Annotated in this window: 94 protein-coding genes and 2 pseudogenes; 57 read left to right on the top strand and 39 right to left on the bottom strand. The window is 66.4% G+C overall.

Annotation, left to right across the window (positions count from 1 at the left end; translation table 11 throughout):
- The 33 genes and pseudogenes from tuf to DVU99_RS08685 all read left to right on the top strand — a co-directional run.
- Positions 1-153 (top strand): annotated as a pseudogene (gene tuf / locus DVU99_RS08845) (elongation factor Tu); the annotation flags it as partial.
- 467 nt (positions 154-620) lie between these two features.
- Positions 621-932 carry a 30S ribosomal protein S10 gene (gene rpsJ / locus DVU99_RS08840; RefSeq protein WP_014402136.1) on the top strand — a complete coding sequence of 104 codons (312 nt, stop codon included), beginning with the start codon at positions 621-623 and terminating at the stop codon, positions 930-932.
- A gap of 20 nt (positions 933-952) precedes the next feature.
- Positions 953-1,594 carry a 50S ribosomal protein L3 gene (gene rplC / locus DVU99_RS08835; protein ID WP_114239853.1) on the top strand — a complete coding sequence of 214 codons (642 nt, stop codon included), beginning with the start codon at positions 953-955 and terminating at the stop codon, positions 1,592-1,594.
- An 11-nt stretch (positions 1,595-1,605) separates the two neighbouring features.
- Entirely contained in the window at positions 1,606-2,208 is a 603-nt protein-coding gene (gene rplD / locus DVU99_RS08830; protein WP_114239852.1) for a 50S ribosomal protein L4, read from the top strand.
- On the top strand, positions 2,205-2,498 hold the full coding sequence (gene rplW / locus DVU99_RS08825) for a 50S ribosomal protein L23 (RefSeq protein ID WP_109126893.1): 294 nt from the start codon (positions 2,205-2,207) through the stop codon (positions 2,496-2,498). Before rplD ends, rplW begins: the two co-directional genes overlap by 4 nt.
- Positions 2,499-2,516: 18 nt before the next feature.
- The gene (gene rplB, locus DVU99_RS08820; protein ID WP_114239851.1) at positions 2,517-3,338 is read left to right on the top strand and encodes a 50S ribosomal protein L2; all 822 of its coding nucleotides are present in this window, start codon (positions 2,517-2,519) and stop codon (positions 3,336-3,338) included.
- A gap of 12 nt (positions 3,339-3,350) precedes the next feature.
- A complete protein-coding gene (gene rpsS / locus DVU99_RS08815; protein ID WP_017461870.1) occupies positions 3,351-3,623 on the top strand; it encodes a 30S ribosomal protein S19 in 273 nt (90 codons plus the stop codon).
- Entirely contained in the window at positions 3,623-3,958 is a 336-nt protein-coding gene (rplV, locus tag DVU99_RS08810; RefSeq protein ID WP_019464894.1) for a 50S ribosomal protein L22, read from the top strand. Before rpsS ends, rplV begins: the two co-directional genes overlap by 1 nt.
- Positions 3,959-3,971: 13 nt before the next feature.
- The gene (gene rpsC / locus DVU99_RS08805) at positions 3,972-4,721 is read left to right on the top strand and encodes a 30S ribosomal protein S3 (RefSeq protein ID WP_111981404.1); all 750 of its coding nucleotides are present in this window, start codon (positions 3,972-3,974) and stop codon (positions 4,719-4,721) included.
- Positions 4,722-4,732: 11 nt separating this feature from the next.
- The gene (rplP, locus tag DVU99_RS08800; protein ID WP_114239850.1) at positions 4,733-5,146 is read left to right on the top strand and encodes a 50S ribosomal protein L16; all 414 of its coding nucleotides are present in this window, start codon (positions 4,733-4,735) and stop codon (positions 5,144-5,146) included.
- A 1-nt stretch (position 5,147) separates the two neighbouring features.
- Positions 5,148-5,333: a 50S ribosomal protein L29 gene (rpmC, locus tag DVU99_RS08795; protein ID WP_019464891.1), complete on the top strand. Its 186-nt coding sequence runs from the start codon at positions 5,148-5,150 to the stop codon at positions 5,331-5,333.
- A 12-nt stretch (positions 5,334-5,345) separates the two neighbouring features.
- Positions 5,346-5,606 carry a 30S ribosomal protein S17 gene (rpsQ, locus tag DVU99_RS08790; RefSeq protein ID WP_114239849.1) on the top strand — a complete coding sequence of 87 codons (261 nt, stop codon included), beginning with the start codon at positions 5,346-5,348 and terminating at the stop codon, positions 5,604-5,606.
- 14 nt (positions 5,607-5,620) lie between these two features.
- A complete protein-coding gene (gene rplN / locus DVU99_RS08785; RefSeq protein WP_038620422.1) occupies positions 5,621-5,989 on the top strand; it encodes a 50S ribosomal protein L14 in 369 nt (122 codons plus the stop codon).
- 14 nt (positions 5,990-6,003) lie between these two features.
- Positions 6,004-6,318, top strand: a complete 315-nt coding sequence (gene rplX / locus DVU99_RS08780) for a 50S ribosomal protein L24 (protein ID WP_019464889.1) — start codon at positions 6,004-6,006, stop codon at positions 6,316-6,318.
- Between the two features lie 12 nt (positions 6,319-6,330).
- On the top strand, positions 6,331-6,873 hold the full coding sequence (gene rplE, locus DVU99_RS08775) for a 50S ribosomal protein L5 (RefSeq protein WP_038620419.1): 543 nt from the start codon (positions 6,331-6,333) through the stop codon (positions 6,871-6,873).
- A gap of 18 nt (positions 6,874-6,891) precedes the next feature.
- Complete coding sequence (gene rpsN / locus DVU99_RS08770; RefSeq protein ID WP_111981405.1) at positions 6,892-7,197, top strand: 30S ribosomal protein S14; 306 nt, start codon at positions 6,892-6,894, stop codon at positions 7,195-7,197.
- Positions 7,198-7,421: 224 nt separating this feature from the next.
- Complete coding sequence (gene rpsH, locus DVU99_RS08765; protein ID WP_114239848.1) at positions 7,422-7,817, top strand: 30S ribosomal protein S8; 396 nt, start codon at positions 7,422-7,424, stop codon at positions 7,815-7,817.
- A 10-nt stretch (positions 7,818-7,827) separates the two neighbouring features.
- Positions 7,828-8,355, top strand: coding sequence for a 50S ribosomal protein L6 (gene rplF / locus DVU99_RS08760; RefSeq protein ID WP_114239847.1), 528 nt, complete (start codon positions 7,828-7,830; stop codon positions 8,353-8,355).
- An 89-nt stretch (positions 8,356-8,444) separates the two neighbouring features.
- On the top strand, positions 8,445-8,804 hold the full coding sequence (gene rplR, locus DVU99_RS08755; RefSeq protein WP_198670240.1) for a 50S ribosomal protein L18: 360 nt from the start codon (positions 8,445-8,447) through the stop codon (positions 8,802-8,804).
- A gap of 118 nt (positions 8,805-8,922) precedes the next feature.
- A complete protein-coding gene (rpsE, locus tag DVU99_RS08750; RefSeq protein WP_114239845.1) occupies positions 8,923-9,432 on the top strand; it encodes a 30S ribosomal protein S5 in 510 nt (169 codons plus the stop codon).
- On the top strand, positions 9,425-9,622 hold the full coding sequence (gene rpmD, locus DVU99_RS08745; RefSeq protein WP_114239844.1) for a 50S ribosomal protein L30: 198 nt from the start codon (positions 9,425-9,427) through the stop codon (positions 9,620-9,622). Before rpsE ends, rpmD begins: the two co-directional genes overlap by 8 nt.
- Positions 9,622-10,059: a 50S ribosomal protein L15 gene (gene rplO, locus DVU99_RS08740; protein WP_198670247.1), complete on the top strand. Its 438-nt coding sequence runs from the start codon at positions 9,622-9,624 to the stop codon at positions 10,057-10,059. Before rpmD ends, rplO begins: the two co-directional genes overlap by 1 nt.
- A gap of 4 nt (positions 10,060-10,063) precedes the next feature.
- Entirely contained in the window at positions 10,064-11,389 is a 1,326-nt protein-coding gene (secY, locus tag DVU99_RS08735) for a preprotein translocase subunit SecY (protein WP_114239842.1), read from the top strand.
- A gap of 137 nt (positions 11,390-11,526) precedes the next feature.
- Positions 11,527-11,883: a 30S ribosomal protein S13 gene (gene rpsM, locus DVU99_RS08730; protein WP_019464879.1), complete on the top strand. Its 357-nt coding sequence runs from the start codon at positions 11,527-11,529 to the stop codon at positions 11,881-11,883.
- 12 nt (positions 11,884-11,895) lie between these two features.
- Positions 11,896-12,282 carry a 30S ribosomal protein S11 gene (rpsK, locus tag DVU99_RS08725; protein ID WP_007513384.1) on the top strand — a complete coding sequence of 129 codons (387 nt, stop codon included), beginning with the start codon at positions 11,896-11,898 and terminating at the stop codon, positions 12,280-12,282.
- 12 nt (positions 12,283-12,294) lie between these two features.
- Positions 12,295-12,921 (top strand): 30S ribosomal protein S4, encoded by a 627-nt coding sequence (gene rpsD / locus DVU99_RS08720; RefSeq protein WP_114239841.1) that lies wholly within the window; start codon positions 12,295-12,297, stop codon positions 12,919-12,921.
- Positions 12,922-12,937: 16 nt separating this feature from the next.
- Entirely contained in the window at positions 12,938-13,936 is a 999-nt protein-coding gene (rpoA, locus tag DVU99_RS08715; RefSeq protein WP_026033857.1) for a DNA-directed RNA polymerase subunit alpha, read from the top strand.
- A 308-nt stretch (positions 13,937-14,244) separates the two neighbouring features.
- Complete coding sequence (rplQ, locus tag DVU99_RS08710) at positions 14,245-14,625, top strand: 50S ribosomal protein L17 (RefSeq protein ID WP_114239840.1); 381 nt, start codon at positions 14,245-14,247, stop codon at positions 14,623-14,625.
- Positions 14,626-14,899: 274 nt separating this feature from the next.
- Positions 14,900-15,412: a disulfide bond formation protein B gene (locus tag DVU99_RS08705; RefSeq protein WP_114239839.1), complete on the top strand. Its 513-nt coding sequence runs from the start codon at positions 14,900-14,902 to the stop codon at positions 15,410-15,412.
- Positions 15,412-16,797 (top strand): class II 3-deoxy-7-phosphoheptulonate synthase, encoded by a 1,386-nt coding sequence (locus DVU99_RS08700; RefSeq protein WP_114239838.1) that lies wholly within the window; start codon positions 15,412-15,414, stop codon positions 16,795-16,797. Before DVU99_RS08705 ends, DVU99_RS08700 begins: the two co-directional genes overlap by 1 nt.
- Before the next feature lie 269 nt (positions 16,798-17,066).
- On the top strand, positions 17,067-18,692 hold the full coding sequence (locus tag DVU99_RS08695) for an MASE1 domain-containing protein (RefSeq protein ID WP_232823526.1): 1,626 nt from the start codon (positions 17,067-17,069) through the stop codon (positions 18,690-18,692).
- A 189-nt stretch (positions 18,693-18,881) separates the two neighbouring features.
- A complete protein-coding gene (locus tag DVU99_RS08690) occupies positions 18,882-19,640 on the top strand; it encodes a c-type cytochrome (RefSeq protein WP_232823525.1) in 759 nt (252 codons plus the stop codon).
- Positions 19,637-20,920 (top strand): cytochrome c, encoded by a 1,284-nt coding sequence (locus DVU99_RS08685; protein ID WP_114239835.1) that lies wholly within the window; start codon positions 19,637-19,639, stop codon positions 20,918-20,920. Before DVU99_RS08690 ends, DVU99_RS08685 begins: the two co-directional genes overlap by 4 nt.
- On the opposite strand, the gene DVU99_RS08680 is transcribed toward DVU99_RS08685, so the two are convergent.
- On the bottom strand, positions 20,892-21,878 hold the full coding sequence (locus DVU99_RS08680; protein WP_114239834.1) for an NAD-dependent epimerase/dehydratase family protein: 987 nt from the start codon (positions 21,876-21,878) through the stop codon (positions 20,892-20,894). The genes DVU99_RS08685 and DVU99_RS08680 overlap by 29 nt on opposite strands.
- 91 nt (positions 21,879-21,969) lie before the next feature.
- On the opposite strand from DVU99_RS08680, the gene DVU99_RS08675 reads away from it, so the two are divergent.
- On the top strand, positions 21,970-22,878 hold the full coding sequence (locus tag DVU99_RS08675; protein WP_114239833.1) for a LysR family transcriptional regulator: 909 nt from the start codon (positions 21,970-21,972) through the stop codon (positions 22,876-22,878).
- Here the strand turns inward: DVU99_RS08675 and DVU99_RS08670 are convergent.
- On the bottom strand, positions 22,875-23,372 hold the full coding sequence (locus tag DVU99_RS08670) for a mismatch-specific DNA-glycosylase (RefSeq protein WP_232823524.1): 498 nt from the start codon (positions 23,370-23,372) through the stop codon (positions 22,875-22,877). The genes DVU99_RS08675 and DVU99_RS08670 overlap by 4 nt on opposite strands.
- Positions 23,373-23,562: 190 nt before the next feature.
- On the opposite strand from DVU99_RS08670, the gene rng reads away from it, so the two are divergent.
- From rng to DVU99_RS08650, 4 genes are all read left to right on the top strand, one after another.
- Positions 23,563-25,050 carry a ribonuclease G gene (rng, locus tag DVU99_RS08665; protein ID WP_114239831.1) on the top strand — a complete coding sequence of 496 codons (1,488 nt, stop codon included), beginning with the start codon at positions 23,563-23,565 and terminating at the stop codon, positions 25,048-25,050.
- 47 nt (positions 25,051-25,097) lie between these two features.
- Positions 25,098-29,009: a YhdP family protein gene (locus DVU99_RS08660; protein ID WP_232823523.1), complete on the top strand. Its 3,912-nt coding sequence runs from the start codon at positions 25,098-25,100 to the stop codon at positions 29,007-29,009.
- A gap of 155 nt (positions 29,010-29,164) precedes the next feature.
- Positions 29,165-30,604 carry a metalloprotease TldD gene (gene tldD, locus DVU99_RS08655; RefSeq protein WP_114239829.1) on the top strand — a complete coding sequence of 480 codons (1,440 nt, stop codon included), beginning with the start codon at positions 29,165-29,167 and terminating at the stop codon, positions 30,602-30,604.
- 248 nt (positions 30,605-30,852) lie between these two features.
- Positions 30,853-32,271, top strand: coding sequence for a YeiH family protein (locus tag DVU99_RS08650; RefSeq protein ID WP_114239828.1), 1,419 nt, complete (start codon positions 30,853-30,855; stop codon positions 32,269-32,271).
- A gap of 300 nt (positions 32,272-32,571) precedes the next feature.
- On the opposite strand, the gene yjgA is transcribed toward DVU99_RS08650, so the two are convergent.
- On the bottom strand, positions 32,572-33,150 hold the full coding sequence (gene yjgA, locus DVU99_RS08640; RefSeq protein WP_114239826.1) for a ribosome biogenesis factor YjgA: 579 nt from the start codon (positions 33,148-33,150) through the stop codon (positions 32,572-32,574).
- Between the two features lie 29 nt (positions 33,151-33,179).
- Positions 33,180-33,428 (bottom strand): DUF1653 domain-containing protein, encoded by a 249-nt coding sequence (locus tag DVU99_RS08635; protein ID WP_114239825.1) that lies wholly within the window; start codon positions 33,426-33,428, stop codon positions 33,180-33,182.
- A gap of 114 nt (positions 33,429-33,542) precedes the next feature.
- Here DVU99_RS08635 and pmbA point away from each other — a divergent pair, with 114 nt between their 5' ends.
- Positions 33,543-34,895 (top strand): metalloprotease PmbA, encoded by a 1,353-nt coding sequence (gene pmbA / locus DVU99_RS08630; protein ID WP_114239824.1) that lies wholly within the window; start codon positions 33,543-33,545, stop codon positions 34,893-34,895.
- 112 nt (positions 34,896-35,007) lie between these two features.
- On the top strand, positions 35,008-35,451 hold the full coding sequence (locus tag DVU99_RS08625; RefSeq protein ID WP_114239823.1) for a DUF4870 domain-containing protein: 444 nt from the start codon (positions 35,008-35,010) through the stop codon (positions 35,449-35,451).
- Between the two features lie 39 nt (positions 35,452-35,490).
- On the opposite strand, the gene DVU99_RS08620 is transcribed toward DVU99_RS08625, so the two are convergent.
- The 8 genes from DVU99_RS08620 to DVU99_RS08585 all read right to left on the bottom strand — a co-directional run bounded on the left by DVU99_RS08620 (position 35,491) and on the right by DVU99_RS08585 (position 45,337).
- A complete protein-coding gene (locus DVU99_RS08620) occupies positions 35,491-36,273 on the bottom strand; it encodes a hypothetical protein (RefSeq protein WP_114239822.1) in 783 nt (260 codons plus the stop codon).
- Between the two features lie 120 nt (positions 36,274-36,393).
- Entirely contained in the window at positions 36,394-37,293 is a 900-nt protein-coding gene (locus DVU99_RS08615; RefSeq protein WP_114239821.1) for a polyprenyl synthetase family protein, read from the bottom strand.
- A complete protein-coding gene (locus DVU99_RS08610; RefSeq protein ID WP_114239820.1) occupies positions 37,277-37,534 on the bottom strand; it encodes an exodeoxyribonuclease VII small subunit in 258 nt (85 codons plus the stop codon). The genes DVU99_RS08615 and DVU99_RS08610 overlap by 17 nt, the downstream gene beginning before the upstream one ends.
- A gap of 298 nt (positions 37,535-37,832) precedes the next feature.
- Positions 37,833-39,122 carry a tRNA lysidine(34) synthetase TilS gene (tilS, locus tag DVU99_RS08605; RefSeq protein ID WP_232823522.1) on the bottom strand — a complete coding sequence of 430 codons (1,290 nt, stop codon included), beginning with the start codon at positions 39,120-39,122 and terminating at the stop codon, positions 37,833-37,835.
- Positions 39,115-39,870 (bottom strand): NYN domain-containing protein, encoded by a 756-nt coding sequence (locus tag DVU99_RS08600; protein WP_114239819.1) that lies wholly within the window; start codon positions 39,868-39,870, stop codon positions 39,115-39,117. The genes tilS and DVU99_RS08600 overlap by 8 nt, the downstream gene beginning before the upstream one ends.
- Before the next feature lie 181 nt (positions 39,871-40,051).
- Complete coding sequence (locus DVU99_RS08595; RefSeq protein WP_114239818.1) at positions 40,052-41,008, bottom strand: acetyl-CoA carboxylase carboxyltransferase subunit alpha; 957 nt, start codon at positions 41,006-41,008, stop codon at positions 40,052-40,054.
- 139 nt (positions 41,009-41,147) lie between these two features.
- The gene (dnaE, locus tag DVU99_RS08590) at positions 41,148-44,702 is read right to left on the bottom strand and encodes a DNA polymerase III subunit alpha (protein WP_114239817.1); all 3,555 of its coding nucleotides are present in this window, start codon (positions 44,700-44,702) and stop codon (positions 41,148-41,150) included.
- Positions 44,703-44,800: 98 nt separating this feature from the next.
- Positions 44,801-45,337 (bottom strand): TlpA disulfide reductase family protein, encoded by a 537-nt coding sequence (locus DVU99_RS08585; RefSeq protein WP_114239816.1) that lies wholly within the window; start codon positions 45,335-45,337, stop codon positions 44,801-44,803.
- 173 nt (positions 45,338-45,510) lie between these two features.
- Between DVU99_RS08585 and DVU99_RS08580 the strand changes: the two genes are divergently transcribed.
- The gene (locus DVU99_RS08580; RefSeq protein WP_114239815.1) at positions 45,511-46,953 is read left to right on the top strand and encodes an amino acid permease; all 1,443 of its coding nucleotides are present in this window, start codon (positions 45,511-45,513) and stop codon (positions 46,951-46,953) included.
- Positions 46,954-47,004: 51 nt separating this feature from the next.
- Here the strand turns inward: DVU99_RS08580 and DVU99_RS08575 are convergent, their stop codons facing one another.
- From DVU99_RS08575 to rpsB, 15 genes are all read right to left on the bottom strand, one after another.
- Positions 47,005-47,211, bottom strand: coding sequence for a hypothetical protein (locus tag DVU99_RS08575; RefSeq protein WP_114239814.1), 207 nt, complete (start codon positions 47,209-47,211; stop codon positions 47,005-47,007).
- A 431-nt stretch (positions 47,212-47,642) separates the two neighbouring features.
- Positions 47,643-48,224 (bottom strand): ribonuclease HII, encoded by a 582-nt coding sequence (rnhB, locus tag DVU99_RS08570; protein ID WP_114239813.1) that lies wholly within the window; start codon positions 48,222-48,224, stop codon positions 47,643-47,645.
- 34 nt (positions 48,225-48,258) lie between these two features.
- Positions 48,259-49,440, bottom strand: coding sequence for a lipid-A-disaccharide synthase (gene lpxB, locus DVU99_RS08565; protein WP_114239812.1), 1,182 nt, complete (start codon positions 49,438-49,440; stop codon positions 48,259-48,261).
- A 113-nt stretch (positions 49,441-49,553) separates the two neighbouring features.
- On the bottom strand, positions 49,554-50,327 hold the full coding sequence (lpxA, locus tag DVU99_RS08560; RefSeq protein WP_114239811.1) for an acyl-ACP--UDP-N-acetylglucosamine O-acyltransferase: 774 nt from the start codon (positions 50,325-50,327) through the stop codon (positions 49,554-49,556).
- Positions 50,324-50,797, bottom strand: coding sequence for a 3-hydroxyacyl-ACP dehydratase FabZ (gene fabZ, locus DVU99_RS08555; protein ID WP_114239810.1), 474 nt, complete (start codon positions 50,795-50,797; stop codon positions 50,324-50,326). Before fabZ ends, lpxA begins: the two co-directional genes overlap by 4 nt.
- Positions 50,790-51,818, bottom strand: a complete 1,029-nt coding sequence (lpxD, locus tag DVU99_RS08550; RefSeq protein ID WP_114239809.1) for a UDP-3-O-(3-hydroxymyristoyl)glucosamine N-acyltransferase — start codon at positions 51,816-51,818, stop codon at positions 50,790-50,792. Before lpxD ends, fabZ begins: the two co-directional genes overlap by 8 nt.
- Before the next feature lie 117 nt (positions 51,819-51,935).
- Entirely contained in the window at positions 51,936-54,431 is a 2,496-nt protein-coding gene (bamA, locus tag DVU99_RS08545; protein ID WP_114239808.1) for an outer membrane protein assembly factor BamA, read from the bottom strand.
- 218 nt (positions 54,432-54,649) lie between these two features.
- A complete protein-coding gene (gene rseP / locus DVU99_RS08540; protein WP_114239807.1) occupies positions 54,650-55,996 on the bottom strand; it encodes an RIP metalloprotease RseP in 1,347 nt (448 codons plus the stop codon).
- 21 nt (positions 55,997-56,017) lie between these two features.
- The gene (locus tag DVU99_RS08535) at positions 56,018-57,202 is read right to left on the bottom strand and encodes a 1-deoxy-D-xylulose-5-phosphate reductoisomerase (protein WP_114239806.1); all 1,185 of its coding nucleotides are present in this window, start codon (positions 57,200-57,202) and stop codon (positions 56,018-56,020) included.
- A gap of 2 nt (positions 57,203-57,204) precedes the next feature.
- Positions 57,205-58,023, bottom strand: coding sequence for a phosphatidate cytidylyltransferase (locus DVU99_RS08530; RefSeq protein WP_114239805.1), 819 nt, complete (start codon positions 58,021-58,023; stop codon positions 57,205-57,207).
- Between the two features lie 31 nt (positions 58,024-58,054).
- Positions 58,055-58,795 carry a polyprenyl diphosphate synthase gene (gene uppS / locus DVU99_RS08525; protein WP_114239804.1) on the bottom strand — a complete coding sequence of 247 codons (741 nt, stop codon included), beginning with the start codon at positions 58,793-58,795 and terminating at the stop codon, positions 58,055-58,057.
- A 21-nt stretch (positions 58,796-58,816) separates the two neighbouring features.
- A complete protein-coding gene (frr, locus tag DVU99_RS08520) occupies positions 58,817-59,374 on the bottom strand; it encodes a ribosome recycling factor (protein ID WP_114239803.1) in 558 nt (185 codons plus the stop codon).
- Positions 59,375-59,661: 287 nt separating this feature from the next.
- Complete coding sequence (gene pyrH, locus DVU99_RS08515) at positions 59,662-60,384, bottom strand: UMP kinase (protein ID WP_114239802.1); 723 nt, start codon at positions 60,382-60,384, stop codon at positions 59,662-59,664.
- Between the two features lie 235 nt (positions 60,385-60,619).
- Positions 60,620-61,498, bottom strand: a complete 879-nt coding sequence (tsf, locus tag DVU99_RS08510; protein ID WP_114239801.1) for a translation elongation factor Ts — start codon at positions 61,496-61,498, stop codon at positions 60,620-60,622.
- 58 nt (positions 61,499-61,556) lie between these two features.
- Positions 61,557-62,438 (bottom strand): 30S ribosomal protein S2, encoded by an 882-nt coding sequence (rpsB, locus tag DVU99_RS08505; protein WP_114239800.1) that lies wholly within the window; start codon positions 62,436-62,438, stop codon positions 61,557-61,559.
- 346 nt (positions 62,439-62,784) lie between these two features.
- Between rpsB and map the strand changes: the two genes are divergently transcribed.
- From map to DVU99_RS08460, 9 genes are all read left to right on the top strand, one after another.
- On the top strand, positions 62,785-63,552 hold the full coding sequence (gene map, locus DVU99_RS08500) for a type I methionyl aminopeptidase (protein ID WP_114239799.1): 768 nt from the start codon (positions 62,785-62,787) through the stop codon (positions 63,550-63,552).
- 179 nt (positions 63,553-63,731) lie between these two features.
- Positions 63,732-66,386: a [protein-PII] uridylyltransferase gene (gene glnD / locus DVU99_RS08495; protein ID WP_114239798.1), complete on the top strand. Its 2,655-nt coding sequence runs from the start codon at positions 63,732-63,734 to the stop codon at positions 66,384-66,386.
- Between the two features lie 107 nt (positions 66,387-66,493).
- Positions 66,494-67,045, top strand: a complete 552-nt coding sequence (locus DVU99_RS08490; protein WP_114239797.1) for a YfaZ family outer membrane protein — start codon at positions 66,494-66,496, stop codon at positions 67,043-67,045.
- 144 nt (positions 67,046-67,189) lie between these two features.
- Positions 67,190-68,017 (top strand): 2,3,4,5-tetrahydropyridine-2,6-dicarboxylate N-succinyltransferase, encoded by an 828-nt coding sequence (gene dapD, locus DVU99_RS08485; RefSeq protein ID WP_114239983.1) that lies wholly within the window; start codon positions 67,190-67,192, stop codon positions 68,015-68,017.
- The gene (locus DVU99_RS08480) at positions 68,014-68,370 is read left to right on the top strand and encodes a Spx/MgsR family RNA polymerase-binding regulatory protein (protein WP_114239796.1); all 357 of its coding nucleotides are present in this window, start codon (positions 68,014-68,016) and stop codon (positions 68,368-68,370) included. The genes dapD and DVU99_RS08480 overlap by 4 nt, the downstream gene beginning before the upstream one ends.
- A 13-nt stretch (positions 68,371-68,383) precedes the next feature.
- The gene (locus DVU99_RS08475; RefSeq protein ID WP_114239795.1) at positions 68,384-68,881 is read left to right on the top strand and encodes a DUF2165 family protein; all 498 of its coding nucleotides are present in this window, start codon (positions 68,384-68,386) and stop codon (positions 68,879-68,881) included.
- Between the two features lie 16 nt (positions 68,882-68,897).
- Positions 68,898-69,962 carry a VIT1/CCC1 transporter family protein gene (locus DVU99_RS08470; protein WP_114239794.1) on the top strand — a complete coding sequence of 355 codons (1,065 nt, stop codon included), beginning with the start codon at positions 68,898-68,900 and terminating at the stop codon, positions 69,960-69,962.
- Between the two features lie 47 nt (positions 69,963-70,009).
- Positions 70,010-71,143 (top strand): succinyl-diaminopimelate desuccinylase, encoded by a 1,134-nt coding sequence (dapE, locus tag DVU99_RS08465; RefSeq protein ID WP_114239793.1) that lies wholly within the window; start codon positions 70,010-70,012, stop codon positions 71,141-71,143.
- Between the two features lie 104 nt (positions 71,144-71,247).
- Positions 71,248-73,275 carry a S9 family peptidase gene (locus tag DVU99_RS08460; protein WP_114239792.1) on the top strand — a complete coding sequence of 676 codons (2,028 nt, stop codon included), beginning with the start codon at positions 71,248-71,250 and terminating at the stop codon, positions 73,273-73,275.
- A gap of 81 nt (positions 73,276-73,356) precedes the next feature.
- Here DVU99_RS08460 and DVU99_RS08455 read toward each other — a convergent pair whose 3' ends face one another.
- The gene (locus DVU99_RS08455) at positions 73,357-74,169 is read right to left on the bottom strand and encodes a DoxX family membrane protein (protein WP_114239791.1); all 813 of its coding nucleotides are present in this window, start codon (positions 74,167-74,169) and stop codon (positions 73,357-73,359) included.
- Positions 74,170-74,364: 195 nt separating this feature from the next.
- On the opposite strand from DVU99_RS08455, the gene DVU99_RS08450 reads away from it, so the two are divergent.
- The gene (locus tag DVU99_RS08450; protein ID WP_114239790.1) at positions 74,365-76,014 is read left to right on the top strand and encodes a M20/M25/M40 family metallo-hydrolase; all 1,650 of its coding nucleotides are present in this window, start codon (positions 74,365-74,367) and stop codon (positions 76,012-76,014) included.
- 45 nt (positions 76,015-76,059) lie between these two features.
- On the opposite strand, the gene ygiD is transcribed toward DVU99_RS08450, so the two are convergent.
- From ygiD to DVU99_RS08435, 3 genes are all read right to left on the bottom strand, one after another.
- Positions 76,060-76,866, bottom strand: a complete 807-nt coding sequence (gene ygiD, locus DVU99_RS08445) for a 4,5-DOPA dioxygenase extradiol (RefSeq protein WP_114239789.1) — start codon at positions 76,864-76,866, stop codon at positions 76,060-76,062.
- A 79-nt stretch (positions 76,867-76,945) separates the two neighbouring features.
- On the bottom strand, positions 76,946-79,357 hold the full coding sequence (locus tag DVU99_RS08440) for a penicillin acylase family protein (protein WP_114239788.1): 2,412 nt from the start codon (positions 79,355-79,357) through the stop codon (positions 76,946-76,948).
- A gap of 66 nt (positions 79,358-79,423) precedes the next feature.
- Entirely contained in the window at positions 79,424-80,242 is an 819-nt protein-coding gene (locus tag DVU99_RS08435; protein WP_114239787.1) for a phosphodiester glycosidase family protein, read from the bottom strand.
- A gap of 89 nt (positions 80,243-80,331) precedes the next feature.
- On the opposite strand from DVU99_RS08435, the gene DVU99_RS08430 reads away from it, so the two are divergent.
- Together DVU99_RS08430 and DVU99_RS08425 are read left to right on the top strand one after the other, a co-directional pair.
- Positions 80,332-80,820 (top strand): 8-oxo-dGTP diphosphatase, encoded by a 489-nt coding sequence (locus DVU99_RS08430; RefSeq protein ID WP_114239786.1) that lies wholly within the window; start codon positions 80,332-80,334, stop codon positions 80,818-80,820.
- Positions 80,817-81,215, top strand: a complete 399-nt coding sequence (locus tag DVU99_RS08425; RefSeq protein ID WP_114239785.1) for an NUDIX domain-containing protein — start codon at positions 80,817-80,819, stop codon at positions 81,213-81,215. The genes DVU99_RS08430 and DVU99_RS08425 overlap by 4 nt, the downstream gene beginning before the upstream one ends.
- A gap of 19 nt (positions 81,216-81,234) precedes the next feature.
- On the opposite strand, the gene DVU99_RS08420 is transcribed toward DVU99_RS08425, so the two are convergent.
- Both DVU99_RS08420 and DVU99_RS08415 read right to left on the bottom strand, forming a co-directional pair.
- Positions 81,235-82,449: a beta-ketoacyl synthase gene (locus tag DVU99_RS08420; RefSeq protein WP_114239784.1), complete on the bottom strand. Its 1,215-nt coding sequence runs from the start codon at positions 82,447-82,449 to the stop codon at positions 81,235-81,237.
- Positions 82,450-82,453: 4 nt separating this feature from the next.
- Entirely contained in the window at positions 82,454-82,705 is a 252-nt protein-coding gene (locus tag DVU99_RS08415) for an acyl carrier protein (RefSeq protein ID WP_114239783.1), read from the bottom strand.
- A 234-nt stretch (positions 82,706-82,939) separates the two neighbouring features.
- Between DVU99_RS08415 and DVU99_RS08410 the strand changes: the two genes are divergently transcribed.
- From DVU99_RS08410 to DVU99_RS08400, 3 genes are all read left to right on the top strand, one after another.
- Entirely contained in the window at positions 82,940-83,998 is a 1,059-nt protein-coding gene (locus DVU99_RS08410; RefSeq protein WP_114239782.1) for a GNAT family N-acetyltransferase, read from the top strand.
- Entirely contained in the window at positions 83,985-84,860 is an 876-nt protein-coding gene (locus DVU99_RS08405) for a hypothetical protein (RefSeq protein ID WP_114239781.1), read from the top strand. Before DVU99_RS08410 ends, DVU99_RS08405 begins: the two co-directional genes overlap by 14 nt.
- 100 nt (positions 84,861-84,960) lie before the next feature.
- Positions 84,961-85,773, top strand: a complete 813-nt coding sequence (locus DVU99_RS08400; protein ID WP_114239780.1) for a type II CAAX endopeptidase family protein — start codon at positions 84,961-84,963, stop codon at positions 85,771-85,773.
- Between the two features lie 5 nt (positions 85,774-85,778).
- Here the strand turns inward: DVU99_RS08400 and DVU99_RS08395 are convergent, their stop codons facing one another.
- From DVU99_RS08395 to parC, 6 genes are all read right to left on the bottom strand, one after another.
- Complete coding sequence (locus DVU99_RS08395; protein WP_114239779.1) at positions 85,779-86,987, bottom strand: DegT/DnrJ/EryC1/StrS aminotransferase family protein; 1,209 nt, start codon at positions 86,985-86,987, stop codon at positions 85,779-85,781.
- Between the two features lies 1 nt (position 86,988).
- The gene (locus tag DVU99_RS08390) at positions 86,989-87,426 is read right to left on the bottom strand and encodes a multidrug efflux SMR transporter (protein WP_114239778.1); all 438 of its coding nucleotides are present in this window, start codon (positions 87,424-87,426) and stop codon (positions 86,989-86,991) included.
- A 4-nt stretch (positions 87,427-87,430) separates the two neighbouring features.
- Positions 87,431-87,796, bottom strand: coding sequence for an EamA family transporter (locus DVU99_RS08385; protein ID WP_232823521.1), 366 nt, complete (start codon positions 87,794-87,796; stop codon positions 87,431-87,433).
- A 10-nt stretch (positions 87,797-87,806) separates the two neighbouring features.
- Entirely contained in the window at positions 87,807-88,646 is an 840-nt protein-coding gene (locus DVU99_RS08380; RefSeq protein ID WP_114239776.1) for a carboxylesterase, read from the bottom strand.
- Between the two features lie 274 nt (positions 88,647-88,920).
- A complete protein-coding gene (locus tag DVU99_RS08375) occupies positions 88,921-89,454 on the bottom strand; it encodes a hypothetical protein (RefSeq protein WP_114239775.1) in 534 nt (177 codons plus the stop codon).
- A gap of 195 nt (positions 89,455-89,649) precedes the next feature.
- Positions 89,650-91,887: a DNA topoisomerase IV subunit A gene (gene parC / locus DVU99_RS08370; protein WP_114239774.1), complete on the bottom strand. Its 2,238-nt coding sequence runs from the start codon at positions 91,885-91,887 to the stop codon at positions 89,650-89,652.
- Between parC and DVU99_RS20110 the strand changes: the two are divergent.
- Positions 91,876-92,057, top strand: a pseudogene (locus DVU99_RS20110) (SPOR domain-containing protein); the annotation flags it as partial. The gene parC and the pseudogene DVU99_RS20110 overlap by 12 nt on opposite strands.

The raw sequence follows: 92,057 nt of genomic DNA, 5'->3' as shown, positions 1-92,057 counted from the left end.
CCGGAAGGCGTGGAAATGGTCATGCCGGGTGACAACATCAAGATGAACGTCACCCTGATCCACCCGATCGCCATGGACCAGGGTCTGCGCTTCGCCATTCGCGAAGGCGGCCGTACCGTCGGCGCCGGCGTGGTGGCCAAGGTCATCAAGTAAGACAAGGTGAGCCACTTTCGGGTGGTGAACTGAAAAGAACCGGCCTTCGGGCCGGTTTTTTTTCGCGCGGATTCAGCCGGAAGCGGGTTTGGGGCTTTTCTTTGGCTGGTTTTGCGGTTATAGTCGCGGTCTTGCCTGCCGCCTGACTTTGGTCTGGGTGGCCTTACAGCGAAATGAGGTACAGGAAGTACTTCGAGTTCGCTGGCCTGGATGGCCAATACGCAAGAGAGGGCTTGGGCGACAAGGCATGACGCTTTGTTGACCTGGCCGTTTCGCGCGTTTTATACTTTTTCGTCTGGGCGGGTCCATTTAGGGCCTGCCTAGTCTTTTAAGGTCGTTTCGCGCCGGGGTTGATTCCGGTTCGATGCGGCCTGTAGTTGTAACTGGCAGTACCAATGGGTTGTGCGGGTGGGTGAGAAGCCCATCCGGTTCACAGAATTTGTTCTTTCGATAACAGGACACGGTTTATGGCGAACCAAAAGATTCGCATCCGGCTCAAGGCGTTCGATCATCGTCTGATCGACCGTTCGGCCAGCGAAATCGTCGAGACGGCCAAGCGCACTGGCGCTACGGTCCTCGGCCCGATTCCGCTCCCGACCAAGATCGAGCGCTACACCATTCTGGTGTCGCCGCACGTCGACAAAGATGCCCGCGACCAGTACGAGACCCGTACGCACAAGCGCGTGCTGGACATCGTCGACCCCAATGACAAGACCGTGGACGCGCTCATGAAGCTTGACCTCGCCGCTGGCGTGGACGTTCAGATCAAGCTTGGTTGAGCGAAGGACAGGATACGAAGATGAGTATCGGACTGGTTGGCCGCAAGTGCGGCATGAGCCGACTCTTCACTGAAGACGGACGCTCGATTCCGGTGACCTTGATTGAGGCCACCCCGAATCGCGTCACGCAGCTGAAGACGGAAGATAACGATGGCTACAGCGCTGTGCAGGTCGCGGCGGGCGTCAAGCGCGCCAGCCTGCTGACGCAGCCGCTGAAGGGCCACTACGCGAAGGCGAAGGTTGAGCCGGGTCGTGGTCTGTGGGAGTTCCGCGTGTCTGCCGATGATCTCGGCAAGTACACCGTGGGCGCCGAGATCAAGGCCGACGACGTGTTCCAGGTGGGTCAGATTGTTGACGTCGCCGGCGTGTCGAAGGGCAAGGGCTTCCAGGGCACCATCAAGCGCCACAACTTCACCATGGGTGACGCGACCCACGGTAACTCGCTGTCGCATCGCGCGCCGGGTTCTATCGGTCAGCGTCAGACCCCGGGTCGCGTGTTCCCGGGCAAGAAGATGGCAGGCCACATGGGTGCGGTGAACCGCACGCAGCAGGGCCTGGAAGTGGTCAAGGTCGACGCCGAGCGTCATCTGATCGCGGTGAAGGGCGCGGTGCCGGGTGCTACCGGCGGCGACGTCGTCATCCGTCCGACGACCAAGGGCTGAGGAGAGACGCCATGGAATTGAATGTCATTGGCGCCAAGCCGCTCAACGTGTCGGACGAAGTGTTCGGCGGTGAGTTCAAGCAGGCTCTGATCCACCAGGTGGTTGTGGCCTACCAGGCCGGCGGTCGCGCCGGTACCAAGGCCCAGCTGTCGCGTGGCGAGCTGTCGGGTACCACCAAGAAGTTCAAGAAGCAGAAGGGCGGCGGCGCTCGTCACGGCGACTACCGCGCTCCGATCTTCGTGGGCGGTGGTGTCACGTTCGCGGCCAAGCCGCGCAACTACGAGCAGAAGGTCAACCGCAAGGCTTACCGCGTTGCGATCCGCTCGATCCTGTCGGAGCTGATCCGCCAGGACCGTCTGAAGGTGGTCGAGAGCTTCGGCATCGACACCCCGAAGACCAAGGCGATGGTCGCGAAGCTGGCTGAGCTGCAGGTTTCCGGCCGTGTGCTGCTGGTTTCGGAAGACGCCAACGAGGCGACCTTCCTGGCCGCGCGCAACATCCCGTACATCCACGTCGTTGACGTGCTGGCCCTGAACCCGGTCAGCCTGGTCGGTTCCGACCACATCGTCATGACGGTCGATGCGGTGAAGAAGATCGAGGAGTGGCTGGCATGAGCAACGAACGCATCCTGAATACGCTGCGCGCGCCGCACATCTCGGAAAAGGCTGCTCGCCTGGCTGAGAAGAACCAGTACGTTTTCGTGGTTGCCCCCGAAGCAACCAAGGCCGATGTCCGCGCTGCGGTGGAACAGATGTTCGACGTCAAGGTCGAGCAGGTGAACCTCGTCAACGCCAAGGGCAAGGTCAAGTCCTTCCGTTTCCGCGCTGGCAGCCGCCAGGGCAAGCGCAAGGCCTATGTGCGCCTCGCCGATGGCCAGACCATCGACGTGTCGGCCAAGGCCTGAGCCAGGAGTTGAATTGAGATGGCACTGATCACTCATAAGCCGACCTCGCCCGGACGTCGCGACGCAGTCAGCGTTCGCACCGAGGGTCTGCACAAGGGCGCGCCGTACGCGGCGTTGACCGAGGCAAAGACCAAGAACGGCGGTCGCAACCACTACGGTCGCATCACCGTTCGCCACCAGGGCGGCGGTCACAAGCAGCGTTACCGCATCATCGACTTCAAGCGTGACAAGGAAGGCATCGCCGCCCGCGTCGAGCGCATTGAATACGATCCCAACCGCACCGCGCACATCGCGCTGCTGTGCTACGCCGACGGCGAACGCCGCTACATCATCGCGCCCAAGGGCGTGCAGGTGGGCGACCGCCTGGTGTCGGGCAGCGACGCGCCGATCAAGGCTGGCAACAGCCTGCCGCTGCGTTCGATCCCGGTGGGTTCGACCATCCACTGCATCGAGATGAAGCCGGGCAAGGGCGCGCAGATCGCTCGCTCCGCCGGTGCCTCGGTCCAGCTGGTGGCCCGTGAATCCGGCTACGCCACGCTGCGTCTTCGCTCCGGCGAAATGCGCCGCGTGCCGGTCGATTGCCGCGCCACCGTCGGTGAAGTCGGCAACAGCGAACACAGCCTGAAGAAGCTCGGCAAGGCCGGCGCGAAGCGCTGGCTCGGTATCCGTCCGACCGTCCGCGGCGTTGTGATGAACCCGGTCGACCATCCGCATGGCGGTGGTGAAGGCCGTACCTCCGGTGGCCGTCATCCGGTCAGCCCGTGGGGCACGCCGACCAAGGGTTACAAGACCCGCAACAACAAGCGCACGCAGCAGTTCATCGTGCGTCGCCGCAAGTAATAGGAAACGACTATGCCGCGCTCTCTAAAGAAAGGTCCGTTCGTCGACCTGCACCTCGTAAAGAAGGTGGAAGCCGCCGTTTCCGCCAACAACAAGCGTCCGATCAAGACCTGGTCGCGTCGTTCGATGATCCTCCCGGAGATGGTTGGCCTGACCATCGCCATCCACAACGGCCGTCAGCATGTCCCCGTGCTGGTCAACGAGAACATGGTCGGGCACAAGCTCGGCGAGTTCGCGGTGACCCGTACCTTCAAGGGCCATGGCGGCGACAAGAAGGGCAAGTGATGAGCACTGAAGCCAAAGCGATCCTGCGCAGCGCCCGCATTTCGGCGCAGAAGGCACGCCTGGTAGCTGACCTGGTCCGCGGTATGCCCGTGGGCCGTGCCAGCGACGTGCTCCAGTTCACTAACAAGAAGGCCGCAGCCATTGTTCGCAAGGTGCTGCTGTCGGCCGTCGCCAACGCCGAGAACAACCTCGGCGCTGACGTCGACGAGCTGAAGGTCTCGCGCATCTTCGTGGACGAAGGTCCGGCGATGAAGCGCATGTACGCCCGCGCCAAGGGCCGCGGCTCCCGCATCCTGAAGCGCACCAGCCACATCACTGTGGTCGTTGGTAACTAAGAGGACGTAGACGATGGGTCATAAAGTTCATCCCACCGGTATCCGCCTCGGCATTGCCAAGGACTGGAACTCGAAGTGGTACGCCAATAAGGGCGAATACGCCCAGTACCTCGCTGCCGACCTGAAGGTTCGCGAGATGCTGCGCAAGAAGCTGGCCCAGGCCGGCATCTCCAAGATCCTCATCGAGCGCCCGGCCAAGACCGCGCGCGTGACGATCCACACCGCCCGTCCGGGCGTGGTGATCGGCAAGAAGGGCGAGGACATCGAGAAGCTGCGCAAGGAAGTCAGCGACATGATGGGCGTTCCGGCGCACATCAACGTCAGCGAAGTGCGCAAGCCCGAGCTGGACGCGCAGCTGGTTGCCGAGTCGATCGCGCAGCAGCTGGAGCGTCGCATCATGTTCCGCCGCGCGATGAAGCGCTCGGTCGGCAACGCGATGCGCCTGGGTGCCCTGGGCATCAAGATCAATGTCTCTGGTCGTCTGAACGGCGCCGAGATTGCTCGTTCCGAATGGGCCCGTGAAGGTCGCGTGCCGCTGCATACCCTGCGTGCGGACATCGACTACGGCTTCGCCGAGGCGAAGACCACCTACGGCATCATCGGCATCAAGGTGTGGATCTACAAGGGCGAGATCTTCGATCTGTCCCAGATCAACCAGGAGCCGAAGGAAGAGCAGTCCCAGCCGCGTCGTGAAGGTGGCGAGGGTCGTCGTGAATCGCGTCGCGAGGGCGGTGAAGGCCGCCGCGAGCGGACGGCGAAGTAAGGAGAGTTGCCATGCTGCAACCCAAGCGAACCAAATTCCGTAAGCAGTTCAAGGGCCGCAACGACGGTCTGGCCTTCTGCTCGAACCTCGTCAGCTTTGGCGAGTTCGGCCTGAAGGCGACCACGCACGGTGCGCTGACTGCACGTCAGATCGAAGCCGGTCGTCGTTGCATCACCCGCTTCGTCAAGCGCGGCGGCAAGCTGTGGATCCGCGTGTACCCGGACAAGCCCATCACCAAGAAGCCCATCGAAGTCCGAATGGGTGCCGGTAAGGGTGGCGTCGAATACTGGGTCGCTCCGATCCAGCCGGGCCGCATGCTGTATGAAATCGAGGGTATCGACGAGGCAACCGCACGCGAGGCGTTCCGCCTGGCCGCGGCCAAGCTCTCGGTCCAGACCCAATTCGTGACCCGGGCGGTGATGTGATATGGCCATCAAAGATCTGACCAACAAGACGGCCGAAGAGCTGAATAAGCACCTGCTGGACCTGCGCAAGGAGCAGTTCAACCTGCGCATGCAGAAGGGCACCGGCCAGCTCAACCAGCCGCACCAGCTGCGCCGCGTTCGGCGCGACATCGCCCGCACGAAGTTCGTGCTCGGCGGCAAGAAGTAAGGGACGGCCGATATGAGCGACAACCAGAAGCAGACGCGCACCCTCGAGGGCCGCGTCATCAGCAACAAGATGGACAAGACCGTGACGGTCCTGATCGAACGCCAGGAACAGCATCCGCTGATCGGCAAGATCATCCGTCGTTCGACCAAGCTGCACGCGCAGAACGACCTGGGTGCCAACGAAGGCGACCTGGTCCGCATCGCGGAATGCCGTCCTCTGTCCAAGACCAAGCATCACCGCGTGGTCGAAATCATCACGCGCGCTAACGTCTAAGGGAGGGTGCAGACATGATCCAGATGCAAAGCACGCTTTCCGCGGCTGACAATAGCGGCGCCCGCGAACTGATGTGCATCAAGGTGCTCGGCGGCTCCAAGCGCCGTTACGCCGCGATCGGTGACGTGATCAAGGTCACCGTGAAGGATGCCATCCCGCGCGGCAAGGTGAAGAAGGGCGAGGTGTACAACGCCGTGGTGGTTCGTACCGCCAAGGGTGTGCGCCGTCCCGATGGCTCGCTGATCCGTTTCGACGGTAACGCAGCGGTCCTCCTCAACAACAAGCTCGAGCCGATCGGCACCCGTATCTTCGGGCCGGTCACTCGCGAGCTGCGCAGCGAGAAGTTCATGAAGATCGTCTCGCTCGCGCCCGAAGTGCTCTGAGCGGAGACTAGACCATGAACCGTATCCGCAAGGGTGATCAGGTCCTCGTGATCACCGGCAAGAACAAGGGTCAGCGCGGCGACGTGCTGCGCGTTGATGGCGACCGCGTGTTCGTCTCCAACGTGAACCTGGTCAAGCGTCACACCAAGCCGAATCCGCAGGCCAACCAGGCTGGCGGCATCGTCGAGCGTGAGGCTTCGATCCACATCTCCAACGTCCAGCTGTTCAACTCCGCCACGGGCAAGGGTGAACGCGTTGGCGCCAAGACGCTCTCCGATGGGCGTAAGGTGCGCGTGTTCAAGTCCAACGGCGAAGTTGTGGACGCGTAAGGAATCTACGTTATGACGACGCGTCTCGAAACGTTTTACAAAGACCAGGTCATCAAGAAGCTCACCGAGCGTTTTGGTTACCAGAACGTGATGCAGGTTCCCCGCATCACGAAGATCACCCTGAACATGGGCGTGGGCGAAGCGGCGGGCAACAAGAAGGTGCTCGAGAACGCCGTGGCCGACATGGCCAAGATCTCCGGCCAGAAGCCGATCCAGACCAAGGCCCGCGTGTCGGTTGCCTCGTTCAAGATCCGCGACGGCTGGCCGATCGGCTGCAAGGTCACCCTGCGTCGCGCTCAGATGTGGGAATTCCTCGATCGCCTGATCAACATCTCGCTGCCGCGTACGCGCGACTTCCGTGGTGTGTCGGGTCGTGCCTTCGATGGCCGTGGTAACTACAACTTCGGCATCAAGGAACAGATCATCTTCCCGGAAATCGACTTCGACGCCGTCGACGCGATGCGTGGTATGGACATCTCCATCACCACCACCGCCAAGACCGACGAAGAAGCCAAGGCGCTGCTGGAAGCCTTCAGCTTCCCGTTCCGCAACTAAGAGAGTCGCGAGAGACACATGGCCAAGACCTCGATGGTTAACCGCGACCTCAAGCGGACCAAGCTCGTCAAGAAGTACGCCGCCAAGCGCGCCGAACTGAAGGCGATTGTGCTGAGCCCCACCGCCTCCTACGAGGAGAAGATGGAAGCCCAGGCCAAGCTGCAGAAGCAGCCGCGTGACGCCAGCCCGGCCCGCCAGCGTACCCGCTGCGCGCTGACCGGTCGTCCGCGCGCCGTGTACCAGAAGTTCGGCCTCGGCCGTAACAAGCTGCGCGAAGCCACCATGCGTGGTGACGTTCCTGGCCTGCGCAAGGCCAGCTGGTAAGACCCCAAACTGGGCGGGGTAGGGTGGAAACCCTCCCTCGTTCCGATACGGCGGCAGGCCCTGGCCTGCCGCCGTTGGCGCGATTACGCGCCGTTATTCGCAAAGTCGGAAAAATGCTGCTATAGTCGTTGGTCTGCGTACCCGCAGGCTGGCTGCGTGCCGGCATACAACTCAAAACAGATTTCCGGTTTTTCGGATATCGGTGCACTCTGAAGGATGTTTTCATGAGCATGACTGATCCCATCGCCGATCTGTTTACGCGCATCCGCAATGCCCAGCTCACGGGCAAGCAGGCCGTAAACATGCCGTCGTCGAAGCTGAAGGTGGCCATCGCCAACCTTCTCAAGAACGAGGGCTATATCCTCGACGCCAAGGCCTCCACCGTGGAAGGCAAGCCGGTGCTCGAGATCAAGCTCAAGTATTTCGAAGGCCGTCCGGCCATCGAGTCCATCACCCGTGGCAGCCGCTCCGGCCTCCGCGTCTACCGCGGCAAGGACGAGCTGCCGAAGGTCCTGGGTGGCCTGGGTATCTCGATCATCTCGACTTCCGCCGGTCTGCTGACCGACGCGCAGGCCCGTGCCAAGGGTCTGGGCGGCGAAGTCATCGGCCAGGTCGCATAAGGAGCCGACGATGTCCCGCGTTGCCAAAAAGCCGATTACCCTGCCCAAGGGCGTTGAGATCACCTCGAACGCCGAAGGCATCACCGTCAAGGGCCCCAAGGGCACCCTGGCGACCCACGCCCTGCCGGGCGCATCCGTCTCCATCGAGAACGGCGTGGCGAATATCGCCGTGGCCGAAGGTGCAGATGACAAGTTCGGTGGCACCCTGCGTGCGCTGGTGGCCAACATGGTCAAGGGCGTCTCCGACGGTTACGAGCGCAAGCTCGAGCTGGTCGGCGTGGGCTACCGTGCCTCGATGGCCGGCAAGTCGCTGAACATCGCCCTGGGCTTCTCGCATCCGGTCGTGTTCGACGCTCCGGAAGGCATCACCATCGAAACCCCGTCGCAGACCGAAATCCTGATCAAGGGTTCGGACAAGCAGCGCGTGGGTGAAGTGGCCGCCAAGATCCGTGGCTTCCGTCCGCCGGAACCCTACAAGGGCAAGGGCGTGCGCTACTCCGGCGAGAAGATCACCCTGAAGGAAGCCAAGAAGGCGTAAGTACGCTGTCCCTGCGTGGGGAAGCGGCCATCCATGGCCGCACTCATCACAAAGAGCCAAAACTACTTGCCGATCCGTTTCCAGGAATTATGACGATGAACAAGAACGAATCCCGCCTGCGTCGCGCCAAGGCCACTCGCTCCCACATCCGCAAGCTCGGTGTGGCACGCCTGTCGGTCCATCGCACCGGTCAGCACCTGTACGCACAGGTGTTCGCCGCCGATGGCCAGAAGGTGGTGGCCGCCGCCTCGACCGTGCAGAAGTCGGTCGCCGAAGGCCTGAAGGGCACCAAGAACCTCACCGCCGCCGCTGCTGTCGGTAAGGCTGTGGCTGAGCGTGCGCTGGCCGCTGGCATCGAGTCCGTGGCGTTCGATCGCTCGGGCTTCCGCTTCCACGGTCGCATCAAGGCGCTGGCCGACGCGGCCCGCGAAGCCGGCCTGAAGTTCTAAGCCGGTCGGCATCGGGTGTCGGGCTCGCCCGGCACCTGCTGCCAAGAGAAGTACCTACAACTCCAAGCGGCTTAGCCGCAAGCAAAAGTCCCGGTTCGCCGGGCATACGGAAAAGAACATGTCTTCTACCGATCGCGAAAATTCAGACGGCCTGCTCGAGAAGCTGATCGCCGTCAACCGCGTGGCCAAGACCGTCAAGGGTGGCCGCCAGATGAGCTTCACCGCGCTGACCGTGGTCGGCGACGGCGAAGGTCGCGTGGGCTTCGGCTATGGCAAGGCGCGTGAAGTGCCCGTCGCCATCTCCAAGGCCATGGACCGCGCCCGCCGCAACATGGTGAGCATCGATCTCAACAACGGCACCCTGTGGTACGCCATCAAGGCCAACCACGGTGCAGCCCGCGTCTTCATGCAGCCGGCTTCCGAGGGTACCGGCGTCATCGCCGGCGGCGCGATGCGCGCTGTGCTGGAAGTGGTGGGTGTGAAGAACGTGTTGGCCAAGGCCGTCGGTTCGCGCAACCCGATCAACCTGGTGCGCGCCACCATCAAGGGCCTGCAGGCCGTTGCCTCGCCGAAGCAGATCGCTGCCAAGCGTGGCAAGACCCTGGAAGAGGTGCTGGGCAATGGCTAAGAACAACGAAACCGCCGCCACCGTGCGCGTGCGCCTGGTCAAGGGCCTACGCGGTGTGCAGAGCCGTCATCGCCTGAGCGTCAAGGCGCTCGGCCTGAACAAGCTCAACGATGTCCGTGAACTGAAGGACAGCCCGCAGGTACGCGGCCTGATCAACACGGTCTACTACCTGGTGCGGGTCGAGGAGTAATCACCATGCGTCTTAACGACATCAAGCCGGCCGCCGGTGCCCGCAAGACCCGCCTTCGCGTGGGTCGCGGTATCGGTTCGGGCCTGGGCAAGACCGCCGGTCGCGGTCACAAGGGTCAGCACGCTCGCGCGGGCGGCACTCACAAGTACGGTTTCGAAGGCGGTCAGATGCCGCTGCAGCGCCGCCTGCCGAAGGTGGGCTTCCGCTCGCTGAAGAAGGCGGAGAGCCAGGAAGTGTTCCTGTACCAGCTGGCCACCCTCAAGGCCGACGTGATCGACCCGATCGTCCTGCACCAGGCCGGTCTGATCGACAGCCGCGCCAAGAAGGTCAAGGTCGTCCTCAAGGGCGAGATCGGCCGCGCGGTGAAGTTGTCGGGCGTGCTGGCCACGGCCGGCGCCAAGGCGGCGATCGAAGCTGCCGGCGGCAGCGTGGAGTAATCACGTGGCGGCAGCCCAGGGCACATCGCTCGGATCGCTCGGCAAGCTGACGGAACTGCGTCAGCGCATCTTCTTCGTGATTGGTGCGCTGATCGTCTTCCGTCTTGGTTCCTTCATCCCGGTTCCGGGCGTCAACCCGGAGGCCATGACGAACCTGATCGAGCAGGGCGGCGGCCTGATGAACATGTTCAACATGTTCTCGGGTGGCTCGCTGGCACGCTTCTCGGTGTTCGCGCTAGGCGTGGTGCCCTACATCTCTGCCTCCATTGTGGTGCAGATGATGGGTTCGGTGATCCCGAGCCTGCAGGCGCTGCGCAAGGAAGGTGAGGCTGGTCGTCGCAAGATGACCACCTACACCCGCTTCGGCACGGTGGGCTTGGCCGCCTTCCAGGCGTTCGGTATCGCGGTGGCCCTGCAGAAGCAGGTTTCCGCGGGCGGGGCGCCGGTGGTCTATACGCCGGGCATGGGCTTCGTCATGGCGTCGATTGTCGGCCTTACCGCCGGCACGATGTTCCTGATGTGGCTGGGCGAGCAGATCACCGAGCGTGGCATCGGCAACGGCATTTCGCTGCTGATCTTCGCCGGCATCGTGGCGGGTCTCCCTGGCGCGGTGGCTCACACCCTGACCATGGCCGGCAACGGCGAACTGTCCGTGATCAAGATGATCATGGTCGTGGCGGTGATTCTCGGCGTGACGGCGTTCGTGGTGTTCATGGAGCGCGCCCAACGGCGTATTACCGTGAACTACGCGCGGCGTTCGGGTGGGCAGCGGGCCTACATGAACCAGACCTCGCACCTGCCGCTGAAGATCAACATGTCGGGCGTGATCCCGCCGATCTTTGCGTCGAGCTTGCTGATGTTCCCGGCCACCGCGGCGACCTGGTTCAGTGCCGGGCACCAGTCGCGCTGGCTGACCGAGCTGACCCAGGCGCTGACCCCGGGTGAGCCGCTGTACGACATCGTCTTCGCGGTGCTGGTGATCACCTTCGCCTTTTTCTACACGGCGATCGTGTTCAACTCCCAGGAGACGGCGGACAACCTGAAGCGCTCCGGCGCCCTGATCCCGGGTATCCGCCCCGGCCGTTCCACGGCCGATTACATCGATAACGTGATGACCCGTCTGACCGGTGTCGGCGCCCTCTACCTGGTGCTGGTCTGTCTGGTTCCCTCGTTTTTGCAAAAGGCGTGGCACGTCCCCTTCTACTTCGGCGGCACCTCTCTGCTGATCGTGGTGGTCGTGGTGATGGATTTCACTGCCCAGGTGCAGGCGCACTTGGTCAGTCACCAGTACGAAAGCCTGCTCAAGAAGGCCAACCTCCGCCGCAACTGATGGCTGCTGGGGTGGTAGGAAGTTGGTCTGGATTGGAGGGCGGCGGCACCCCTGGTGTCGCAGGGCTTTCCTGTTGGGTTGTTTACGGTTAGAATTGCGCGTTTACCGCGCACGAAACGCATCGGAGAAAGTACATCATGGCGCGCATCGCGGGTGTCAATTTGCCGGTCCAGAAGCATGTCTGGGTTGGCCTGCAGAGCATTTATGGGATCGGCCGCAGCCGGGCCAAGAAGGTCTGCGCGGACGCAGGCGTGGTTCCGACCACGCAAATCAAGTCCCTGAGTGAAGGCGAAGTCGAAAAGCTTCGTCACGAAATCGGTAAGTACGTCGTTGAAGGCGATCTGCGTCGCGAGGTGGGTATTGCCATCAAGCGCCTGATGGACCTGGGTTGCTACCGCGGCCTGCGTCATCGCCGTGGTCTGCCGGTGCGCGGCCAGCGCACGCGTACGAACGCACGCACCCGCAAGGGTCCGCGTCGCGCGATCAAGAAGTAACGGATTCCGAACATGGCCAAGCCTGTCAAGACCAAGAAGAAGATCAAGCGCGTCGTCACGGATGCCGTGGCGCACGTGCAAGCCTCCTTCAACAACACCATCGTCACGATCACCGATCGCCAGGGCAATGCCCTGTCGTGGGCGACTGCCGGCGGCGCGGGTTTCCGCGGCTCGCGCAAGTCGACCCCGTTCGCTGCCCAGGTTGCCGCCGAAAAGGCCGGCCGCGCGGCTGGCGACTACGGCGTGAAGACCGTGGAAGTCCGCATCAAGGGCCCGGGCCCGGGTCGCGAGTCGGCGGTTCGTTCGCTGAACGCCCTCGGCTACAAGGTTCTGAACATCATTGACGTCACGCCGATTCCGCATAACGGCTGCCGTCCCCCGAAGAAGCGTCGAGTCTAAAGGAGCATACCCATGGCACGTTATCGTGGAGCTACCTGCAAGCTCGCCCGCCGCGAGGGTGCAGATCTCAGTCTGAAGAGCCCCGCTCGCGCTATCGATTCGAAGTGCAAGCTGGAGAACAAGCCCGGCCAGCATGGCGCCAACAAGCGCATGCGCATGTCGGACTACGCGCTGCAGCTGCGTGAGAAGCAGAAGGTCAAGCGCATCTATGGTGTGCTCGAGCGTCAGTTCAGCAACTACTACTCGAAGGCGTCGACCCTCAAGGGCAACACCGGCGAGAACCTGCTGCGCCTGCTCGAGAGCCGTCTGGACAACGTCGTTTACCGCATGGGCTTCGCGGTAACCCGCGCCCAGGCTCGTCAGCTGGTCAGCCACAAGGCTGTGCTGGTCAACGGCAAGAAGGTGAACATCCCCTCGTACCAGGTTCGTCCGGGTGACGCGGTTGCGCTGACCGAGCGCGCTCGCAACCAGCTGCGCGTGCAGGAAGCGGCGACCGTGTTCGACACCATGGACCTGCGTCCGCAGTGGGTGGAAGTCGACAGCAAGAAGTTCGAAGGTACGTTCAAGGCGATGCCGGACCGCGGCGACCTGCCGACCGACATCAATGAGAGCCTGATCGTCGAGCTCTATTCGAAGTAATCAACCGGAGCCCTGCATGGCAGTTTCGTCAACTAGCGTGCTGCGGCCTCGCGGCCTCAGCGTCGAGCAGCTCGGAGCCAACCGCGCCAAGGTGGTGGTGGAGCCGCTCGAGCGTGGCTTTGGCCACACCCTGGGCAACGCGCTGCGTCGCGTGCTGCTTTCCTCGATCCCTGGCTCTGCCATCGTCGAGGTGGAAATTGATGGCGTGCTGCACGAGTACACCACCCTCGAGGGTCTGCAGGAGGACGTGATCGAAGTCCTGCTGAACCTCAAGGACGTGGCGATTCGCCAGCATTCGGGTGACGAAGTCACCCTGACCCTGTCCAAGAAGGGCAAGGGCGTGGTCACCGCCGGCGACATCGCCGTCGACCACTCGGTGGAAATCATCAACCCCGAGCACGTGATCTGCCATCTGACCAAGGACATCGCTCTCAACATGCGCCTGAAGGTGCGTCGTGGCGTCGGCTACCAGCCGGCGAGCGCGCGCCAGCATCCGGATGATGAAGCTCGTCCGATCGGCCGCCTGCAGCTCGACGCGTCGTTCGCGCCGGTGCTTCGCGTGGCTTACGAAGTTGACGCTGCTCGTGTGGAGCAGCGCACCAACCTCGACAAGCTCGTGCTGGATATCGAGACCAACGGCACCATCGGTGCGGAAGACGCGGTTCGCAAGGCCGCCGAGATCCTCAACGACCAGCTGTCGGTGTTCGGTGACTTCTCGCGTCGCGAAAGCGCCACGGACAAGGCGGAGAAGGGCGGTTTCGACCCGCTGCTGCTCCGTCCGATCGACGACCTGGAGCTCACCGTGCGTTCGGCGAACTGCCTGAAGGCCGAGAGCATCTACTACATCGGCGACCTGGTGCAGAAGACGGAAGTCGAACTGCTCAAGACGCCGAACCTCGGCAAGAAGTCCCTGACCGAAATCAAGGACGTGCTGGGTGGTCGTGGTCTGGCCCTGGGCATGAAGCTCGAGAACTGGCCGCCGCCGGGCCTGTCCCACGGCATGCAGCTGGGCTGATGTGGTTTGGGGCGGCCGTTCGCGGTCGCCCCTGCTGTTAGGGTTGCTGGCGGGGTTGCCTCGGTATCCCCGCCAGTCGCCTCAAGCGACCCCCAAGGTCGCAAGCTGTTCGGGCGACTACCTTGGTCGCTTGGTATTGGTCGCCTGACGAGTGTTCATCCCTCGGATTTTGCAGGCGCCCGAAACGGCCACCCTGGCCGTCTTGCTCAACAAGAGCCCGTTTCACGAAGGGCTTCACCAGCGGGTAACCGCGGGAAGTCGGACGTAACCGCCGACTTTTCATAACAACAGACATAGAGAGTATTGCCATGCGCCACCAGAAATCCGGTCGCAAGCTCAACCGCACGAGCAGCCATCGCGAAGCCATGTTCAAGAACATGGCGGCGTCGCTGATCAAGCATGAGCTGATCCGCACCACCCTGCCCAAGGCCAAGGAACTCCGTCGCGTCGCCGAGCCGCTCATCACGCTCGCCAAGACCGATGGCGTCGCCAACCGTCGTCTCGCCTTCGCGCGCCTGCGCGACAAGGAAGCGGTGGGCAAGCTGTTCATCGAGCTGGGCCCCCGTTACCGCGAGCGTCCCGGCGGCTACCTGCGCATCCTCAAGGCCGGCTTCCGTCCGGGCGACAACGCCCCGATGGCCTACGTCGAGCTGGTCGATCGCCCGCGCGGCGATGCCGCTGCCGAGTAATCGGTAAGCGACAAACGTTTTGCGAAACCTCGGCCGGGCAACCTGCCGGGGTTTTTGCTTTATGGGTGGCTGCAGGAGCGCACCCTGTACGCGAGCGAACGGGCCTCGAGCTTATGGAGCAAGTGGAGCCTTGTCCCATGCGTGTTCAGGGTTGGGGGCAGGGGCGTGCACAGGCTGCGCTCCGACAGCGGGCGCGGATGATGGGGCTGGAGGGCTGACAGGGCCCGGGGGGAGCGGGTAATGTCCCGCTTTCGCAACGCAGCATGTCCGAGCCATGAATCCATTCCGCTGGTCGTATCGCGCCACCTATTTCGCCGGTTTCCTCGTTTGCGTGGCCCTGCTGGGCTACGCGCTGTATGCCGAGCACGTGCTGGGCATGATCCCTTGCCCCTTGTGCATCTTCCAGCGCATCGCCTTCATGGTGATGGGCGTGTTCTTCCTGCTGGGCGGGCTCCATGCCCCCCGCGGCGGCAGTCGCTGGGTATACACCGGTGGCGTGCTGCTCGGCGCGTTGGACGGCATCCTGACAGCGGCGCGCCACCTTTGGCTGCAGACGCTGCCGGCCGACCAGATTCCCTCCTGTGGCCCGAATCTCGGTTACATGATGGATACGTTCCCGTTCGCCAAGGTGCTTAAAATGGTCTTCACCGGTTCGGGCGAGTGCGCCAAGATCGAGCCGGTTTTCGGCCTGCCCATGCCGGCCTGGACGCTGGCCTGGTATCTGCTGCTGGCCTTCGTCGCACTGTATGCGGCCGCCCGCAAGCGAGCCTGGGCGGACCGCCTTTGATGTCACACGCCATGTCGATGCCGTCCGTTCCCGCTTCACTGCCTGACCAGTGGTCGCCCGCCAGCTGGCAGCAGCGCCAGGCCTTGCAGCAGCCCGTCTACGAGGATGCCGGCGAGCTGGCGCAGGCCGCCCGCGAGTTGGCCGCGCTGCCGCCGCTGGTGACCTCATGGGAGGTCCTGGCGCTGAAGCAGGCACTGGCCGACGCGCAAGAGGGCAAGCGTTTCCTGCTGCAAGGCGGCGATTGCGCCGAGAGTTTCGCCGACTGCACCAGCCCGATCATCTCCAACCGGCTCAAGGTGCTGCTGCAGATGAGCCTGGTGCTCGTGCATGGCCTCAAGAAGCCCGTGCTGCGCGTGGGGCGATTCGCGGGGCAGTATGCCAAGCCTCGTTCGACCGACACGGAGACGCGCGAGGGCGTGACCTTGCCCAGCTTCCGCGGTGATCTGGTCAACAGTCCGGATTTCACGCCCGAGGCGCGCCGGGCCGATCCGCGGCGCCTGCTCCAGGCCCATGCGAACTCCGCGCTCACCATGAATTTCGTGCGAGCGCTCATCGACGGTGGATTCGCCGACCTGCACCACCCTGAATACTGGGACCTGGCCTGGGTCGAGCATTCGCCGCTGGCTGCCGAGTATCGCCGGATGGTCGCCGCGATCGGTGATTCGCTGCGCTTCATGGAGACCCTTGCCGGTCCGATCGCAGGCTTCTCGCGGGTCGACTTCTTCACTTCGCACGAAGCGCTTCTGCTGCATTACGAGGAGGCGCTGACCCGTCAGGTGCCGCGCCACCAGGGCTGGTTCAACCTGTCCACCCATTTCCCATGGATCGGCATGCGTACGGCGGCGCTGGATGGCGCCCACGTGGAGTATTTCCGCGGCATTCGCAACCCGGTGGCGGTCAAGGTCGGTCCTTCGGTGACGCCGGATCAGCTGCTGCCGCTGATCGATGCGCTCAACCCCGAGGATGAGCCCGGCCGGCTGACCCTGATCCATCGCATGGGCAGCGCTGCCATAGGTCGCGCGCTGCCGCCGCTGCTGGAGGCCGTGCGTAGGGAAGGGCGTCGGGTGTTGTGGGTGGCGGACCCGATGCACGGTAATACCGAGACGACCTCCAACGGCTACAAGACCCGCCGTTTCGACAATATTCGAGGCGAGCTCGACCAGGCGTTCGATATCCATGCATCCGCGGGCACGCGCCTGGGGGGCGTGCATCTCGAACTCACGGGTGAGAACGTCACCGAATGCATGGGCGGTGCGCGTGACCTGAGCGAGGTGGACCTGGAGCGTGCCTACAAGTCGATGGTCGATCCTCGTCTCAATTATGAGCAATCGCTGGAGTTGGCCATGTTGATCGTGCGCAAATCCGCCGGCTCATTGCCCGGTTGATCGCCGGATCGGCGAGTGTGCCAGCGAGCCCGGCCCAGGCCGGGCTTTTTTGTTTTCGCCGGCTCAAGCTGACGCGAGACTGACTTGTCTGAATGATGAGCGGCAGATGAATATCCGGCGAAGTTTCCTGCGAGAATGGCGAACGCGTGAACAGTTTTGGCTACGACTTATGGGGCCAGCCTGAGGCGCGATCCAAACAGGGGTTGTAGTCGATGCGGGCGGCAAGGAACGGAATGAGAGACGCATGGAGGCAGGGGTGGGCGGGTGCGGTGTTCAGGCAGGTTGCCGTCACGGTGGCTTATGCCATCTGCTACAGCCTGCTGCGCGATGTTTCCGTATCCCACTGGAGTCTGCAGGCAGGCCTGCGCGTGTTGTGCCTGGCGCTGTTGCCCTATCGATACTGGCCCTCCGTGATGGTGGGCGAAGCCCTGCCGATGGGCTGGCAAGGCTGGTTGAATCATGAGCGCTTCGGCACGCTATGGGCCTGCACACTGGCGGGGCCGGCAGCCCTGTTGTGCGCGCCGCCGTTTGCCTGGTGCCGGCGGCGGATGCCGTTGATGTCCCGTGGTGAGGTGAATATCCCGGCGCTGATGGTTTTCATCCTGGTTGGCGCGGTGGTTACGGCACTGGCCAGCACCCTGTCGCTGTCTTTGATGCGGATGCCGCCCGGGCAGGCGGCACCCGAAATCACGATGCATGTCGTGCTGACCTATTTCCTGGGCTGCTATCTGGGCACCTTAACCGTCGCGCCCGCCGCCCTCGCGGCATGGCAGGGTTTTCGGTGGCGGGCGGGACTGGCGGGAACGCGGGGGCAGGCGTTCATCCGGGACACGCTCACCGGGGTGCTGCCGCCCTTGTCGCTGCTGGCGTGGCTCGCATCCCGGACGGAATATGGCGAGCTGGTCGAAGTCGCCCGTATGGCCATGTTCCTGCCGGTGGTGTGGATGACCTTGCGCCATGGCTGGCGGGGCGCGGCGATCGCCGGCGCGTTGGCCAGTGTGGCGGTGGAGCTCACGGTGACAGCAGTGCGCGATCCTGCGGTGATCCAGGCCCAGACGCTGATCGCTTTTGCCGTTTCCAGCTTGTTGATGCTGGGCGCCCGACTGGCGCGCAGCGACGCATCGCCCGCGGCGCGGTCGGCTCGGGAGGATGAGCTGGCGTTGCGTGGCTTCCAGTTGGCGCAGCAAGGGCTCTACCAGGAAGAACAGCGGTTGCGCCAGGTGGCCGAATCGCTGGAGCGGCTAGGCCAGTCCATGCGGGACGGACAACGGCGGATGATCGAGCGCCTGCGGCCGGTATTGCCGGAGAGCGTGGGCGACACCTATGCGCGCCACATCGACCTCACCCAGATGGAAATGCACCGCCTGGCCAACGCGTTGCATCCGCGCACGTGGCGTGAGCAGGGACTCGCCGCCACGTTCGAGGAAGGGCCGCTGGCGCAGGCGGCCTCGCTGGCCGGTGCCAGCTATCGGTGTGAACTCAGTGGCAGTGGCCTGCGCGAGCTTGCTCCGGATGTCCACATGATGCTGTACCGCCAGGCGTGCGAGGTGCTGGTGTACCTGCTCGCACGCGAGCCCCTGCGACACGTCCACGTGCATATCCGTGGCGGCCACACGCGCGGGCGTCGCTGGGTGGTGCTGCGACTGCGCGGCATGCGTGTCGCCGTCACGCAGCGAGGGCGCTCCGTGCCGGAATGGCGCCAGATCGTGTCGCTCCTTGGCACCAACGGGCAGGGCATGACCACGATCCGCGAACGTGCGCTCATCTACGGTGGCCTGGTGCACGAGCATGGCGACGAGACGCAGCTTGGCGTCAGCCTGTTGCTGCACGATGCCTTGCGTACCGAGCCCTCGATGAAGCTGCACGCTCCGCTGTCTCGCGTGGTGTCTGCTTAGCGGTTGAACCGGTTCGCAGTCATGGCTGGACTGCAACCCGGGCGCGCAAGTTGCTGCGGCATGATGTCGCGAAATGACGGCGGCGGAGGTTCCAGCCTGGTTGGCACGGGGCCGCTGCCTATAATCGGGGCTGCGATGACCGGGCCGTGGACAGGCCCGGTGCGCCCATATGCGTAGGCCGGGGACGTCATGAAAGGACTTTCAGCGATGCTGTGGCGGGCCATGCGCGTGATCGGTACGTGCGCGCTGCTGGCTACCCTGGATGCCGGTGGCGGAGTGAGCGCGCAGGACGCGGCGCATCCGACCATTCCCGATACCTTGCAGCAGCGCATTGCCGCATGCACCGCCTGCCACGGCGCCCACGGCGAAGGCACGCCGGAGAGCGGCTTCTTCCCCCGTCTGGCGGGCAAGCCTGCCGGCTACCTGGCGCGCCAGCTGAAGGACTTCCAGGACGGCCTGCGCAAGTACGCGCCGATGGAATACATGACGCGCCAGCTGAGCCCGGCGTATATGCACGAGATCGCCGAGTACTTCGCAGCGCAGGAGGTTCCCTACGGTCGCTCGCCGTTGCCGCGCCTGTCGGCCGAGGTGCTGCGTCGTGGCGAAACCCTGGTGACCCGGGGCGATGTCTCGCGGCAGATCCCTCCCTGCGTCGCCTGTCACGGCGGCCAGCTAACCGGCGTGCAGCCGGACATTCCGGGCCTGGTGGGGCTGCCGTACGACTACATCAGCTCCCAGCTCGGCTCGTGGCGAACAAAGACGCGAGCCACCGTCGCGCCCGATTGCATGGCCGAGATCGCCAACCGCCTGAGCGACTCGGATATCAGCGCGGTATCGGGCTGGCTTGCCAGTCGCGAGTTGCCCGCGGACATGCATGCGCAGGCGGCCGGCAGCGTGACGCCGCCGTTGCATTGCGGCGTGCTGGGCAATAAGGAGGGAGGCGCATGAAGCGTGCGCTTTGGCTCGTGGCCGTAATCCTGCTCGCGCTGGCCGGATGGTGGGTGTTGCGCGATGGCACTCGCGCGCCGGTTGCGCCGTCGGCCAGCCGGGTCAGCGCGGCCACGCTGAAGGATCCGGCGCTGATCGCAAAGGGCGAGTACCTCACCCAGGCCGGAGATTGCGCCTCGTGCCATACCGTGCAGGGTGGCCAGCGCTATGCGGGTGGCCGCGTGCTGCCCACGCCGTTCGGCAACATCACGGCGCCCAATATCACGCCCGATCGCGCCACCGGGCTGGGCGAATGGAGTTTCGAGGATTTCTGGCAGGCCTTGCATAGCGGCAAGGGACGCCACGGAGAGCTGCTGTATCCGGTGTTCTCCTATACCAGCTTCACCAAGGTCACCCGCGACGACGTACTGGCGATCTTTGCCTACCTGCAATCGCTGGCGCCGGTGCGGCAGGCGCCGGTGGCACCCGGGCTGTCCTTTCCCTACAGCGTGCGCAGCAGCCTCAAGGCCTGGCGTGCCCTGTATTTCCAGGAGGGCGAATACCAGCCCGACCCGTCGCGCACGGCGGAGTGGAATCGCGGGGCCTATCTCGTGCAGGGCCTGGGGCATTGCAACGAATGCCATGCGTCGCGCGATTCGCTCGGTGGTTCGCAGAGCAAGCCGGCCTTGGCCGGCGGGCAGATTCCGGCGCAGAACTGGTATGCGCCGGACCTGAGCACGCAAGCCCATGGCGGGCTTGCCGGCTGGACGGCGCAGGACATCGTGGACCTGCTCAAGACCGGCCGCTCCGCGCGCGGCACCGCGTTCGGGCCGATGGCCGAGGTGGTGGCGCGGAGTACCCAGCACCTGCACGACGACGACCTGCGGGCGATAGCCGCCTACCTGCAATCGCTGCCGGCGCGTGCGCCGGCGGTGGCTGACAGTTCGCCGCTGGATACCCGGCCGATCCTCGCGCAGGGCGCCAAGGTGTACGCGGAGCGTTGCGCCGATTGCCACGGCAAGGACGGCAATGGCGTGGCGGGCGTGTATCCGCCGTTGAACGGCAATTCGTCGGTGAACGAACCCAGCGGCATCAACGCGGTCCGCGTAGTGTTGCTGGGTGGTTTTGCGCCGGTTACCGCAGGCAACCCGCGTCCTTATTCGATGCCCCCGTTCGCCCAGCAGCTGAGCGACGGCGATGTGGCGGCGGTGGTCACCTACATCCGCCAGTCGTGGTCCAACCAGGCTTCGCTGGTGCAGGAGCGCGACGTGATCAAGTACCGGCACACGCCGATCGACTGAGCGGGGTGGGCAGGCAGCCTGCACCCTGCAACGCCGCGCGTACGGCTTCGTCGAGCGGGGTGTACAGCGCATCGCCAAGCAGCGCGCGCAGCTTGCCGTCGTCCAGCCGGATCGGCTCGCGCCACAGGTAACGCATGCGGCAAAGCTCGCGCAGGGTCTCGTGGAAGGGGGTGGCAAGTTGCGCCAGCCACCACGGGAATCGGCCGGCCCTGGCCCGAGGGTTGCCGCTGGCGCGCCGGATGGCCGCGAGCATGGCGTGGCCATCCAGCCAGTAGCCGCCGAAATGGAAGGTCTCGATGTCGGCGAGAGCATCCTCATGCTCGAGCAGGCGTGCCATCGCCTCGGCCACGTCCGGCAGGTAGGCCCAGCTGTGGCCGATGGCGTAGTCGCCGGGATAGCGGATGCCCTGCACCGGTCGGCCGGCTTGAAGCACTCCCTGGGCGAACCAGTTGTTGCCGGCACGTGGCCCGAAAAAGTCGCCGCAACGCAGGACAAGGCTACGAACGCCTTCTTCGCCGGCGGCCCGCAGCCGGCGCTCCATCTCGGCGCGGATCTCGCCCTTGCGGGTGGGCGGATGCTGGGGCGAGCGTTCGTCCAGCAGCGGAAAGGCATCGGCGCCGAAGTTGTAGATGGTCCCCGGCAGCATGATGCGGGCATGGTTCGCCCGCGCGGCGGCGATGCTGTGGTCGAGCATGGGCAGCACCACCTTGTCCCAGCTCCGGTAGCCGGGCGGATTGACGGCATGCACGATCAGCTCGACGCCCTCGGCGGCACGCAGTACGTCCGGCAGGCGCAGGGCATCGCCGATTTGCCATTCGACCCGGGTATCCGCCGGTGCGGCGGGTGGATGGCGTACCAGGGCGCGAACGCGCCAGCCGTGGCGCGACAGGGCGAGGCAGGCTTCGTGGCCGATACCACCGTGGGCACCGACAACCAGGGCAAGGCGTGGATGGGACATGGCGAGGCCTCCATTAAAGAGGACGCCAGCATGCGAGTCCGGCAGCTCAAAGAAAATTGCCGATGGCTGAAGGTCTGCTATACAAATATGCATGGCTGACGCCCACCCCAGCTGGGAGCTCTACCGGTCCTTTCTCGCCGTGATGCGGGAAGGCAGCCTCTCGGCCGCGGCTCGCGCGCTGGACATGACCCAGCCCAGCCTGGGCCGGCACATGCGGGAACTGGAGGCCTCGCTGGGCGTTGCGCTGTTTGCACGCTCCCCGCAGGGACTGGCGCCCACGGCCATCGCGCTGGAACTGGTGCCGCACGCGCAGGCCATGGCTTCGGCTTCGGCGGCGCTGCAACGGGTGGCCTCGGCCGGGCAGGGGCAGCCCAGCGGGACGGTACGGCTCACCGCCAGCGAGGTGATCGGGGCCGAGGTACTGCCGCCCATCCTGAGCGCGTTCCGCCAGCGTCATGCGGGCATCGTGATCGAGCTGGTGCTGTCCAACCAGCCGGCCGACCTGCTGCGGCGCGACGCCGACCTTGCCGTGCGCATGGTCCGACCCACCCAGGACGCACTGGTGGCAAGACACGTGGCCACGGTGGAGCTTGGCCTGTTCGCCCATCGGCGCTACCTGGACGTGCATGGCGTGCCCACTTCGCTGGCAGAGCTGGCCCGGCACACGCTGATCGGCTTCGACACCGAAATGCCGTACATGCGCCGCCTGCGGCCCGCCGGGTTGCCGTTCACCCGCGAGCACTTCGCGCTGCGTACGGACAGCGATCTGGCTGCGCTGGCGGCAGTCCGATCGGGCTATGGCATCGGCGTGGCCCAGGTGAACCTGCTGCGCGACCAGCCGCAGATGGTGCGGCTGCTGGCCGACGAGGTGGCGGTGCCGCTGGATACCTGGGTAGTGATGCACGAAGACCTGCGCCCGAGCCTGGCCGTGCGCAGCCTGTTCGATCACCTGGCACAGGCGCTGGCGGCCTACGCGGCTGGCGCGATCCCAGGCGGCTAGTCGCCTTTCACGGCCCGGGCCAGCGCCATCCAGGGCGCAAGGTCCCAGTGTCCCCGCGCTTGCCCGGATGGTGAGGGCAGCACGAACAATGGCGTGTCGCCGATCCGCTCCGGCTGCAGGCCGTAGTCCGCCTGGCGGCCCAGTGCGGCGCGGGCCGCTGCCTTGCTGGTAAAGGCCAGCAGCCGGGGCGCATGATGGCGGATGCGTTGCTGCAGGGCTGCCACGTCGAAGGCATCGCGCGGCAGTTCGTCGTCGTTGCCCATGTGGTGCTTGGCCAGGTCGGTGAGGCCGATGCCCAGCGTCGGCAGCAACGGGTACTCCGCCGGAGCAAGCAAGCGGGGTGTCAGACTGACGGCGTGCAGGGCTCGCCAGAACAGGTTGCCGGGATGTGCGTAGTACGCCTGTTCTTCGGCCGAGCGGCGGCCTGCGGCCGTACCGCAAAACACCAGTGCGAGGCCGGGTTGCAGCAGGTCGGGCAGGATCGGATCGCGCATCGGGCACAGCATAGCGGCTGGGGGCAGGCTGCCCCAATGAAACACCGTTCGGTACACAAAATGTTGCGAACTTGCGTGAATGTGCGCGCCAGTTGGCGACAACACCGAAAAGGCCAAGGGCCGGCAACGCTACGCATCGACAGTGTGCGCGTACTGCCGCTATAAAGATCGCCCATCAAGGGAGTGCCCGGTGAGCGAAGAAATCCTGATCAACGTGACTCCACGCGAGACCCGCGTCGGCGTAGTGGAGAACGGCATGTTGCAGGAAGTGCACGTGGAGCGGGCTTCCAAGCGCGGCTATGTGGGCAATGTGTACAAGGGCCGGGTGCAGCGGGTGATGCCCGGCATGCAGGCGGTGTTCGTGGACATCGGCCTGGAGCGGGCGGCCTTCCTGCATGCCTCGGACATCCTGCGCCCGCCGCTGCCCGCGTCGGCCGATGGCTCCGAGGTGCCGACCAACGGCAATGGCCATGTGCCTTCGATCAGCGAGCTGGTGCACGAAGGCCAGGAGATCGTGGTGCAGGTGGTCAAGGACCCGATCGGTACCAAGGGTGCGCGCCTGTCCACCCACCTCTCGATTCCCTCGCGCTACCTGGTGCTGCTGCCGCACGCCAAGACGCTGGGCATTTCCGCCCGCATCGAGGAGGAGGCCGAGCGCCAACGGCTCAAGGACGTATTGAACGCGCTCATTGGCGAGAACCCGCTGGGCTACATCGTGCGCACCAATGCGGAAGGGCAGACCGCCGAGTCGCTGGCCTTCGACGTCACCTACCTGGGCAAGGTATGGCGGGTGGTGCAGGAGAACATCGCCAAGGCCAAGGTCGGCGAGCGCGTGTACGAGGAACTTTCGCTGCCGCTGCGCAGCTTGCGCGACATGCTCAACGACGACATCGAGAAGGTGCGCGTGGATTCGCGCGAGACCTTCGAGAAGGTCGTGAAGTTCGTGCACAAGTTCATGCCGCATCTCGATGACCGCATCGAGCACTACAGCGGCGAACGGCCCATCTTCGACCTCTACGGCGTGGAGGACGAGATCCAGCGCGCGCTGAAGAAGGAGGTGCCGCTGAAGTCGGGCGGTTACCTGATCGTCGACCAGACCGAGGCGATGACCACCATCGACGTGAATACCGGCGGCTATGTCGGTACGCGAAATCTCGAGGAAACCGTTTACCGCACGAATCTGGAGGCGGCGCAGGCTGCGGCGCGCCAGCTGCGGCTACGTAACCTGGGGGGCATCATCATCATCGACTTCATCGACATGACCGACGAGGAGCACCGGCGCCAGGTGCTGCGCATGCTCGAGAAGGGCCTGCTGCGCGATCACGCCAAGACCACGGTCTATCCTATGTCGGCGCTGGGCCTGGTCGAAATGACCCGCAAGCGCACCACCGAGAGCCTGGAGCGGCAGTTGTGCGAGCCCTGTCCGGCCTGCGGCGGGCGCGGCACCGTGAAAACCGCCGAGACGGTGACCTACGAGATCTTCCGCGAGATCACCCGCGCCGTGCGCCAGTTCAACACCGAAAAACTGCTGGTGATGGCCAGCCCCAAGGTGGTGGGCCGCATCCTTGAGGAAGAATCGTCGGCCGTTGCCGAATTGGAAGAGTTCATCTCCAAAAGCATACGCTTCCAGGCTGAAGAGCATTATTCGCAGGAACAGTTCGATGTGGTCTTGTTGTAGGCGCCTGCGGCGCTCCGCCGCCGGGCGGGCCTTGGCGTGAGCAGGCCGTGAACGCCCCCTGGCTCAAGCGCATGCATCTGACCTCCCGGGCCCTGGCCTGGGTGGTGGGCGTGGCCGTGATTTCACTGGCCGTGCTGATGGCGCTTGCGCAGTTGTTGTTGCCGACGCTGGCGCAGCACCCGCAGTGGGTGGCTGAGCAGTTGGGGCAGCGCCTGCAGCGGCCGGTGACGTTCGATTCGCTGGAGGGCCGCTGGCAGCCTGCCGGCCCGTTGTTCGTGATGCGCGGCATGACCATCGGCGCCAGCGACGGCCAACCGCCGCTGCGCATCCCCGAGGCCGAGCTCAAGCTGGATTTCGGCGGCTGGCTGCTGCCCAGCCGGCATCTGCTCAACCTGCGCGCACGCGGCCTGCAGCTCGACCTCAGCCGGGATACCGATGGCACCTGGCACATCAACGGCATCGGCCTTGCTGGCGGCCAGGAGAGGCAGACACCGGCGTTCGGGCAACTGTCGGTGGGCCTGTGGCTGCGCGACACGCGCCTGGACATCACCGACCAGCGGCTGGATCGCCATTACACCCTGCTGGCCGACCAGCTGCGGTTGAGCCGTCAGGGACGACGCATCCGCGTGGGTGCGTTGCTGCGGCGTGAAGGCGCCCCCGGCGTGCTGCGCGGCGCCGGCAATTTCAGCGACGACGGATCGGACGGCAAGCTGTGGATCGGGGGCACCGACCTGGACCTGCACGCCATGTCCGCCGGCATCGATATGGGCGGCTATACGGCCGAAAGTGGCAGTGGATCCTTCCAGTCGTGGCTCGACTGGAAGAACGCCAAGGTCGTGCGCAACCTCACCCGCTTCCACCTGCAGCAGTTGGCGATCGGCAATCCCGATGGCGTGACGGCGCAGGTGCCTGCGCTGGATGGCATGGCCGAGCTCGCCATTGGCGACGACGGCTACACGCTGCGCTGGGCGGACGATGATGGCGGCGCCGTGGTGGCGCGCCTGCAGGGCATGGGCACCGACCAGGCGCGCGTCGATGCCGCCGTGCGCAACCTGCAACTGGGGCCGCTGGTGCCGCTGCTGGCGCTCAAGCCCCAGATGTCGCCGGCGCTGGCGCAATGGGTGGGTTCGGGCAAGCCGCGTGGCGAGATCGCCCTGGCGCAGCTGCACTGGGATCACGCCGACGGCCTGCAGGGCCTGGACGTGGCGTTCAAGGGCCTGGCGATCGATCCCGCCGGCAAGTTGCCCGGCGTCGATGGCCTGCAGGGCGAGCTGCGCGGGGATGCGGAGGCCATGGTGCTGTCGCTGCCGGTGCAGGCCACGGTTGTGCGCTTCCCGCATACGTTCCGCGAGCCGTTCGTGATGCCTCGCCTGGGCGGCGATGTGGCGTTCTGGCATGACGCCGACGCCTGGCATATCGGCACCGACACCTTCACCTTCGAAGGCACCGGTTTTGGCGGACAGGCGCGTGGCGAAGTGGCGCTGCCCGATGCCGGCGGTCGCCCGTTCCTGGACCTGTACGCCACGGTGATGCACGCCGACGTGGTGGCGGCCAAGCTGTTCTGGCCGATCGACTCGATGCCGGCTCCCGCCGTTCAGTGGCTGGACCAGGCGCTGGCCGGCGGCCAGCTCGATCACGCCGACGTACTGGTGCGTGGCGACCTCAAGGATTGGCCGTTCCATGCCAACGAGGGGCGCTTCGAAGCGCGCGGCGAGATCAGCGGGCTGCAGCTCGAATACGGCAAGGACTGGCCGATCGCGCAGAACGTCACGGCGGTGGCCAACTTCATCAATGGCGGCATGCTGGTCGAGGCCAGCGCCGGCGAGTCGCTCGGCAACAAGGTCGAGCACGCGGTGGCGCTGATTCCCGAACTGGGCCACACGGTGCTGGACCTCAACGTCAGCGGCAGCGGCACCGGCGCGAGCATGCTGGAATTCGTGCGCAAGAGCCCGATCGGCATGCACCAGGCCGACGTGTTGTCCAAGCTCAACCTGGGCGGTACCGGAAGCTTCGACTTCCACCTGTCGCTGCCGGTGGCCGACATGCCGCACTTCCTGCTGGATGGCCGGGCGCAACTCAAGGGCGTGGACTTCAATGCGCCGGAATGGAACCTCAAGCTCGACAAGCTGACCGGGCCGGCCACGTTCGACAAGGCCGGTTTCCACGCAGGTCCCTTGGACACCAGCTTCCGCGGCCAGCCGTCCAAGCTGGATCTGGCCATCGCAGGAGCCACTGGCCAGGCCGATACGCTGCTGTCGGCCAAGCTGAGCGGGCGCTACAGCATGGGCGAGCTGACCCAGGGCTACAAGGAGCTGGACTGGCTCAACCAGGTGGCCGACGGACGCGCGGACTTCAACATCGGCTTCGGCATCGTGCATACCGGTGCCTCGGCAGCCACCACCCAGCAGCTGAGCGTGGATTCCAGCCTGGCCGGCATGGCGCTGGATTTCCCGGTGCCGATGAAGAAATCGGCCGATGCCAGCCTGCCGTTGCACCTGGACATGAATCTGCCGATGAATGGCAGCGAGGTGCAGCTGGCGGTGGGGCAGGTGGTGCGTGCACGCATGCGCCTGCCGCAGAACGAAAGCCAGCCGTTTGCCGCCACCTTTGCCTTCGGCACCAAGCCCCCCGACACGCTGCCTGACCGTGGCATCCGTGTGCGTGGGCGGGCGGCCAAGCTCGATGTCACCGGTTGGGTGCAGTACGCCGCATCGGGCAGCAGCGGGAGCGGCCCAGGACTGGAGAGCATCGACGTCACCGCGGATCAGGCCATGGTGTTTGGCCATCCGTTTGCGAACATGCACCTGTTGGCCACGACGGCCAGCGATGGTCTTACGGTCGACGTGGACAGCGCCGCGCTGGCAGGTCGCTTTGCGATTCCGCTGGCCGATCTGGGCAAGCGTGGCGTCACGGCTCGCCTGCAACGCTTGTATTGGCCCAAGGACGTGGTGCCTCCACCCAAGAAGGCGGGTGACGCCGACAGCAGCGGGGCAGCGCAAGCGGCATCGGCAGCATCGCCTGGCTCGGTGGCCGCTGCCGGGGCGGCGGTCGTGAATCCTGCGGCCACCGGCATCACGCCTTCCGCATTGCCGCCGTTCCACCTGTGGGTGAGCGACCTGCGCTTCGGCGATTCCAAGCTGGGCGACGCCCGCCTGGAGACCTGGCCCACCGATCGCGGCATGCACATCGATCAGTTGCGCACGTTGTCGCGTGGAGTCCAGATCAACGGTACCGGCGACTGGAATGGCACCGCTGGCGACAGCCATTCGCACATGCGCATCGACTTCGCGGCCGAGAACATGGGGGACATGCTCAGCGCCTTCGGTTACGAGGGGCTGCTGGCCGGCGGCAAGGTGCGCTCCCAGCTCGATGCCACCTGGCCCGGCGCACCGTCGGCGATGGAGCTGGGCAACATGGACGGCAAGCTCACCATCAACATCACCGATGGCCGCATGCCCGAGGTCACGCCCGGCGTGGCGCGCCTGTTCGGACTGGTATCGGTGCTCGAACTGCCGAGGCGCCTCTCGTTTGACTTCGGCGACGTCTTCAGCAAGGGCCTGGCCTTTGACGCCATCACCGGCGACTTCAAGCTGGGCGATGGCAACGCGAACACCGACAACCTGCAGATCCGCAGTCCCGCCGCGGAGATCTCCATCAAGGGGCGCACCGGCGTGCGTGCCAAGGATTACGACCTGCAGGTGCTGGCCGTGCCGCATGCCGGCAACAGCCTGCCGGTGGTGGGCGCGGTGGTGGGCGGCCCGATCGGCATCGCGGCCGGATTTGTCGCGCAGGGCATCCTTGGCAAGGGCATCAACCATGCTGCCAGCGCCCGTTACAAGATCACCGGCAGCTGGGACAAACCGGTGATCACCCTGATCGAGAAGAAGGACGTGCCGGTCGAGTCGCCGCTGACCGGCGATGCTGGCGCGCCGGCTCCCGCCAGCAGCAGCGCCCGTTGAGTTCACGCGTCGGGCGGATGGCTGTCGCAGCAGCGGCGCGACGATGCGTTGCCCGCGCGACTACCCAGGCCAGGGAGCTGCGGCCTCGTGACCTTTAAACCGGCGGCGACGGCCCCCAACTTGCTAAAATTCAACCTTTTACACGACGAGACTCCATGGATTCCCTGATCGCGCTGGCTGAACGCCGCCTGCTGGCCCCCGGTGGCCTGGCCGCCACCGACCTCGACCGTGTGTTCAACCAGCTGATGGGGCCGTCGATCGACGCCGCCGACCTGTATTTCCAGCACTCGCGCAGCGAGTCCTGGCTGCTGGAAGAGGGCATCGTCAAGGACGGCAGCCACTCCATCGAGCAGGGCGTAGGCGTGCGCGCCATCAGCGGCGAAAAGACCGGCTTCGCCTATTCCGACGAAATCGTGCTGCCGCAGCTGCTGGATGCCTCCAAGGCTGCACGTGCCATTGCCCAGGGCGGCAATGGCGCCGGCAAGCCGCTGGCGCTGCATGGCGCCCGCCAGCTGTATCCGGCCATCGATCCGGTGGAAAGCCTGCCCAATCCCGACAAGATCGCCCTGTTGCGTGAGGTGGACGCTTATGCGCGTTCGCGCGATCCGCGCATCAAGCAAGTGATCGTGAGCCTGGCCGCCACCATGGATACCGTGCTGGTGGCAGCGTCCGATGGCACTCTCGCGGCCGACGTGCGCCCGCTGGTGCGCTTGAACGTGCAGGTCATCGCCGAGCAGAGCGGTCGCCGCGAGCAGGGCAGCGCTGGCGGCGGTGGTCGCTACGGCTATCGCGAGCTGATCGACAACGGCCGCGCCATGGCCTTCGCCGACGAGGCGGTGCGCCAGGCGCTGGTGAACCTCGATGCGGTCGACGCGCCGGCCGGCAGCATGCCGGTGGTGCTCGGTCCCGGCTGGCCCGGCGTGCTGCTGCACGAGGCCATCGGCCATGGCCTGGAAGGCGACTTCAATCGCAAGGGCAGCTCAGCCTTCGCCGGCCGCATCGGCCAGCGCGTCGCCGCGCCGGGCGTCACCGTGGTCGACGACGGCACCCTGGTCGGTCGCCGCGGCTCGCTCAGCGTGGACGACGAAGGCACGCCGACCGAGTGCACCACCCTGATCGAGGATGGCATCCTCAAGGGCTACATGCAGGACAAGCTCAACGCGCGCCTGATGGGCATGGCGCCGACCGGTAACGGCCGCCGCGAGTCGTTCGCGCAGCTGCCGATGCCGCGCATGACCAACACCTACATGCTGGCCGGCCAGCACGCGCCGGAAGAAATCATCCGCTCAGTGAAGAAGGGCCTTTACGCGGTGAACTTCGGTGGCGGCCAGGTGGACATCACCAACGGCAAGTTCGTGTTCTCCGCCAGCGAGGCCTACCTCATCGAGGACGGCCGGATCACCCGCCCGGTGAAGGGCGCCACCCTGATCGGCGCCGGTCCGGAAGTGCTCAACCGGGTGTCGATGATCGGCAACGACCTGGCGCTCGACGAAGGCGTGGGCGTATGCGGCAAGGACGGCCAGAGCGTGCCGGTGGGCGTGGGCCAGCCGACGCTCAAGGTGGACGCGATGACGGTGGGTGGCACGGCCTCGTAAGCTCCGCGCCTGCCGCCAGTCGAGTTCCCGGGGCCCGCCTTGAGCGGGCCTCTTGCCGTGTGGCCGCAGGCTCCCGTGGCCCGCGCATGTGACGGTTTCCGTCGCACGGGCATATGCATAGAACGAAAGCTCATTTCGCCATGGCCTCGTGCAGGGGGACAGTGGAGCTTGCGGATGGCTGTCCGGCATGAATCGGTCCGGACGTCTGGATGTCTGAATCTGGGTTGCTTGCGACGAGGGGCGAGGTCATGAGTGAAGTCACGCGCGTGCTGCCGGTCGGGGCGCGGCCAGCCGATGGCGCCGAGGTGCGTGCGCCGCGTACGGGGATCTTTTCCAATGAAGACTGGTGGTCGGTATGGATCGGCCTGCTGGTCATCGTGGTGGCCTGGGCGTTGTTCGCCAGCGGCAGCAGCCTGAAGTGGCTGGCGGTGGCGCCGGCCAAGTGGACGACGCTGGCCGAGGCCGGGCTGGCGCTGGCCGGCCACTGGCCGAATTACCTGGCGCTGTTCGCCGCCTTTGCGCTGCTGTTCGGTACGGCGTTGGCGGTACTGGGACAGTCGCTGGCCCGCTTCCTGCCCAGCTTCCTGATCCTGTTCGTCGCCTCGCTGTTGATCTTCAACGTGTCGGCATGGACCCAGGCCTCGCGCTACAACCTCGAGGCGCCGCTGATTGCGCTCGTGCTTGGGCTGCTGGTGTCGAACGTGTTCACCTTGCCGGAGTGGTTCCAGTCCGGCCTGCGCGTGGAGTTCTACATCAAGTTGGGCATCGTGCTGCTGGGCGCGACGTTGCCGCTGACCCTGCTGTTCTGGGCCGGCCCGGTGGCGGTGGGACAGGCGACCATCGTGTCCTTGGCGACATTCTTCACGATCTTCCTCACCGGCAAGGCGCTGGGCCTGGACAAGCGTTTCGCCGCGGTGCTTGGTGTCGGCGGCGCGGTGTGTGGCGTGTCGGCCGCGATCGCCGCAGGCGGTGCAGTGCGAGCGCGGCGTGAGCAGACCTCGATGGCGATCACCCTGGTGGTGGTGTGGGCGATCGTGATGATCTTCGTGCTGCCGCTGGCCTCGCGTGCGCTTGGCCTGTCTACTGCGGTGGCCGGTGCGTGGATCGGCACCTCCGAGTTCGCCGATGCCGCCGGCATCGCCGCGGCGCAGGCCTATGGCGATGCGGCGCGCAACGCCGGTGGCGCCATTGCCGGCGCGCCGGATGCGGCGGTACAGGCGTTTACCCTCATGAAGGTGGGGGGCCGCGACATCTGGATCGGCATCTGGGCATTCACCCTGGCCTGGGTCGCCACCACCCGCTGGAACTACGAAGGCGGCGTGGAGGCCAAGGCCGATGCGCGCGAGATCTGGGCACGCTTTCCCAAGTTCGTGATCGGCTTCGTGCTGGCCTCGGCCCTGGTCACCTGGATCGCCAGCCATTACTCGCTGGCCGATTACCGCAAGATCGTCACGCCGGACCTGGTGGCGCCGATCAGCACACTGCGCACCTGGGCCTTCACCTTCTGCTTCCTCAGCATCGGCCTCACCACGCGGCTGCGCTCGCTCACGGCTACTGGCTGGAAGCCGTTGCTGGCCTTCACCGCAGGCGTGGCGGTGAACATCGTGATCGGCTACGTGCTGTCGGTGCACGTGTTCGCCCATTACTGGAACGGGCTGGGTGGATGAGCATCGCGGCCATGCCTGACGCAGGGCGCGAGAGGCAGGGCCGCTGCAGCGAGTGCCGCCACCGCCTGGATGAGCGGCACGCGCTGGAAAAGGCCTTGCCAGGGTGGGCGTCGCTGGGTTCGGCCCACGGCGCTACCGTCGCGAACAGCCGCTTGTGCCTCGTGCATGACTGCTGGGTGTCGCCGGGGGATGGCTGCAGGCGGTTCAGGCCGGTGAAGTGAGGGGCCTGGGTCGCGCACAGGGTGCGCTCCTACAACGAAGCCCGTGTAGGAGCGCACCCTGTGCGCGACCGGTCGATCCTCAGTCTTCGGTGATCTCGGAGCCTTCGGGCTCACCCGCATCTGCGGCGGTATCCGCAGCGCCCGAGGCCAGCTCCTTGAGCAACTGGTAGATCTCGCGGTAGGCGCGCGGCGGCTTGTTGGCATCCTTCTCGGCCTTGGCCTGGCGTACCAGCGAACGCAGGTGCTGGCGGTCGATGTTCGGATACCGCTCGATCAACTCGCCCATCACCGCATCGGTGTCGGTCAGCAGGCGCTCGCGCGTGGCCTCCATGCGATGCATGGCAGCGGTCTCCTGGCGCTGGCGCTCGCGGTTTTCACCCAGGGCGGCGCGCACGCCGTCGAATACCTCGGTGTCGTGGCGGCGCATCACCTTGGCCAGGAACTGCAGCTGGCGCTTGCGCGCGATATGCGCGGTGATGCGGCGCGTATTGGCGATCTCGCGCAGCACGTCCTCGGGCAGCTCCAGCCGTGCCAGCTTGCTGGCGGGCAGTTCGACCAGTTGGTTGGCCAGCGCCAGCACCGCCAGCGCGTCGCGGCGCTGCTGCGTGCGGGTAGGGCCGTAGTCGTGTTCGGAATCGTGGGTGTAGTTGCGGTTCACTCGGGGTCTTCCAGCAGGTCGGCCAGGCGTCAGTGGGACGCGGCGTGGCCATCGAACGGGGTGGGTTCGGCTTGCTCCAGCGCAAAGCGCGGGATCGGCTCGCCATCCAGCTCCACGGTTTCGCAGAACATGGTGGCGGGGCGCACCCACAGGCCGAAGTCGCCATAGAGCGCCTGGTAGACCACCACCTCTTCCATTGTCTCGCTGTGCCGGGCCGTACCCAGCACGCGGTAACGCTGGCCCTTGTAGTGACGGTAGATGCCGGCTGTCGGTGACATGGCGTTCTCCGTGGACGCTCTTTGCAAAACGGCCGGGCCACCCCCATGTCGTGGGGTTGCGCGGGTAGGACCGCGTATTCTACCCGTTACCCGCTTGCCTGCAGGAATTCACGCGTGACCGAACTTGCCCCCACCCAGGACCGCAGCCTCGAAGAGCTCGATCGATTGGCCCAACTGGCCGAGGATGTGATCCGCCGGGCCCGCGCGGCCGGTGCCAGCCAAGCCGAGGTGGCCGCCAGCATCGACACGGGCCTGAACGTGAACGTCCGGCTGGGCGAGGTGGAGACGGTCGAGCACACGCGGGACCGCGGCTTCGGACTGACCGTGTATTTCGGCCAGCGCAAGGGTTCGGCCAGCACCGCCGACCTCAACCCGGACTCGATCCAGGCCACCCTGGAGCAGGCCTGCGCCATCGCCCGCTACACCGAGGAAGACCCGGCGGCCGGCCTGGCGGATGCTTCCCGTATGGCCACGGAATTCCCGGAACTGGACCTGTGGCACCCCTGGCGCATCGACACCGCCGGGGCCATCGCCCTGGGCAAGGCCATCGAGGATGCCGGCCGCGCTCACGCGGGCATCACCAATTCCGATGGCGCCGGCGTGCAGATGGGCGAGAGCCTGGCCGTCTACGCCAACTCGCACGGCTTCCTGGGACGCGAGCGCGGTACCCGCCACTCGCTGTCGCTGTCGCTGATTGCCGGTGACGAGGATGGCATGCAGCGCGACTACTGGTACGACAGCGTGCGCGCTGCCGGGGATTTCATGAGCGCCCAGGCACTGGGTGACAAGGCGGCGCAGCGCACGCTGTCGCGCATGGGCGCACAGCGCCTGTCCACGCGCCAGTGCCCGGTGCTGTTCTCGCCGGAAGTGGCGCGCGGGCTGGTCGGCCACCTGGTGGGCGCGGTGAGCGGCGGTGCGCTGTATCGCCGCGCGAGCTTCCTGCTCGATCACGCGGGCAAGCAGGTCATGCCCTCGTGGATGAACATCGTGGAGCGTCCGTTCCTGATGCGCGGCCAGGGCTCGGGCGCGTTCGACGCCGAGGGCGTGGCCACCCGCGACAGCTCCCTCATCGAGAACGGCGTGCTGGCGCGCTACGTGTTGGGCAGTTATTCGGCGCGCAAGCTGGGACTGGAATCCACCGGCAACGCAGGCGGCATCCACAACCTGCTGGTCGAGCCGGGACAGGACGATTTCGCCGGCATGCTCAGGCGCATGGGCACCGGCCTGCTGGTGACCGAGGTCATGGGGCAGGGCGTGTCCACCATCACTGGCGACTACTCGCGCGGCGCGGCGGGCTTCTGGGTCGAGAACGGCCAGATTGCCTACCCGGTGGAGGAAATCACCATCGCGGCCAATCTGCGCGACATGTACGCCAACATCGTGGCCGTGGGCGCGGACGTGGACCCGCGCTCGCACATCCTCACCGGCTCCATCCTGCTGGAGCAGATGACCATCGCCGGCGAATAGCCGATCTTGTGGGGTAAATCCGGCGGGTCCTTGCTAGGATCGAACTCGCCGGCTGCACGGAAAGGAACAAGCCGGCAGGAAAATCAGGGTTCTACGACCAGGAGAAGTGCGCATGAGCGTTCCGCCCGAGTCCGTCGTACCGCCGCCGTCGAATGGCCCTTCCTCCGTTCCGCCATCGGACGCGCCTTCCGCCGAGCAGCGGCAATGGGCGTTGTTCGCCCACCTCTCGGCTTTGATCGGCCTGATCATCACCGGCACCTGGTTCGGCTGGGGCTGCTTCATCGGCCCGTTGGTGATCTGGCTGGTGAAGAAGGACACCATGCCCTTCGTCGACGACCAGGCCAAGGAAGCCCTCAACTTCAACATCACCGTGGCGATCATCCTGCTGGCATTGAAGGTGCTGGTGGTGATCACGCTGGGGTTGGGCGTGATGATCGCGATTCCGGTCGGCACCGTGGTGGTGGTGGCCTGGCTGGTGTTCACCATCATCGCCGGCATCCGCGCGAACGAAGGCGTGCGTTACCGCTATCCGTTCACGCTGAGGTTGATCAAGTAGCGACGCTACCCGGGGCGGCCAATGCCGCCCCTCGCCGGCTCAGTGCAGCCCCACGTAGGTGCGCTTGAAGCTCACCGGCTGCTGCAGTGTGGGTACCTTCCAGGCGCCGGTGACCACCAGTTGCTGGCCATCGGCCGACATGGCCCAGGTCTGGTCCAGCTGGGTGCCGTCGGCGTACTGGATCGACACCGTCAGGCGGCCGTTGTCGACGTGGCCGCGCACCATCGCATTGCCGTTGAGCGACTGATGCGGCAGGCCGTCGAGCTTGCCGGTGAGCTGGTCGCCATTGTTCAGGCGCACCTGGAAGGTCTTCGCGTCCTGGGTCACCAGCAGCACCGAATCGACGTTCAGCAGCGGCGGCATCGGGTAGGTGGCCGTGGCCAGCGGGTCCTTGTCCCCGCTGTTGGCCGGCTTGCTGGCGGAGTTGCCGCCCCCGTGCCGTCCGTGACCACCGCCCATGCCGCCGCCACCCATGCCGCCGCCGCCCATACCTCCGCCGCCACCCATGCCGCCACCGTGGCCCATGCCTCCGCCGCTGCCGCCACCACCCATGCCGCCGCCATGACGGCCGCCGGGTGGGGTGGAACTGGATGATGAAGAGGCGGGAGCCTGCTGCTGCAGGCTGGCCTGCTGTTCCTTGCGCGCTTCGGCACGCATGGCGGCCGTCAGGGTGGCCGGGGTATCGCTGTTGCGGTCGTCCAGGCGCCAGGCGCCACTGAAGTCAGGAGCCTGTGGCGTTGCGGCAAGGACCGTGGTGGCAAGCAGCAGGCCAAGCGCAACGTAGGCGCCGGCCAGGCGCGGGAGGGAGAGGAATCGGGACATGGGCAACGAAGCGAGGGGGGTACCTCACTGCAAAACGTTGCGATGCGATCGTTGTTGACACGCAAGATGCCGATGGCGTGATGGTGGCCCACCGCACGCCTGAAAGGGAGTATGTCGGCCTCAGCGCAGGCGGGCGGCCGCGTAGCGAGCCAGTTCTTCCAGCAGGATGCCTTGCCTGCCGAACGGGGCGATGGCCTCCAGCGCGTCGGCGGTAAGTCGCGCAAGGTGTTCGCGCGAGGCTGCCATGCCGATGATGGAAGGGAAGGTGGGCTTGTCGGCGGCCGCATCCTTGCCGACGGTCTTGCCAATCACTTGCGATTCGCCCTCGACGTCGAGGATGTCGTCGCGCACCTGGAAGGCCAGGCCCACGGCATGGGCGTAGCGGTCGAGCGACTCCAGCGCCTCGTCCGGTGCGCCCGCCGCCAGTGCGCCCAGGCGCACTGCGGCACGGATCAGGGCGCCGGTCTTGCAGGCATGCATGTGTTCCAGCTCGGCCAGCGTCAGCTTGCGGCCGACCGCCGCCAGGTCGAGCGCCTGTCCGCCGGCCATGCCTTCCGCACCGCAGGCGCGGCCCAGCACACGCAGCATCTCCACGCAGCGCGCCGGGGAAACGCCCAGCTCCACGTCGTGGGCCAGCAGTTCGAAGGCAAGCGCCTGCAACGCGTCGCCGGCCAGGATGGCCATGGCCTCGCCGAACACGATGTGGCACGTGGGGCGGCCGCGCCGCATGTCGTCATCGTCCATCGCCGGCAGGTCGTCGTGCACCAGCGAATAGGCATGGATCAGCTCCACCGCGCAGGCGGGGGCGTCGAGACGGGAGCCGTCCTCGCCAAACGCATGGCCGGCCGCGTACACCAGCAGCGGGCGCAGGCGCTTGCCGCCGCCAAGCACGGCGTAGCGCATCGCGCGGTGCAGTTCGATGGGGGCGGTGTCTTCGGGCGGCAGGGAACGGACGAGCACGTCCTCGGCGCGGGCGATCAGGGACTTGAGATCGGCGCCGAGTTCAGAGCTCGGGTTCAAACGGTTCGGCAGTATCTGGGGCATCGGGGTCGAGCAGCAGTCGCACACGCAATTCGGCATTTTCCAATGCCTGCTGGCAGTGGCGATAGAGGCCGATGCCGCGCTCGAAGGAGGCGAGGGACTCATCGAGGCTCAGGTCGCCGCCTTCCATACGCGCCACCAGCTGCTCGAGTTCGTCCAGCGAGTGTTCGAAATCGGCGGCGGGAGCGGGACTGGCAGGGGCGGAAGCAGACTTGGCCATGGCCCGCAAAGCTAGCGCAGGGGGCGACCGGAATCAATCCAATGCGACCAAAAGGTCGCACCGACGGTGCGACGCACCCCCGCCGCGCCCACCCTGTGGGTGACGGTGGAGGGCTCAAAGCCCCACTCGACGGGCAAGGCGGAACCATCCGGGTTCCGCCGTCGCCGCCCTGTTGGTTTTCGCGCACAGGGTGCGCTCCTACAGGGGGAGGGCTGGCGCTTTTGTAGGAGCCCACCCTGTGGGCGACCGCCGCGCCGCGTCGTTACCGCTTTACCCGTGCTCCGCGCGCGTGGCGTGGCTAGAACGCGGGCTGCCAGTGCGGACGGGCGGGGCCGAACAGGCTGGCGCCTCGGGCGCTGAGCCAACGGTCGCCGACGCCGACCAGCTCTTCGCCCGCGTAGAGCAAGGGGCAGGCCAGGCGTCGCCACGGCGGCATGGCACTCTGCTGGAACAGGTCGCGGAGCTCTCGGGTGTGGGCGTCGCCGGCCGGCCGCAACTGTTCACCGCCCTGGCGCAGGCGCACCGTCAGGGGTTCGGCGAGCCGTCCAGCCGGCTCCAGCAGCAGGCTGCCGCCATCGGGCAGGGGCAGCGGCTCGCCATGCCACGATGACTGCCACTGCGGATCGATCACCGGTTGCGGTGGCAGCGCCCAGAGTCGGCCCTTCCACACGTGCAGCTCCGCGCCGGCCCAGCGGATGCATGGCAGCTGGCCGTCGCGCGCCAGGCACTGCCGCTCGATCTGTTCGCGCTGGGCCGTGGTCGGGGCGGGCAGGCCGCGCGCATGCAGCCATTCGTCGAGCAAGGGCTGGCGCAGCGCCTGTGGCAAGGCCAGCCAGCCGGCGGAGTCCAGGCTGCCGCTGGCCGGGTCGAGCAGCGCGGTGAGGGCGGGGCGCCATTGCTGCTCCAACGCATCGGCGGCGGCGCGGCTCAGGCGCGCGCTGTGCAGGATCGATTCCACCGCCTGCGGCCAATGCTGGCTCAGGCGTGGCATCACCTCGTGACGGAGAAAGTTGCGCGAGAGGCGGCTGTCGGCGTTGGAGGGGTCTTCGATGCAAGGCAGTCGATGATCCCGCACGTAGCGGCGCAGCGTGTCGCGCGGTACGTCGAGCAGCGGGCGCCACAGCATGCCCTGCCCCAGCGGGCGTTGCGGGCGCATGCCGCCCAGACCTTCCGGGCCGGCGCCACGCAGCAGCTTCAGCAGCACGGTTTCGGCCTGGTCGTCGCGGTGATGGCCCAGCAGAAGGCGCTCACCTGGACGCAGCGAAAGCGCAAAGGCGCGGTAACGCGCCTCACGTGCCGCTGCTTCCAGTCCGTACCCTCGGGCGTGGTCCACTTCCACGCGCAGGACCAGGCAGGACACCCTCCATTCCCCGGCAAGCTGCCGGCAGTGTTCGGCCCAGGCGTGGCTTTGCGGGTGCAGGCCGTGATCGACATGCAGCGCGCGCAGGCCGCGCGCCTGTGCCAAAGGCAGCTGGGCGAGCGCATGTAACAGGGCCGTGGAGTCGGGGCCGCCGCTGTAGGCCACGCACAGCGCACCGCCCTGCTGCCCACGCAGCGCCTGTTCCAGCGTTGCAGGCAACTCAATCACGAGCAGGGGATTTCTTGGTCTTGTTGCGTACGTAGATCACCTTGGGCCGGCCTTCCCCCGGGCTGCGCCGGTCGATCTCGAACAGGGTGGTCGCCGCGATCAATTCGCTGAGCTTGTTGTAGCCGTAGCTGCGTGCGTCGAAGTTCGGGCGCTGTTTGGTGACGATGGAACCCACGCCGCCCAGCGCGGCCCAGCCGTCGTCGTCGGAGGCGGCTTCCACCGCATTGCGCAGGAGGTTCACCAGGCTGGAGTCCTGCTTGAGCTGCGCGGCGGTGCGTGGCTTGAGCGGCTGCTCCTCATCGGGTTTGGCGACCAGGATGTCGGTGTAGATGAACTTGTCGCAGGCGGCCACGAAGGGATCGGGTGTCTTGCGCTCGCCAAAGCCGTACACGATCAGTCCCGATTCGCGGATGCGCGCGGCGAGGCGGGTGAAATCGCTGTCGCTGGAGACGATGCAGAAGCCGTCGAAGCGACCGGAGTACAGCAGGTCCATCGCATCGATGATCATCGCCGAGTCAGTGGCGTTCTTGCCACTGGTGTAGCCGAATTGCTGCATGGGCTGGATGGATTGCGTGAGCAACTGCTCTTTCCAGCTCTTGAGGTGATTGGACGTCCAGTCGCCATAGGCGCGCTTCACGTGCGCGGTGCCGTACTTGGCGACCTCGGCCAGCAGCGCTTCCGCAATCGCGGGCTGCGCGTTGTCGGCGTCGATCAGCACGGCAAGCTTGGTGGCGTGTTCGTTGGCCATGGCGCGATTTCCTCGGCGGCGTTGCCGCGGATGGTAGCGCGTGGGCGTGAGGAGGCGGTGAGGCCGGTCGCGCGCATGGAGCGCGCTTCTCCTGTAGAAGCCCACCCTGTGGGCGACATGCGGTGCATTCGCCGACGGGTAGGGCTCGCACAGGGTGCGCTGCTACAGGGGGCGTGCTGGATTACTCGATGTAGGCGCCGTAACCGCGCAGGCGCTTGTAGCGCTGCTCGAGCAGGTCCTTCAAAGGCATCGCTTCGAGCTCGTCGAGCTGGTTCATCAGCACGGCCTTCAGGCGCACGGCCATGGAGTGCGGGTTGCGATGGGCGCCGCCCAGCGGCTCGCGCACCACCTTGTCGATCAGGCCCAGCTCCAGCAGGCGCGGCGCGGTGAGGCCCAGGGCCTCGGCGGCGTCCCTGGCCTTCTCGGCGCTCTTCCACAGGATCGAGGCGCAGCCTTCGGGCGAGATCACCGAATAGGTGGAGTACTGCAACATGACAGTGCGGTCGCCCACACCGATGGCGAGTGCACCACCCGAGCCGCCTTCTCCGATCACGGTGCAGACGATGGGCGTCTTGAGGTCGGCCATTTCCAGCAGGTTGCGCGCGATGGCCTCGGACTGGCCGCGCTCTTCGGCGCCCACGCCCGGGTAGGCGCCTGGGGTGTCGATCAGGGTGAGCAGGGGCAGGCCGAAGCGTTCGGCCATCTTCATCAGGCGCAGCGCCTTGCGGTAACCCTCGGGACGCGGCATGCCGAAATTGCGGCGTACCTTGCCCTTGGTGTCGCGTGCCTTCTGGTGGCCGATGATCACCACCGAACGGCCATTGATGCGGCCCAGGCCGCCCACGATGGCGGCGTCGTCCGCATAGGCGCGGTCGCCGGCCAGCTCGTGGAACTCGTCGCAGATCACGCTGATGTAGTCGAGCGTGTACGGGCGCGCCGGATGGCGCGACAACTGGGTCACCTGCCAGGGCGTGAGGTTGCGGAAGATCTCGTTGGTCTTCAGCTTCAACTTTTCGCGCAGGCGGCCGACTTCTTCGTCGATGTTGAACGCCTGCCCGTGGCTGGCATGGCGAAGCTCTTCAATCTTCGCGTCCAGCTCGGCGATCGGGTGTTCGAAATCGAGGAAGTTGGGATTCATTCGGTGCATTTCAGGACACGGAAGCGCACCAGTATACCGGTCTGGGAAAAATCGCGGAAACGGGGGCGTATGGGTCGTGCGTCAGGCTTCACAAAGCCGTCATTGCCGCGAAGGCGCGAATGACGGCAATTAGGGCGGGCTAATCGCCCCGCGGCCGATCATCCGTCTTGACGATGCGCAGCCTGGCCGCTTCCACGCCCGGCACGGCGCGGATGGCGCGCAGCAGTTCGGGGATGGCGTCCACGCGCCACTCCTCGCCCAGCTCCAGGTCGGCCTGGGCCACCTGGTTGTGGTAGCCGTACAGCACCACGCTGGCGCGTCCGCCACGGTAGCCGGAGAGCGTGCGGCGCAAGTCGTCGATGAAGCCAGGGCCGACGCCGTTCAGTTTTAAACGCAGCAGACGGGCGTAGCGGCGGCAGGCGTCACCGAGGCTGAGCGCGCTGCGGGCGCGCACGGCAAAGCCGCCGCCGGAGAATTCGTCAATGCGCAGGCCACCTTCCACCACCAGCAACTGGTCGCGGGTAAGCAGTGGGGCGACCTGCTGGTACAGCTCGCCGAAGAAGCTGACCTCGATGATGCCGGTGCCGTCCTCCAGCCGCACGAAGGCGTCGCTGTCACCGCGCTTGCGCACGGCGGTGACCATGCCGGCCACCGTCCACGGCGTGTCCGGGCCGCGGCGGAAGCGGTTGTCCTCGCCGTCGCTCTTGCGCGGCTTGGGGGGCTGGTAGCGCTCGGCGATCTCGCCCAGCGGGCAAGTGGAAAGCTGGGCCAGCTCCTCCCGCCACGGATCGGTGGGATGGCCAGACAGGTAATGGCCGAGCGTGTCGCGCTCGCCCTGCAGGGTCTGCTCCAGCGGCCAGTCGGCCACGATGGGCAGATCGACTTCGACGGTTGGCGCGCTCGCGCCCATCATGGCGCCGAACATGTCGTTCTGGCCGCTCTGCTGGTTGCGCAGGTGCTGGTCCGCTGCCTTCATGGCATGGGGCAGCTGTGCCATCAGGCTGGCGCGGTTGGGGGCCAGGGCATCGAGCGAACCGGAAAGAATCAGCGCTTCCAGTACGCGGCGGTTGAGTTTGGTCGAGTCGACGCGACGACAGAAGTCGGCCAGATCGGTATACGCGCCACCACGGCGCCGTTCGTCGGCAATCGCCTCGCATGCACCCTGGCCGACGCCCTTGATCGCGCCCAGGCCGTAGCGGATCACCTTGGGTTCCACCGCGACGAACATGAATTCCGACGCGTTGACGTCCGGCGGCAGCACCTTCAGGCCGATCGCCTTGGACTCGTCGATGAAGGTCACCGCCTTGTCGGTGTTGTCCATGTCCGACGAGATCGTCGCGGCCATGAACTCGGCGGGGTAGTGCGCCTTCAGCCAGGCCGTCTGGTAGGAGACCAGCGCATACGCGGCGGCGTGCGACTTGTTGAAGCCGTAGCCCGCGAACTTCTCCATCAGGTCGAAGATCTGGTCGGCCTTGTCGCCGGTGAGCCCGTCCTTGGCCGCACCCTCGCGGAACATCGCGCGGTGCTTGACCATCTCCTCGGGCTTTTTCTTGCCCATCGCGCGACGCAGCAGGTCGGCGCCGCCGAGCGAATAGCCGCCCACGATCTGCGCCATCTGCATCACCTGCTCCTGGTAGACCATGATGCCGTAGGTCTCTTTCAGGATCGGCTCGACGCGCGGGTCGGGGTATTCCACTTCCTCGCGGCCGTGCTTACGGGCGACGAAGCTGGGGATCAGGTCCATCGGGCCGGGGCGATAGAGCGCCACCAGCGCGATGATGTCCTCGAAGCGGTCGGGCTTGGCGTCCTTGAGCATGCGCTGCATGCCCGAGGATTCGAGCTGGAACACGGCGACGGTCTGCGCCTTCTTCAGCAACTCGTAGGCGGCCACGTCGTCGGTGGCAATCGCCGCGATGTCGAGCGCTTCCTCGCCCGCCGCCGCGCGTCGCGCGTTGATGGCTTTCACCGCCCAATCGATGATGGTGAGCGTGCGCAGGCCGAGGAAGTCGAACTTCACCAGGCCGACGGTTTCCACGTCGTCCTTGTCGTACTGGGTCACCACGCCGGCGCCGCCCGGTTCGCAGTACAGCGGGGCGAATTCGGTGAGCGGCTTGGGACCGATCACCACGCCACCGGCGTGCTTGCCGACGCCGCGCGTGAGGCTTTCCAGGCTCAGCGCGAGGTCGATCAGCGTGCGCGCTTCCTCGTCCTGTTCGTACAGGTCGCAGAAGTCCTTGACGATGCGATCGGGTTCTTTCTTGGCTTTCTCCGAACGACCCAGCGCGCATTGCAGCGTGAGGTCGAGCGGACGCGCCGGAATCAGCTTGGCGATGCGGTCGACCGCGTTGTAGCCCATGCCGAGCACGCGCCCGGAGTCGCGCAGCACAGCCTTGGCCGCCATCGAGCCGTAGGTGATGATCTGGCTGACGTGGTCGCGGCCGTACTTGCGCGCGACGTAGTCGATCACCTCGTCGCGGCGATCCATGCAGAAGTCGATGTCGAAGTCGGGCATCGACACGCGTTCTGGATTGAGGAATCGCTCGAACAGCAGGTCGAACTGGATCGGGTCGAGATCCGTGATCTTCAGCACCCAGGCCACCAGCGAGCCTGCACCCGAACCACGCCCGGGGCCCACAGGAATGCCGTTCTGCTTACCCCAGTTGATGAAGTCCGCCACGATCAGGAAGTAGCCGGGGAAGCCCATCTTGATGATGACGTCCAGCTCGCGTTCCAGGCGCGTTTCGTACTCCTCCTGCGTGCGACCCGGCGCGACGCCGGCGAACGCCAGTCGCTCCCTCAGGCCCTCGCGGGAAAGCTCGCGGATGTAGCTGGCCAGGTCGTGGCCTTCAGGCACCGGGAAGTCGGGCAGGTAGTAGGTGCCGAAGCTCAGTTCCAGGGTGCAGCGCTTGGCCAGCTCGAGGGTGTTTTCCAGCGCCTCGGGAATGTCGGCGAACAGCGCCTCCATCTCCTCGGGCGACTTCAGGTACTGCTGGTCGCTGTAGTCGCGCGGACGCTTGGGATCGGCCAGCACGCGGCCCTGGTTGATGCACACGCGGGCTTCGTGCGACTCGAAGTTTTCCTGCTTGAGGAAGCGCACGTCGTTGCTGGCGATCACCGGCAGGTCGAGCTGGGCGGCCAGCGCGAGCGCCGCGGCGTTCCAGTTCTCTTCGCCTTCGCGGCCGGTGCGGGTGAGCTCCAGATACAGGCGGTCGGCCATCTGGGTGGCGAACGGACGCAGCCGCGCGGCTGCGACGTCCACGCCCTGGTTCACCGCGATGCGCCCGGCCTCGCTTTCGCGGCCGAGCATGGCGATCAGGCCGTGGGTGGCCTGCGGAGTGAGCCAGGCCATGTCGACCATGGCACGGCCGCTGTGCTGCCCGTCGCGCCAGGCGCGCGACACCAGGCGCGAGAGGTTGAGATAACCCTCGTGGTTCTGGCAGAACACGGTGAGGCGCCACGGGCGCGGATCGTCGGGCGAGCTCACCCAGAGGTCCGCGCCACCGATCGGCTTGATGCCGGCTGCGCTGCAGGCCTTGTAGAACTTCACCAGCGCGAACATGTTGCTGTCGTCGGTCAACGCCACTGCTGGGATGCCCGCGCGCACGCAGGCATCGACCATGCCCTTGATACGGATGGTCGAGTCGACCAGCGAATACTCGCTGTGCAGGTGCAGGTGGGCGAAGCGGACGGACATGGCGCGCGCGCAGGATGGAACGCCAGCCTACCGGCGCGGGGCGGGACGGGCAAGAATTGACATCCGCCCCGCCAGCGGCCCGGCAACGGCCGCCCCGCTTATGGAGGGGCCGCCGTGACCGGTGGGAGCGCTGGTGCGTTCAGCAGGTCCTGCAGTTCGGCCAGGATGCCGTCGAGATCATCCTCGCCATAGCCGACGTGAATGTGGGCGATGCGGCCGTCGCGCCCGATCATCACCATGTAGGGCAGGCCGTCGATCCCATACGGCTTGGAGATGCTGTTGTCGCCGGGTTCGTAGGTAAGGATCACGTCCAGGTCCTTCCAACGGTTGCGGATCTTCCTGAAGGTATCCAGGTCGTCCTTGTGATTGACGCCCACCACCTGCAGTTGATCCGCGCCCACCTTTTTCTGGATCGCCGCCAGTATCGGCATTTCCTTCAGGCAATAAGGGCACCAGGAGGCCCAGAAGCTGACGATCACCACCTTCCCATGGAAGCTGGAGACGCGCACGTCGGCGCCGTGGCGGTCGTGGCCGAGGAAGTCAGGTGGCGTATCGCCCGCACCGGGCTGGGCCAGGCACGCGGTGGCGCATGCCAGCGCCATGACAGCCAGCGCGAGGGCAATGATTCGTTTCATGGTGTTCTCCCCTTTGGCGGGAGCTTAGCGCAGGCGCAGGCAGGTCGATGGAATGCCGGAAGCGGCGACAGCGCCTTACTGATGGCGGTTGCGGGCCGCGACCACGGCTGGCATGGTTCGGTGCTTTAACCCTGCAAAGCAGGCAGCCCCCGGAGTTGCCGAAGGCGTCCACCATGTCCCTGATCCGCTCGCTATTTACCGTCAAGCCCATCGAGGCCTCGCTCTCCGCCAACGACAACCTGCGTCGCACGCTGGGTCTGCGGGATCTGATCGTATTGGGCGTCGGGGCGGTGATCGGCGCGGGTATCTTCGTCATCACCGGCCAGGCTGCGGCCGAGCACGCTGGCCCGGCCCTGACCATCTCCTTCGTGCTGGCCGGCCTGGCCGCTGCGCTGGCCGCGCTGAGCTATGCGGAATTCGCGGCCATGCTGCCGGTCTCCGGCAGCGCCTACGTGTATGCCTACGCCACCTTCGGCGAGCTGCTGGCCTGGTTCATCGGTTGGAACGTGGTCGCCGAATACCTGCTGGCGGTTTCCTCGGTGGCGGTGGGCTGGTCCGGCTACGGCGTGGGCCTGTTGCACAGTCTCGGCATCGACATGCCGGCGGTGCTGTCCAATGCGCCGCTGGCCTTCCGCGACGGCCACTTCGTGGCCACCGGCGCCTGGATCAACCTGCCTGCGCTGCTGGTGGTGGCGGCGATCACGGCGCTGCTCTACGCCGGCACGCGCCAGTCGACGGCGTTCGCCAGCGTAGTGGTGGCGTTGAAGGTGCTGGTGGTGATCCTGTTCGTGGTGTTCGGCCTGCAGTACATCGACACCTCGCTGTGGCACCCCTATGTGCCGCCCAGCCAGGGCGGCGACCACTACGGCTGGGCCGGCGTGTTCCGCGCCGCGACCAGCGTGTTCTATGCCTACATCGGCTTCGACGCGGTGGCCACCGCCGCACAGGAGACGCGCAATCCGCAGCAGAACGTGCCGGCCGGCATCCTGATCTCGCTGGCCATCTGCACGGTGCTGTACATCGTGGTGGCCGCGGTGCTGACCGGCCTGGTGCCGTACCCGCAACTGGCCACCGCCGAGCCGGTGGCGACCGCGCTGGCGGCGCATCCGCCGCTGGCCTGGCTGAAGCTGCTGACCCAGGTGGGGGCCGTGGCCGGCCTGACCTCGGTGATCCTGGTGATGCACATGGGGCTGGCCCGCATCCTCTATTCGATGGCGGGCGATGGCTTGTTGCCGCGTACGTTCGGCGCGGTGCACGAGCGCTTCCGCACGCCGCATCGCACCACCTTGCTGGTGGGCACGATCGGCGGCCTGCTGGCGGCGGTCTTCCCGCTCAGCCTGCTGGGTGACCTGTTGTCGATGGGCACGCTGCTGGCATTCGCCACGGTGTGCATCGGCGTGCTGGTGCTGCGTCGCACGCGCCCTGAGCTTCCGCGCGGCTTTCGCGTGCCGGCCGCGCCGGTGGTGTGCTCGCTGGGCGTATTGGTCTGCCTGTTCCTGCTGGCGCAGATGAACCTGGGCAACTGGATGCTGCTGGCCGGCTGGACCGTGCTCGGCATGCTCATCTACGTGGGCTACGGCTACCGTCACAGCCGCCTTCGTTCGGGCACTCGCTGACGGTGCCTCCCGCGACGACGGAGCGATCCGTCGTCGCCTTCGCTCATCGGCTCATGAGATATGGAAACGCTCGTCGCCGGACGGGCTGTCGATGTAGTGGTCCAGGCCCTGCACCTTGAGTGGATGCAGGTCGTAGTCGACGTGCTGGTATTCCGCGTCGATGATGGCTGCGATCTCGTCCGGCGTGAGCTGGGAGGTCGGTGTGATGTTTGGACTGGCGTCCAGCGGTGCGTTGTGCGGGCGGTTGGGAAGCGTCATGACACGACTCCTGCGGTCAGATGCGCGCGTGCTTGTTTTGGGCCGCGTAGCCGGCAGGACCACGCGGGGCGGTCTCATGCATCCGTGCCTTGCTGGAAGTACACCGCGCCGCGGATTCGGGCGTATCGGTCGGTTGGCGTGGGCTGGGGCGGCCTGGTGGCTTCGCTTCCTGTATCCGAATGGATGCAGTGGTGACGGAAAAGGTTGCCTCGTCGAAAGCGGCGTTTTGATCACGCAACGGCAGCGCCGTTGTTTCCTGACAGTCCGGGCCACGTCGCAGGTCGTGGCTATCGGTGAGTCAAGCCTATTCTAGCTCCGTTACATGCGGGTAACGTGGGTCATTGGGCATGCCCGAATCCGGCGAGGCTGGCGCTGTTGTTGCTAAGCGCAGCGACTCAATCGCGTTGATATGGACGTCCATATGATGGACATCAGAACAACACGCCCTGGTCGACCAGGATCTTGACTGGCGCAAAACTGCGTCGGTGATGTGGGCACGGACCCAGTCGCTTGAGCGCATCCAGGTGGGCCGGCGTGCCGTAGCCCTTGTGCTCGGCGAAGCCATAGCCCGGGTGTTCGCGGTCCAGCGCCACCATCCAGCGATCGCGTGTGACTTTGGCCAGGATCGAGGCGGCACTGATGGCTGGTTCCAGCGCGTCGCCGCCAACGATGGCTCGTCCCGGGCAGGGGAGTTCGCGCGGAAGCGCGTTGCCGTCGATCCAGGCCTCGTGCGGCGCGAGCGCCAGGCCCGCCAGGGCGCGGCACATGCCGGTCATGGTGGCCTGGTAAATGTTGATGCGATCGATCTCGTCGGGCATCACCATCACCACGCAGTGCGCCATCGCCCGCGCGACGATCTGCGGATAGAGCGTCTCGCGGCGTGCCTCGGTGAGCTTCTTGGAGTCGTTGAGGCCCTCGATCGGCAGGGCCGGGTCGAGGATGACCGCAGCCACGGCCACCGGGCCGGCCAGGGGGCCACGGCCGGCCTCATCGACGCCGGCGACGAGTCGCATCACCGTTCCGGACGCCGGGCGGTTGGCGCGGGCCTTAGCCACGCGGGGCCTCGATCAGTTCAGCCACGGCCTCGGCGGCAAGGTCGCCCGCGTGGCCTTCGAGGTCGCCACGCAGTGCCTGGTGCAGTTGCTCGAAGGCCGCCACGATGGCGCCGCGCCGTTCGCTGTCGCGGAACAGCTCGAGCGTGGCCCTGGCGAGCTTGTCGGCGGTGAAATCGTCCTGCATCAGCTCGGGCACCAGCAGGATCTTCTCGCCCATGCCAGCGGCACGGGCGAGGATGTTGGGCAGGGAGTAGACGTCAGTCTTGAGCATGTTGAGCGTGCGCGCGATGCGGTAGCTGACCGGCGACACCCGGTAACCGACCACCATCGGACGCTTGGCCAGCATGGCTTCCAGCGTGGCCGTGCCCGATGCCAGCAACACCACGTCCGCTGCAAGCATGGCTTCGTGCGCGTGGCCGTCCAGCAGCTGCGGGGCATCCGCGCCGCCAGCGTCGCCGAGCAGGGCCTGGATGCTGGCACGCACGCGTTCATTGGCGGCAGGGATCACGACGCGAAGGCCCCGCAGTTCCGCCGCCACCTTGCGGGCGGCTTCGATGAAGCCTGGGCCCAGCATCGTCACTTCCGACGAACGGCTGCCCGGGAGCACCGCCAGCACCGGCACGTTTTGGGGTAGCCCCAGGAAGTCCCGCGCACCGGCGCGGTCGGACACCATGGCGAAGCGATCGGCCAGCGGATGCCCGACGAAGCGCGCGTCGACGCCATGGCGTGCGTAGATGGCGGGCTCCATGGGAAACAGGCACAGCACGCGATTGGCGCTGCGGCCGATCTTCTCGGTGCGCTTTTCGCGCCAGGCCCATACCGAGGGGCTGACGTAGTGCACGGTACGCAGGCCGGCTTCGCGCAGGCGCTTTTCCACGCCGAGGTTGAAGTCGGGTGCGTCGATGCCGACCACCACGTCCGGCTTGGCGGCGATCAGGCGCGCCACCAGCTCCTTGCGCAAGCGCAGCAGGCGCGGCAGGTGCGAGACCACCTCGGCGAAACCGAACAGCGAGAGTTCCTTGATGTCGTACCAGGACTCGAAGCCCTGGGCCTGCATGCGCTTGCCGCCGATGCCGACGAAACGGACGCCGGGGTAGCGGCGACGCAGCGCGGCCACCAGGTCGGCGCCCAACTGGTCGCCGGAATCCTCGCCGGCGATGAGCGCAATAGTCATTGCACCGGGAGCAGGGAATCGGGAGTCGGGAATAGAAGAGTCCGCAGCGCCCCGCGTGGTGGGCGGTCCGGCTGGCTGTCCCGATTCACTATTCCCCATTTCCTATTCTCTCGTTAGCGCGCCAGCGATCGCTCGCTGCGGTCGAGGAAATCCAGCATGGCGCGCACGTCCTCGCTGTCTGCGGCCTGGCTGACCAGCTGTTCGCGCGCGTCCGCGAGGGTCAGGCCAGCCATGTACAGCGTGCGGTAGGCCCGCTTGATCGCAGCGATGCGCGTGGCATCGAAACCACGGCGCTTGAGGCCCTCGCTGTTGATGCCGCGGGGGCGGCCACGCTGCTCGTTGGCCATCAGCACGTAGGGCGGTACGTCCGAGCCCAGCAGGCAGCCCATGCCGATGAAGGCATGCGCACCGACCTTGCAGAACTGGTGTGCGCCGGAGAAGCCGGCCATCACTACCCAGTCGCCGATCTCCACGTGGCCGGCCAGCGCCGAATAGTTGGAGAACACGGTGTTGTTGCCGATCTTGCAGTCGTGCGCGATGTGCACGTAGGCAAGGATCCAGTTGTCGTTGCCGATCTGCGTGACGCCGCCGCCGTCGCCGGTGCCGCGATTGATGGTGACGTATTCGCGGATCTGGTTGCGGTCGCCGATCACCAGCTCGGTGCGCTCGCCCTTGAACTTCTTGTCCTGCGGATCACCGCCGAGCGAGGCGAACTGGCTGATGCGGTTCTCGCGACCGATGCGGGTGGGGCCCTCGATCACCACGTGCGGCCCGATCACGGTGCCTTCGCCGATGTGCACGTCGGCGCCGATCACGGTGAATGCGCCGATGCTGACGTTCTCGCCGATGACGGCGGTGGGATCGATCTGCGCGGTCGGGTGGATCATTTGTCCGACCTCGCGGCGCACATCAGTTCGCAGCTCGCCACTTCCTTGCCGTCCACGATGGTGCGTGCCTCGAACAGGCCCATGCTGCGCAGCAGGCGCTTGAGCGAAACCTCCAGGCGCAGCTGGTCGCCAGGAACCACCGGCGCGTTGAAGCGCGCGTTGTCCACCTTGGCCAGGTAGAACAGCGGGCTGCCCGTGGTGCCCTTGAGACGGCTGGAGATCTGGGTGAGCAGGCCCGCTGCCTGGGCCATCGCCTCCACGATCAGCACGCCCGGCATCACCGGGTGGCCCGGGAAATGGCCCTGGAAGAACGGCTCGTTGATGGTGACGTTCTTGATCGCCACCACGCTCTTGTCCGGTACCAGCTCGATCACGCGATCGACCAGCAGGAAGGGATAGCGGTGCGGAAGCAGTTGCTGGATCTGTTCCACGTTCACCGGTAGATGGAATGGCACGGTGAGGTCACTCATTGTTGCTGTCCTTTTCCAGCGCCGAGAGCCGGCGCACGTATTCGTCGAGATGCTTGAAACGGGCCGCGTTGCGCCGCCATTGGCGGTTTTCCTGCAGCGGTACGCCCGAGGAATATTCGCCGGGCTCGCGTATCGAGTGCGTGACCAGGCTTTTGGCGGTAATGGTAACCCGGTCGGCCACTTCCAGATGGCCCAGCACGCCGGCGTTGCCACCGATCATGCAGTAGCGGCCGATCTTGGCGCTGCCTGCGACCGCCGCACAGCCGGCGAGCGCCGTGTGGGCGCCGATGTAGACGTTGTGGGCGATCTGGATCTGGTTGTCCAGGCGCACGTCTTCTTCCAGCACCGTGTCGTCCAGCGCGCCGCGGTCGATGGTGGTGTTGGCACCGATTTCGCAATCGTCGCCGATGCGCACGCCGCCGAGCTGGGGCAGCTTGATCCAATGGTCGCGGTCGAAGGCGAGGCCAAAGCCGTCGGAACCGATCACTGCGCCGGGGTGAACCAGCACGCGCTTGCCCAGGGTCACCCGGATCACCAGCGTCACGCGGGCCACCAGGCGGCTGTGCGCGCCCACGGTGCATTCGGGGCCGATGATGCAGTGCGGGCCGAGGACGGCACCGTCCTCGACCACGGCGCCGTCCTCGATCACGCAGCCCGGGCCAACGCTGGCGGTGGCCGATACGCGGGCACTGGCGGCGACCACAGCGGTCGGGTGGATGCCCTGGGGCGCTGCGGGCAGGCGCTCGAACAGCGCGGCGATCTTGGCGTAGGCGACATAGGGGTCGCGCGCGCCCAGGGCCGGCACCGGGCTGTCGCCGACGTTCTCCTCACGCATCACCACCACGCCGGCGCTCGTGGTCGCCAGTTGCGAGGCGTATTTGCTGTTGGAGAGGAAGCTGAGCTGGCTGGGGCCCGCGCCAGCCAGCGTGCCCACCCCATCGATGACGCGTGTGCCGTCGCCGTGGTGCGCGAGGCCGAAACGCTCGGCAAGCTCGGAAACGGTGATCTGGAAAACAGTCATGCTTGGGCTCCCTGCAATCGGGCCATTGTAGGGCGTGAAACCCTGCGACGTGCACCAAAAAGAAAGCGCGGCACGGCCGCGCTTTCCCTGGTCCCGCTTCCCGGACCCTTCAGGCGATCAGAACTGGCTGCCGAAGGTGAACTGGATGCGCTCCTCGTAGTGGTTGTCGTCCTGCTGCGTGCGGATCGGGAACGCGAAGTTGATGATCAGCGGACCGATCGGCGCCTGCCAGTGCAGCGACAGGCCGGTGGAGACGCGCAGCGTGCTCGCGGTGAAGGCCGAGTAGGACGTGTACGCATTGCCGACGTCCACGAACCACGACACACGGGCCGTGTTGATGTCCTTCAGGAACGGCAGCGGCAGGTACAGTTCGGCCGTGCCCAGCACCTTGAATGCACCGCCCAGTGGCTGCGCATAGCTGTACACGCTGCCGGTACAGGTGCCATCCGGGTTCGGCTGGATCGGCACCTGCTTGCCGGCCGCGTTGGTATAGGTGCCCACGCAGACACGGGGGCCGAGGGTGTTGTCCTCGAAGCCGCGCACGTCGCGCACACCGCCGGAGTAGTAGTTCTCCCAGAACGGGAACGGAATCTTCTGGCCGGCCTGGTAGATGCCGTCCTCGCTGCTGTTGTCGAAGGTCTGGCCGTAGGTGTTGCCGTAACCGATCTGGCCGTCCAGGTAGAGCACGAAGCCCTTGCCGATGGGCCAGTAGTGGTTCGCCTCACCGAAGATCTTGTAGTACTGCACGGTGGAGCCGGGCAGGGCGACATCGGTCGACAGCGAGATCATGCCGCCGCGGGTCGGCGCCCAGTAGCCGTTGCGGGTGTCGTGCGTCCAGCCCAGGGTGGCGTCCCAGGTATGGATCGTGTTGTGGCCCAGCGCGGTCAGGTAGTCGTTCAGCACCTGCGGCGAGTAGTTGACGGTCTGGTACTCGACGTTGCCGTTGGCGTCGTAGACGGGGTTGCCGTTTACGTCCAGCACTTCCTGCTGGTAGCTCAGGTTGATCTTGTTGCTGTTGATGCCCAGGCCCGTGCGGATGGTGTCCGTTTCGGAGATCGGGAAGCTGAGGAAGGTGGAGAACGACTTCTGCGAACTTTCGTAGTTCACGAAGTCGCTGTTGGTATCACCGTAGTTGCTCTTGGTGTAGCCCACGGTGTAGCCGATACCCACGCCACTGTCGGTGAGGTAGGGGTTGAAGTAGTTCGCGCTGATCGAGGTGGAGTAGTCGCTGCGCGACGCGCCCACGCTGAAGCTGTCACCGGTGCCCAGGAAGTTGTTCTGCGACACCGACGCGGACAGGATGATGCCCGAGTACTGCGAGTAGCCCACGCCGAACATCAGGCTGCCGGCGGACTGTTCTTCCACCTTCACGGTCAGGTCGACCTGGTCCTCGGTGCCGGGCACCAGGGCCTTGTCGATGTTGACGGTCTTGAAGTAGCCCAAGCGCTGCAGGCGGATCTTGGAGCGGTCGATCGCCGGCTGCGAGTACCAGCTGCCTTCCAGCTGGCGCATTTCGCGGCGCATCACGTCGTCTTCGGTGCGGGTGTTGCCCTGGAAGATCACGCGGCGCACGTACACGCGCTTGCCCGGCTCGATGTAGAGCGTGAGGTCAACGGTGCGCTTGTCCTTGTCCAGCTTCGGCACCGGTGTCACCTTGGCGAACGCGTAGCCGATGCTGGCGAGGATGGTCTTGATCGAGTTGGTGCTGGCCTCGATTGCCTTGCGGTTGAAGGTGTCACCCTTGTGCACGTACACCAGTTGCTTGAGCGATTCCTCGGGCAGGATCAGCTCGCCGAGCAGGTGCACGTCGGAGATGGTGTAGATGTCGCCTTCCTTCACGCTGGCGGCGATGTACATCGAGCGCTTGTCCGGCGCGATCGTCACCTGGGTGGAGTCGAGGCCGAAATCGGCGTAGCCGCGGTCCATGTAGTAGGACTGCAGTTTCTCGAGGTCGCCGCTGAGCTTCTCACGCGAGTACTGGTCGTCCTTGGAGTACCAGGACAGCCAGTTCGGCGTATCCGACTCGAAGCCCTTGCGGATCTCCTTGTCGGTGAACGCCTTGTTGCCGACGATGTTGATTTCCTGGATCTTGGCGACCTTGCCTTCGCGGATTTCGATGTCGATGGCAACGCGGTTGCGGTCCAGGTTGGTCACGTGCGGATCGACCGACACGTTGTACTTGCCGCGGTTGTAGTACTGGCGCACCAGTTCCTGCTGCACGCGGTCCAGTGACAGGCGGTCGAAGGTCTCGCCTTCGGACAGGCCGATCTCCTTCAGGCCCTTGCGCAGATCCTCTTCCTTGATGTCCTTGTTGCCGCGGATGTTGAGCTTGGCGATCGACGGACGCTCGATCACCTTGATGACCATGATGTCACCCTCGCGGTCGATCTCCACGTCACTGAAGAACTTGGTCTGGTACAGGGCGCGGATGGCGCGCTGGGCACCTTCGTTGGTCAGGCGGTCGCCCTTGTTGACGGGCAGGTAGTTGAGCACAGTGCCTGCAGAGATGCGGCTGAGACCATCGATACGGATATCGGAAATGGTGAACGGCTCGAACGCGAGGACATTGGCGGATAGGGAGGCAAGCAGGATCAGGGCGGCGATACGCTTCATCGTCGATTCCGTTGTTTTTTATTCCGATGGGGCGGCCGGAACCGCCCCGATCAATACGTGAAGCCAGGACAAGCCCAGCCTTGAAAGGGTGCTTGCATCTTCCCCAGATGCGCCGGGTAAACCATCGCCATGTGTCCGTCGCGCGTGCTTGGCCGCACACGCCGCGGATACGCCATGACCCCCTGACACCGTGCGACCTTCGGCAAAGTCGGCACGCGTCACGAGGGCAGGAAGCGATGGATGTCGTTGTAGAAGGCCAATCCCATCAACGTGAACAGCAGAACCAGGCCGACATACTGACCGGCCATCATCGTGCGTTCGCTGACGGGGCTGCCCTTGACCAACTCAATAAGGTAATACAGCAGCCAACCACCATCCAAGACGGGGATTGGCATCAGGTTGAGGATCGCAAGGCTGAGCGAGACCATGGCGAGGAAGCTCAGGAACCAGCCCGCGCCCATGCTGGCCGAGGCGTTGGCCACCTGCGCGATGCCAATCACGCCCGACAGGTTCTTGGTCGAGGCCTGGCCGGTCAGCATCTTGCCGATCATGTTGAAAGTGGAAGCTGCGCTTTCCCAGGTGGTCTGCAAGGAGGCGCCCATGGCCTTCAGCGGCCCGTAGCGCAGCACCGCGGGCTCGCGCGCCAGGGGGGATACGCCGATCACCCAATTGGTGGGCTGGCCCTGCAGCGACTCCCAGCGCGCGGTGACCGGGATCGTGAGCGTCTGCTCCCCGCGCTGGATGGCCATGCTGAGGGTGGGTGACTTGGCGGCTTCCTCCGGCACCAGGTGCTGGAACTGCTCGTAGCTGTCCACCGGCTTGCCGTTGACGCTGAGGATGCGGTCGCCACCCTGCATGCCGGCGGTGGCCGCAGCCTCGCCAGCCAGCACGGTGGCGGCTACGGCGGGAACCGGCGCGAGCTTCAGGCCCAGCTTGTCCAGGTACTGCCCGATGTCTTCGCCGGCGGGCAATTGGTTGAGCGGCAGCGTGACGGTGCGCTCGGCGCCGTCAGTACCGCGTACGGCCAGCGGCAGCGGGTCACGGCCCAGCAGGGCGTTGGCCACCGCGTCCATCGAGTCGCTCCAGGTCGCCACGGCGTGGCCATTCACGCTCAGGACGCGATCGCCGGTACGGATGCCGGCCTCGGCGGCCATGCTGTGCGGCGTGGCTGCCACCACTGGCGCCACGTCCGGCTTGCCGATCAGGAACATCAGCCAGAACGCGACCACGGTAAAGATCAGGTTGAAACCGGGGCCGGCCGCCACGATCGCGATGCGCTGCCACACCGGCTTGCTGGTGAACTCCTGGTCGGCCAGCGCCGGGTCCACCTCGCCCTCGCGGGCGTCGAGCATCTTCACGTAGCCGCCCAGCGGGATCATGGCCACCTGGTATTCGGTGCCGTCCTTGCCGATGCGCTTCCAGATGGCTTTGCCGAAGCCCACGGAAAAGCGCAGCACCTTCACGCCGCACTTTCGCGCCACCCAGTAGTGGCCAAATTCGTGAAATGTCACCAGCACGCCGAGCGTGACTAGCAACCAAAACACTGAGCCGAAAAGAGGATTCATCAGGAGAGCTTAACAGGCTTGTCAGCAGGCGTTGCGAAGAATGCGCCGGGCAGCCTGGCGGGCCATGCCGTCACGTTCATTCAGGGTCTGGACATCGACCACAGCTTGCGCCGGCAGTTCCGTAAGAACGCTTTCGACGAGATCAGCGATGCCGAGGAAGGGAAGCCCGCCTGCCAGGAAGGCCTCCACGGCCACCTCGTTGGCGGCATTGAGGATGGCGGGCGCGTCGCCACCGGCACGCAAGGCCTGGAACGCCAGCGCAAGGCAGCGGAAGGTGGACAGGTCCGGCTGCTGGAAGGCCAGTGGTGCCGAAGCGGCGAGATCCAGTGGCGTCACGCCTGCCTCGATGCGCTGCGGCCAGGCCAGCGCATGGGCGATCGCCGTGCGCATGTCGGGGTTGCCGAGCTGGGCCAGCACCGATCCGTCCACGTATTCCACCAGCGAATGCACCAGGCTCTGCGGATGTACCAGCACGTCGATGCGATCGGGCGAGGCGCCGAACAGGTGATGCGCCTCGATGACCTCCAGGCCCTTGTTCATCAGGGTGGCGGAGTCGACCGAGATCTTGCGGCCCATCACCCAGTTCGGGTGCTTGCACGCCTGCTCGGGCGTGACGCCGGCGAGGTCGGCCCGGCTGCGTCCGCGGAACGGGCCACCCGAGGCGGTCAGGATCAGCCGTCGCACGCCACTGGCGTCCAGGTTGGGGCGGCCGCCGGGCAGGCACTGGAAGATGGCGTTGTGTTCGGAGTCGATCGGAATCAGTTCACCGCCACCTTCGGCCAGCGCCTGCAGCAGCAGGGGGCCGGCCATGACGATGGATTCCTTGTTGGCCAGCAGCAGGCGCTTGCCGCTGCGGGCGGCGGCCAGGGTGGAGTCCAGCCCGGCGGCGCCGACGATGGCGGCGACCACGGTGTCGCACAGGTGGCCCGATGCGGCGGCGGTCAGGGCGTCATGCCCCGCGGCCACCTCGCAGTGGACGCCGGCCGCGGCCAGGCGTCGAGCCAGTTCGCCTTCCAGGGCGGGGTCTGCGATGACGGCAAGGTCGGGGCGGAAACGGATGCACAACTCGGCCAGCGCGGCGACGTTGCCGTGCGCGGTGAGCACGCTGGCGCGGAAGCGCTGCGGATGGCGCGCGATCACGTCCAACGTGCTGCCACCGATGGAGCCGGTGGCACCGAACACCGCGACCTGGCGCTGCGCACTCATGTTCACAGGCCCAGCAGCAGTTTGCCGGCGGCGAACACCGGCAGGGCCGCGAACACGCTGTCCAGGCGGTCGAGCATGCCGCCGTGTCCGGGAAACAGGTTGCCGGAGTCCTTCACCGCTGCATGGCGCTTCATCAGGCTTTCCAGCAGGTCGCCGACGATCGAAGCCACCACGGTCAGCAGGGACAGCACCAGCAGGCCGACCAGCTTGCCGCCGCCCACGCCCATCAGCAGGCCGCCGCCCACGGCCACGGCCGCGCCGGCGGCAAAGGCGCCGTACACGCCGGCCCAGGTCTTGCCGGGGCTGATGGTGGGGGCCAGCTTGCGGCCGCCGAAGGTGCTGCCGCTGAAATAGGCTCCGATGTCGGCGGCCCACACGATGAACAGGGCGAGCAGGGTCCACCAGTGGCCGTATTCACCCGAGCCGTGGATGGACACCACCGCGACCCAGGCCGGCACGATCACCAGCAGGCCCGCGCCCAGTTTCATCAGGCGATTTTCACGGGTGGGGGCGGCGCCAAAGGCGAAGTGGCGCAGCCACTGGCCCACCACGATCCACCAGGCCACGCCCGCGCCGATCAGGGCCGGCCACCACGGCGTGCCGCGCGACAGCCAGCACAGCACGAACAGCGCGGCGGTAAAGGCCAGCAGCGCACCACGCGGCGGATAGGCCTTGAGCCCGGACAGCCGGGTCCATTCCCACATCGCGGCGAGGAAGGCGAGGGCGACGATCGGCGCGAACAGCCAGGTCGGCGCGAGCAGGATCAACCCGATCACCAACGGAGCGAGGAGCAGGGCGGTGAGGGTTCGCTGAAGCAGCATGCGGATCCTTGGTGAGCCGGGTGGGCGACGGTCAGGCCTTTCGGGCGACCTGTTCGCCGGTCTTGCCGAAACGGCGTTCGCGGCGTGCGTAATCTTCGATGGCGCTCTTCAGGCAAGCCTGGTCGAAGTCGGGCCACAGGGTATCGGTAAAGTGCAGTTCCGCGTAGGCCAGCTGCCACAGCAGGAAATTGCTGACGCGGCATTCGCCGCCGGTGCGGATGAACAGGTCCAGCGGAGGCAGCTCGGCCAGGCACATCCAGTGGCCCAGCAGCTGTTCGTCGATCTCTTCGGCACGGATTTCGCCGCGGACCACCGCCTCGGCCGCTTTGCGTGCGGCCTGCACGATATCCCAGCGGCCGCCATAGCTCACCGCGATGTTGAGGTGCAGGCCATCGTTGCCGGCCGTGCGTGACATCGCACCCATCATGCGCTGACGCAGGCTGGGTTCGAACGAGGCCAGGTCGCCCACGAAGCGGATGCGCACGCCGTTGCCGTGCAGTTCGTCCACTTCCTTGTCGAGCGCGCGGACGAACAGTTCCATCAAGGCGCCGACTTCGTCCTGCGGACGCTGCCAGTTCTCACTGGAGAACGCGAACAGGGTGAGTACCCTGACGCCCTCGCGCAGGCAACCCTCGACCACGTCGCGCACGGCCTTGCGGCCGGCGTTATGACCGAAGGTTCGCGGCCGGTGGCGGAGTTTCGCCCAGCGGCCGTTGCCATCCATCACGATGGCGATGTGGCGCGGGATCCGCGCGGTATCGGCGCTGGCCATGCCGCAGGGCGTGATGGCGCCTCAGAGCGCCATCAGCTCCTCTTCCTTCTGCTTCACCACGCCGTCGACGTCCTTGACGAAACGGTCGGTGAGCTTCTGGATTTCGTCTTCGGCGCGGCGCTCGTCGTCTTCGGTGATGAGCTTTTCCTTGAGCAGATCCTTGACCTGCTGCATGGCATCGCGACGCACGTTGCGGATGGCGATCTTGGCTTCCTCGCCTTCATGGGCCACGTGCTTGGCCAACTCGCGGCGGCGCTCCTCGGTGAGCGGCGGCATGTTGAGGCGGATGGTGGTGCCGGCGGTGTTCGGCGTGATGCCGATGTCCGAAGCCATGATGGCCTTTTCGATCGGAGCGACCAGGCTCTTCTCGAACGGGGTGATGATGATGGAGCGCGAGTCGCCCAGTGCCACCGTGGCCACCTGGTTCAGCGGCATGTCCGAGCCGTAGTACGGCACCTTGATGCCGTCCACCAGCGCGGTGCTGGCGCGACCGGTGCGCAGGCGGGTCAGGCTGTGCCTGAGCGAGTCGATGCTCTTGCCCATGCGGGTCTGGGCATCGTTCTTGATGTCGTTAAGCATGGGAAACACCCCTCAAACCGTGCAAGCCGACGAGTATAGCAGGGGGCTGAGAGGCGTTGGGGCCGGGGGATGGAGGGTTGAAGATGGGTAGTGGGGGCGCCCAGAGCGGCGAGCAGAAGTGAGGTCGAATGCTGCGACAAAGGGCACCGCCGCCGTTGGGTATCATCGTCTTGTAGCCGGCTCGCGACAGTGGGTCTTGGCACCCCCGCTACCCATCCGCCGATCCCCCAAAAAAAAGCGGCCCACGAAGGGCCGCAGTCAAATCACCAGTCAAGCTCAGCGCGAGCTCAGTTTTCCGAGACGAGCGTACCGACTTCTTCGCCGCGCATGATGCGCATGAGGTTGCCGGCGACGGTCATGTCGTAGATGCGCAGCGGCATGCCGTGGTCGCGGCACAGGGCGATGGCGGCGGTGTCCATCACGGCGAGCTTGCGCTCGATCACCTGGTCGTAGGTGAGCGTGTCATAGCGCGTGGCGTCGGCATGGCGTGCCGGGTCGGCGGTGTACACGCCATCGACCTTGGTGGCCTTGAGCAGCAGGTCGGCGCCTACTTCCACCGCACGCAGCGCGGCGGCCGAGTCGGTGGTGAAGAACGGGTTGCCGGTGCCGGCCGCGAACAGCACGATGCGGCCCTTCTCGATGTGGCGGATGGCGCGGCGGCGGATGAAATCCTCGGCCACGTCGTGGATCTGGATCGCGCTCATCACGCGGGCGAAGCCGCCGCGGCGCTCGATGGCGTCCTGCATGGCCAGGGCGTTCATGACGGTCGCCAGCATGCCCATGTGGTCGCCGGTCACGCGGTCCATGCCGGCCGCTGCCAGGCCGGCGCCGCGGAAGATGTTTCCGCCGCCGATGACCACGCCGATCTGGATGCCGGCCTTCTGCACTTCGATGATTTCGTCGGCCAGGCGGCCGATCACCTTGGGGTCGATGCCGTAATCGGCCTCGCCCATCAGGGCTTCACCGGAGAGTTTGAGCAGGAGGCGACGGTATTTAAGCGGTGCGCTCATGGGGTCTCCGGATTGTGTGGGGCAAAACGCGCGCATTGTAACGACAGCGTCTCGAACCGGTAAGGGTTTCGTTCCGTCGGGGAAGGAGAAAGTCCAGGCCTGCCGCGGGCTTGCGCCGGCGTGGGGGTGCAGGAAACCGTCCGTCCGGGATGGGGCGGAGGGGGAGTGGGGGCTTTCATAAAAAGAAAAGCCGCGGAGGTCCGCGGCTTTTCGGGGGTACTGCGGCAGCCGGATCTTAGCCCTGCATCGCCTTGGCCACTTCGGCCAGGTAGTCTTCCTGCACCTTCTCGATGCCTTCGCCCACGGCCAGGCGAACCACGGCCACGACGTCGGCGCCTTCCTTCTTCAGGACTTCGCCCACGGTGGTGTTGGTATCCAGCACGTACGGCTGGCCAACCAGGGTCACTTCCGAGACGATCTTGTTGATCTTGCCGGAGATGATCTTTTCCAGGATGTCGGCCGGCTTGGCCTTGTCCTTCTCGGTCATCTGGCTCAGCGCGATTTCCTTTTCCTTCGCGATGAACTCGGCCGGGACGTCTTCCGGCTTGATGTGCGGCGGGTTCATGGCCGCCACGTGCATGGCGATGCCCTTGGCCAGCTCTTCCGAGCCGCCCTTGAGGGCCACGATCACGCCGATCTTGCCGCCGTGCGAATAGGTGGCCAGCGGGCCGTCGTTGGCGATGCGAGCCACGCGGCGCACTTCGATCTTCTCGCCGATGGTGGCGGTCTGGGCCTTGGCGGCGGACTCGACGTTGTCGGCGCCCGGGAAGGCAGCGGCCTTGGCGGCGTCGATGTCGGCGGCGCCGGAAGCCAGCACGGCCTCGGCCACGTCATTGGTGAACTGGATGAAGTTCGGCGCCTTGGCGACGAAGTCGGTCTCGCTGTTCACTTCGACCAGCACGGCCTGGCCATTGGCCTGGGCGGTGGCGATGCGGCCTTCGGCGGCGACGCGGTCGGCCTTCTTGTCGGCCTTGGCCAGGCCGGTCTTGCGCAGGTATTCGACAGCGGCTTCGATGTCGCCGTTGTTCTCGACCAGCGCCTTCTTGCAATCCATCATGCCGGCGCCGGAGCGCTCGCGCAGTTCGCTAACCAGTTTTGCGGTAATGGCAGTCATCTGGAGTCCTCAAAAACTTTAATGCGCCCCGACCCTTGCGGGCCGGGGCAGGGAAGGCTTACTCGCCGTCCGACTCTTCGTTGCGACGGCCGCGGCCACCACGGTCGCCACGCGGCGCGCCGGCGCCCTTCTTGGCCGGGCCGCGGTTGTTGCGGTCGTCACGGCGCGGAGCGGCCTTGCGCTCTTCCTTGACGACCGGGTTGCCTTCTTCGTCGAGCTCGACGAATTCGTTGGCGTCGCCCTGGGCGGCAGCCGGAGCGGCGGCCTTGCCTTCGAGGATGGCGTCAGCGGCAGCGCGGGCGTACAGCTGGATGGCGCGGATGGCGTCGTCGTTGCCCGGGATGGCGTAGTCGACCAGTTCCGGGTTGTAGTTGGTGTCGACCACGGCGATGACCGGGATGCCGAGCTTCTTGGCTTCCTGCACGGCGATGTCTTCATGACCGATGTCGATGATGAACAGCGCGTCGGGCAGACGGTTCATGTCCTTGATGCCGCCCAGCGAGTTCTCGAGCTTGTCGCGCTCACGGCGACGGGCCAGCACTTCGTGCTTGACCAGGCGGTCGAAGCTGCCGTCGGTCTCGGCCGCTTCCAGCTCCTTCAGGCGAGCCACGGACTGCTTGACGGTGCGGAAGTTGGTCAGCATGCCGCCGAGCCAGCGGGCGGTGACGAACGGCATGCCGGCGCGTGCGGCTTCCTCGGCCAGCGGCTCGCGGGCGGAGCGCTTGGTGCCGACGAACAGCACGGTGCCGCGCTTCTGCGCGATCGCCGACAGGAAGTTCATCGCGTCGGTGAACAGCGGCAGGGTCTTCTCGAGGTTGATGATGTGGATCTTGCCGCGAGCACCGAAGATGTACGGGGCCATCTTCGGGTTCCAGTAACGGGTCTGGTGACCGAAATGCACGCCAGCTTCGAGCATCTGGCGCATGGTGACTTGAGCCATGGTGAAACTCCGATTTGTTGGGCCGCCCATGTGTGATGGGTTGGAGCCCGGGGGTTGGGACCTCCACGCATCCCCGGCTTCGACCCCGTCAGCCCGTTATGATGTGGAGGGCTGGCCGAGGCACCCCGAAGGCGGTGCCGATGCGTGTGTGGCGTTTGGTTGTCCAATCAAGGACTTGTGGGGTTTGTACCGCAACGCGGTTACAATCTCCCCCGCTTTGCGACTACCGCCCGCGCCGATGGAATCGGACACGTCGGGTCAGCAAAACTTGGAAATTGTAGCCGGTACGCCGGCAGCGCGGCAAGTTGCTGGATATTTGGGCAATTGCCGCCATGTGAGTAGAACTATGGCAGTCACCCTCAAAACCCCCGAAGACATCCAGGCCATGCGCGAGGCCGGCAAGCTGGCCGCTGAAGTGCTGGCCATGCTCAAGGAGCACGTCAAGCCCGGTGTCACCACCGAGGACCTGGACAGGCTGGCCTACGAGCACATCACCAAGGTGCAGAAGGCCATTCCCGCCAACGTGGGCTACAACGGCTTTCCCAAGACGCTGTGCACCTCGGTCAATCACGTGATCTGCCACGGCATCCCGAGCCCCGCCAAGGTGCTCAAGGACGGCGACATCATCAATCTCGATGTCACCGTGATCAGGGATGGCTGGCATGGCGACACCAGCCGCATGTACTTCGTCGGCACCCCCTCGGTGCTGGCGCGGCGCCTGGTGGACACCACCTACGAGTCGATGATGCGTGGCATCGAGGCGGTGCGCCCCGGCGCCACCCTGGGCGACATCGGTGCCGCCATCCAGAAGCACGCCGAGGCGGCGGGCTTCTCGGTGGTGCGCGAGTACTGCGGCCACGGCATCGGCAAGGTCTATCACGACGAGCCGCAGGTGCTGCACTACGGCCGGCCGGGTACCGGGCTGGAGCTGAAGAAGGGCATGACCTTCACGGTGGAGCCGATGATCAATGCCGGCAAGCCGCAGACCAAGCAGCTGCCGGACGGCTGGACCGTGGTCACCAAGGACCATTCGCTGTCGGCACAGTGGGAGCATACCATCGCGGTGACGGACGACGGGTTCGAGATCCTGACGCCCTGGCCGGATGCGGCGTGATCTGGATTTGATCGTGTTGTGAAAAGGGCTGCCTCGGCGGCCCTTTTCTTTTGCGCCCTCTCCGCGCGGGGGATGGGGCCGGAGTGAGAGGGCAATCTGGCGCCCGTCCACCATCGGGCCTGCACCAGCCGTTCCCTCGTGGCAGACTTGCTGCATCGCCACATGCGTCACTGCCACCCATGACCGTCGCTCCCATCGTGCTGCCCCCGCTGCCACGCCTGCCCGCGGCGGTGCCGCGTTCGGGCGTGTCGGAGGATGCGCGGCGGGCGTTGCGCCAGTTGCTCGGCGACGTGGACCGCGCGCTGGCCACGGCTTTCCGCGATGGCGCCGATGCGACCCCGCTGGCCCATCGCCGCAGCGAATCCGTACAGCGCATCGTGGTGCATGTATGGACGGCCTGCCTGGGCGAGGTGAGTGACGCTGCACTGTTCGCGGTGGGCGGCTTTGGTCGCGGCCTGCTGTTTCCCCATTCCGACGTGGACCTGCTGGCCCTGGTCGGTCCGTCCGAGCCGGCGCGTCTGCGGGCGCTGGAGCAGTGCTTCGCCACGCTGTGGGATATCGGCCTGAAGGTGGGGCACGCCGTGCGCGATCTCGCGCAATGCCGCGCGCTCGCCGCGCGGGACGCCAGCGTGTTCACCAGCCTGCTCGATGCACGCCGGCTGGTCGGCGATCCGGCGATGGAGGCGGGGCTCAACGCGATCATCGACGATCCCGCGCTGTGGCCGCCGGCGGCCTACCTGGCCGCGCGCCTGGGTGAGCGCGACGCGCGCCACGCGCGTTACAACGATACCGCCTACAACCTTGAGCCGAATCTCAAGGACGGCCCGGGCGGGTTGCGCACGCTCGACGCGTTGCGCTGGCTGGGGCGTCGTCTTGCGCACGCCGATGACTTCGACGACATGGTGGCCGAGGGCCTGCTCGATCCGGCCGAGAAGGACACGCTGGAACAGTCCGAGGCCACCTTGCGCCGCTACCGCTTCGCGCTGCACCTGGAGGCGGGGCGCGCGGAGGAGCGGCTGTTGTTCGACTACCAGCGTGCGCTCGCCGCGCGGCTGGGTTTCCAGGACGAGCACGAAAAGAACCTCGGCGTCGAACAGTTCATGCAGGGCTATTACCGCGCGGCCAGCCAGGTGGAGCGGCTGGGTGTGCAGATCGCCGAGCGCTTCGAGGAAATGCTGGAACCGCCCAGCGCGCCGCAGCCGGTGGGCGAGGATTTCGTGCGTTACGGCAAGCGCCTGGCCGTGCGCGATCCTGACCTGTTCATGCGTCGTCCCGCGGCGCTGGTGGAAGCCTTCATCGTGCGACTCGGCGAGCCGGGCATCGTGGGGTTCACCGCCGACACCATGCGCCGCATCCACCAGGCCACCGCGGTGCTGGAACGCTCGCTGGCGGACGACGCGGAGGTGCTCGCGGCCTTTCTGCGCCTGCTGAAGCTCGGCGCACCGGCGGTGGAAGCCATGTGGCGCATGAACCGGCACGGCCTGCTGGCGGCGATCCTGCCGGCCTTCGGCAAGGTGTTCGGCCGCATGCAGTACGACCTGTTCCATGTCTACACCGTGGACGAACACACGCTGCGCGTATTGCGCAACGTGGCGCGCTTTGCCGACCCAGCGGCGGCTGCGGAATTCCCGATAGCCTGCGAGATCTGGCCCAGCCTGCCCAAGCCCGAGATCCTGCTGCTCGCCGCCTTGTTCCACGACATTGCCAAGGGACGCGGCGGCGACCATTCCGTGCTCGGCGAGGATGAGGCGCTGGCCTTCGGCCACCGGCTCGGCCTGCCCGAGGAAGACACGCAGCTGGTGGCATGGCTGGTGCGCTGGCACCTGCTGATGAGCACGACGGCGCAGCGCCAGGACATCACCGATCCGGACGTGGTGCAGCGCTTTGCCGAGCAGGTGGGCAACGCCGAGCGGCTCGACCTGCTGTACCTGCTGACCATTGCCGACATCATCGGCACCAGCCCCAAGCTGTGGAACGGCTGGAAGGATCGCCTGCTGGCGGACCTCTATACGGCCACGCGCTACGCCCTGCGCAGCGAGGACGAATTGCCGTCCGATGCTGCCGCGCGCGTGCGTGGCTGTCGCGAGCAGGCGCTGGAGCTGCTGCGCCAGGAAGGCCATGACGCCGAAGCCTGCACCCGTGTCTGGCGCGGTTTTCCCGAGCAGAGCTTCCTGCGGCATCGCCCGGAGCAGATCGCCTGGCAGACGGCGGCCATCCTGCAGGCGAAGGGCGTCACGCCGCTGGTGGCGGTGCATCCCCATTCGGTGCGTGGCACCACCGAGTTGTTCGTCTATACGCCCGATCGCGACGGCCTGTTCGCCGCCGTGGCGATCATGCTCGACCGCCTGCATTTCTCGGTGATGGAGGCGCGGATCCTCAGTTCGTCGACGGGCATGGCGCTGGATACCTTCCTGCTGCTGGAGTCGGAATCGCAACAGCCGGCTTCGACCGAGCGCGCGGAAGAGCTGAAGCAGCGCCTGCACCGCGCCTTGTCCCAGCCGGGCCACCAGCACCAGCCGTCGCGGCGCAGCATGTCGCGCCATCTCAAGCATTTCCAGGCGGCGCCGAAGATCTCCTTTAGCGCGGTGGGCGGCCGCACGCGGCTCGCCCTGGTATGCAGCGACCGCCCCGGGCTGCTGGCCGCGGTGGCGCAGGCGATGGTGACGGCGGCGGTGCGCGTGCACGATGCGCGCATCGCCACGTTCGGCGAGCGCGTGGAGGATTTCTTCCTGATCACCGATCGCCACGACGCGCCGCTGGGGCATGCGCAGCAGGACGTGCTGCTGCGCGCGCTGCTGGACCAGTTGGGACCGGCCAAGCGCGCCCAGGCTTGACCGCAATAACTTGGCAGTCGTGCATGCAGCGGTTCTAATGCCCGTCCCGCGATGAATACATCCCCATCGTCGCGGGCCCGCATCGTTTCATAGGAACCATTGGCTGTATGAAGAACTGCAAGCTCTCGCTCGCCCTGCTGGCGGGCCTGCTCTCCTGTGCCCCCGTTTTCGCCACCTCGGTTACCGCATCAGGCGGTGATGGCTCGGTGGGCATCGATTTTGGCGTGCCGCTTACCACGGGCCTGCGCGCGGACCTGGGCTACCTCAAGACCGACGACCGTCGTGGCGACGCGGACATCTACTCCGCCGCGTTGATGGTGGTGCCTGCCTCGCGTGACATCCACTGGGAGATCGGCGCGCGCTACCAGTACCAGGATGCGCGTTACGCCTCGGGCGGCGGGGTGGGGCTGGGCGGTTCGGTGGACGTGCCCACCGGTATCCGCTGGTTGTCCATTGGTGGCTACGGCTTCTACACGCCCAGCGCGCTGACCAACGGCGACATGGGGCATGGCTACGACTACGCCGCGCAGCTGCGCGTGCGCCTCGGCCGCAGCGTCTCGGTGTTCGGCGGCTACCGCCACATGCGCACCGAATTCGACGGCGCCGGCAGCCATGACCTCTACAAGGGCCCGATGTTCGGCATCAACGTAGGCCTGTAAGCGGCATCGGGGCGGGCGCCGCCTGGCGGCAGCCCGCGCCCGTCCGACTCGCGGGCGCGCGCGAATCTTGTCAGAATCAGGCGTCCCTTCGCGTGGCAGGCCTTTCGCCGCTGCGCTCCCATGATCCCTATCGCAGTGAATGCCATGCAGAACATCGAAACCCTGATCGAAGACGCCTTCGAGCGCCGCAACGACCTCACCCAGGGTGAGATCGAGACCCATCTGCGCCCCGCCGTGGAGCAGGTGATCGGCCTGCTGGAGAGCGGCGAGCGCCGCGTGGCCGAGCCGGACGGCAAGGGCGGCTGGACGGTGAACCAGTGGATCAAGAAGGCGGTGCTGCTGTATTTCCGCCTCAACGGCAACCGCGTGGTGGATGGTGGCCCGGCGCTGGCTTTCGACAAGGTGCCGCTGCGCTTCGCCCATGGCAACGATGCCGAACTGCAGGGGCTTGGCGCCCGCGTGGTGCCGGGTGCGCTGGTGCGCCGCGGCGCCTACGTGGCGAAGGATGCCGTGCTGATGCCCAGCTACGTGAACATTGGCGCCTACGTGGGACAGGGCACCATGGTCGATACCTGGGCCACGGTGGGCTCGTGCGCGCAGATCGGCGCGAACGTGCACCTGTCCGGCGGCGTGGGCATTGGCGGCGTGCTGGAGCCGTTGCAGGCCAATCCCACCATCATCGAGGACAACTGCTTCATCGGCGCGCGCTCGGAAGTGGTCGAGGGCGGGATCGTGGAGAAGGGCAGCGTGATCGGCATGGGCGTGTTCCTGGGCCAGTCCACCCGCATCTACAACCGCGCGCCCGGCGAAGTCAGCTACGGCCGCGTGCCGGCGGGCAGCGTGGTGGTGGCTGGCAGCCTTCCGTCGAAGGACGGCACGCACAGCTTGTACGCAGCCATCATCGTCAAGCAGGTGGACGAGAAGACGCGCAGCAAGACCGGCATCAACGAGCTGTTGCGGAGCGCCGAATGAGCCTTACCCTGTACGGCCTCACCACCTGCGATACCTGCCGCAAGGCGCGCAACTGGCTGGACCGTTTCGACGTGCCGTACGGCTTCGTGGATTACCGCGCCAACCCGGTGCCGGCAACCACGCTGAAGGAGTGGGCACAGCAGCTGGGTGGCTGGGAGAAGCTGGTCAACAAGTCGTCCACCACCTGGCGCAACCTGCTTCCGCAGCGCAAGAACCCCGGCAGCGACCCGGAGTGGACGCTGTTGCTGAAGGAGTATCCCGCGCTGGTACGTCGCCCGGTGGTGCTCAAGGAGGATGGCTCGGTCAGCGTCGGCTTCACCGACAACGGTTTCAAGAAGTTGTTCGGGCGCTGAGGCCGCACACGCCATGCTGATGCGTCTGTCACGGATCCTGCTGATGGCGGCCATCGCGTTGTGGGTTTCCCTGGTGGCCTTCGGCAACCTCACCGACTACGGCAGCAACTGGCCGTTCGTGCAGCACGTGCTGGCCATGGACACGATCTTCCCGGGTGCCGGCATCCATTACCGTGCCATCAGCTCGCCATGGCTGCAGCACGTGGCCTATGCGCTGATCATCGCCACGGAAACGCTGGCGGCGCTGCTGTGCTGGCTGGGTGCGTGGCGCCTGTGGCGGGCGCGTGCGGGCAGCGGTGCCGCGTTCCATCGCGCCAAGCGCATGAGCGTGCTGGGCCTGACCGTCGGACTGATGCTGTGGCTGGGCGGCTTCATCGCCATCGGCGGGGAGTGGTTCGGCATGTGGATGTCCACCCAGTGGAATGGCCTGGAAAGCGCATTCCGTTTCGTAGTGGTGTTGCTCGTCGCGCTGGTCTGCCTGGGCCAGCGCGAGGGCGAGCTGGATGAATGATGCATCCGGAGGCGACATGACGGACCGACGCATACGCCGGTACCGCGGCAACCTGCGCATCGAGCGCGACAACGCAGCGCTGTACGACAACCTGGCCGCGCTTGCCGCCGATGCACGGCTGAGTCGCGCCTACCGGCGCATCGCCGATGGTGAGCGTGCCAATGCGGCGTTCTGGGAGGAGCGGCTCACCCAGCTGGGCGCGGCGGTACCGCCCGTGCGCACCGGTACCCGTGTTCGCGTGCTGACCTGGTTCGCCCGTCGTTTTGGCACCGAGTTCGTGATGCCGACGGTGGTGCGGCTGGAGCATGCCGACCATCTGCCCACGCCGGTGGATCGCAGCGGACACCGCGATCATTTCCTCGAACCGCATGCGCCCACCACGCGCAGCGGACGCCACCGCACGCAAAGCGGCAATACCCTGCGCGCCGCGGTGCTTGGGGCCAACGACGGCCTCGTATCCAACGGCAGCCTGGTGATGGGCATGGCCGGTGCCGCCACCGGTGACCACGCCATCCTGCTGGCCGGTTTTGCCGGGCTGGTGGCGGGCGCGTGCTCGATGGCGCTGGGCGAGTGGTTGTCGGTGAACAGCTCGCGCGAGTTCTACCAGGCACAGATCGCGGCGCGCGCGGAGCGCCTGGCCGTGGCGCCCGAGGACGGCACACAGAGCCTGGCCGGCATCTATCGCGAGAAGGGCATGGCGCCGGGGACTGCCGAGGCACTGGCCGAACAGATTTCCGAGCGCCCCCGCACCGCGCTCGATACGCTGGTGCGCGAGGACCTGGGCATCGACCCGGAGGAACTGGGCGGTTCGGCCTACGGTGCGGCCATTTCGTCGTTCTGCCTCTTTGCGGCAGGCGCGGCATTTCCGGTGGTGCCCTACCTGCTGTTCAAGGGGCATGACGCGTTCATGACCAGCATTCTTTCCACCATCGTGGGACTGGTGCTGATCGGCATGGGCACGGCGCTGTTCACCGGGCGCAGCATGTTGTTCTCGATCGCGCGCCAGCTGGCCATCACCGTGGCCGCCGCCGGGGTCACCTATCTGGTGGGCCACGTGCTGGGCACGGCGCTGGTGGGTTGAAGGCGCCGTGTCCGGGCGCAGGCACAAGTCAATTTGTGAGGATTCCCATGTCTACCGTTTTCGAACTCACCTGTGATTTGATCCGGCGGCGTTCCACAACCCCGGACGACGCGGGCTGCCAGGCCTTGATTGCCGGTCGGCTCGAGGCCGTCGGGTTTGCGGTGGAGCAGCTGCGCTTTGGCGAGGTGGAGAACCTGTGGGCCACGCATGGGCAGGGTGGGCCGCTGCTGGTGTTCCTGGGGCATACGGATGTGGTGCCCACCGGTCCGCTGGAGAGCTGGCAAAGCGACCCCTTCGAGCCGGTGGTGCGACATGGCCATCTATACGGCCGCGGTACGGCCGACATGAAGGGGTCGGTGGCCGCCATGGTGGTGGCGCTCGAGGCGTTTGTCAGGGCCCATCCGGACCATCGCGGTCGCGTCGGACTGCTGCTGACCAGTGACGAGGAGGGTCCGGACAACCTCGACGGCGTGCGCCGCGTTGCGGAGCATTTCCGCGCCATCGGCGAGCGCATCGACTGGTGCGTGGTGGGCGAGCCTTCGTCGAAGGAGCGCCTGGGCGATCTTATCCGCGTGGGCCGTCGCGGTTCGCTGTCGGGCACGCTCACCGTGCGCGGCGTGCAGGGCCATGTGGCCTATCCCGAGAAGGCCAAGAACCCCATCCATGCCTTCGCGCCCGCGCTGGCGGAGCTGGCGGCCGAACGCTGGGACGAGGGCAACCTCGATTTTCCGCCGACCTCGTTCCAGGTGTCCAACCTCAACGCGGGTACCGGCGCCAACAACGTGATCCCCGGCGCGCTGACCGCGCTGATCAATTTCCGCTACAGCACGGCCAGCACCGCCGCGAGCCTGCGCCAGCGCGCCGAGGCCATCCTCGATCGCCATGGGCTCGACTGGGACATCGTGTGGTCGTTGTCAGGCGAGCCTTTCCTCACGTCGCCGAGCGGTGCGCTGCGCGAGGCCGTCGTCTCGGTCTGCCGCGACCTGTGCGGGATCACGCCGGAGGAAAGCACCGGCGGCGGTACCTCCGATGGTCGCTTCATTGCGCCGCTGGGTGCCGACGTGGTGGAGCTGGGGCCGGTCAACGCCACCATCCACAAGGTGGATGAATGCGTGGCGGTGGCGGACCTGGAGAAGTTGCCCCTGCTGTACCAGGCCATCTGCGATCGCATGCTGGCTTGACGCCATGGCGCTGCCTGGTTGCATGGCGCCGATGTCGTTGTTGAAGAAGCTGATGCCGTATCCGAAGGAGTGATTCGTCCCCACGCACGTCAAGGAGATCATGCATGCGCAAGCTTTTGCTGGCCGCGGCCGTCGCCGCTTCCTGCCTGGCCGCCCAGGCCTGGGCTGATACGTCCGTTGCAACGAAGGTCCCGTTGATCGATCGCAGTGCGCTGTTCGGCAATCCCAGCCGGGTGGCGGGACGCCTGAGTCCCGATGGCAAGTGGCTGGGCTGGATCGCGCCGAGTAATGGCGTGTTGAATGTCTGGGTGGCGCCGGTGGGTGACCTGTCCAAGGCACGCGTGCTGACCGACGAGAAGACGCGCCCCATCCGCAGTTACTTCTGGGCACCGGATTCGTCCTCTGTCCTGTACATCAACGACAAGGGCGGCGACGAGAATTTCCTGCTGTACAAGGTGGATCTCAACGGCGGCAAGTCGCAGGCGCTGACGCCGTTCCAGAAGACCCGCGTGCAGCTGATCGGCAGCAGCGTGCATATCAAGGACCGCATCCTGATCGGGGTGAACAACCGCGATCCACGCTGGCACGATGTCTACAGCCTCAACCTCAAGGACGGCAAGCTCACCGAGGTCTACGAGAACAAGGGCGACTACGCAGGCTTCCTGGCCGACGACAACCTCGATCTTCGCCTTGCGCTGAAGTCGCGGCCCGATGGTGGCTCGGACTTCTATCGTTTCGAGAACGGCAAGGTGGACGACAAGCCGTTCGGCAGCACGGGGCTGGAAGACTCGCTCACCACGTCGCCGGCGGGCTTCACCGTCGACGGCAAGACGCTGTACTGGCTCGATTCGCGCGGTCGCGACACCACGGCGCTGCTGGCGCAGGACGTGGCCAGCGGCAAGACCACCGTGCTGGCCCAGAATCCGAAGGCCGATATCGACGGCGTGCTGACCGATCCGCAGACGGGGCGCATCCAGGCCTGGGCGGCGCAGTACCTCAAGCGCGAGTGGCACGTGATCGATCCGGCCGTGAAGGGCGACCTGGATTTCCTGCAGTCGCAGCTCAAGGGCAACATCGACGTGAGTTCACGCACCGACGCGGACGACCTGTGGACGGTGACGGTGGACCCGGTCAGCGAGCCGGCCTCCACCTACCTGTACGACCGCAAGGCGAAGAAGCTGAGCAAGCTGTTCGTCAACCGGCCGGAACTGGAGAAGGTGACGCTGTCGCCGATGTATCCGGAGGAGATCCACACCCGTGATGGCCTGGTCGAGGTGTCCTATCTCACCTTGCCGGCCGGCAGCGACAAGACGCACCCCGGACGCCCCGACCAGCCGTTGCCGATGGTGCTGTTCGTGCACGGCGGTCCCTGGGCGCGCGACGACTACGGCTACAACAGTTACCACCAGTGGCTGGCCAATCGCGGCTACGCCGTGCTGTCGGTGAACTACCGCGGCTCCACCGGCTTCGGCAAGAAGTACATCGCCGCCGGCGACCTGCAGTGGGCTGGCAAGATGCACGACGACCTGATCGATGCCGTGCAGTGGGCGGTGAAGAACCACATCACCGAGCCGGACAAGGTCGCCATCATGGGCGGCTCATACGGTGGCTACGCCACGCTGGTCGGCATGACCTTCACGCCCGGCACCTTTGCCTGCGGCGTGGACATCGTGGGGCCGTCCAACCTCAACACGCTGTTCAAGACCATCCCGCCGTACTGGGAGGCGTTCAAGCAGCAGTTCTACAAGCGCGTGGGTGATCCGACCACGCCGGCCGGCCAGCAATTGCTGCATGACCGCTCGCCGCTGTTCAAGGCCGATGCGATCCAGCGGCCGTTGCTGATCGGGCAGGGTGCCAACGACCCGCGCGTGAACCAGGCTGAGTCGGACCAGATCGTCAAGGCCATGGACGCCAAGAAGATCCCGGTCACCTATGTGCTGTTCCCCGACGAGGGGCATGGCTTTGCGCGTCCGGAGAACAACATCGCCTTCAACGCGGTGGCCGAGCAGTTCCTGGGCAAGTGCCTGGGTGGTCGCGTCGAACCGATCGGCGATGCGCTGAAGGCGTCCACGGCCAAGGTTCCGCATGGTCAGGAATTCGTGCCGGGCTTGTCGCAGGCGCTAGGGCAGTGAGGCGATCAGTGGGGCGATGATACGGAAGGGCCGCCCTTGGGGGGGCCCTTCTGCGTTGGCGGCGGCCATTCGAAGCGTCTGTCAGCCGGCCACCGCTGCGGCGGGAATGCGCCCCACCGCCAGCCATGCGCGATCGCGATACGATTCGGCCACCAGCCACGCTCCGCTGGCGATGGCGGCGGAAATTACCAGTGCGGTCCAGGCCGTGCGATCCGACGGGGTCGCGACAATCGCGGGCATCCAAACCAGTACGGTGATGACGCCAAGCATGAGCGCCTCGAGCATTGCGGCCAGCCGCGGCCAGATGCCAAGCAGCACGCCCAGGCAGGCGGCGATGCTGCCGGCGCCGGTGAGATAGGCCCAGCCCAGAGGCCAGTGAAGCCACGCCGGCACGAGTGAGGCGGTCTGTTGGCCGTAGATGAAATGGGCGAGACCGATGGTGGGCAGCGACAGTGCGAACAGCACGCGGGCGCAGCGCACGGCAGCGGCGCCATGCAGGGGGCGAAACCGCGGCGTGTCGTGCCAGCACGCGGCAAACAGCAGCCAGCTGCCGGCGAGGATCACGGTGATCTCGCCCAGGCCCAGCCACGTCGCTTCCATCGTCGGCACGATAAGCAAGGGCGGCAACTTGAGCAGCAGCGCCCATAGCAGCATGAACACCAGTAGCAGGGCGGAAGCGTGGCGGGCCCAGCCGCGGATCAGCAAGCCCACGCCGGCAGCCAGCTCGATGGCGGCGCAGGCATAGGCGATCAGGCGTTGTCCCGGAAGTTGCTCGAACGGTATGTGCTGCCACACCAGGGCGACGTCGCCGTGGATAAAGCCGAGGCAGCCCAGTGCGATCATGCTCAACGCGAGCGCAAACTGGGCCGGACTGACGGGACGGGAACGATCCATATACCTTGTCTCCTGACCGGATGGGTGGTCGTGCAAACTTCGGTACAGCGGTGATCGGCACCAGCCGGGCCGGCGCGGGCACCTTGCAGCGAAAGCGGCGCGCTGGCAAGTGCGTTTGCCCCGGCGGCGCCAACGTGGCAGGCTCGACCTCCCCAGCTTCTGGACGTCCAGAAGTCCGTCCCCAAGGGAGATTCCATGCACCGCAAGTTCTTGACCCTCGCGCTTGCCTCGTCCCTGTCCACTGCCGCCATGGCTGCCGTGCCTTCCTCCGAGCAGGCCGGCCTGGCGCAGATCCGCGAGACGGACCTGCGCGCCGACATCGGCTTCCTCGCCTCCGACGCCTTGCAGGGTCGCCTGTCGCTGCAGCCGGGCGACGATGTCGCTGTGCAGTGGATCGCCTCGGAGTTCGCCAAGGCCGGCCTCAAGCCGGCGGCCACCGATGCGCAGGGTCGTCCGAGCTACCTGCAGGCGGTGCCGCTGATCGAGTTCCATCCGGATGCTCAAGCCACGCGCCTCACGTTGCATCGCGGCGGCAAGGACGTGGAATGGAAGGACCCCGAGGTGTCCGGTGCCTTCCCGCAGGACCAGGACGTCTCCGCACCCGTGGTGTTTGCCGGCTACGGCATCACCGCGCCGGAACTCGGCTATGACGATTACGCCGGCCTCGACGTGAAGGGCAAGGTGGTGCTGGTGTTCGACCACGAGCCGCAGGAGAAGGATCCGTCCTCGATCTTCAACGGCACCGGCAACACGCGCTACGCCACCACCTACGTGAAGGTGCTCAACGCGCAGGAACATGGCGCGGTCGCGGTGCTGGTCGCGCCGGAGCCTTCGCACAACCATCCCTCGGCGCAGGAGATCCGCGCTCGCATCGGCCACCACGCCGAGCATGCGGCCAACCCGATCCCCGCCCAGGCGCTGGCCGACAGTCCGCTGCACATTCCCAGCATGGTGATTTCCGCGGACGTCTCCAGCCAACTGCTCGGCAGCAGCGGGCAGACGCCAGCCGCCCTGCAGGGCGCGATCGACAAGGACCTGAAGACGCATTCGATGGCCCTGTCCGATACCGCCATCAGCCTGCATCTGCACAACAGCTCGCGTCGCGAAGCCACCACCTGGAACGTGGTGGGCCTGGTCGAAGGCAGCGATCCGAAGCTGTCGCCCGAGACGGTGATCATCAGCGCGCACCACGATCACGACGGCGAGAGCGACGGCAAGATCTGGCACGGTGCCGACGACAACGCTTCAGGCACGGTGGGCGTGGTGACGCTGGCGCGCGCCTTCGCGGCCAACCCGGCCAAGCCCAAGCGTTCGATCCTGTTTGCTGTGTTCGCCGCGGAAGAGCGTGGCCTGCTCGGCGCCTACTACCTGGCGGCTCATCCGTTGCGTCCGCTGGATACCACGCGGGCGATGATCAACTTCGACATGATCGGTCGCGACGAGAAGCCCAGCCCGCAGACCGATGGCCTGATCGACGTACCGGCGGATACCAGCAATCGCCTCAACCTGATCGGTGCGGCCTACAGTCCCGACTACCAGCACACCGTGGCGCAGCAGAACGCGCAGGTGGGTCTGGTGCTGGACGACCGCTTCGATCACGAATACGCGCTCAACGTGTTCTTCCGCTCCGACCAGTTCCCGTTCGTGCTGCACAACGTGCCGGCGTTCTGGTGGTTCACGGGCTTCCATCCCGACTACCACCACCCCAGCGACACGGCCGACAAGATCGACTATCCCAAGATGGCCAAGATCCTGAAGCTGGCCTACCTCAGCGCCTGGCAGTTCGCCAGCGAGCCGACGCCGCCGCGCTTCGTGTCCCATCCGGGAAGCGAGGCGGCGCACTGAGCAACCGCCTGCCATGCACCTCGCCACCTGGCGCGGTGCATGGACTCATGCGGCAACGTTCTTCAGCGCAAGGGACGAACCGATGGCCAGTGAAGTCATCGACATGGCGCTGAACACCTCATCGTTGAACACGCGGATGTCGTCGTCATCGCGTTGCAGGGCAAGCGCGTACAGCAAGGGCAGATAGTGCTCGGCCGTGTTGATCGCCAGTTCGGCGTCCGGTCCCAGCAAATGGAAGTTGCATAGCGCTGCATGTTCGCGCTGCCTGATCAGCGCGTTGGCCTGGTCGCGAAAGCGCAGGGCCCATGGCAGCGGCTCGCGGCTGTGGAAATGGAACAGCTGCAGGTTGTGCACGATATTGCCACTGGCCAGTACCAGCACGCCCTGCTCGCGCAGGGGCGCGAGCTTGCGGGCCAGCGCATAGTGCGCCGAGCCATCGCGCGAAATGTCCAGGCTCAGCTGGATGGTCGGTACCTCGGCTTCGGGGTACATCACGCGAAGCACGCTCCACATGCCGTGGTCAAAGCCGCGGCCCTCGTCGATGTGCACGTGCGGATCGTCCAGCAGCCGCGATACTTCGCGCGCCAGTGCGGGATCGCCCGCGGCCGGATACTGCACGGCGAACAGCTCGCGCGGAAACCCGTAGAAGTCGTGGATGGTTTCAGGGTGGCTGGCGCCGGTGAGGTACACGCCGCGCGTTTCCCAGTGCGCCGAGATGCACAGCACCGCGCGTGGTCGCGGCAGCGCGTGGCCAAGCGCTGCCCAGCTGGCGTGGAACGGTGTGTCCTCGATGGCATTCATCGGCGAGCCGTGCCCGATGAACACCACGGGCATGGCCTGTGCGGAAGTCATGGCGGCTATTCCCTGCGAAGGTTGCCCAGCCTAGGGCAGCGCGCGTTGGCTCGACGTGTGCGAACGCGCGCGGCCTGGCTCAGGATGCGCTGGGCACGAGCGTCAGCGTGTGCTGCGGGGGACCCGGCAGCAGCGGGGTGGGGCGGCCGACCACCCAATCCTCGTGGCCGGCGCCGTGGTAGGGCGACAGCGGGTTGTCGCTCTGGCCTCCGGGCATGTGCAGGATGCTCTGCGATTCCTGGCCGGGCATCACGTCCAGGCGCTCGGACGCACCAAAGCCCGGCATCACCACGCGCGGCATGTTGTGGTCACCGGCCACCGGCTCGTCGGGCATGTCCAGCAGCTTGCCCATGAAGCCCGGCAAGGCGCGCGACAGCGGGCTGCGAATATCGGTGCGATTGACCTCGCCCCAGTTGCGGGCAGCCAGCCCGCCCGGCTGCTTGCCCAGCTCGTCAACCACCTGGTGGGCGGCCGCGGTGAGCAGCGCACTCCAGTTGTCGTACTTGGGGTCGAGCATGTTGGCGGGGCGATCGCGCAGCAGCGCCCACACGGCGGCCTCGGCGTCGATCATGCCAGGCCAGCTGAAGTCGTCGTGCTTGGCCTTCACCTGCGCCACGAACGGTGCGAGTACGTCTTCCTTCACCTTGTCGCGGAACAGTCGCACCAGGCGGTAATCCACCGAGGCGGGCTCGGCGCGCGCGGTCCAGTTCGCGGTGAGCTGGCGCAGCTGTTCCAGTTCCGGATCGCTGGTGCCGGCGAGGGTGTCCTGCAGCAGGCGCTGCCAGCGGGTGAGCAATACGGCGCGATCGTCCAGCTGCACGTCGAGCAGGTTGCCGGGCGTGAAGCTGCTGCGCGCGCGCAGGTCGTCGCGGATCTGCTGCGCGCGTGCGCCCAGGTCGTGGCCACCATTGCCCAACAGTTCGAGGCCGGCGCCATCGACGGTGCGGTTGTTGGCCGTCCACAGGCGGCCATCGGCGGGATCCTCGATGCGTGGACGTTCATCGGACCAACCCACCCAGCCGGTGTCCGGCGCGGACCAGTCGGCAGGCACCTGGGGATCGAAACCCTTGCGCAGCGGAATACTGTTGCCGGTGACGGTCCAGCCGATGTGGCCCGCGCTGTCGGCGGCCAGCAGGTTCTGCGGCGGCATGCCCATCGACGCGGCGAGGTCGAGCGCCGCATGCGCGCTCTGCGCGTGTTCGAGCTGCATCACCCCCAGGTTATAGCCGCGCGGACGGTTGCCGATCCACGCCAGGGCGAGCGGCGTGCCATCGGTATCCTTGGCCATGATCGGGCCCCAGCGCGTCGACTCCACCTTGAGCAGGTGGCTGGGCGCGCCCTTGATGCGGATCTCCTCATCATGCGTCTCCACCGTGGCCCAGCCTTCGGGCACCTTGTAGCGGGTGGCATCGTTGGGGTCGCGCTGCACGCGCACCCAGTCCAGCCAGTCGCCGTAGCTGTTGGTGAAGCCCCAGGCCACCTGGCCATTGGAGCCCACTACCAGGGCCGGCGTGCCGGGCAGGGTGACGCCGCTGGCGTCGCGCTCACCGCCCGGCGCCGCCGGGTCGGGATAGCGCAGTCGTGCACGGAACCAGATGTTGGGCACGCGCAGGCCCAGGTGCATGTCGTTGGCGAGGATGGCCGAGCCGTTCTCGGTCAGGCTGCCGGCCACGGCAAAGCTGTTGCTGCCTGGGCGCGGCTGGTCCAGCGCCGGCAACAACGCGGCTGTCAGCGCGGCGCTCGATGGCGTGGCCGGCTGGCCCTTGCGCAGGTCGAACACGGTCACATCGGGGATCACCGGCGGACGCGAAAGGTCGCCCTCGAGCGGTGCCTCCCAGTCGGGATCGGGCGACAGCAGGAAGTCGGCCACCGGCGCCGGCAACGCCGAGCGCAGCTCGGCGATATGCAGTTCGCGTTCGTTGCGGCCGTCGCCATTGAGGTCCAGGTACATCGCGGCGATCACCAGGAAGGTGTCTTCCGGTCGCCATGCCTGCGGCTTGGCATCGAGCAACAGGTATTCCCAGGGCTTCACGTGCAGGTCGGACAGGCCGGCATTGACGCCTTGCGCATAGAGGTCGAGCGTGTGCTTCTGCTCCGGCGGCAGCGCCGCGTAGGCCGCCTGTGCCACGCTGCGCAGCCGCTGGCGTCGATGGCTGATATCGGTATCCAGCGCCTTGGCACCCACCAGTTCGGACAGCTCGCCGGCGGGCAGGCGGCGCATCAGGTCCATCGGGAAGAAACGCTCCTGGGCCTGCACATAGCCCAGCGCGTAAGTGATGTCGTCACGGTTCTGGCCCTGCAGGGTGACCGTGCCGAGTGCGTCGCGGGTGATGGTCACCGGCGCCTTGATCGCGTTGGCCCGCACCTCGCCGTCCAGGCGCGCGCGGCTACCCGCCAGCAGGAACCAGGCGGCGATGAGCGCGCCCAGCACCAGGATGAGCAGCGTCCCGATCAGATAGCGAGGCCAGCGAAAACGTCGTGGTGTATTCATGCGGCGCGTAGCTCGGTCCAGGAGTGATGGTGGAAGAACGGAAACATCGGCGCGGATGCACCGCGGTCACGGCGTAGGCTGGGCGAACACCGCAAAGATGCCGGCGTAGGGCTTGACCATGAAGGTGGGGGCACCGGCATAGCCTTCGCCGTCCACGTAGAACTGCGAGATCGTGCCATCCAGGTACAGCGCGTTGCGGCAACCGAGTTCGTCCTTGAACAGGCGGGCGAAAGTGTGGAAGTTCACCGGCGCCTCGCTCACCACGAACACCACCTCGTGCGGGGTCTTGGCGCATACGCCGCTGCGCCACTTGAGGCTGTTGGAGTCGTCGATGAACTGGTCGTTGAGCTTGCCGTCGATCACCAGCATCGGGCCCGACTGCGTGGCCCACTGCGCCGGCTTGCCCTCGGCCTTGAACTGCGCGCTGGTGTGCACCGCGGCATGGCCGTCGGGGTAGATCGCGAATACGCCGTTGGGCAGCAGCGAGAAATTGCCCGAGGCCGGGTTGCCGTGGGCAAGGTTCAGCGGCACCACCGTCTTGCCCGCCTCCACATGCAGGCCCAGCGGGGCGAACTGCCGGTCGTAGATGCCGGCATTGGCGGCAAACAGCATGCGCCGGCCGTGCGACATGCCCCATTGGCGCAGGGCATTGATGTTGGCGTACGGCTCGCCGCTCTCCGGGTTCTTCCAATGCAGGCTCAACGCCTCGCGCTTGAGGTCGATGCTGACCACGCGGAAGTTCTGTCCTTCGAACACCTCCTCGCTGCTGTTCACCGGCTGCCTTTGTTGCGAGCAACCGGCGGCAGCGCCCAACAGTGCGAGAGGGGCGAGCAGGAGCCAGGACAGGCGGCCAGGCAGCGGACGTCGGTTCGGAAGGGCCGGCATACCCCAGATGGTCGCCGGGGCGACGGGATGCGCGCAAGCCCGCCCTCCGCATGGTCTAAACTCCGGCTTTTCGCCGGTGTTGTGGACCCATGCCTTACACCCCCATCGTTGCCACGCTTGGTTACGTGCTCTCGCCCGACCGTAGCCAGGTCTTGATGATCCACCGCAATGCGCGCCCCGACGACCAGCACCTGGGCAAGTACAACGGCCTGGGCGGGAAAATGGAGCCGGGCGAGGACATTGCTACCTGCATGCATCGCGAGATCCTCGAAGAGGCCGGCATCCGCTGCGAGTCGATGACTTTGCGCGGCACCCTCAACTGGCCCGGCTTCGGCAAGCAGGGCGAGGACTGGCTGGGCTTCATCTTCGTGATCGACCGCTACAGCGGCACGCCGCTGGCCGCCAATCCCGAGGGCACGCTGGAATGGGTGCCGCTGGAACGGCTGATGGAACTGCCGATGTGGGAGGGCGACCGCCACTTCCTGCCACTGGTGTTCGACCAGGATCCGCGTCCCTTCCACGGGGTTATGCCGTACAAGGACGGGCGGTTGCAGTCGTGGGCTTTCTCGCGGCTGTGAGCGTGAAGCTGATCCGCATTGTCGCTGCGGTGATCCGCGACCCGCAGGGGCACGTGCTGATGGTGCGCAAGCGTGGTGCCGAGGTGTTGCAGCAACCGGGTGGCAAGCGCGATGAGGGCGACCGCGACGACCTGCACACGCTGGCGCGCGAGCTGCACGAGGAGCTCGGCTGCATCATGCAGCGCGAAGGCGCGCGCTGGCTGGGACGCTTCAGCGCACCGGCAGCCAACGAGCCAGGCCATGTGGTGGAGGCGGATGTCTACGAGGTGCAGGCCGAAGGGCCGTTCCAGCCCCAGGCCGAGATCGAGGAACTGCGCTGGATCGATCCGGCCCAGCCAGGCGACCTGCCGATCGCCCGGCTGAGCCGGGAACAGATCTTGCCGCTGCTGGGCTAGTCGGCGCGCGACCGGCCCATCACGGCGCCCGGCGGATCGCCACCACCGCGTTCAAGCCGCCGAACGCGAACGAATTGCTGATGGCGGCGTGCACGGTCATCTCGCGCGCCACGTTCGGCACGTAGTCGAGATCGCAGGCGGGATCGGGGCCCAGGTAGTTCAGCGTGGGCGGCACGATGCCGTCATGGATGGCGCCGATGGCGGCCACCAGCTCCAGTGCGCCGCCTGCGCCCAGCGCGTGGCCGTGCATGGGCTTGGTGGAGGTCACCGCCAGCTCGCGTGCATGCGCGCCGAACACGCGGTGGATCGCTCGCGTTTCAGTGCTGTCGTTGGCCACCGTGCCGGTGCCATGCGCATTGACATAGTCCACCTCGTCGGGCGACATGCCGCCATCGCGCAATGCGGCGTTCATGGCCGCCGCGGCGCCGATGTCCGACGGCGCGGCGATGTCGCCCGCATCCGAACTCATGCCGGTGCCGACCAGTTCGCACAGGATCTCGGCGCCGCGCTTCTGCGCCGACTCCAGGGTTTCCAGCACGTACATGCCGGCGCCTTCGCCCAGCACCAGTCCGCGCCGGCCCTGGCTGAACGGGCGGCAGGTATCCGGGGCCAGCACGCGCATGGCTTCCCACGCGCGCAGCGTGCCCAGGGTGATGCAGGCTTCGGTGCCACCGACGACGGCCGCATCGACCAGGCCGGAGCGGATCATCATTGCCGCCTGCGCAAAGGCATGGTTGGACGATGCGCAGGCACTGGCCACCACGAAGGAGGGGCCGGTGATGCCGTGCACCATGCTCACCTGGCTGGCCGGTGCATTGGTCATCATGCGCACGATGCCCAGCGGGTGGAAGCGACCCTGATGTTCGCCATAGAGGCGTTCGTACAGGTCGTCGCGCGTGGTCTCGCCGCCGGCGCCGGTGCCGATCACCACGGCGGTGCGTGCGCCGGCCTCGCCATCGAAACGGATGCCCGATTGGCGTATCGCCTCATTGGCGGCGATCAGTGCGTACTCGCTGAACGGATCGAGCAGGGCGCGGCGCGCCTCGTCGAAGAAATGGGCCGGGTCGTAGTCGGACACTTCGGCGGCGATGCCGCCGTTGCGCAACTGCCCCGGCTGGATGTGGTGGATCGGACCGATGCCGGAACGGCCCTCGGTCATCGCCTTCCATACGGAAGGCGCGTCGTGGCCCAGCGCGCAGATCGCGCCCATGCCGGTGATGACGAGGCGGCGCATGCGGTTATTCGGCGGTCTTCTGCGCCAGCTGGCGCTCGATGGCTGCAACCAGCTGGCCGACGGTGCCGTTTTCCAGGTCGGTGTCTTCGTTGGGCAGATTGATGTTGAAGTGCTCCTCGATGTCGAAGATCACTTCGATGGCATCCAGCGAGGCGATGCCCAGATCCTTCAGGGTGGACTCCGGCTTGATGGTGTCGAGCTCGATCTTTGCCTGCTTGGCGATGATGTCGAACGTTTCCTGCTGAACTGTGCTCATGAGTATGCTTTCCTGGATGCCATGGCGCCGGGTCGTGCGACGTCGCGAGGACGTCGTTACGCAAGCCTGACGAACCCAGGCGGCAATGTCCAGAATGCCGGCCCATGGCTGCGACGCCTTGATCCTGCGCGGCTTCCCTTTCAGCAGCCTTATGGAAGAGCGCACGGTGGCTGAATCGTGCGGGAGGCCCCTGCGGGGTCGTATCCTATGCACTTGCGCCTAGTGGAGTGCCTTGTGCGGTATCTCAACCAGCTCGAACCGGATGCCCTGGTGGCCCGGTTTGCCGAGCATCCTCCCATCGATTTCAGCGTCGTCGAGGCGGCGGGTACGCCAGCCTTCGTGGCGTCGTTCGACCTGCTGACCACGGCGGACGCCGAAGTGCGCGACAAGCTCGTGCAAGCTCCGGGGTATCGCTGGTGGGGACGCCTGCTGCGCTGGCGCACGGCCTTCGTGGGCACCACGGTGTCCGAGTACGCATTGTTCCCGCGCGACGCGCAGCCTGCTGCGTTGGCATCGGCCCTGCGTGACCAGCTGGGACGTCGCCAGCGCCTGCTGATCGTCAAGGACATCCCGCAGGCATCGCCGCTGTTCGACGCCGCCAGTGCGGACTGGAACCGCCGGCTGGTCGAGGCCTGCGAGGCGGCCGGCTTCGTGATGCTGGAAGGTCAGGCCCTGGCCTATGTGCCGATGGATTTCGCCAGCGAGGAGGAATACCTCGGGCGGCTTTCGTCCGGCCGCCGCAAGGACATCCGCCGCAAGCTGCGCAAGCGCGACGAGGTCGAGGTCGAGGCCGTGCGCTGCGGCGATGCGCGTTTCGCCGACGACGCGGTGATCGACGCGTACTACGCGCTGTACGAGAATGTCTACGCGCAGAGCGAGATCCACTTCGACAAGCTCAGCCGCGATTTCTTCGCCGCCGTGCTGCGCGATGCCGCCAATGGCGGCGTGGTGTTCGTGTACCGCCACCAGGGCGCGATGATCGGCTGGAACCTGTGCTTCGTGGTGGACGGCAAGCTGATCGACAAGTATGTCGGTTTTGCCTATCCGCAGGCACGCGAGCAGAACCTGTACTTCACCAGCTGGTTCCACAACCTGGCGTTTGCCCGCGAGCAGGGCCTGAGCCATTACGTGGCCGGCTGGACCGATCCGCAGATCAAGTCGTATCTGGGTGCACAATTCACCCTGACCCGGCACGCGATCTATCTTCGCAACCCGTTGTTGCGCATGCTGGCGCGGCGACTGGGCAAGTTCTTCGAGAGTGACAGCCAATGGGCAGCGCATGAGCAGGCGTGAACCACTGATCCTCGACTTCGACAGCTCGGTGGGCGAAATCCCGGGCGCGACCACGATGGCCCTGACCGACTGGCAGGAAGCGATCCGTTTTGGCTGCACCCTGCGCACCTTCAATCGCCTGCGCGACTATCTCGATACCCGGCTGCCAGCCAGCTACGGCACGGTGCTGATGGGGTCGGGCGATTACCACCATCTCACCTGGCCACTGGTGGAGCGCCAGCGCGCCCGCGGGCCGTTCCAGCTGGTGGTGTTCGACAACCATCCGGACAACATGCGCTTCCCCTGGGGTATCCACTGCGGTTCGTGGGTGCGCCGCGTGGCGATGCTGCCGTACGTGAGCCACGTGCACGTGGTCGGCATCACCTCGGCCGACATCGGTGCGAAGCATGCCTGGGAGAACTACCTGCGCCCGTTGCGGGCGGGCAAGCTCAGCTACTGGTGCATGGACGTCAACGTGGACTGGGCCGCGCGCCTGGGCCTGGCCGATGCGTTCCATCGCTTCGACGATCCGGAGGAACTCACCTGCGCCTTCGTGCGCCAGCTGCGACAGGCGCCGCAGCCGACCTACCTGTCGATCGACAAGGACGCCTTCAGCGTGGATACCGCGCGCACCAACTGGGACCAGGGCCGGCTGGAGGAGTCGCATGCCATGGCCATAATCGAGGCTTTGCGCGGGCGCATCGTGGCCAGCGACATCAATGGCGAAGTGTCGGCCTACCAGTACCACACCTGGTGGAAGCGCCTGCTCAGCGGCATGGACGGCCAGGAGCCGGTGCCGCAGAGCGAACTGGACGCCTGGCAGGCGCAGCAGCGCAGCTTCAATACCCGCCTGCTGGCCGCCATCGCCGAAAGCAGCGCGTAACGTCGACTGGGTCAGCATAAGGTCGGCGCGTGGCGCCGACGCAGGCGGTGCACGAGCGAGTGCCGGCTCATTCCGGCGACCAGCAAAGACGCAGGTTGGTATGGCCGAGGCCTTTCCCAGCAGTCGCCGTGCGCTGATCTACCTGGCGCTCGCCTTCGCCATCACCTGGATGGCCTGGTGGAGCCTGGTCGGGCTGGCGCGCGATCACCACGCCGCGTACGGCGAGTCGGTCTACATGACGCTGTATGTGCTCGGCGGGCTGGGGCCGACCCTCGCGGCCTATGGCGCCGTGTGGCTCACCCGTTCGCAGGCACCCGTGCGTGAGTTCAACCGGCGCGTGCTGCGCTGGCGGGTGCGCCCAGGCTGGTATCTGGTGGCACTCGGTTTGCCGGCCTTGCTGGGGTTCGTGGCGATCGGCATCGCGCTGGCCCTGCGTCCGGCGCTGACCGGCGCGCTGGCGATCAGGCCGTGGTACCAGTTTCCCCTGTTGCTGGCGATGATGCTGGTCGGCGGTGGCCTGGAGGAATTCGGCTGGCGAGGCGTGATGCAGGAGGAGTGGGGCGTCGCCATGGGGCAGGGGCGGGCCGCGCTGCTGATCGGCCCAGTGTGGGCGCTTTGGCACCTGCCGCTGTTCTTCCTGCCTGGCGTGGCGCAGTTCCACGCGCATTTTCCGCTGTTCCTGCTGGGCATCATGGGCAATGCCCTGCTGCTGGGCTGGCTGTACAGCCGCACGCGTAGCATCCTGCTGTGCGTGCTGATGCATGCGGCGGCCAATGCGATCACCGCCATGGGTATCGTGATCCCGTCGGGTCACGGGCTTTCGCTGATCGGGCCCTGCCTCAACCTGGGCGTGGGCGCCTTGCTGTTCCTGTCCGGCGGGCGGCACGTCGCCGCCGGCGCGGTCGACGGCTGAAGCGCTCAGCCTGGCAGGCCCACCGCGCGCTGCAGCACGGTGCAGATCGACTCGAAGGTGGCGTCGTCCAGCCACGGACTGTTGGTGATGGTGAGCGAGCGCGCGGCAAAACTGCGCGCGTTGGGCAGGCGCGCTTCGGGCACGATGCCGCGCAGGTAGCCGTAATCGGGCAGGGCGTGGATGAACAGGCGGCTGACGCCCACCCCGGCCGTCCACAGCGCGGCAAGGGCCTCGTCGCGGGCTGTCCCGCTGGGCAGGGTGAGCAGCAGGAACGGCCACACGCCACGCTGGCCGGGGCCATCGTCGAACACGGTGAGACCACGAATCTGGCGCAGGCGCGCCACGCGTCGCAGCGCCTGTTCACGCGTGCCGTCGAGAAATGCAGGCAGTCGCTTCAGTGCGCGGGCGCCGACGGCCTGGCGCCAGTGGCTGACGGTATGCAGCGGAATATCCGGCCCGAAATCATCACCTACCGCCGCCACCGGATCGTTGGCTGCGAGCGCCTTGCGCAGCGGGCGGCCATAGGCCAGCGGCAGCAGGGCGGGGCGGTAGGCCACGGCGTAACCCAGCAGTTCCACCGCACGCTGCCAGTCCATGCGCGCGTCGCGATGGATGGTATCGCGATGGCTCGCCGCAAAGGCGTCGCGCAACACCGGGTCGCGGGTGAGCAAGAGGCCGCCTTCGTACAAGGTGAGTCCCTTGCCCACGGCGAGGCTGAAGAAGCCGGCATCGCCGAGCAGGCCCAGGCTCTGTCCGCCCTGGGTGGCGCCCAGCGCCTGGGCGGCGTCTTCCAGCACATAGGCGCCGACGCGGTGGGCGACATCCAGCGCCGCGTTGACGTCGGCCACGCGGCCGGCCAGATGGGTGGGCACGATCGCCAGCGTGCGCTCGCTGGCGAGCGAGCAGAGCTGGCCCAGGTCCATGTCGAAATGATTGGGCGCCAGGTCGCACAGGCGCAGCCGCAGTCCCGCGCGATGGATGGCCAGTGCCACCAGCGGACAGGTCCACGCCGGCACGATCACCTCGTCACGTTGCGGGCGCAGGCGATGCATGGCGCGCAGCGCCACCACCATCGCGGCGGTGCCGGAGCATTCCAGTTGCAGCTGTTCCACGCCCAGCCAGCGGGCCACCTGTTCGGCGAACGGCGCGCGGCCGGGCCACAGGTCGGAGAGGCGGAGCGGCAGGCCTGCGGTGGGCGGCAGCTCGCGGGGCATCTCAGTCTCCGGCGCTGACGCCCAGCGCACCCTTGGCTTCGGTGGGCGCGTCGTGTTCGGGGTGGGCTCCGCTTTCGGCGAAGGCCAGGCAGATGATGCCGGCCACGATGGTGGCGGCGCCCAGCACGCGCGGCCAGGTCAGCGGTTCCTGGAACAGCCACACGGAGAACAGCATCACGCTGACCACCTCCAGGTGGGTGACCGCGAAGGCCGGCCCGATCGGCGCATGCTTGAGCAGCGTCATCCAGGTGAAGAAGTTGCCGATGTAGCCGACCACCGCGATGTAGATCCACGGATGGCCAAACACGCGCACGATCCACGCCCAGTTCGCCTCGGGCGGGAAGGCGTGGTCGCCGGCGTATTTGAAGCTCAGCTGCACCAGGGTGTCGAACAGCACCAGCACGGTGAAGCCGATGGCGTAGAAACGGGCGCGACTCACGGGTTCAACCTCCACCGGCCACGCCGACGATGGCCACACCGGCGGTCACCAGCAGGATGCCGGTAACGCGCAGCGGGGTCAGCTTTTCTTTGAACAGGATGCGGCCGGCGATCATGATCACCACGATGTTGATCGAGCCCAGCAGCACGCCTTCGGACAGGTCCACCAGCGAGAGGAAGGCGATCCACACCAGGAACTCGGCGACGTAAGAGGTCACGCCGATCCAGATCCAGGGGCGCGCGAGCATGTATTTCCAGCGCGCAAGACCGTCACCCGCACGCGGATCGCCGGCCGCCGCCTTGAAGGCGAGCTGGCCGACGGTATCCAGGGTGACGTTGAGCAGCCACAACGTGACGACCAGCGGACTCAACGCGGCGTCCTCAGGCTGCAGCGCGTGCGCAGGGTTCGTAGGCGGCGGCGATCTTGCGGAAGAACTCGGCCGAACGATCGGTCAGCAAGCGGCGCTCGCGGTCCACCGTGATCATGTGGTAGCTGTCCTTCAGCCACAGCGTTTCCACCGGGCCGGACACCGAACGCTGCACCAGGTAGGCGTTCTCCAGGCTGGCGACGTCGTCCTCGGTGGCGTGGGCGATCAGGCAGGGCGCGGTGACCTTGGGCAGCTCGCGCTTCACCACCGCGGCCATGTTGTACATCTCGGCCAGCGACGGCCACGGGTTGCCCGGCAGGCCGGCCGCGGCGCTGTCGCCGCCCAGCATGGCGGAGCTGATCTGCGCGCGCAGGCGCTCGTCGCGAATGCCGTACGGTTCGCCCTCGTGCACCATGCGGTGCTTGCCGATGCCGAACTTGTGCAGGAACGGGAGCAGGAAGGAGAACTTGCCGAACCACGGAATCGCCCAGCCGTCGTAGCGGAAGGTGGCGCCGTACACGCCCACGCCCTTCACCCATTCCGGGCGCTCGGCGGCGAGCTTGAGCGCCAGCACGGCGCCCATCGACAGGCCGGCCACGAACAGGTGGTCCACTTCGTGGCGGAACTGTTCGGCGGCAGCCTCGACACTGGCATACCAGTCGCGCCAGCCGGTCTTCAGCAGGTCGTCCACGTCGCCGCAGTGACCGGCCAGCTGCATGCCGTACACGCTGTATCCGGCGCGATTGAGACCCTTGCCCAGCAGGCGCATCTCGGTGGGGGTACCGGTCAGGCCGTGAATCAACAGCACACCGCTGCGACCGCCCTCGTAGCGGAACTCGACATTCTGGATCACAAGGGGGCTCCGGTACGGTAGGCGCGTGGCAGCGATCGGTGCGGGTCGCGCATGGGGATGAGACAGTAAACCATGGCACCAGTTTGGCGGACATCCCTTTCCAAGAACTTTCGACCTTTCCGTGCCTTGGAAGACATGGCCGATGGCCACTACCGCCGGGCCGCGGCAAAAACGGAAGCGCCGGGCGGGTGATGCCCGTCCGGCGCCTTGGGGTTCAGCGGGTGAAGCCCGGCCTGGCCGGCGCGAGGGTGCTCAGCGCGGGGCCGAAGGCGCCTCAGTGGCCGAAGTGGCTGCTGGTACCACCCACCGAGATGCTCATGCCGCCGGTGGGATGTTCGCAGCTGCCGAAGGCCTGGCTCAGGGTAACGCCGCCGCCGGTGTAGCCGCCGCTGAAATGATTGCCGGACACCACGCCGGTGGTCACCGCGCCATGCACCTGCGGCTGGTTGTAGGTGGCGTCATCGCAGGTCACGGTGGGCGACTGGCTGACTGCCGCCTGGGTGTCGCCTACCGCACCGCTGGTGTCGCCGTAGTAGGTGCCCGGCGGGTCCTTGGAGTAGGTGCCGGTCTGCGCGTTGGCCTGGCTGGTGGCATTGCCGCTGGCGTTGCTGGCCTGCGCGGTGTTGCCCGTGGCTGCCGCGGTGCCTGCGCCCTGGGTGGTGCCATCGCTGCTGGCCGGGGCCGCGCTGCTGCTGGCGGCAGGCACGCCGACCGGCAGCTTGAGGTTCAGCGGCGGGGTGCTTTGCGCCCAGGCTGCCATGGTGAGCAGGCAGCTGGCGGCGAAAGCGGTGGTGCGGATGATCTTCATGGGAAAAACTCCGGATACGTGCTGACCATAACGCGCAACCGTCTCCGGTGTGCACACATGCTCACTTCGATTCCCCAATCGACGGCGAAGTTCCCATCAAACCATCTTGCAGCAGCGCAGCTTGTGCGCGATAGCCAAGCCCACGTTCGGGCGAGGTCCGTCGCGCACAGGGTGCGCTCCTGCAGGAGGAGCGGATCAGCCGGTGGTTTCGATCCGCTCCACGCGGCGCAGGCCCTGCGGCAGCAGGCCGCCGCGGGTGGCGCGGTTGCCGCCGTACTCCACCAGGCTCGACCACTTCAGCGTGAGCTTGCGCTGGCCGGCGTAGAGCGTCACTTCGCCCTTGCCCTCGGTGACCACGGCGACGCCCACGACCTTCACGCCGGCGGCGAGCTTGGCCTTGGGCACGTCGATCAGCTTGTTGCCCTTGCCCTTGTCCAGTTCCGGCAACTCGGCCACCGAGAACATCAGCAGGTGGCCTTCGGTGGTGACCACCACGATGCGGTCGCGCGCCGGATCGGTGCTGACCTGCGGGGCCAGCACCCTGGCGCCATCGCCCAGGGTGAGGATCTGCTTGCCGGCCTTGTTGCGGCCGGTAAGCGCCTCGAAGCGGGTCACGAAGCCGTAGCCGTGGTCGCTGGCCAGGATCAGGCGGGTGTCGTTGTCGCCGGCGATCAGCGCGTCGAAGCTGGCGCCCGACGGCGGGCTGAAGCGGCCAGTGAGCGGGTCGCCGTTGCCGCGAGCCGAGGGCAGGGTGTGCGCTGGCGTGGAATAGCTGCGCCCGGTGGAGTCGATCACCGCGACCTGCTGGGTGGTGCGTGCCTTCACCGCCGCCAGCAGGCTGTCGCCCTCGCGGTAGTTGAGGCCCTCGGCGTCGACGTCGTGGCCCTTGGCGGCGCGGATCCAGCCCTTCTGGCTGAGCACCACGGTGACCGGTTCGCTGGCCACCAGCGCGCTCTCGTCCAGCGCCTGCGCGGCTTCGCGCTGCACCAGCGGCGAGCGGCGGTCGTCGCCGTACTTGGCGGCGTCGGTGCGCAGTTCTTCCTTGATCAGGCCCTTGAGCTTGGCCGGCGACTTCAGCAGCACGTTGATGCGCGCGCGTTCCTCTTCCAACTGGTCGCGCTCGCCGTTGATCTTCATTTCCTCGAGGCGGGCCAGCTGGCGCAGGCGCGTCTCGAGGATGTAATCGGTCTGCTCCTCGCTGAGCCCGAAGCGCGCCATCAGCACCGGCTTGGGTTCTTCCTCGGTGCGGATGATGTGGATCACCTCATCCAGGTTGAGGTAGGCGATGCGCAGGCCTTCCAGCAGGTGCAGGCGACGCTCGACCTTGGCCAGGCGATGGTTGAGGCGGCGGGTGACCGTATCGGTACGGAAGGCCAGCCATTCGGTGAGGATGCGCTTGAGATCCTTCACCTGCGGGCGGCCGTCCAGGCCGATCATGTTGAGGTTGATGCGGAAGCTCTTTTCCATGTCCGTGGTGGCGAACAGGTGCTGCATCACCTCGGCCGCGTCGACGCGGTTGGAGCGCGGCACCACCACCAGGCGGATCGGGTTCTCATGGTCGGACTCGTCGCGCAGGTCCTCCACCATCGGCAGCTTCTTGGCGCGCATCTGCGCGGCGATCTGCTCGAGGATCTTGGACGGGCTCACCTGGTGCGGCAGCGCCGTGATGACGATGTTGCCCTCGTCCACGTGGTACACCGCGCGGGCGCGCACCGAGCCGGTGCCGTTCTGGTACATCGCCAGCAGCTCGTTGCGCGGCGTGATGATTTCGGCTTCGGTCGGGTAGTCCGGGCCCTGGATGTGCTCGCACAGGTCGGTCACGGTGGCATCCGGGTCATCCAGCAGGCGGATGCAGGCGCTCACCACTTCGCGCAGGTTATGCGGCGGGATATCGGTGGCCATGCCCACGGCGATGCCCATGGAGCCGTTGAGCAGCACGTGCGGCACGCGCGCCGGCAGCCAGCTGGGTTCTTCCAGCGTGCCGTCGAAGTTCGGCACCCAGTCCACCGTGCCCTGGCCGAGCTCGCCCAGCAGCGCTTCGGCGATCGGGCTCAGGCGCGACTCGGTATAGCGCATCGCGGCGAAGCTCTTGGGGTCGTCCGGCGAGCCGAAGTTGCCCTGGCCGTCGACCAGCGGGTAGCGGTACGAGAACGGCTGCGCCATCAGCACCATCGCCTCGTAGCACGAGGTGTCGCCGTGCGGGTGGAACTTGCCGATCACGTCGCCGATGGTGCGCGCGGACTTCTTGGGCTTGGCCGTGGCGGCCAGGCCCAGCTCGCTCATGGCGTAGACGATGCGGCGCTGTACCGGCTTCAGGCCATCGCCCACGAAGGGCAGGGCGCGGTCCAGCACCACGTACATCGAGTAGTCGAGATACGCCCGCTCGGCGTATTCCTTGAGCGGGATCTGTTCGAAATTGGCTTGCAGATTCATGCGGTTACGTCGATCGCCTGCGCGCGGGCGGCGCGCTCCACGCGGCGCGCGAACGGCAGCGACGGCGCCGGGCACACGGGCAACGCCAATGGCACGCAGCTCTGGCGCGGGCGCGCCGGGCCGCAGACCCAGCGGGCCGACGCGGTGCGTGTCCGTGACCAGATCAAGAG

The organism is Dyella sp. C9 (assembly GCF_003332825.1).
Classification (GTDB): Bacteria; Pseudomonadota; Gammaproteobacteria; order Xanthomonadales; family Rhodanobacteraceae; genus Dyella.
The sequence above is the reverse complement of the archived record's forward strand: the minus strand, read 5'-3'. Positions and strand labels throughout refer to the sequence as shown.

Bases quoted from the DNA above. Each gene is read 5' to 3' on its own strand.
- parC (WP_114239774.1), bottom strand. From the start codon at position 91,887: ATGAATCTGCAAGCCAATTTCGAACAGATCCCGCTCAAGGAATACGCC.
- DVU99_RS08400 (WP_114239780.1), top strand. From the start codon at position 84,961: ATGGCCGAGGCCTTTCCCAGCAGTCGCCGTGCGCTGATCTACCTGGCG.
- rpmC (WP_019464891.1), top strand. From the start codon at position 5,148: ATGGCCATCAAAGATCTGACCAACAAGACGGCCGAAGAGCTGAATAAG.
- DVU99_RS08635 (WP_114239825.1), bottom strand. From the start codon at position 33,428: ATGTCACCGACAGCCGGCATCTACCGTCACTACAAGGGCCAGCGTTAC.
- DVU99_RS08405 (WP_114239781.1), top strand. From the start codon at position 83,985: ATGAGCAGGCGTGAACCACTGATCCTCGACTTCGACAGCTCGGTGGGC.
- rpsH (WP_114239848.1), top strand. From the start codon at position 7,422: ATGAGCATGACTGATCCCATCGCCGATCTGTTTACGCGCATCCGCAAT.
- lpxA (WP_114239811.1), bottom strand. From the start codon at position 50,327: ATGATCCACCCGACCGCGCAGATCGATCCCACCGCCGTCATCGGCGAG.
- glnD (WP_114239798.1), top strand. From the start codon at position 63,732: ATGACCGTCGCTCCCATCGTGCTGCCCCCGCTGCCACGCCTGCCCGCG.
- DVU99_RS08430 (WP_114239786.1), top strand. From the start codon at position 80,332: ATGCCTTACACCCCCATCGTTGCCACGCTTGGTTACGTGCTCTCGCCC.
- uppS (WP_114239804.1), bottom strand. From the start codon at position 58,795: ATGGCCAGCGCCGATACCGCGCGGATCCCGCGCCACATCGCCATCGTG.
- rplR (WP_198670240.1), top strand. From the start codon at position 8,445: ATGACGATGAACAAGAACGAATCCCGCCTGCGTCGCGCCAAGGCCACT.
- DVU99_RS08530 (WP_114239805.1), bottom strand. From the start codon at position 58,023: ATGCTGCTTCAGCGAACCCTCACCGCCCTGCTCCTCGCTCCGTTGGTG.
- lpxB (WP_114239812.1), bottom strand. From the start codon at position 49,440: ATGACTATTGCGCTCATCGCCGGCGAGGATTCCGGCGACCAGTTGGGC.
- DVU99_RS08600 (WP_114239819.1), bottom strand. From the start codon at position 39,870: ATGGCCAACGAACACGCCACCAAGCTTGCCGTGCTGATCGACGCCGAC.
- rplB (WP_114239851.1), top strand. From the start codon at position 2,517: ATGGCACTGATCACTCATAAGCCGACCTCGCCCGGACGTCGCGACGCA.
- DVU99_RS08580 (WP_114239815.1), top strand. From the start codon at position 45,511: ATGTCCCTGATCCGCTCGCTATTTACCGTCAAGCCCATCGAGGCCTCG.
- DVU99_RS08490 (WP_114239797.1), top strand. From the start codon at position 66,494: ATGAAGAACTGCAAGCTCTCGCTCGCCCTGCTGGCGGGCCTGCTCTCC.
- DVU99_RS08585 (WP_114239816.1), bottom strand. From the start codon at position 45,337: ATGAAACGAATCATTGCCCTCGCGCTGGCTGTCATGGCGCTGGCATGC.
- rpmD (WP_114239844.1), top strand. From the start codon at position 9,425: ATGGCTAAGAACAACGAAACCGCCGCCACCGTGCGCGTGCGCCTGGTC.
- rpsJ (WP_014402136.1), top strand. From the start codon at position 621: ATGGCGAACCAAAAGATTCGCATCCGGCTCAAGGCGTTCGATCATCGT.
- rpsS (WP_017461870.1), top strand. From the start codon at position 3,351: ATGCCGCGCTCTCTAAAGAAAGGTCCGTTCGTCGACCTGCACCTCGTA.
- DVU99_RS08435 (WP_114239787.1), bottom strand. From the start codon at position 80,242: ATGCCGGCCCTTCCGAACCGACGTCCGCTGCCTGGCCGCCTGTCCTGG.
- dapD (WP_114239983.1), top strand. From the start codon at position 67,190: ATGCAGAACATCGAAACCCTGATCGAAGACGCCTTCGAGCGCCGCAAC.
- DVU99_RS08690 (WP_232823525.1), top strand. From the start codon at position 18,882: ATGAAAGGACTTTCAGCGATGCTGTGGCGGGCCATGCGCGTGATCGGT.
- DVU99_RS08650 (WP_114239828.1), top strand. From the start codon at position 30,853: ATGAGTGAAGTCACGCGCGTGCTGCCGGTCGGGGCGCGGCCAGCCGAT.
- rplX (WP_019464889.1), top strand. From the start codon at position 6,004: ATGAACCGTATCCGCAAGGGTGATCAGGTCCTCGTGATCACCGGCAAG.
- rpsB (WP_114239800.1), bottom strand. From the start codon at position 62,438: ATGGCTCAAGTCACCATGCGCCAGATGCTCGAAGCTGGCGTGCATTTC.
- rplW (WP_109126893.1), top strand. From the start codon at position 2,205: ATGAGCAACGAACGCATCCTGAATACGCTGCGCGCGCCGCACATCTCG.
- DVU99_RS08700 (WP_114239838.1), top strand. From the start codon at position 15,412: ATGTCACACGCCATGTCGATGCCGTCCGTTCCCGCTTCACTGCCTGAC.
- rpsN (WP_111981405.1), top strand. From the start codon at position 6,892: ATGGCCAAGACCTCGATGGTTAACCGCGACCTCAAGCGGACCAAGCTC.
- rpsQ (WP_114239849.1), top strand. From the start codon at position 5,346: ATGAGCGACAACCAGAAGCAGACGCGCACCCTCGAGGGCCGCGTCATC.
- DVU99_RS08395 (WP_114239779.1), bottom strand. From the start codon at position 86,987: ATGCCCCGCGAGCTGCCGCCCACCGCAGGCCTGCCGCTCCGCCTCTCC.
- DVU99_RS08450 (WP_114239790.1), top strand. From the start codon at position 74,365: ATGCACCGCAAGTTCTTGACCCTCGCGCTTGCCTCGTCCCTGTCCACT.
- DVU99_RS08470 (WP_114239794.1), top strand. From the start codon at position 68,898: ATGACGGACCGACGCATACGCCGGTACCGCGGCAACCTGCGCATCGAG.
- rplP (WP_114239850.1), top strand. From the start codon at position 4,733: ATGCTGCAACCCAAGCGAACCAAATTCCGTAAGCAGTTCAAGGGCCGC.
- rplC (WP_114239853.1), top strand. From the start codon at position 953: ATGAGTATCGGACTGGTTGGCCGCAAGTGCGGCATGAGCCGACTCTTC.
- map (WP_114239799.1), top strand. From the start codon at position 62,785: ATGGCAGTCACCCTCAAAACCCCCGAAGACATCCAGGCCATGCGCGAG.
- DVU99_RS08475 (WP_114239795.1), top strand. From the start codon at position 68,384: ATGCTGATGCGTCTGTCACGGATCCTGCTGATGGCGGCCATCGCGTTG.
- DVU99_RS08455 (WP_114239791.1), bottom strand. From the start codon at position 74,169: ATGGATCGTTCCCGTCCCGTCAGTCCGGCCCAGTTTGCGCTCGCGTTG.
- rplF (WP_114239847.1), top strand. From the start codon at position 7,828: ATGTCCCGCGTTGCCAAAAAGCCGATTACCCTGCCCAAGGGCGTTGAG.
- DVU99_RS08625 (WP_114239823.1), top strand. From the start codon at position 35,008: ATGAGCGTTCCGCCCGAGTCCGTCGTACCGCCGCCGTCGAATGGCCCT.
- tsf (WP_114239801.1), bottom strand. From the start codon at position 61,498: ATGACTGCCATTACCGCAAAACTGGTTAGCGAACTGCGCGAGCGCTCC.
- rplV (WP_019464894.1), top strand. From the start codon at position 3,623: ATGAGCACTGAAGCCAAAGCGATCCTGCGCAGCGCCCGCATTTCGGCG.
- DVU99_RS08375 (WP_114239775.1), bottom strand. From the start codon at position 89,454: ATGAAGATCATCCGCACCACCGCTTTCGCCGCCAGCTGCCTGCTCACC.
- rplN (WP_038620422.1), top strand. From the start codon at position 5,621: ATGATCCAGATGCAAAGCACGCTTTCCGCGGCTGACAATAGCGGCGCC.
- rpsD (WP_114239841.1), top strand. From the start codon at position 12,295: ATGGCACGTTATCGTGGAGCTACCTGCAAGCTCGCCCGCCGCGAGGGT.
- ygiD (WP_114239789.1), bottom strand. From the start codon at position 76,866: ATGACTTCCGCACAGGCCATGCCCGTGGTGTTCATCGGGCACGGCTCG.
- rpsM (WP_019464879.1), top strand. From the start codon at position 11,527: ATGGCGCGCATCGCGGGTGTCAATTTGCCGGTCCAGAAGCATGTCTGG.
- DVU99_RS08675 (WP_114239833.1), top strand. From the start codon at position 21,970: ATGGCTGACGCCCACCCCAGCTGGGAGCTCTACCGGTCCTTTCTCGCC.
- lpxD (WP_114239809.1), bottom strand. From the start codon at position 51,818: ATGACTGTTTTCCAGATCACCGTTTCCGAGCTTGCCGAGCGTTTCGGC.
- rnhB (WP_114239813.1), bottom strand. From the start codon at position 48,224: ATGCGACTCGTCGCCGGCGTCGATGAGGCCGGCCGTGGCCCCCTGGCC.
- DVU99_RS08610 (WP_114239820.1), bottom strand. From the start codon at position 37,534: ATGGCCAAGTCTGCTTCCGCCCCTGCCAGTCCCGCTCCCGCCGCCGAT.
- dapE (WP_114239793.1), top strand. From the start codon at position 70,010: ATGTCTACCGTTTTCGAACTCACCTGTGATTTGATCCGGCGGCGTTCC.
- DVU99_RS08535 (WP_114239806.1), bottom strand. From the start codon at position 57,202: ATGAGTGCGCAGCGCCAGGTCGCGGTGTTCGGTGCCACCGGCTCCATC.
- frr (WP_114239803.1), bottom strand. From the start codon at position 59,374: ATGCTTAACGACATCAAGAACGATGCCCAGACCCGCATGGGCAAGAGC.
- DVU99_RS08420 (WP_114239784.1), bottom strand. From the start codon at position 82,449: ATGCGCCGCCTCGTCATCACCGGCATGGGCGCGATCTGCGCGCTGGGC.
- DVU99_RS08685 (WP_114239835.1), top strand. From the start codon at position 19,637: ATGAAGCGTGCGCTTTGGCTCGTGGCCGTAATCCTGCTCGCGCTGGCC.
- rpsE (WP_114239845.1), top strand. From the start codon at position 8,923: ATGTCTTCTACCGATCGCGAAAATTCAGACGGCCTGCTCGAGAAGCTG.
- DVU99_RS08480 (WP_114239796.1), top strand. From the start codon at position 68,014: ATGAGCCTTACCCTGTACGGCCTCACCACCTGCGATACCTGCCGCAAG.
- DVU99_RS08670 (WP_232823524.1), bottom strand. From the start codon at position 23,372: ATGCGCGATCCGATCCTGCCCGACCTGCTGCAACCCGGCCTCGCACTG.
- DVU99_RS08680 (WP_114239834.1), bottom strand. From the start codon at position 21,878: ATGTCCCATCCACGCCTTGCCCTGGTTGTCGGTGCCCACGGTGGTATC.
- pyrH (WP_114239802.1), bottom strand. From the start codon at position 60,384: ATGAGCGCACCGCTTAAATACCGTCGCCTCCTGCTCAAACTCTCCGGT.
- rpoA (WP_026033857.1), top strand. From the start codon at position 12,938: ATGGCAGTTTCGTCAACTAGCGTGCTGCGGCCTCGCGGCCTCAGCGTC.
- DVU99_RS08595 (WP_114239818.1), bottom strand. From the start codon at position 41,008: ATGAATCCCAACTTCCTCGATTTCGAACACCCGATCGCCGAGCTGGAC.
- fabZ (WP_114239810.1), bottom strand. From the start codon at position 50,797: ATGAGTGACCTCACCGTGCCATTCCATCTACCGGTGAACGTGGAACAG.
- DVU99_RS08415 (WP_114239783.1), bottom strand. From the start codon at position 82,705: ATGAGCACAGTTCAGCAGGAAACGTTCGACATCATCGCCAAGCAGGCA.
- rplE (WP_038620419.1), top strand. From the start codon at position 6,331: ATGACGACGCGTCTCGAAACGTTTTACAAAGACCAGGTCATCAAGAAG.
- dnaE (WP_114239817.1), bottom strand. From the start codon at position 44,702: ATGTCCGTCCGCTTCGCCCACCTGCACCTGCACAGCGAGTATTCGCTG.
- DVU99_RS08575 (WP_114239814.1), bottom strand. From the start codon at position 47,211: ATGACGCTTCCCAACCGCCCGCACAACGCACCGCTGGACGCCAGTCCA.
- rpsC (WP_111981404.1), top strand. From the start codon at position 3,972: ATGGGTCATAAAGTTCATCCCACCGGTATCCGCCTCGGCATTGCCAAG.
- DVU99_RS08440 (WP_114239788.1), bottom strand. From the start codon at position 79,357: ATGAATACACCACGACGTTTTCGCTGGCCTCGCTATCTGATCGGGACG.
- rseP (WP_114239807.1), bottom strand. From the start codon at position 55,996: ATGAATCCTCTTTTCGGCTCAGTGTTTTGGTTGCTAGTCACGCTCGGC.
- bamA (WP_114239808.1), bottom strand. From the start codon at position 54,431: ATGAAGCGTATCGCCGCCCTGATCCTGCTTGCCTCCCTATCCGCCAAT.
- rplQ (WP_114239840.1), top strand. From the start codon at position 14,245: ATGCGCCACCAGAAATCCGGTCGCAAGCTCAACCGCACGAGCAGCCAT.
- DVU99_RS08460 (WP_114239792.1), top strand. From the start codon at position 71,248: ATGCGCAAGCTTTTGCTGGCCGCGGCCGTCGCCGCTTCCTGCCTGGCC.
- tldD (WP_114239829.1), top strand. From the start codon at position 29,165: ATGGATTCCCTGATCGCGCTGGCTGAACGCCGCCTGCTGGCCCCCGGT.
- rpsK (WP_007513384.1), top strand. From the start codon at position 11,896: ATGGCCAAGCCTGTCAAGACCAAGAAGAAGATCAAGCGCGTCGTCACG.
- rplD (WP_114239852.1), top strand. From the start codon at position 1,606: ATGGAATTGAATGTCATTGGCGCCAAGCCGCTCAACGTGTCGGACGAA.
- DVU99_RS08620 (WP_114239822.1), bottom strand. From the start codon at position 36,273: ATGTCCCGATTCCTCTCCCTCCCGCGCCTGGCCGGCGCCTACGTTGCG.
- DVU99_RS08705 (WP_114239839.1), top strand. From the start codon at position 14,900: ATGAATCCATTCCGCTGGTCGTATCGCGCCACCTATTTCGCCGGTTTC.